Origin of the sequence: Eubacterium callanderi, assembly GCF_900142645.1 — a bacterium.
Classification (GTDB): Bacteria; Bacillota; Clostridia; order Eubacteriales; family Eubacteriaceae; genus Eubacterium; species Eubacterium callanderi.
Map to the genome: position 1 here is coordinate 1 of NZ_FRBP01000017.1, position 115,343 is coordinate 115,343.

Genomic DNA, 115,343 nt, shown 5'->3' on the forward strand with positions numbered 1-115,343 from the left:
ACCGTTGTAACCGGGATTGAAATGTTCCGTAAGCTGTTAGATGAAGGCCGTTCAGGCGACAACATCGGCGCGTTACTGCGTGGGATCGACCGTACCATGATCGAACGTGGACAGGTACTGGCAAAACCAGGCTCCATCCACCCACACACCCACTTCACCGCCCAGGTATACGTCCTGACCAAAGAAGAAGGCGGCCGCCATACCCCATTCTTCGATGGCTACAGACCACAGTTCTACTTCAGAACAACCGACGTAACCGGTAATATCAAACTGCCAGAAGGTGTAGAAATGGTTATGCCAGGGGACAACGTTGAAATGGAAATCACATTGATCACCCCAATCGCAATCGAAGAAGGTTTACGTTTCGCGATCCGTGAAGGCGGACGTACCGTTGGCTCCGGAGCCGTTGCGAAGATTATCACAGACTAATTTTACGGTAGAGTAGAATTTTTAAGGATCAGGCTTAGAGATAGGCTTGATCCTTTTTTTATTGGTGGAAGGTTGAAGGTGGAAAGTGGAAGGTTGTGAAACAAACGACAGCCTTTGGCCGCGTTTGGTGAACGGTGATGGAAGGATTGCTGCAATTGAAAATTTGTGTCCGTAACTGAAAAAGCCTCCCGAAATCCTGAAAACATTGTTTGAAGACAGTTTTCGGGATTTCGGGAGGCCTTTTACAGAATAAAATTAAAATTTCAGCTGCGGACACTGCATTGAAAAATAGATAAAAATGGCCGACGTCAAAAAAATAAAAAGCAACGGGCTCCGATACCCATTGCCTTTTATATAAATTAGGAATGAAAAGAAAAAGGGGAGATGTTTATCTCTCAAGTACTATTCTAATCGTTCAACCTTTAGAATATCTTTAATTCTCTATAGCTTAATAAAAAATTTACATACCGAATACAATTTGTTCGAGCGTCTTTCTGAAAATATCCTGGCTGTTAATGCCGTTTTCTTTTACCATCTCCTTAGCCAGAGGCACATCGTCAGTGATGATATTATCCACATTGAGGTCAATCATATCATCAATGAGCTCCTCATTGTCCACTGTCCAGACGAAAATATCCTTGTTTTGCCGGTGAACAGCATCGACAAGCCTTTTGTTGACAAAGGTGGCTTCAATGCTGAAAGCATCTACCGGAAGGGTATCAATGTCACCGTAGGCAATGGCGCTGATGTAGGCCGTGCGGACGCTGGGGTCAATTTGCTTCACCCGCTCAATAGTGGGGTAATCCAGTGAAGCGAGAATACACTCATCTTTAAAATTTTGTTTTTGGATCACATCGACAGCCTTTTCCACAAATTCGTGATCGTGGGAGGTGGGCTTAAGCTCAATGTTCATCTTTACTTTGCCCTGGCAGGTCTCAATGGCTTCGTCTAAGGTCATGAGGCGCTCGCCGCTGAACTCGGGGGAGAACCAGCTTCCGATGTCAATGTTTTTAAGATCATCGTAATTGCTGTTCCAGATGTCAAGATTTTGTCCGGAAATCCGCTTGATGTTATTGTCGTGGGAAACCACCAGAACGCCGTCTTTGGTTTCCGCAATGTCAATCTCCACATAGTCGGCGTTGTTGGCAATGGCGGCTTCCAGCGCCGCCCGGGTATTTTCCGGAGCCTCGGTGGAATTGCCGCGGTGCCCGGTGACCTGGGGACCGCTCAGCAGGATATTGGCAGTGTCAACATCAAAGGCCAGTATGATCTGTGCGCTTTTAACACCGATGGAAATGACCAGCAGAATACAGGCAGCAATGACTAGATGCTTTTTCTTAGGCGCGAGGGACATGTTGTTGTTGACCAGCGGTATATCCTCCTGCACGGCGCTGTCGGCCCGGGAGTAAGCGTCATAAAGCTTTGAGATAAAAGCAAAATTTAAGGGGGGCACAACTGCGTCCAGAATGCTTGAGCCCAAAAGAAAAATGATGGAAACCACACTGATCAAAAGCGTAAGCCAGAAAGAAGGATCGTCCATGCCCTGGATATGCTCAATGATCAGAGAGGCGGGGATAACGCAGACCACTAAAAATACCAGTGCTGCAATCAGGCTGATGGCCAAAAGAAACAGATTCCAGAGCAAGAACCGCCACAGGGTGTGGAAAAAACGTCCTTTAATCCGTTTTGCGCTTTGACGCCGGGTGTCTTTAAAGGAGGAGTCCTTTAGAACAAATATGTTGAAAACAAAGAGCCATCGGATGACCAGGATGGCCAGAGAGACAACCAGGGCCAGAAAAATAACCGATAAAAGGGCAGAGTCTGCGATATAGTCCGAGATGAATCCTGGAATGGTGAGTTCTCCAATAAAATTGGAGGTGACCATTATATTCATAAACGGGATAATGAGGATCAGAAAAAGAATCATCAGGAAATTTTTAGGTTTAAAAATCGCCAGAGCCCGTTTAAAGCCGCTCCGCATTAAAGGGATGATCTGAACCTTCCGTCCGGCAAGGCTTTCGTGAAAGCAGACAGCCAGTGTTGTAAACTCGATGAGGGTATAAAAGGCCAGAATGAGCAGCAGCACAAAGCCCACAATCCAAAGCAGGGGATGTCTGAGCAGCTCACTGATATTGGAGCCTGTAATATAGAAAAGTCCTGCGGCCGAGAGTGAATGCTTTAGAATAAACCCAGTCGCAGGAAAGATAATCGTGCTTCCGCAGAAAGAATATAAGATTTCGAAAATGACCAGGGGCCAGAAATTAAAGCGAAATAGTCCAAAGGTCTCTCTTGAGAAGCGTTTATATTGAGTTTTTTGTTTTTTCATAAAACCGCTCCCATCAATCGAAGGAAGCAACTGCTTCAAGGCCAGCATCTTCACCCGCCAGGTACATCATACCCCAGCCGATGGGCTTGTCCTTTTCGTCCAGCAGCTTTTCCTCAACAACCAGCAGGGGCATCCCCACAGGGATCTCAAGATTTCTGGCGGTTTCATCCTCTGCGATGGCGGCCCGGATTTTAAGCTTCTTGGTCATGGCAAAAATCGAGTTTTTCTTTGCTACCATTTCCGGGAAGGTCGCGTAGCGGATTTCCTTTTCGACGATTGGAATCCCACGGTAGTATGGAATGTATTTAATGTCGTAGGCCGTTGGAAAGCCGTCCTTTAAAAAGATGCGTTTTACCACAATGACATGCTTGGTCTCAGGAATTTCCAGATTAAAGCCGACCTCATAGCTGGGCTTGACAACGTTCACCTCAATGAGGCGGACTTCATCGCCACGCTCATTGCCTGGAGCCATCTCGTTGTAGTGGAGGATATACTGGTCCAGATCCGGTTCGCAGACATAATTGCCCTTGCCGGGAATCGAATAGATGTAACCCTCATTGACGAGTACGGCCAGACCCTTGCGTACTGTCATCCGGCTGACGTTAAATTCCTCGCAGAGAAGGTTCTCTGACTGGATGGCGTCCCCGGGCTCAAGCTCCTGGCTGGTTATTTTATTTTTTATCGCTTCGACAATTTTAATATATTCAGGTGCACCCATGACTTACTTTTTCTCCTGTATCCATTGTTTGCATATTTCCACCGCTTTGGTTACGTCTTTTGTGCCATAATCTGCGCCTACACTGAGATGCGTTACGCCGTCATCCACACATGCGCCGCCGATCATCACACGTATCTGATCCCTCATGCCGAGATCATCAAGTCCGTCGGTGATTTTTTTCATTTCGATGGTTGTTTCCTGCTGCATTCCGCTGAGGCCGATAATATCAGGCTTGTGCTCCTGTACCTTTTCCAGAATAGTGGAGGAAGGAACATCAATGCCGATGTCGATGACTTCAAAGCCTGCTGTGGTTGCAAAGGAGGCAAAAATATTTTTGCCGATGTCGTGGCAGTCTCCATAAACAGAGGCGACGACAATTTTGCCCGTTCTGGGCACTGCCGGCATGGCGTACAGTGCTTTCAGCTCATCGAGATCCATGACCTCCTGAAAGATAATGCCGGCAAAAATAAGGTCTGCAATGAAATAGTCACATTTCTCATAGTGGTCGCCGACCCGTTCCATGCCGATGCGCAGCCAGTCCAAAATCTGAAGCGGGGTAAAACCCTTGCGCACAGCGATTTTTACCAGCTCCAGTGTCCGCTGCTCATACAACCCTTCTACTGATCTTACAATACTCTCTTTCATGATTCTTTACCTAACTTGTGTTCACACAAAGAATTATTCAAAAATTATACCATAAAAAGATTGTTTGTGAAAAAATTATCTTAATAAACTTAAAAAAATTCAAACAATCTGAAATCGTTTTGTCTTTATTATACCATACTTATACTAACCTGTATATACAAATCTAGACATAAGACAAAAAAAGACATCAAAAAAGACACCATTATTGGTGTCTTTTTATATTTGATCTTACTTTACGGATTTGTCTCAGCCAACCCATGCCTGGCAGATCTTAACGCCTTCAGCTGCATTTGTTGTGAAGTCGTCAGCGCCAACATATTCGCAGGCTTCTTTAGTAACAGGGTTACCACCGATGATTAATTTAGAGTCAACGCCAGCTGCTTTCAGAGCGTCTGAAGTTTCTTTCATAGAGTCGATTGCCAGGGTTAAAACGCCGCTGATACCGATGATGTCAGGTTTGATTTCTTTAGCTTTTTCAACGAATGTGTCGATAGCTACGTCAATACCTAAGTCAGTAACCTGGAAGCCAGCTGCTTCAGCCATGCTTCTGAAGATGTTTTTACCGATGTCATGTAAATCGCCGTGAGCGGTACCAATTAAGATGGTGCCAGCAACTGCTGTGTCGCCGCTGCCTAATACTGGTTTTAATACGTTGATTGCTTCGGTTAATAATTCGCCTGCGAAAATTAAGTCCCCAACAAAATATTCGCCTTCTTCGAATAAATCACCAACAACAGCCATACCAGCCTGACAAGCTGCAACTGCTTCTTCAGCTTCTGCTTCGGTAGGATTTGTAGCTACGAAATCATTTAAGATTTCCATTACATCGTCTTCTTCTAAGTCTCCAACTGCCTGTGTTAAATTTTTCCAATCTGCCATTTTAAAATACCATCCCTTCATTTTTTGAATAAATAATTTTTCAGTAAGCACATGTGTGTACATGTGTTGTTTGTGATTATATAATACTCTCTTTTGAATCCGTTGTCAAGAAAACGCTTTCGATTTTTTGCTCAAAAATGGCAAAAAACAAAAATTTATCTGTTTCGAAGTATGTGCAGGAGGAATTACACTAATTTACATGAAAAAAAGCGGTTTCCTTAAGAAAATACCTCCCGAAATCCCGAAAACACCTTTAAAAAAATCAGGCAAAAGGGTTTTTGGGATTTCGGGAGGTGCATGGGTGGGAAAAAGATGTTTAGCGGGGGCCGCCGCGGAATTTTTAAGGATTGCCGCAATCAGGGCACTCTTACCTCAGAGCTTAGGTGGCTCTGCGGCATACCAAAGAAAAATCCATTGACGGCCTTTAGCTGAAAATATCCTGTCGGTCTTAAGCTGCAAGCCCCATCTACTGTATATGGTTCCGGAGGATGCCAATCTTTTCGATTTCGGCTTCGACAACGTCGCCGTGTTTTAAGAAGGCGGGCGGGTCCTGGGCAAGACCGACGCCGGCAGGGGTTCCGGTGAGGATGATGTCGCCGGGGTACAGGGTAACGCCCTGGGACAGGTCGCTTATGATGGTTGGGATGTCAAAGATCATGTGGCCAGTGGTGGATTCCTGGCGGGTCTCACCGTTGACACGGCAGCGGATGCCGAGATTCAGGGGAAGGGGCAGGGCGCTTTTGTGGACAATGGCTGGCCCAAGGGGGCAGAAGGTGTCCAGGGATTTGCCCTTATACCACTGAGAATGCTTTTTCTGGAGGTCTCTGGCGGTGATGTCATTGGCGACCGTATAGCCAAAAATATAGTCTTCAGCGTCCGATTTGGCGATATCTGAGCCTTCCTTACCAATGATGACGGCCAGCTCGGCTTCGTAGTCGATCTGTTTGGTAGCATTGGCATGGGACAGGATCACCGAATCGGGGCCGGTAACCGATGAGGAAAGCTTTGAGAAGTAAATGGGGCTTTCCGGAGCCGCGCCGAGGCCGGGAATATTTTTAATCTCCTGGACATGCTCGGTGTAGTTTTTGCCAAGGCAGAAAATATTGCGCTCAGGCTTGGGAATGGGGGCCAGCAGCTTGACAGAGTTCAGGTTAATGCCCATATTGGGATTATCGGCCATGGCTTTTTCGATCGAAGCGATCAGAGCGTCATCGGCCAGGCGGATAAAGTCCGTCATCTGTTCAGGCAGCTTGATGCCAAGCACCTTGCCGATGGTAGTAACGGGCACTACGCGTTTGAAATCCGCGGTGAGAATCCCCGCTTCGCTGAAAGAAGCGTATTGATAGGTGACAAAATACATTTGAATTACCTCCGTTCATTTCATTTGCTTAATCTTACCATAATTTCTTAGTAAAGGCCAATATTTTGAACCTTTAAGATATTGACATTTTTGAGGTTATACTTTATCATTAATTTAATTAAACTCTTAACAAAAGGGCAGAGGAAACCCCTGTTAAAGATGACCACGACCTTAGAGTATTATAGTGCATAAATATTGCGTGAAACGCCCTTTTAACAGTTTGAAAAGGTGTTTTTTTTTGCAAAAATGCACGTCGTGGACGAATTTTAAGCCAAGGAGGCAAGAGATGCTAAAAGGAAGACATTTAATAGAACCCGGTGACTTTACCATAGAAGAATTAGAATCCATTTTTGGGCTGGCTGATAATATTATTGCAAATCAGGATGATTATATTGACGTTTGCAAGGGAAAATTATTAGCCAGCCTTTTTTACGAACCATCCACCCGTACACGGTTCAGCTTTGAGTCGGCCATGCTGCGCTTAGGCGGCAAGGTCATTGGATTTGACAACCCTGCCAACTCGTCAGTATCCAAGGGCGAAAGCATTGCCGATACCATCCGTACAGTCGGCTGCTACGCCGATATCGCGGTGATCCGCCACCCGAGAGAAGGGACCGCCAAGCTAGTATCCAAGGCAGCCTGCGATATGCCCATCATCAACGCCGGTGACGGCGGCCACGAGCACCCCACTCAGACCCTGACAGACCTGCTGACCATCCGCCATGAACGCGGCAGCTGCGACGGCCATGTGGTGGGCCTCTGCGGGGACCTGCTTTTCGGACGGACCATCCACTCACTGGTCAAAACCCTGAACCGCTACAAGGGCAATAAGTTTGTGTTCATCTCACCAAAGGAACTGAAAATGCCGGAATTTTTCTTGAGCATGCTGGAACCCGGCTCCTACATTGAAACAGACAGCCTGGACGACGTCATCGGCGATCTGGATATTCTGTATATGTCCCGCGTGCAGCGCGAGCGCTTTGTCAGCGAGGAAGAATACCTGCGCTTGAAGGACTACTACATTTTAGATAAAAAGAAAATGAAAAAAGCCAAGGAAGACATGATCGTCATGCACCCGCTGCCGCGTGTCAATGAGATTGCCGTGGAAGTGGACGATGATCCGAGAGCGGTTTATTTCAAACAGGCAAAATATGGCATGTATGTGCGCATGGCCCTGATTTCAAAATTACTGGGGGTAGACATCAATGATTAATGTATCAAAACTGAAAAAAGGAATTATTATTGACCATATCGAATCCGGCCACGGCTTTGAAATTTACAAGGAGCTGCACCTCAACGAAATCGACGATGTTGTCGTGCTGATGAAAAATGTCCCCAGCAAAAAAATGGGGCAGAAAGACCTGATCAAAATCGAAACCGACCTGGAGCTCGATATGAACGTTCTGGGGCTTATCGATCCCAATGTCACCATTAATTTTGTAAACAACGGCGAGCTCGTGAGCAAGGTGCAGCTGACCCTGCCCACCCGGGTAACCGGCATCATGAAATGCAAAAACCCGCGCTGTATCAGCCAGTACGAAGACGTGGGCGATATTGACTTTTACCTGGTAGACGCAGAAAAGAAATTATACCGCTGCGAATACTGCGATTCTTATACGACGTTTATTGAGAAGTGAAGCTGAGTCCAAATTCTGAAAGAATTTGGCAGGACGCAGTTCTATGAGCCGTCAGGCGAATGCGTCCGGTAACGAAGCAAACGCAAATGATGAGGAAATCATCCTGAAAGGATAAAAAGATTTCCGAAGAATTTGTGATCCTTAAATAAAGGGGAAGGAACGACCATGAAAACTTTAATCACAAATGTTGAAATTATCGACGCCACTGGCCGAAGGCCGGGAAAGGTGCTGATCGATGATGATGGTAAGATCAAAAAGGTTTATAAGGAAAAGGGACAGGTAAAGGCAGCGCACGACCGGGAAATCGACGGCCAGGGCAAGGTGCTGATGCCGGGTTTTATCGACATGCACTGTCATCTGCGCGATCCCGGGCTCACCTATAAGGAAGACATGGAAACAGGCATGAAGGCAGCTCTGAAAGGCGGCTTCACCACGCTGGTAGCCATGGCCAACACCAAGCCGGTCATGGACAACGCAGAAGCCCTGAAAGCCAATATGGACAAAGCAGAAGCCCTGGGCCTCTGCGACCTGGTACAGGTCTGTGCACTGACAAAGGATTTCAGCGACGCTGACCTGGTGGATTTTGAGAGCACCCGGGAATACACCAATGTCTACTCCAACGATGGACACAATGTGGACAATGAAGAGACCATGAAAAAGGGGCTGGCGGCTTCCACCGAGTACAATTTTATTCTGGCCACCCACTGTGAGCCGGAAACCGAGACTGTGGAGCGGGACATCGCCCTTCTGCGTGAAACGCCTGGACACCTGCACGTGTGCCATATCAGCAAAAAAGATACCCTGGAAGCCATCAAGGCCGCCAAAGCAGAGGGTCTGGACATTACCTGTGAGGTCACCCCGCACCATCTGTACGCCTCTGCCATGGAGTATAAGGTACACCCGCCGTTCAGAAGCTACCCGGACCGCCGGGCGCTCATCGAGGGCGCCCGGGACGGCAGCATTGACATCTGCGGCACCGACCACGCCCCACACAGCGACGAGGACAAGCTGAAAGGCGCGCCGGGGATCAATAATTTTGAGACCGCCTTTGCCATGTACTACACTGTTTTTGAGGGAGCGGGTATTTCTGTGGAACGCCTGAGTCAGATGCTGAGCGAGGCGCCGGCTGAGCGCATGGGGATAAAGGCCGGCCTGGTCAAGGAACGCTACGCCGGAGACCTGGTTTTAGTGGATCTGGACGCTGAGGAACGGGTAGACCCCAGGACCTTTATCTCAAAAAGCCACAACACCCCCTTTGGCAGGGAACTGCTCAAGGGCAAGGTGCTCATGACATTTAAAGGAGGAGAGATCGCATATGATAATGGATCGCTTGTATAACGAAGCATTAAAAAGCCCCGTCTGTGTGGGCCTGGATACAAAAATTGACTTTCTGCCCCAGTACCTGAAGGATAAGGACTGGTCAGCCGGTGAAAAAATAACAGCGTTTAACAAAAAGATTGTAGACGCCACCGCCGATATTGCGGCCTGTTACAAAATGCAGATCGCCTGCTACGAGGCCCTGGGCCTGGACGGTATGAAGGCTTACTCAGAAACCGTCAGATATGTACGGAAAAGCGGTAAAATTGCCATCGGAGACGCGAAAAGAGGCGACATTACCTCCACAGCTGCCCAGTATGCCAAAGGCCATTTTGAGGGCGATTTCGAGGTGGATATCCTGACCGTCAACGCCTACATGGGCGAGGACGCCGTATCACCTTACTTCCCTTACATCGAAAACAATGAAAAGGGCCTTTTTGTCCTGCTTCACACCTCCAACCCATCATCGCGGGATTTTCAGGAGCTGAAGCTGGAAAAAGACGGCCAGAAGCTGTACGAGGCAGTCGGGGACAAGATCACCGAGTGGGGAAAACCTTATATCGGGGAGAGCGGCTACTCTGCAGTGGGCGCTGTGGTCGGACTGACCTTCCCGGAAGAATTTGAAGCGCTGCAGGACCAGTGTCCCTCCACCTTTTTCCTGGTGCCAGGCTACGGCGCACAGGGTGGTACCGGCAAGGATATTGCCAACATCTTCAAAAAGTCCCGCTGCGCGGTCATCAATTCCTCCAGAGGGCTGATCACCGCCCATCAGAAGGCAGAGACCCCCTGTGAGACCGAGGGCTTTGAAGCCCTGATCCGTGAAAAAACACTGGCCATGAAGGAGGACATTTTAAAGTGGCTTTAATTTTAGATAACCAGTTTGTGGCCGAGGGCATTTACAAAATGGACGTGGCCTACGACGGTGAAGTGGGCGTCGGCCAGTTTTTCATGCTGAGAGCCTGGGATAAGGACCCGCTGCTGTCACGGCCCATCTCCGTCCATAATTACGAAAACGGTGTGCTCACCTTCCTGTATCAGATTGTAGGCAAGGGCACCCAGCTTTTGTCAAAACTGGAAAAGGACGACACTGTGGAATTACAGGGCCCGTACGGCAAGGGCTTCCCGGATGTGGACGCCGACCTGGTGGTGGTGGGCGGCGGCATTGGTGTCGCGCCCCTGTACTATGTGTGCCGCGACTTCAAGAAAAAACACCCGGACCGCAGCCTGCGTGTTTACCTGGGCTACCGCGACACTGCCTACTGTGTGGAGGAATTTGACGCAGTGGCCGATGAAGTGGTCGTGGATATCGGCGGCATCATCACCCACCGGGTAGAAGCCCGTTCCGGCGAGGTATTCTTTACCTGCGGCCCGGAAATCATGATGAAGAGCCTGTGTGACATTGTCCCGGCCGAAAACCCGGTTTACGTGTCGCTGGAGGCGCATATGGCCTGCGGCATCGGCGCCTGTCTGGGCTGCACCTGCGAGACCAGTGAAGGCAATAAGAAGGTCTGTAAGGACGGGCCAGTGTTTACCAGAGAGGTGGCAGCCCTATGAGTAAAGCGTTAGAAACGAAATTTAACGATATTGTCTTTAAAAACCCGGTTCTCACCGCGTCTGGCACCTTTGGCTTCGGCCGGGAGTTTGAGGAATACTATGATCTGGCAGAGCTGGGCGGCCTGTGCACCAAGGGCCTGACCCTGGAGCCGCGTCCGGGAAATACCGGAATGCGCCTGTGGGAGACCCCGGCTGGCATGATTAACAGCATTGGCCTTGAAAACCCAGGCGTGGACGCTTTTATCGAAAATGAGTGGCCCCACCTCAAGGGGATCGACACCGTCACTGTGGTCAACGTGGGCGGAAAGGATGAAGCCTCCTACCTGGAAGCCATAGAGCGCATCAACGCCATCAACGCCCAGCTGGTTGAGCTGAACATTTCCTGTCCCAATGTCAAGGCAGGCGGTATGGCCTACGGCATCAAGGCAGAAATGGCGGCGGATATCACCCGCAAGGTGGTGGCTGTTTCCAAAGCGCCCGTCATGGTCAAGCTGTCCCCGAATGTGGAAAACATCGCGGAGATCGCCCTGGCCTGTGAGGAATCCGGCGCCTGCGGTATCTCGCTCATCAACACCATTCAGGCCATGGCCGTTGATTACAAGAAGAAGAAGATCGTGTTTGACAACACCTACGCCGGGCTGTCCGGCCCGGCGGTCAAGCCCATCGCACTGCGTATGACCCATCAGGTCTGCAAGGCAGTGGACGTGCCGGTCATGGCCATGGGCGGCATCAGCACCTGGGAAGACGCCCTTGAGTTTATCATGGTTGGCGCGGCCTGTGTGCAGGTGGGAACCATGAACTTCATTGACCCCAAGGCGCCGGTTAAGATCATCGAGGGCTTAGAAGCCTACTGCCAGGCCGAGAGCCTGGTAAACATTGATGAGGTGCGCGGTATTTTATTGTAAATTAAAACTGAAAACACCTCCCAAATATCCCGAAAACCCAGATCGAATGGGTTTTCAGGATTTCGGGAGGTGTTTTTTCAGATCAGAACACAAAAGCCGCGCTCAGGGGAGTGAGCGCGGCTTTGTGATTACGGGGGAGTAATAAAATGAACATCGGAATGATCCGATAAGGGGTAATCTATGATTTATTCAATCGCAATGTATTTTTTCTGTTCTACTTGCTTGGTTTCGTTTTTCGGGAATTCCAGATGGAGAATACCATCCTTATAGCCGGCTTTGATGTCTTCTTCTTTTACGTTGTCGCCAACGTAGAAGCTTCTTGAGCACTGGCCAGTGTAGCGTTCCTGATGGACCAGGTTGCCTTTTTCATCCTTTTCTTCCTTCGACTCATCTCTGGAAGCGGTAATGGTCAGGTAGCCATTTTCAAGGTCCGCTTTGATATTTTCCTTGCCAAAGCCCGGCAGGTCCATATCCAGAATGTACTTGCCATCCTTTTCCTGAATATCTGTTTTCATGAGAGCAGGTGACTCTGCTTTTTTGAAAAACGGGTCATTAAACATATCATCAAACAAATTAAAACCGAAACGATCTCTAGGCATCAACAACATAAGGCATTCCTCCTTTGCATTTTAGTTTTCATGATTTATGAAGTGATAAACCTTTATAACCATTGAGTTCGGTTCCTTTTTCAAGGGACTTCGCTTAACTTTGTTTACGAGTATATTATAGGTCGGATTGTTAGCACTGTCAAGCGGTGAGTGCTAAAATTTTAGGAAGATTTAAGCTTACAGGCCTCCCGAAATACCAGAAATGACGGCGTAAAATTGGTTTGACAGAAAACCCTTCACAAAAAAATTGTATATTTGGTTGTATCAGTATATAATAAGGAGTAATACTAAAGTGAGAACAAAGAAGTCGGGGAGGGAAAAGTGAAAAAGCACACAATACAAATATGGAGTATGGGCCTGGCACTGTGTCTTGTTTTCTGCCTGACAACCTCTCGGGTACAGGCAGAAGAAAAGAAGATCATCCGGGTTGCATTTCCCGAACAGACTGGGTTTTCATCCACCGACTCTGCGGGAAACCATTCAGGCTATACTTACGAGTTTTTAGAAGAAATTGCAAAATATACAGGCTGGGAGTATGAGTTCATCACCGGAGACAGCAGCGATGAGAGCCTGTTAAAAATGATGGAGGACCTGAAAAACGGCCGGATTGACATTATGGGCGGTATGGTGTACACACCGCAGCTGGCCGAGGATTATGATTTTCCAGAGTATAATTGCGGCTACAGCTACTCCACCTTATCGGTGTTAAAAGACAATGAGGATGTCAACGCGACCAACTATTCGACCTTTAACAACATGAAAGTAGGGGCACGCAAAACCGCGACCCGAAGAATACAGGCCCTGAATGAATTTTGCCGCGCCAATGGGATTACCCTGAGTATCGTTGAATACGACAGCGATGAGGCCATGCAGGCAGCTTTGAAGTCCGGCGGGGTGGACGCCCTGCTGGGGCCGGACGTCGCCATGGGCGACGATGAGCGCATCGTCGCGCGGTTTGACGGGCGGCCTTATTATTTCGCGGTCACTAAGGGCAATACTGAGGTGGTCAGCGGCATCAATACAGCCACAGCAGCCATCAATGAGCAAAACCCCAACTACGCCACCGAACTGTACATGAAATATTTTAACAAAAATAACCAGCAGGTTACCCTGGAGAGCTTTATCAAAGCCAACCCCACCGAGAGCATTGTGGCGGCCCTGGGCATCGGGCTTGTGCTGGCTGCGGTGGTCGGTATGACCATGTATATCCGTATGCAGCGCAACCAGCAGATGCTCTTAAACTATGAGCGCTACCGTATTCTGTCAGAGATGTCCAAGGAATTTATTTTTGAGTATGACTACCGTGAGGACAGCATAGTGGTATCCGAGCAGTTTGCCCATACCTTTGGCGGTAAATCACAGGTTGACCACTTTTTTTCCACAATCCTGAGCAAAAGGATGGATACTGATGAGAGCGCCCGTTGTTTTGCGGGTCTGATAAAACGCCGTCCGCCGGAGGAGGCGCGCTATGAGGTGGAATACAAAACCACAGTGCCTTCCGGGAATGAGGAGTGGGTGCGCGCTACCAGCATGATCATTTTTGATAAGCATAACCAGCCCATGCGGGCCATTGGCAAAATCATCAATATCAACGCTGAGCAATGCGAAAAAGAAGCATTGATCAACCAGGCGCACCGGGACGCTCTCACCGGGCTATATAACCGCACGACCTTTGAGGAGCTGGTGAACACTTATCTGCAGGAGCGTGGGGATGAGGAAGGCGCCATGATGGTTGTGGATCTGGACCACTTTAAAACTGTCAACGATACCCTGGGCCACCAGGGCGGCGATGAGGTGCTGGAGGATCTCGCCCGGGAAATGACCGCCTGCTTTGGCGAAGAGGCTGTTTTAGGCCGTTTGGGCGGCGATGAGTTTCTGGTCTTTGTGAAAGATGTCAAAGCCTGTAGAGACAAGCCTGTTCAGGCAGCCAGAGCCCTCTGCCGGGCCATGAACCGCTGCTATGAAAGAAACAGCGGCCAAATCGAGGTCTCTGTCAGTGTCGGGCTTGCCTATTCCTTCAGGAACAGTGCCTTTGAGATGCTTTACAGCATGGCCGATGAGGCGCTCTACTATATGAAGGATCACGGAAAAAACAATGTTAAGGTTTATGACGCGTCCATAGGGGATGCTTTGGGTAATAATGATAACAATACACGAAAAGGAGCGTTTTGAAATGTCCAAAAAAATTATTGCGCTGATCAGCGACGACTTTGAAGATCTGGAATTATGGTATCCGGTACACCGCCTCCGCGAGGAAGAAGGCGTGACCGTCGATGTGGTGGGTGAGGAAAAGGGTAAGACCTATATTGGAAAATACGGTGTGCCCTGCGTGTCGGATTACCGGTTTGACGAAATCAATCCTGACGAATACGACGGGATTCTGGTACCTGGCGGCTGGGCGCCAGACAAGCTGCGCCGCTTTCCAGCCGTTCTGGACATGGTGCGGGCAATGGATAAGGCCGGAAAGCCCATCGGGGAAATCTGCCATGCGGGCTGGGTGCTTATCTCCGCCGGTATCCTGAAGGGGAAAAATGTCACCAGCACTCCCGGCATCCGGGACGATATGGAAAACGCAGGCGCTGTCTGGCACGACACCCCGTCCATTGTCGACGGCCATATTATTTCGGCCAGGCGTCCGCCGGATCTTCCGCAGTACATGAAGGATTACATCAAGGTTTTGATGAAGTAGAAAAGCAGGTCCCGAAATCCCGAAAATCTAAAAACGGTTTTCAGGATTTCGGGATTTTTTTACTATCATTCACAATTGTGGTATAATATAGCAATTATAAAGCGTTAAGGAGTAGAAGCATGAAGAACATCCGTATAGGGGATATACTGGTCGGCGACGGCTATATTACAGAGGGACAGCTTCAGGAAGCCCTGGCCTATCAGAAGGTGGATAAGAGCAAGCGCCTGGGCGCGATCCTGGTCGATTACGGCTACGTGACAGAGAGCCAGCTGCTGGGTGCACTGGCAAAACGTCTGGACCTTCAGGTCATCAATCTGAGCCAGATTGAGGTGGATTTGGAGGCAGCCGCCAAAATACCCAAAAATATTGCACAGAAGTACACCCTTATCCCAATAGGGTTTTCAAGCGGCCATTTGCTGGTTGCCACCAATGACCCACTGGATTTTTACGCCATCGAGGATCTGCGTCTCATCACCAATATGCCCATTGATATTGTCCTGGCCGAAAAGGATGCCATTCTCAAGGGCATTGACAGCAGCTATTCGGAAATCGAGGCCCGCCAGGCAGCCACCAGTGCCAACGAGATGGCCGACGATATGGAAACTGTCTCCATCGTAGAGGACCTGGACGCCGCCGGGGATGACGCGCCAGTGGTCAACCTCATCAATACCATGCTCATAAAGGGCTATAATACCGGCGCCAGTGATATCCATATCGAGCCCTTTGAGGATAAAACCAATGTGCGTCTGCGTATCGACGGCCTCATCGTTGATTATCTGACACTGGCCAGCGCCCTGCACCAGTCCGTCATCGCCCGTATCAAGATCCTGTCCAACCTGGATATCGCCGAGCGGCGCCTGCCCCAGGATGGGCACTTCCGGGCCCGGATCAAGGGCATCGAGATGAATATTCGTACCTCGGTCATCCCGACGGTCTACGGCGAAAAAGCCGTTCTGCGTTTTCTGAACCAGAACACCAAGCTCGACCATTCCGGCACCTTTGGCATGAACGATGACAATTACGCACGCATGCGCCAGATTCTGCAGAGCCCCCACGGCATCATCTATATCACCGGACCCACCGGGAGCGGTAAAACCACCACCCTGTACATGGTTCTGGAAATGCTCTCGAGCAAAAACGTCAATATCTGTACCATCGAGGACCCCGTAGAACGGAACCTGGACAGCATCAACCAGACACAGGTGAACAACGTGGCCGGCCTCACCTTTGAGAGCGGCCTGCGCTCCCTTTTAAGGCAGGACCCGGACATCATCATGGTCGGTGAAACCCGAGACTCGGAAACCGCCAACATCGCTGTGCGTGCCGCCATCACCGGGCACCAGGTGCTCTCCACCCTGCATACCAACGACGCCGTGTCTACCATTGTGCGTCTGGTGGATATGGGGGTCGAGCCCTATATGGTCGCCAACTCCCTGACCGGGGTGGTGGCCCAGCGCCTTGTCAAGAAAATCTGCCCGGACTGCAAGGAGGCCTACAGCCCCAGTGAGGCCGAGCGGGAGCTTTTGGGAAGGGATGTCCCTGTACTGTACCGCGGACGGGGCTGCCACCAGTGCAACCATACGGGCTATAAAGGCCGTATCGCTGTCCATGAAATTTTAGCCATCGACAAAACCATTCGCAACATGATTTCCAGCCAGTCCCCCATCGAGGAGGTCTATGAGTACGTGACGGCAGGCCACAAAACCACCAGTCTCCGCCAAAGTCTGGCCGAGCTGGTAGAACAGGGTGTGACAAGCATGGAAGAGCTGCTGAAGGTTACGTATTACGTTGAGTAAATAAAAGTGAGGAAAAACAAATGCCAACCATCTTAGACCTAATCGACTACGGCCGCCAGACTGGCTGTTCGGATATTCATTTGACGGCAGATCTGCCGCCGGTATTCAGGAGCAACGGGGTGCTTGTCAAAGGCCCCTTTGAAATGAGCAAAAGGGAAATCGGAGAGATGATCATCGGGATGCTCAGTGAGATGAACCGTGAGAAAATCAAGCGGGGAGAGGACGCGGATTTTACTTTTGTCACGCCAGAGGGGCTCAGACAGAGGGTTAACGTGTACCGCCAGCAGAATGAGCTCTGCGCTGCCGTTCGCCTGCTCAACGACACCATTCCTACCTTTGAGGAGCTGGGCCTGCCGCCCATTATCCGCAAGCTGGCCGCTGAGCCGAGAGGGCTGATCCTGATCACCGGGCCGACCGGGAGTGGGAAATCCACCACACTGGCAGCTATGATCGACTACATCAACGTCAATTTTGCCAAGCATATCATCACCATTGAGGACCCGGTGGAATACCGCCATTACCATAAACTGAGCATGATCCACCAGCGTGAGGTGGGAGTGGATGTATCCTCCTTTGCCGACGCGCTGCGCTCATCCTTGCGTGAGGACCCCGACGTTATTCTGGTAGGGGAAATGCGTGACTACGAAACCATCTCGGCCGCTGTAACCGCCGCTGAAACCGGGCATCTCGTGCTGTCTACTCTGCACACCATCGGTGCTGCCAACACGGTAGACCGTATTATCGACGTGTTCCCGCCCCACAGCCAGCAGCAGATACGGACACAGCTCGCCAGCACCCTGAAGGGTGTTGTGACACAGCAGCTTGTGCCTCTGGCCTCCGGCGAAGGCCGGATGGCCGCCCTTGAGGTGATGACAGGCACCGACGCAGTGCTCAACCTTATCCGTGAAAACAAAACCCATCAGCTTTCCTCTGCCATGCAGACCGGCAGCCGGGACGGCATGAACACCCTGAACAGCCACCTGGCCAAGCTGGTGAAGGAAGGAAAGATCGGCTTTGATACCGGCCTCCAGTGGTCGTCAGACAAAAACGAGTTTAACCAATACTTTTAAGTAAGGGAGAAAATCGCCATGAGCAATGAACAGCTCTCCGTTTTGGAAAAGAAAATAGAACGCTATGGGACAATCCTGGAAACCACCGGAGACATTATATTTGACTACCATATCGACGAGGACCGGATGCTGTTCGACGAAGCCAGGCTGGAGAAGGGCCGGTATGTGCACTACACGCTGGCGGTGGACCGCTACACCGAGGCCCTGCTCCTGGGCAATCTGGTGCATCCCGATGATATCGAGGAAACCATCCGCTTGATCAACGGGCTGACAGTCCAGGCCATCGTTATCCGTGTGACCCGCCCCGATGAAACGGACGGACGTTACCACTGGACACTCGTCAGGGCCGCTACCGTGCAAAACAGTGAGGGCAGAGTGACAGAGACCGTGGGCATCATGCGGGATATTGACGACCAGAAGCGCAGAGAGGACCGCCTGGTTGAGGAATCCCGGTGTGACCAGCTCACAGGGCTTTACGATCAAAAGTGGACCCGCATAAAAATCGGCGAGGCCCTGGAAGCAAACAATGAGATGGATAAAGGTATCCTGATGCTGATAGACATTGACGGCTTTCGAGCCGTTAATGAGAATCTGGGCCATATTTTTGGTGACGCCGTCCTGGTGGAAACCGCCGAAAAGCTGACAGCCCACGCGGCTCCCGGCGATGTCATCGGCCGCATCGGGGGCGATGAGTTTCTGGTTTACAGCCCAGGCGTGGCAGAAAACCAGATTGCCGGGCGGGTAGCCCGTATCCGCCGCATTTTTGACCATACCTTTGAGGGGAAAAGCCAGGCCTACCGCATTTCATGCAGCCTGGGCGTTGCGGCCTGCCCTAAGGACGGCACCACCTTCGAGACGCTGTTCCACTGCGCCGACCAGGCCCTGAGCATGGCGAAAATGGAGGGGAGAGACCGCTGGTGCCGTTATGATGAAAAGATGAGCGGTATGTCTTACCTGAACGGCCATGCCACTAATATTGATACCGCAGTTTTTCAGAAAAGCGGGATTTCTGCAGAAAACCGGGTACTCATCAACATTTTCGAAATCCTGGCCGATTCTAAGGATTTTACCTCCTCCATGCTTCTGATTCTGGGGATGATCGGCCGTTTTATCGGCGTGGAGCGGGTCTGTATTTTCGAGCAGGAGCAGGAAGGAAAGGAGCTGGTCAACCAGTACAGCTGGTATTCCGGCACTGCTGTCCGCCCCAAAACCGAACGGGTTGGGGAAGAAGCGCATGCGTATTACAAAACCTTTTTTGATGAAAACGGCCTGTATGCCCTGGGGAGTGTGGACAACTTTCCGGCCCGGGAGCGCGCGTTTTTCAGGGAAAGGGGAATTTGCTCTGGGCTTTATAAAACACTGGTGGAAAACGGCCGGTTTTTAGGGTGCATCGGGCTCTCTGGCAGTCGGAACAACCGTGTCTGGAGTGAGAGCGAAAAGGAATTTGTGAGCCTGGTGGCTAAGATCATCAGCGTAAACCTGTATAAAGCAAAGCTCCAGACCGAAAACGCCTACGAGAGCCAGGTGGCCCGCGCCATCGTGGATTCCCAGAGTATCAAAAGCCATGTGATCGATCCCAAAACCCATGAGCTGCTGTTTGTCAGCGCGTCTCTGAAGGCTGAGCGGCCAAATGCCCGGGTGGGCAGCCTGTGCTACGAGACTGTCATGGGCCTGGACGCGCCCTGTCCCTTCTGCCGTCTGGATGAAATATCCCAGGAAACACCAGATTTTAACTGGCAGCGCTACATCAGCGGCTGGAACCGCTGGTTTAATTTCCAGTGCCACAGCCTGCAGTGGCGGGGTGCCAGAGAAGCTGTGCTTGTCGCCATGGACGACATCTCCAATTTTGTGGACAACATCCTGTATGTGGATAAGCTCACTGGTATTTCCACTTTCAGCCGTTTTGAGCTGGATACCACCGAAATCTTTGACCATGAAACCGGCAAGGAATACGCCATGGTCACCTTTGACATCGACGAGTTCCGGTATATTAATGAGTTTCACGGCTACAGCATGGGCAATCAGCTGCTGCGCTATATCTCCGGCGGCCTGGTGGGCGCTATGAGCGGCGCGGAGGTCTGCGCCCGGGTGACCGGCGACGTGTTTGTGGCCTTGGTGGAATGGACCAGTGAGGAAGCCCTGGTCATGAGAATTATGCAGATGGTCGACGGAATCAACAAACGGCTGGACTATGTGATACCAGGCATCCGCCTCAATTTTCAGATTGGTGTGTACCACGCCAAAGAAGGCGAGCGGGATATTGGCAAAATGATGGACAACGCCGACATTGCAAGAAAATCCATCAAGGGCAGCCGCAAGACCGGCATTGCCTTTTACGATAAATCCATGGGAGAAAAGATCCTGAAAACCCGCCAGATTGAGGCGCGGATGGAAAGGGCTTTGAGAGATAAGGAGTTTCTTGTCTATCTGCAGCCCAAAATTGATCTGGAAAGCGGCAGAGTGGTGGGCGCCGAAGCTCTGGCCCGCTGGGTGGATGACCGGGGCAATATTGTGCTGCCCGGAGAGTTTATCCCCATCTTCGAGAGCAATGGCTTTATTGTCGAGCTGGACTTTTACGTGTACGAGGAAGTCTTTAAAGCCCACTATTACCGCAAAACCAGAGGCTTGAAATGCGTCCCCATCTCCATGAATATGTCCAGAATTCATCTGAAATCCGGCAACTACATCGAGCGCTTCCGGGCGCTGGCAGACAAATACCAGATCGACCCTGGCCTCATCGAGGTGGAGGTGACTGAGACCATCTTCATCGAAAACAGCGGCTATGTCAAACGGCTGGTCAGCGCGCTGAGAAGCGACGGCTTTAAGGTCTCCATCGACGATTTTGGCTCAGGCTATTCCTCATTAAATCTGCTGTCCGAAATCGACGTGGATGTGCTCAAGCTTGACCGCTCCCTCTGCCGGGAGGAAAACCTCTCACCCAAGGAACGGGTCATTCTCAAGAATATTGCCGCCATGGCCAAGGAGCTCGACCTCCAGGTGCTGGCTGAGGGCATCGAGACCACCGGCCAGGCCGAATTCCTGAAAAGTATCCAGTGCGACAGCGCCCAGGGCTTTTTGTTCGCGAAGCCCATGCCTATGGACGAGTTTTTTAAGAAGCTGGATGGGGAATGGTAGAAAATGCAGGTGTGTTAAAGGGATGATGCCATTTAAAAAACATAAATATTGAGGAAAATAATGCGAAAACTTGAACTTAAAACCGCTGTCTCCGCAGTGCTGGCCATTGTCGCCGGGGCGGTGCCGCTGATTGTAGTGCCGCCCTTTGGGGATACCCTGTATATGCCCAAGCTGATGACCATCGAGGTGCTGGTGTTTGGGCTGCTGCTCTTGTATGTGCGGCCCATTACCGAGTATTTTACCGGGAAGCCGAAAATCCCTCTGTCCGTGAAGCTGGTGCTTTTGTATCTCTTGTGCGTTACCATCACCCTGCCCTTTTCGACAGATGTGATGCTGTCGCTCAAGGGGCGGTCCTTTCGCCTGGAGAGCTACTCCGCCATTTTGTTTTATGGTGTTTTAATGATGCTGGGCGCTTTTTTCTATACCTTTAAGCCCTGGCATGTACGCCTTTACGCGGTGGGGGTATCCTGCGTGGCGGTTTACGGCATCTTCCAGAAATTTGGTCTGGACTTTCAGCCACAGGACCCTCTGATGTACGGCGGGCCAGGCGCTTCCTACGCCACCATCGGCAACCCGAATTTCCTGGGTTCCTTTCTGACACTGGCGCTGCCCATACTCATCTATGCTTTTATCAGAGGCCCAAAGGCTTACCTGCTGCCCTGCGGGCTGGTGTATTTCTGCCTGTTGTGCACCAACACCAGGGGAGCGTGGATCGGCAGTCTGCTGGGCTTTGCGCTGCTGGGGGTGTTTTTGCTGGGCGAGCGGGAAAACCGGCGCCGTTTCGCGGTGGTGAGCGGTGTGTTTGCGCTTCTTACCCTTGTTTTTCTGTTGGTGAACAGCGGCTTTGGCGCGCGCTTTCTCAGCGTCTTTGCCGATCTGTCTAAAATGCTCAGGGGCGATGACTGGGAAAAGGGCGGTTCTTACCGGCTTTTTATCTGGTCAAAAACCCTGGAGCTCATCCGCATGCGCCCGCTGACCGGTTTTGGCATCGAGACCCTGGGTCAGGTCATGGGCCAGTATTTTGAAAAGGATATTATCAGGGTGACCGGCCGCCACCTGGTCATCGACCGGGCACACAACGAGTACCTGCACATCGCGGTGAGCAGCGGTATCCCCGCAGCCCTCAGCTATCTGGCGTTTGAGGGAACGACGCTTTACCATGGTCTTAAAAACTGGCGCCGCTCGCCCATGCTTGTGCCGCTTGTCTGCAGCATCGCTGCCTACATGGCCGCCGCCTGCTTTAATATTTCCGTGGTAACTGTGGCTCCGGTTTTTTGGGTATTCTGCGGAATTGCGGTGCGTTTGAGTGGTGAAATTCAATCGAATTTGAATATGATTTAAGGAAACAAAAATTGAAAAAATTTTGAAAAAAATTTAGTATTTTACCCAAATAGTACTGTTTTTACCATTTGTTTAATGCTGGTGGTAAATGAAACAGCATTTATAATAACTTATCGCTATAAGAGAAGCGTAAAAAGCAGATTTACATATTTTTAAAAGTGTGTCAACGTGTATGAATAGTGATTGACAGGAAACTTTCGGAATATTTAAAAGTAACTGGTTTTTATAGTTCTTGACAAATGTCCGAATCAGTTGTAGAATAGAATTGTTCAAAAGGCAAAGCGGTGCGAAAGCCCGTGGCGCAAAACTACAGGGTCTACGTCGGAAGCTCCAGGCCGATATGACAGCCAGATGCCACAACCGGTAGATGGCCGAAAACCCCTGTATGGTTTCCGGCTATTTTTATTTTTTGAGTAGCCTTTAACAAAAAGGACCGCTGGAGCAGGCAATTACTCTGTTTATAATCGTCATGGCGCGGACGGTTAAAATAAAGGTTTATATTTAAAGGTAAACAAGAGAACATAAAAGGAGAGATGTAAATGATTCAGATGATTAATAAGCTGAAGAAAAACCAGAAAGGTTTTACTTTGGTAGAATTGATTGTAGTATTGGTTATTTTGGCGATTTTGGCAGCGTTCACGATTCCTGCGATGTTGGGGTTTGTTGATGATGCTAGAGGGAAAGCTGCTATTGCTCAGGGAAGAGAAATATACGTAGCAGCACAATCAGCTGGAACTGATGTAGCAGCAGGAAGTAATGGCAAATTAACGACAAGTGAAGCAAAAAATGACACCACTGATGATAATTCAGCTAAAAAAATATATGATAAGGTAAAAGTTTTAATCGGCTCAGATATTTCAGGTAGTTTAAGCGATTCGATAGTAAGAGTGAACGATAATGTTACTTTTGCTGATACTTCTAATCCGCCTGCCAATAATGCTTATATTACAGTTTCAACAACTGGAAGTGTTTTATATGTAAAATTTGTAGATTCAACAGGTAAATATGCTGTAAAGATTACTCCGAATGCATCTGGTACTTCTGCAGAAGTAAATAAAATAAAATAAATAAAAATTATAAGGCCGAGTTTGCAGCGCCGCACCCGGTCTTTTCTCCATTTTATCAGGCGCTTTTTTTATTGCGGCCTATCAGGTGAAATGTTGAAAATGAATTGGAATGGGTGTAGGTTGGTAGTCTCGTTTGTTTTCAAGGTTTCATCTTTATTGTATATTTGTAAAAAATGTTTTATACGCTTTTTTGTCCTAAAAACAGGATTTTGTTGCTTTTTCGGAAAAACGGTGATAGCCGTTGTGTTTTCAGGATTTCGGGAGGTGAAATCTGTGTTAAAACTCAAAAAGCAGTTAAGAAGTCAAGAGGGTTTTACTTTGGCCGAGTTGATTGTGGTGCTGGTAATTCTGGCCATCTTAGCTGCTTTTACCATCCCCGCCATGCTGGGTTTTGTGGAGGAAGCCAAAGGAAAAGCCGCCATTGCCGAGGCGCGGGAGGTTTATGTGGCGGCACAGAGTACGATTACTGGAACAGCTAATTCAGAAATAACTGATTTTAGTATTCAGAAAAAAATGGTTGATCTCTTAAAAAATGACTCTTTATTTTTCACTGGAGAAAATGCATATGATCCAGAATATCAAATTATGATTGAAAATGTAAGAAATGATGGCTCAGCATATGATTTAAGAGATGACTATCATATTCGAAAAACTATAAAAATGGTAGTTTTATTAGGAAAAAAAGGTACCGATCAAGAAAATGTCATACAGAGAATTCAGTATATAAATAATGGTAGAGAATACTTGGCCACCATCACCCCCGGCGGCTCCGCCGAAATCACAAAAATAGAAAAGAACTAAAACCTGTATCCCGAAAACCCAAAAACTAAATTAGTAAGAACAAAAGGAGCCTGTCCATGATTAACTGTAAACTGGAAAACTTGATCAAAAGCGTTCACGGCTTCACCATGATGGAACTCATCACTGTCATTGTTGTCATTGCCCTGCTGGCAGTGATCATCATTCCAGGGTACCTCCATTTCATCGGCGACGCCAAAAAAGATGCGGTGGTGGCTGAGGCAAGAACCATCTACCTGGCGGCTCAGATACGGGCGACGGAGTTTAAATCTGCCGAGACAGCGGAAAACCCTTACCGCATTCCGGACGCCAATGACCTGCGGGATCTGGTGGGGCCGGATAACGTCTATGAGGGGGTTACAAAGCTGACCATTGTGGACGATAACCGTGACGGCACCATTGATAAAATTGAGATGATTAAAAATAACATCAATGTTATAATTGAACCAGGAAAAAATGTGATTGTCGATGGAAAGGTGAGAACTGTTTATTCCAGGGATGATCAAAAGTAAAATGTATGAATTCACACATAAATCCTGGAGGTTTCGCTTTGTATGATTCTTTATCTTTGATATATTTTGTGCTGTATGCCTTTGTCTTTATTTTTGGCTGTATGATTGGCAGTTTTTTAAATGTGGTGGTCTACCGGGTGCCCATTGGCATTTCAGTCGCCAAGGGCCGGTCTTTTTGTCCGAACTGCGGCAAGCCCATTGCGTTTTATGATAATATCCCCCTGCTCAGCCATCTGTGGCTGCGGGGAAAATGCCGGAAATGCGGGGCGAAGATCGCGCCGCGGTATTTCTTTACCGAGCTGTGCGGCGGGCTGCTGGCCCTGCTCATGGCCGGGCATTATGATTTTGGCCTTCAGGCGGTGGTGGGGTTTGCGGTAGCGGCCATTTTACTTGCAGTTACCCTCATAGATTTTGACACCATGACCATCCCCAATGGCCTGGTGATCGCTTTGATAATCCCTGTGGCGGCCAGCTATTTTGTGTTTCTGGAGCCCAGTCTTATTTCCCGGGTAATCGGTGTGTTTGTCATATCGGTTCCCATGCTGGTCTTATCACTGGTCATTCCCGGCGGCTTTGGCGGCGGGGATGTCAAGCTCATGGCAGTCGCTGGATTTCTCCTTGGCTGGCCCTGCACCCTGCTGGCGACCTTTATCGGCCTGGTGCTGGGCGGTATTGTAGGCGTCATCAAGCTTATCCGCAAGAGCGGGGAAAAGCACATGGCCTTTGGCCCATACCTCTCAGTGGGGATTTTGGTATCCATGTTGTGGGGAATGCAGATCATCTTTTGGTATTTGAATTTTTTTGGACTTTAACAAGTGGATAGTTGAAAGTGGAAGACCCATCAATGGAGAATGTAGAATTGAGAATGGAGAATTATAGGAGCGAATTGACAAAGCCAATTCGATTAGGATGGCCTTCGGCCATAACAGGTAAGTCCTGTGAATAGTGAGAATCCGGTTGTAAAAAAAGTTTTCAGTTTGCTGTTCGTATCATACGCTGTTATCAGCATTTGTGTCAGTCAAAAAAAGAATTTGTTTTGTCCAAGCAGCTGCTTCGCAGCGGTACCAGCATTGGGGCGAATATTCGAGAGGCCCAGGAAGCGCAGAGCAAGAAGGATTTTTTATCTAAAATGGGCATTGCCTTGAAGGAAGCTTCTGAAACCTGTTATTGGCTGGAGTTGCTGATGGTAACGGATTATTTAACATCTGACGAGGGCAAGAGTCTATATTCTGACAGTGTTGAATTGAGAAAGATGCTGTCGTCCATTGTAAAATCAACCAAAGAAAAAATATAATCAAAATCGCCCAGCGATTTTGTTCCAATAATTCTCCATTCTCCATTCTCAATTCTCCATTGAGGGAGAACGGAGCGACGCAAGGAGTGACGTTGTGCCAAAGTTTAAGTATAAAGCAAAAAACATGAACTCAAAAATAGTAAATGGAATGGCGGACGCCATTGACGAGAGCACGCTGCGTAAGGCTTTGCGGGAAAAGGATGAATTTCTGCTTGAGTGCCGTGAAGTGGACGCTGAGAAGAAAGCTTACAAGATGAAAAACATGGAGCTTTCGGATTTTTCGAGGGAGATAGAAAACATGCTGGCCTCGGGGATTACGGTGATCCGCGCGCTTTCCATTATGATGGAGCGCAACATCAAGCCCAATGTGGCAAAGGTGTATAAAGCCCTTTACCGTGAGGTACAGCAGGGGATTACCCTGTCGGAGGCCATGGAAAACAGCCGGGGCTCCTTTCCCCAGCTTATCATCAACATGTTCCGGGCGGGCGAGTCCAGCGGCCAGATGGCCGAGACCGCGCACAAGATGGCGCTGTATTATGAGAAGGAGCACCGCCTCCACACCAAAATAAGAAACGCTATGATCTACCCGATCCTGCTCTTAGTGGCAACGGTCGTGGTGGTGATCGGGCTGTTTACCTTTATCCTGCCCCAGTTTTTTGATTTGTTTGAGGGCATGGATGCGGCACTGCCAGCGATTACGGTCATGGTCATCGGGATTTCCAATTTTATGACCGCCAACTGGTACTGGCTGCTTATTGCGGTGGCCCTGTGTATTGGGGCTTTCCGAGCGCTTCTCGGGACGCCGTCCTTCAGGCTGCGCTTTGACAAGATGAAGGTCCACCTGCCCTGGGCAGGGAAGCTTATTAAAATTATTTACACTGCGCGTTTTGCCAGGACGCTGAGCTCGCTGTATTCCAGCGGCCTTTCCATGATCAACGCCATGGAAATCAGCGCCAGCATTGTGGGCAATAAGTATATCGAGGGACAGTTTGGCCCGGCCACCCAGATGGTGCGCAGCGGGAGCACTCTGTCCGAGGCCATCGGCAGCATTGACGGTATGGATAAGAAGCTGGTATCCACCATCTTTATCGGTGAGGAAACCGGGAATCTTGACACCATGCTGGACTCCATTGCGGATTCCTACGATTATGACTCAGAAATGGCCATACAGCGAATGGTTACGATCATCGAGCCGGTAATGATTATTATCATGGCGGTGATCGTTGGGACGGTAATGCTGTCCGTTATGGTACCGATCGTCACACTTTATCAGAGTATCGGTTAGGGGGATAATAAGAGAGTATGCAGACAACCATCTATTTAGGCAGCGACGCCATTCAGATACTCCAGGGGGATGTGCGCAGCGGCAAGCTGACCATATCAAAGCACCTGACCGTGGAGATGGGACCGGGCGCCATGATCAACGGGGTCATCACCAACGAGGATATGCTTCTTGACGCCATTGACCAGGCCGACGAGGCAGGCGATATTGATTTTCACAGCACCAATCTGGTCATCAATTCCAGCCTAATCGTCAACAAAAATGTGGCTGTGCCCAAGATGACGCCAAAGGAGCTCACCGAGCTGTCCCACCATGAGTTTGAGGACGCCACCAATTTTGAGAATCTGATCATTGACTACAGCAGTATCCGAGGGAAACAGGGCACCAACATGCTTTGCTGTGCCGTGGAGCGGGAGGTGCTGGAAAGCTACATCCGCCTTTTCGAGACGGCAGGTATCAAGCTCAGACGCATCGACACTGCTCTGAACGCCACCATCAATTATGTGGAGGCCACAAGCGAATATAGCGGACAGACCTTTGCCATCAACATGCTGGACGGCAATAACCTTATGTACGCCCTTTTCGAAAATGGTGTGTATACATTTTCCAGCCAGGCCAGAATCATGGCAGAGCGTGGCACTGAGGCCTTTACCATTGAGATGGCCTCCAAGCTGTCCTCACTGGTGCAGTTTAACAAGAGCCAGAAATCCGAATACATTCTGGACAAGGCCTACTACGCTGGCCTGACCAGAGACGAGATCCGGCGGCTCCAGGCGTATGTGGACGACACCGAGGTATCCGTCTGCGCGGTGGAAAACACCGGGAATATCCAGGAAAATTTCAGCATTGACGATGATTTTCTCCTGTCCGATTATTTTTACCCAGCGTCCCTTTTCTTTGAGAAAAAGAACGATGTCAATCTGCTGACGAGCTACAAGACAGCGCTCAAGCCTAAACGCTCCTTTTCTATCAAAAACAAATGGGCCATTCCGCCTCTGGTGGTGGTGGCGGTCATGGTTATTGGATTTACGTTTTTTACCATCATGAATTACAATGTGGACAGGGCCCTTAAAAAAGCCAACAAATACATCAACGACCCTACCAACGTGTCCGAGTACAGCGAGGCCCAGCAGCTGGACAGCGCCCTGAAGATCATCCAGAGCCAGACCCGTATTCTGGATACCAACCGCAAGGCCATGGAATCTTATCCGGTGGTCAATAGCGATAAAGTCTACCAGGTGCTCAACCTGGGCAATAACATTACAGTGGGCGCCCTGAGCTATGACTGGACCACTGGCGGCGTGGGCATTACCGCCTCTGCGCCCAATGAGTTTGCGGCAGCGGCCTATGTCAGCGAGCTCAACCGTTCCGGCCTGTTCAGCAGCATTGAGTACCAGGGCTACAGCCTGAGCGAAGGCAGCACGTCCACAGTGACCAATGGCTCATCCACAAGCACATTGCCAAACGGCCAGACGGTGACAACCCCAAATACCGAAACCGTCAAAACACCGGACAGCTACGGCTTCTCCGTTGTGGCCTATCTGAAACCGGGGGTGGTGCAGCCATGAAAAAGCCAGAATTTAAAAAACCCAATATCAAGCTGAACATCAATTATGAGTTTACCAGGCGTGAAAAGGGCCTGCTCTATGTTTTAGGCATGGCCCTGCTCATCATGGCCGCCCTGTACCTGGTGTTTTTCCCGGGGATCAACAAATATCAGACCCTGTCCGAGGAACGGAGTGAGGCCGAGTTTAAAAAACAGGAAATGGAAATGGCCATTGCCAGCCTGCCAGCCAATAAGACCATCAAGGACGCAGCCGCTGCGGATCTTTCAGCTAAAAAAGAAGGCTACGAAAAGCGTATGACCAACGATGAGCTGGATAACCTCATTACCAACCTGGTGGTGAACGAAGGCTTTAAAGCCCAGGATCTCGCGATCACAGCCAATGAGATTGCCACAGTCGCCTCTTTTGGCAGTGACGCTGCCGAGTCTACCGAGTCCAGCGACACCACCACCGAGGCCCAGGAAATGAAAGACCTGGCCGAGATGCAGGGCAATACCACCACGGATAAAAACAGTACAACCACCACTGCCGAGCCCACCATCAACGGTATCTATATCGGGACCGTCACCATGACGATCCAGGGAAACATCGGCCAGTTCGAGAATCTGTTAGACACTGTCAATGCCCGTTCCGATATCCAGATTACCGCCTTTGATGTGAGCCCGGGAACCAGCAGTGCATCAAGCTCAGGCAGCAAAAATAAGGTTGCCAACCTGCGTGCGGGCACAAACACGGTCAGCGTGACCTTTAACGTGTATATGGTGGATAAAGGCGCTGCCGCGGCCAACACGGCTGAATAACAAGCTATTAATTGAGGATGGGCAACACCCTGTTCTCCTTTGATAAACCTTCCAAAATCCCGAAAAATACTGCGCCAGGTACTTTTCGGGATTTCGGGAGGGGATTTTAGGATTATTTTTGTTTTTTGATCAGAGCGCACCCGAGGGTGCTTTGTGATAAGGAAATGGAAAAGTCCGGGACGGAAGTGAAACGCTACGTCCCAGGAAGCGATGAGACGACTGGTGGAATTTACCGGTCCAGCACCACGGGCAGAACAGCCAAAAGCCCGGAAAGGAGCGTTGATGGATGAAAAAACAATGGAAGCTCGACAATAAGGGCATGACCCTGCTGGAAGTGATCGTGGCGTTTGCGATTTTTGCGATTGCGGCTACGATTTTGATTACCGGGTTTAACGGGGCACTGAAGGTGATGGGGAATAGTGAGTCTATAAAGAATGCGAGCCAGGAGAATACAGGGAAATTAAATGCGGTGGGTGCTTCGGCGCTTGAGGAATTTGAGGGGCTGAAAAATTCGGAGATTACGACGATTCCAGAAAATGGCAAGACGACGATATTAACCTTTTTTAAAAAATACGCAGTGCCTGGCACATTTTATATTGCGACTTCGACAGAAAAGGCAGATATGGATATGAAACTGTTTCAGCCAGATAATAGCGTGGACGCTCTAACTACGCCAACACTATCAGAAATACCCAAAAAAGAAGCAAAACCAGTGGAAGCGCCTACAGTGCCGGCTGAACAAAATGCCAATGTTGGTTATGGTGGATCAGTGCTCGACAGCAAAACAGGTAAATATTATGATAAATTGAAAAAAGATACATATATTGGCGTAATCACTTTAACACAGCCATTTACCGATGCAGATGCAGGTGGTGCTAATCAGATTCGTCAGCTCTATTTTACAAAAGATACGACTTCTATTGAGGTAAAAATGCCGGAGATACAAAAAAACCTGAAATTGGATTTGGATTTTCTTTATGTTAAAGGTAATATTATACAAGAAAACAATAGTAAGCTAATACTAACCAATATAAAAACAGTTAAGGACACTAATAAAAATAAAATTTTAATTTATTTTGCCAATGATGTTACTGTCGGGACAACGACAGGCATTGAAAAAGGATATTATCTGATTGATTTAGGTACGGCGGGGAAAGATCTTTTTAGCATGAAAAAAGAAGATTTTGATGTCTGCAATATCAAAAACATGTCCTATTTAGATCAAAATCAGATCGTGTATGATTATGTCACAAATTTATTTAAGGATAATAACTAGCCATGAAAGCAATAAATAACAAGCAGGGATCTGCATTGGTGTGGGTGTTGGTTATTTGCCTGATTTTTGGTCTTTTAGGAATCGCCATTGGTTGGGTTGCCCTGTCCATGAACCGGCGAAGTATAAAAAATGACAATCTTAATCAGAGCTATTTTACTGCACTGTCTACAGCTAATTCGGTTTTTAATAGCTTGAATGGATATGTTAGCGGCAATAATCAAAGTAAAAATTTTTATGATGATTTATATAAGAATCTTGTCTATGGAAATAAAGTGAGCGGGCAGAATTATTTTGTGAAATATGACAATGTTCTCGAAAAGGATGGTGGCTCTGTTCAGGAAAATACGGAGGGTATGGGAGAAGCGAATGTAGAAGCTGCCATGTCCAAAGGACATGCCATTATTACCTCTACCGCAACGGTAAACGACACAACAGAGACAGTTATTTTAGATGCTTACCGAAAGCCGGAAAGTATTATCTGGCCAGCGAAAGAATGGGCGACTACGTTGAAAGATGATGAACAGTTAAGCGGAGACAAAAACAGCAGAAAAATTTATGTGGGAAACAACAGCAGTATCGTGAACGATGAAACAAAAAAGAATGTAGCAGATAACACAATGGATGTGGCAGTCTATAAGTTGGAAGCAGAAAAAACACTTTCAGGTAAATTAACCATTAGCAGGGATATAGTGGGAAACGGCAACCTTGAAAAAAGAGCGGTTTTTATTTATTTAGAAAAAGGCGCAACTCTCAATATTTATGGAATGGATTATGAGCTTTTTAAAAATACTACGGCTCAAAATGTAACATCAACACAAAAGGATAAATGGTTTGAAAATGAGAAGGGCGAGTATACCACTGAAGCTTGGGAATATTATTATGGGCCAGATATTTTTATTTATATGGAGGATGAAGCTTCCGTTAATTTTATGAATCCTAATCGAAATGCAAATAGTAGCGAGATTGTGCCATTTCCCTTTTACATTACAGGTACAAGCAATACTGAAACAAAGCCAAAAGTAACGACAGAGAAGAATACAGATGTTAAAATTTATTGGATACAAGATGTCGAAATTTCAAAAAAAAATAATTCCGATGAATGGCTGACGGACAATGAAGGAAAAGTCTTTTCTAAAAATGAAAATAATGGTGTTCCGAGCCGTTTGCCCTTAAGTGGCTACAAGCAGGCTGGAAAACCTTATAATAATAATGCGACAAAGGTAGGGGAGACGCTTGCAGATAAAGGCGGTATTCTTCAAAACAGCTGGGAAATATACCAGTACGAAAGGAAGAAAATCGAATGAAAATTTTAAAACTGTCAGGAAAGGCAAAAAGGAATCAGAACGGCTTTACGCTCATCGAGCTAATCGTGACGCTGGCTATTTTTTCCATTATACTGGCAGTGGCCGGAAATTATTTGTATTTTGGAAACAATCTTTTTGCTCAAACTGAAGTTAAAAATACCCAAAAATATATTGGTGACAGTGTTTTTGAATATGTACAGAGACGTCTTACTTACGCTACACATGTGGAGATCATGAATCCAGATAAAACGAAAGATAAAGATCCTCAGTATGATAAGCTTTTTAGGCTAAGCGATAGCGGACAGCTTATGATTGGAACGTTTGAAAAAGAAGAAGAAAAGAAGAAAACTTACGCTTACACCAATGTTTTTGGTTCAGCATTTTATGATAGTGGCTATCAGGTAGATTATCAGGTAAAAGTGTTGGATACAACCCATTTAGAATTAACAGTCAATGTACTGGACAAGGGAAACACCAGTCCGGTTTATAGCACCAGCGAGGTGTTAAAAACCATTAATTTAAAGGCCAATACACGGGATAGCGGGAGCATTTTAGTGACAGGCGGCGAACGCAATGTTATTTATACGAACCCGGTGATTTCATACAACGAAGAAAAAACAGCCACCACCACCTATGATCCACTCGCGTTGAAAGATCAGATGTTGGATACTTACAGTAGAATCATAAAGGGTGAGGCCCTTAAAGACGGTGAAGCGATAACGGGCTTAATTAATAATCAATTTGCTTCAAATGATTTCATTTCAGCTTACGTTACACAATTTTACTATAAAGGACAGCCTTATCTGGGAAGCTGGAGTAAAGATATTGTTTATGCATACTGGCCGGATTTCCCGGGATTCGATCAAAATACCATCGATAATGTTGACAAAAAAGTAATGGAACTTACAGAGTATAAGGGGACAGCAGATGACAAAAAAAGTGATAATCAAACCTTGACGAATTATCTGACAAATTATAAAGGCACGATGAAAATGCGGGCATATCTTATATCGGAATCCAATACAAAAAAAGTCTCATGCTTTGTATATGTTTCGAATTCACAGGGGCAACAGTGGGCAACCCGATTGATTTACTGCGATGTACCAGGAGAAAGCGGATGGTATTATCTTGCTTATAGAGAGGGTAAAAGAACAAACGGGAGAATTACAGATAATATTACTATAGACAATAAAGTTTGGCGAAAAGAGGATGGTGTATCTAGCAGTAAAACCCCCGTTTATGATGAAATAACAAACAAAGCCAGCACGCAGGAAGGGACATGGGTAAAAGTGGAATGAAAAAGCGTTGTTTGAGGTTTTTTAAAAAAAATTACTTTCAAACTGAAAAGGGCTTTACCATGATCGAGCTCATTGTCACGATTACTGTACTGGCCGTTATCGCGGCTTTTACCATTCCATCACTTCTGGGATTTGTCGATGATGCTAAGGCCAAGGATTGCCGGTCGAAAACAAATGATATTAAGCGATCTTATACGGATTTAGTGGTTGACAAAGGTGTAGAGGTACCTACAAAGTATCGGAGCTTTTCGATTGTTGATAAAATTGTTATTGATAAATACGGCGGAGAAACCCAAGTGCTTGATACAGAAGATGAAACAGGAAGTAAAGTGGAAAAAGTTTATAAAGGTATTTGTCCGAGCGGGGGGATTTATCTTATTCAGTTCGTAGATACCGAAGAAAGTAAAGGTACGGAAGTTGAGATGCATATTCTATGCTCTTGTGAAGGACATACAAGTGACAAGGCTGGGGTAACGCATATTGCGATACGTACTCTTGAGAATGATATAAAAAGTGATAATTCCTTTATAGTAAGCTATTTTAATGCACATCCAACGAGTACATTGGACTCTACAGGTAAGAATTTTGCGCCAGATGTACAAAAAATATTGGAATTTTTAGGCGTTGATACAAAGACAACATGTAGTTGGCGTATTGAAAAAATTGGTGAAGACTATAATATTTATTGGACAGAAACTTTTATTGATGATTTACCAGAGGGAAGTGAAATATATGTAACAAAATACAATGTTTCAACAGGTAAGTTTTATCATGCCAAGACAGAAGTTGGAGTACATTCTGATGGTGAAAAGGATATTAAACATATCGAAACAAATGCCAATTGGATAGAGGATAAATAATTTGAGAAAGATGAAAAAATATAATAATTCTAGCGGCTTCACCCTCATAGAACTCATCATCGTCCTCGTGATCCTCGCGATTCTGGCCGCTTTTACAATTCCCGCCATGTTGGGCTTTGTCGGTAATTCAAAAGAAAAGCTGTGTGAATCGGCAAGGAGTGACTGTCTGCGTTACTATCAGGCGCAGGCCACAGAAAAACTGCCGGCAACCAGAGAAGAAGCGATTCCCATATTAGCAAAGGCAATTCAGAATAGCTATGGTGATGCGACGGTAGAAAATAATATCGCAAAGGGGGTTTGTCCAGCAGGTGGTGAGTATAATCTGGCAGAATGTAGATTTGAATTTGAAAATGGATATTATCGTTTGAAAGAAGTCCCATGTAGTGTGCACCATGATAAAGATTCATCACGGCCGAATTTAGACGCATCAAAAAGTTTGGCAGAAAAACTATTAGATTTATTTAAATCAAGTCAGCAGTCAGATTTTATTAAAGAGTTTTTCAAAGAAAATAATAACAGCTTAAAACCTGTAGATGAGATTGACCTGAAAAATATTTTTGGTGAGGATTGGAATTCAACGATTAACGGAAAACCAGAATCCCTATATTGGCGTCCATTGACTATGGAGGTAAATGGTGAAAAAACTTATATCATGTATGCTAATACAACGAATACACAAGATCATGCGCAGTGGAAAGGATATGTTGTTGAAATAAATGGTGTGTATTACAGAACAACAAAAAAAAATAACTATAACGGAATGCTCGATCAATCCGACAGTCTGTCTAACAAAACCAGCTTTCAAAATAGCGAGGAACTGGAAAAATGGATAATAGACCACCATTTTGAAAAAGTAATCTGAGAAATTTTTAAATATATCTCCCGAAAACCCGAAAACTCTCTCTCCAGGACTTTTCAGGATTTCGGGAGTTTTTACTTGTTTAATAAAAAGTATCTGTTCGGACGAAATCAAAATTAAATAAGATTATCCTCAAACATCAAAAGACGACCGGTAAATTTTACCGGTCGTCTTTTTTATGCTTCTCCCTCAAATTCCTCATCCATTTGCCTAAGCCATTTAAAATGCTTGTTCAGCTTCATCTGGTCCTTTGGCGGGAAGGGGCGGCCTTCCTTTGTATAAATACGGTATTTATACAAAAGCTCCAGGCAGTCGTCCAGCTGGTTGGGCACATTTTCGGAGATATGCTGGAAGGCAGGGTGGCTGGCGCCCTTTTCGATCATTTCGGCTTCCATGCTTTTTTCGAGACGGCTGAGCTCCTGGCTGTAGCTGGTTTCAATGCTCTCCTCAATCAGGGTGTACAGCAGCTTTTCATTTTTATCGGCATTGGGGTCTGGGGCTTCTTTGCGCAGCTGGCGGATGGCTTTGTCGGCCAGCAGGCGGGCGTACTCGAAAAAGCTCTGGGATTCCAGCAGGATATTGAGGGCGGCGTTATCGGTATGGGTTTTATTAAAATGCTCTACGATGTTGTCGCAGGCGGCAGGGCTCAGGTCCAGGAAATCCAGAACAGTGGGGTCTGGTGGCAGGGGGGACTGGGTATAGCCCAGCATATACTCAAAGCTGACGTCAAACTCGTTGTAGAGGGTATCCATGACACGCAGGTCGGGCAGGCGCTCGCCGCTTTCGTAATAGCTGAGGCTGGCCGGGGCGATACCGAGGCGGGCAGCCATCTGAGCCTGGGTAAGTTTATGGGATTTCCGGAGCTCCCGGAGGCGGGCTGGAAAATAGGAAAGGTTGATGTCGGACATTCTGGGCCTCGTTTCTTAAATAATGCTTAAATTTTATAAAATACTGATTATTTTAAAGGAGTTTGGATAATAAAATGGAATAATCACTATAGTGAATAAATTATATAATATTCACTATAGTGATTATATCAGGAATAAGATGAATTGGCAAGTAGTTTTCAAAAATTTAAGAAAGCATGGGGTAATGAGGATGTCAACAATCACGAATTTAATGGTTCAGGGGAATGGCAGCATGATTGGGGAGAAATCGCCCAACGCGTTGAGACTGGAGGCCGAAGCGCGTGAAAAGCGCCGTCTGGATGAAATTGCGAAATACGCGCCGCTCAAACGTATTGAGCTGGTGCAGGATCGGCTGCCGGATTTTCCGCTGGACTGCCTGACGGATGATTTTAGACGCTTTGCCAAAGACCTGGCAGCCTGTAAGCAGGCACCAGTGGACGCAGTGGGGGTATCGCTGCTTTCGATGATCTCTCTGGCGGAGGGGGGCCGTTTTAAGGTAAATCCAGGAAAAGCAGCGGTGTACCAGAAGGGGGTTAACCTGTTTACCATGACGGTGATGGAATCGGGTACGGGCAAGTCGGAGATCATGAATGTGCTTAAAAAGCCGGTGGAGGATTTTGTCCATGATTTTAATGAGAAGTATAAGGGGAAAATCGACATGGACGCGAACTGGCAGAATGTTTTGAGGGATCGTGTGGAAAAGACGAAAAAACAGTGTGTGAGTGGCAAGGCCGAGTATTCGGATCTGGAGAAGGTACAGAAGGAATTTTCGGCCTTTAAGCCTGTAAAAAATCTGCGCTGCATGACGGACAATGTAACGTCGGAGGCCCTTGAGAACCTGTTGGCTGAGAACAATGGGGTTATGTCGGTGGTATCGACGGAGGGCGGCGTCATTGATATTATGGGGGGACGTTACAGCAAGGACGGCAGTTCAAATATTGATGTTTATCTGCATGGATACAGTAATGAGTCGTTGGACAAAGACCGCGCGGGACAGGGTCATATTCATGTCGATCATCTCTATCTGACGGTAAATTTTTCTATTCAGCCTACGGTGCTTAAAGATTTTATGCGCAGGGATTTTATTGAAAAGGGGATGACTTCGCGCTTTATCTATTCAATCCCAAAGGAGTTGGACGAGCGCTGTCTTGGGGATTCACCGGATATTGAACCGCTGGTCCTGGCGAATTATGAAAATAAGATCAGAGATATTATGTCCATTAAACGCAATGGGCATGAGCTTTACGAGCTGTGTTTTTCAAAAGAGGCCGAACGGTTGATGGTTGCTTATAATGACCAGAACATTCAAAAACGTATTAAGGAGGATCTGGCCTGCATCAAGCGGGTGGCGCGGCGCGTGATCGGCCAGACCATCCGCCTGGCGGGAATTTTACACCTCATGGAGCATGGCGGCGGTGCGGTGGAAAAGCGTGAGATTTCGGCTGGGACAGTGAAAAAGGCGATCCGCCTGACCAATTATTTTCTGGAGCATACTAAGGCGGCGCACAAAACCGTGGAGGACAGTGAGGAAGTGCAGAGTCTGAAATATGTGTGGGAAAAATGCTGCGCGCTTAAAAAAATGGTGGTGCCGCACGATGTGCTGCGTGAGAGCTGCCGTGGCCGTCTGCGCACCAACGAGGAGCAAAGGCCATATATCTGCGGGCTCATAGAGAGGGGTTATCTGAGGGTACTGCCAGAGGAAGAAGCAACGGCTGGAAAGAGTGGAAGGCCCAGGGCAGTGCGCTACGGCATCAATCCGCTTTTACAGGATGAGGTGTTGGATAAAGATGCTTCGCTTGTCACAGAACTGCATCCCGAAATCCCGAAAACAGCAGCGCTGGAGACGACCGCGGAGGTATCTTAAAGTTAAACCAGATGTTTATTTTTCAGGGGGTTAAGGTTTGTAAAGGAGAAGCAGTTGTGATAAAATATAATAGAATATTATAGAAGGTATTGGACAGATAAAAGGGGGTTGCTTTAATGGAGGATCAGAAAAAAGTCAAGCGAACAGGCAAGCGTATTGTCCTGGATATTTTGTTTGCCGCTCTGATTGTTTTTCTGATTGCGGCCTCCTTTTTTGAGTTTTCCCAAAGAGTACGGAACTCGGTCCACAGCAATGCGGAGCAGACTCTGCACGATATGAATCACGAGAGCGCTCTGCTTTTAGAGACGCAGATTAAGCGGGATTTTGAGTTTCTTCACAGCCTGGCGGCCATCATGGTGGAGGATGACTCCATTGACAATAAAGATATGATTACCCGCAACCTCAGACTGGGCTGTGAGAATTATTCCTTTGACCGCATGACCTATATCCAGCCGGACGGCATGGCCTACACCTCCACAGGGGCAGAGCAGGACCTCAGCGGCCGCGAGTATTATAAAAAAGCCTTGGAGGGTCAGGATGCGGTGTCAGGTATTATCGTTTCTGCTCATACGGGCAAAGAGGGCTTTGCGGTGGCGGTGCCGGTTTACAGGGAGGGGGCGCTGGCCGGCGTGCTCTCAGGCTCTTACCTGACTGAAACCTTCAACAATGTGGTAAACATGGAGGTGTACGGAGGAGAGAGCCTGACCTATGTGGTGGAGACAGATGGCAGTTATGTTCTCCTGCCCAGGAACGGTAATATCGAGATTTCAAAATGGCTGGCGAATGGTGATTCTAAGGAGGAGGTCAGCAGGAAAATGCACAGCGGCGAGTCAGGCTATGCCTCCTTCAAAGATGGTGATGAAACCTGGCACTTCTGCTATGTGCCCACAACCATTAATAACTGGTATGTGGTGACGATGGTGCCAGACCGGGTGATTATGGGCCAGGCGGAGTACATCAGCCAGATGGCGCTGCTGCTCTGTGTGAAAATCGGCCTGGCGCTGTTGGCAGTGGGTGTGTACGTTGGCCTGAGCTATCGAAGAAATGAGCGCAAGGAAAAAGAGCGGCAGGAGCTGTCCAGAATGGACAATGAGCGCTACCGCGTGCTGCTCGAAAATATGGACGCCCTGTTCTTTGAATGGGATCTGACGGACAATACCCTGGTCTGCTCCCAGGGCTGGCAGGAGCGGATGGGCTATACACCAACTCTTGCGGAAGTGGAATCCGGCGGTATTGTGGATGTCAATGAAGCCCTGTCCTTTGCGGGTTTTCTGGAGAGTGTGCGCGGCGGCCTGAGCCACGGCGAGGAGGAATACCGGATGCGGCACCTGGACAACAGTATTTTCTGGTGCCGTGTGCGCCTGACGGGGATCAGAGACCAGCAGGGCAATGTGCGCCGGATCATGGGGCTCATTGAGGATATTGACACCCAGAAAAAGCGCGAGGTCCAGCTCATGAACCAGGCCAGCCGGGACTCGCTGACCAATCTCTACAACAAAAAAGCCACTGAGGAACAGATTACCTTTATTCTGAAAAATGAGCGGCGCGAAACCTGTTGTCATGGCTTTTTCCTTTTGGATATTGATGATTTCAAGGGCATTAACGATACCTATGGCCACGGGGTGGGCGACCAGGTACTCCGGGATATTGCGGACTGCCTGCTGCGCCTGTTCAGGACCTCGGATATAGTGGGCCGCATCGGTGGTGATGAGTTTGCCGTTTTTCTGAGAAATACCAACACCCGTGAGGATATACTGAAGCGGGCCCGGGAGCTGATCGCGGATTTTCGCCGGATTCCTGTGACCGAGGGGCAGTATGTGAGCTGCAGCCTGGGCGTGGTGGTTGCTGAGAACAGCGAAAAGGATTTTGAGAGCCTGTACAGCCACGCGGACGACGCCATGTACGAGGCCAAGCGCAAAGGCAAAAATCAATACGCGGTCTACGGAGAATAAAGAAGCATGACAGAAAATGAGAAGCCGGCGCTGCCGGTTCTTTTTTTCGGGATTTCGGGAGGCCCGGAGTGGAAAATTTTGAAAAGAATTGGATTTGAACGGACTAAAGTGCTACAATAGAGAATGAAACACACACCCATTGAAAAACGGATAAACCGATGTGTGATAAAGGAGAGACTTATGCAGTTTGAACGGAAACTCCAGCTCGCGACCGACTTGTATCAGATGAGTATGGGCAACGTTTATGTAGAGGACGGCAAACAGGACGAAATGGCTGTCTTTGACGTTTTTATCAGAAACAACCCCTTTAGCGGCGGCTATACCGTGGCGGCCGGGCTGGAACAGGTCATCGAGTATATAGAGGGGCTGGCCTTTGAAGAAGAGGATGTACGGCTTCTCAAAAAGAACCACCCGGAATTTTCAGATAAATTTATCAGCTATCTGCGCAATTTTAAATTTACCGGAGAGCTTTACGCCCTGCCGGAGGGCACAATTTTTTTCCCCTTTGAGCCCATTATCCGGGTCAAGGCGCCGCTGGTACAGGCTCAGCTGGTCGAGACCACCATCCTGAGCATCATCAACCACCAGACGCTGATCGCCACCAAGGCCTCCCGCATTGTGGAGGAAGCCCGGGGCGGCGCGGTCATGGAATTTGGCCTGCGGCGTGCCCATGGCACTGAGGCAGGCTATTTCGGCGCCCGCGCCGCAGTCATCGGCGGATGTGTGGGCACCTCGGTAGTCGAAACTGAAGCCATGCTGGACCGGCCCTCCATGGGAACCATGTCCCACAGCTTTATCCTCAGCTATGACACGGAGCTGGAGGCTTTTGAGAAGTTTGTCAAATACAATCCCCAGAACGCTACGCTGCTGGTCGATACCTACAACACCCTGGAGCAGGGGGTGCCCAACGCCATTAAGGTCTTTAAAAAAGCGCTGGCAGAGGGCGGTATTACCGGAAAATACGGCATCCGCATTGATTCCGGCGACCTGGCTTACCTGACCGCAGAAGCCCGAAAGCTGCTGGATGCGGCGGGCCTTCAGGACGCGGCCATCTGCGCGTCCTCAGACCTCGACGAGTACCTGATCAAGGACCTGAAGCTCCAGGGCGCCAAAATTGACTCCTGGGGCATTGGCACCAAGCTCATCACCGCCTATGATTGCCCGGCCCTCGGGGGGGTCTATAAACTGGCGGAAATCGACGGCAAGCCCAAGCTCAAGGTGTCCAACGATCCCTGGAAAATCACCAATCCGGGCTATAAGAAAATTTACCGGATCTACGGCAAGAGCAACAACATGGCTCTGGCTGACCTGATGACCCTGGATTCCGAAACCATTGACGAAAGCCAGCCGCTTACCATCTTCCATCCCATGCACACCTGGAAAAAGCGCACCATTACGGATTATTATGTGAAAGAGCTGCTGGTGCCGGTGTTTGTGGACGGAAAATGCGTGTATGAGAAGCCCGCCATCCGCGAAATTCACGGCCGGCTCGTGCAGGAAAAACAAACCCTGTGGCCAGCCTTCAAGCGTATGGTAAACCCCCACGTATACCATGTGGACCTCTCCCAGCCGCTCTGGGATATGAAGCAGCAGCTGCTGAGCGAGGCAGAATAATAATATAGCAGGTTGATCTTATGAAAACAGAACTTTTTAAAACAGACAGCCCCCTGCTCGGGGTCGTCCATTTGACCAAGGCCGGTGAACTGATTGCCAGGGGAGAGACCGTGGTTTTTCCCACAGAGACGGTGTACGGCCTGGGAGCCAACGCTCTGGATGAAAGCGCCGTAAAAAAAATATTTGAAGCCAAGGGACGCCCGGCGGATAACCCGCTCATTGTGCACATCGCTGACCGGGACGACCTTGAAAAGCTGGTGACCGAGGTGCCTGAAAAGGCCGAGAAGCTCATGGACGCCTTCTGGCCCGGGCCTTTGACACTGATCATGCACAAGAGCAGCGGGGTGCCGGAGGTTGTGACCGCGGGGCTTGATACCGTGGCGGTGCGCTTTCCCTCCAACCTCATCGCCCTGGGGCTCATCAAGTCCGCCGGGGTTCCCATCGCGGCGCCCAGCGCTAATATCTCGGGACGGCCAAGCCCTACAAAAAGCGAGCATGTGATCGAGGATATGATGGGCCGTGTTTCGGCCATCATTGTGTCTGAGGATACAGATGTCGGGCTGGAATCCACGGTGGTGGACACCACCACCGAGCCGCCGACTGTGCTGCGCCCGGGCGGGGTGACCGTGGCGGAGCTGGAGGCTGTCATCGGCAGGGTGCAGGTGTCCCCCAACGCCATCGAAAACGTGATCCCGGAAAAGGCCAAATCTCCGGGCATGAAGTATACCCACTATTCCCCGAAGGGCGATCTGGTCATTGTGAAGGGCACAGACGCCGAGAAGGTTGAGAAAATCAACCGCCATATCAAGAAGCACGAGGAAATGCAAATCGGCATTCTGGCAACTGACGAGACCATGGGCAACTACCATTCGGGGATCATCATCTCCCTGGGCAGCCGGGAGAACCCGGAGGAAATGAGCCATAATCTTTTCGCGCGACTCCGCACCTTTGACGATCTGGGCATTGAGAAGATCTACGCCGAGGACATCGAGGTCGGCAACGACACTCTGGCTCTGGCCAACCGGCTGTATAAGGCCGGAGGTTACCATTTTATATAGTGAAGAATTAAAATCAACCCGTATCGCCGCGATACGGGTTGATTTTATGATGCGAAAATATCGTCCATCGCAAGCTCCAGTCCCTCAAAGAGCGGTGTCGTCAGCGCTTCGCCGCGGATGTAGATGTCGGCCTCGCTGATTTCAAAGCGGTGGACGGTGATGGTCTGGGATTTGGGATCGACAATCCAGTATTCCTTCACGCCGGCCATCTGGTACTTGTTGAGCTTGGTAAAGAGGTCATAGCTTCTGGTGGCTGGGCTGAGCACCTCGATGGCAACGGCGGGCGGGCCTTCATAGCGCTGCTCGCTGAATTTGTCAGGGTCGCAGAGAATGCTGATATCTGGGATGAAAATATCGTTTTTCAGCTTGATCTCAGCCTCGGAAAAAACTTTGCAGGTTTTTCCTTTAAAATAAGGGCCAAGCCCGATGATCAGATTAGTGATGAGCAGCTGGTGTATCAATGTGGCTTTAGGTGGCATCATGACCATTCCGTCCACAAATTCGTAACCTTCTTGCTCGTCTCTTGGCAGCTTATCAAATTCGGTCAGTGTCATATTTTCAAATTTTGTATCTTTTTTCTGTAACAAGCCCATAAGATTGCCCCCTTTTTCTTAATCATACTTGCCGGACGATAAAATGTCAAGGAAAGCCATTGTGATTAAGAATAATACTTTTACAAAGTTTCTTGATGTTTACTATCGTTAAAATTGGGAAAGTATGTTATAATAAACAAAAACAAATCGGAGGGAACTCAAATGAAATTAGCGATTGGATCGGATCACGGTGGGTTTGAACTGAAACAGGTTGTCATGGAATTGCTCCGTGAAGAAGGCGTTGACTATACCGATATGGGGCCTGAAACAGCGGAATCAGTGGATTATCCCGTATATGGGCAGAAGGTTGCTGAGGCGGTGGCGAGCGGCGAATACGACCGCGGTATTGCCATCTGCGGTACCGGCGTGGGCATCTCCATCGCTGTGAACAAGGTTCCCGGCATCCGCGGTTCACTCTGTACCAACGAATACATGGCTGAGATGACAAGACGCCACAATGACTCCAATGTGCTGGTGCTGGGCGGGCGCGTCCTGGGAGACGACCTGGCAAAGAACATTGTCAAGACCTGGCTGCGCACTGAGTTTGAGGGCGGCCGCCACCAGCGCCGGATCGACATGATTGGCGACATTGAAAAAAAATACGATAAATAAGACGATAAGGCCTTCTAAAACCCCTTTTCAGGATTTTGGGAGGCTTTTTCTATGCTTGGGAATCAGAATTTCTAATGGAAAACCAACGGTGTTTATGTTATAATCTGATATTAAGTATACCATTTATAAAGCACTAAATACTGCTGTAAAGAGCAGTGTTTATTTTGAAGGAGAGCAAATTGATCATTAGTGTAATAGGTGCGGGGGTCCTTGGACTGGCGTATGCGGCTTCCTTTGCCCGCGGCGGCCATCAGGTTTACTGCACCGACATGGATGAAGAAATTGTCAATGCCGTGAAGGAAGGCGAGCTTCCCGGCTATGAATCCGGACTGGAACGGGTGGTGGCTGAGGCTGAGGCCACGGGCAATCTGGAGTTTACCGGCCATCTGCGCAAGGTTATCAAGGAGGCGGAGGTCATTTTTATTACCTGTGAGGTGCCTGAGGATGACGAACACATGCCAAGCCTGCGGTTTGTACGGGCCATTGCCCAGAGCATCGGCAGCCAGATGGAGGAGCCCAAGATTGTAGTCTTAAAATCCAGCGTGCCCCCCGGCTCGTCGGTGGTCATTGAGGAGACTATCCAGAAAGCCCTTGACGAGCGTGAGGCGGATATCCATTTTGATGTGGTATCCTCACCGTCCTTTGCCAAGGCCGGCAGCTTTTTGAAGGACATTGAGCGCCCCCGGTTTGTGGCCATCGGGGCGGATAATGAGGAAGCGCGTGAAAAGGTACGGAACCTGTACCGCGAGACGGGCATTGTGATGAACAAGATCATTGACGCCTCCCCGGCAGAGGTGGAGATGGCCGACTATGCCATCAGCGGCCTGGTCGCGGTAAAAACCGCGTTTATCAACGAGCTGGCCATGCTGTGCGAGAAGCTGGACATCGACGTGGACATGACCACCCGGATCATGGGCAAAGACTCCCGGATTTCACCCCAGCTGATGGACCCGGGGCCGGGCTACGGCGGCAGCATTCTGCCCAAGACGGCCCGCGCCATGGTGCGCATAGCCCAGGAAGCGGACGAAACCGCTGAGGTTCTGAAGGGCGCCATTACAGCCAATGAGTGCCAGAAGCAGAAATGTGTGGCGAAGATTGAAAACATCATGGATGGCGTGGGCGGAAAGACCATCGGTATTCTGGGGCTGTCCCCGGATTTCGGCACCGATGACCTCCGGGAGGCGCCGTCGCTGGATATTATAAGATGTCTTGTGGAAAAGGAAGCCAGCCTGCGGATTTACAATCCCGATGGCTACCAGCAGGCAAAATGGCGGTTGTTTAAGGAAAAGGACGCCATTACCTTCTGCGATGACATCTACGAGGCGGCTGAGAACGCCGACGCGCTGGTGGTACTGACCAAATGGCCAAACACCCGGGCGACGGACGAAAACCAGCTGAAGGAAAAAATGAAGGGCGATATACTCATCGACCTGCAGAACCTTTTTGTGAAGCGCAAGGAGGTTAAGCAGCTCTTTAAATACTATGGATTAGGGATGCATTAAGCATCAGAGGAGGAATTATGAAAGTAAAAAAAGCGGTCATTCCGGCTGCGGGCCTGGGCACCCGTTTTCTGCCGGTGACCAAATCGGTCCCAAAGGAAATGCTGCCCATTGTGGACAAGCCGACGATTCAGTATATTATTGAGGAAATTGTGGACTCCGGCATTCAGGAAATCCTGATCATCACCGGGCGGAACAAGGACATCATCACCAACCATTTCGACAATGTGCCAGAGCTGGAGTTTAACCTGAAGATGAAGGGCAAAACCGAGGAGCTCAGGATGATCGAGGACATTACCAATATGGCCCGCATCTTTACCGTGCGCCAGAAGGAAGCCAAGGGACTGGGCCACGCGGTGCTCTGCGCCAAGGAGTTTGTGGGCGATGAGCCCTTTGCCGTGGTGCTGGGGGACGATATTGTCTACAACCCGGAAAAGCCTGCTCTCAAGCAGATGATCGAGGTCTTTGACGAATACCAGGCCTCTGTGATCGGCGTGCAGACCGTGCCGGATGACCAGGTGGACAAATACGGCATTGTCTCTGGCAAGCCTGTGACCGGGGACATTTTTGAGGTGGACGACATGGTCGAAAAACCAGCCATCGGCACCGCGCCGTCTAATTTAGCCATCCTGGGCCGCTACATCATCACACCGGCTATCTTCAACATTCTGGAAAATACCGGGAAAGGCGCCGGCGGCGAGATCCAGCTGACTGACGGCCTGAAGACTCTGGGCGAAAAACAGCGCATACTGGCCTATGACTTTAAAGGCCGCCGCTACGATGTGGGCGACAAGCTGGGCTTTCTGGAAGCCACGGTTGAGTACGGCCTGCGCACACCAGGGCTTGAGGAGCGCTTTACCGAATACCTGAAAAATTATTTCCATCACAACTAAACAAAAGCGTCATGGGGGACGCGCGGTCTGGAGCAGGGGATAAAACCGTCTGCCCGGAGCGGCGTGTTCCCTGTTGTTTTTTGTGAAAATTTTATAGAAGTTTTACAGAATTTGACACGCATTTTTGTTGAGTCAAACCATTATTTCGGGTATAATAAGATCATGTAACCGAAATCAATCATTTAAAATCATATAAGGAGGAACACAATGGGCTACAAAGAAGTATACCAATTATGGAAAGATTATCCGGAGCTGAACGCAGACCTGCGGGCTGAGCTTGAGACAATGACCGACGAGGGTGAAATCGAGGACCGTTTTTACCAGGACCTTGAATTTGGCACTGGCGGGATGCGCGGCAAGATCGGCGCGGGCATTAACCGGATGAATGTTTATATTGTGGCAAAGGCGACCTATGGACTGGGTAAATACCTGCTGGGGGCAGACCCCAAAAATGCTGAAAAGGGTGTGGCCATCGCCTTTGACTCCAGAAATAAATCGGCTGAATTCGCACAGACCGCCGCGCGTGTGCTGGCGTCCATGGGCGTTCAGGCCTACCTGTTTGAAAGCCTGAGACCAACACCAGTGCTGTCCTTCACCGTACGCCACGTGGGCGCTGCTGGCGGGATTGTCATCACCGCTTCCCACAACCCCAAAGAGTACAACGGCTACAAGGTCTACGGCCCCGATGGCGGCCAGATGGTTTCTCCGGCGGCTGACGAGCTGGTGGCTGAGATTGAAAAAATTGACAATTATTTTGATATCCCGCTGGCCAATATGCAGACAGCTGTGGAAGACGGCATGATCCAGATCATCGGCAGAGAAGTGGACGACGCTTACGCCGCTGCGGTCGAAAATGTGGTAAAGGCGAACCCGGGCAGCGACTTAAAGGTGATTTACACGCCCATCCACGGCAGCGGCAATGTGCCGGTGCGCCGTGTGCTGGATGACCTCGGCTATAAAAATGTGACAGTGGTGGCTGAGCAGGAACAGCCGGACGGCAGTTTCCCGACGGTTTCCTATCCGAATCCTGAGGAACGGTCAGTGTTTAACATTGCCATGGAAATGCCTGAAGCCAGGGATGTGGACATCATCATCGGCACCGACCCGGACTGCGACCGTGTGGGCGTGGTCGGACGCAACGCAGAGGGCGAGTTCGTGGTCTTTACCGGTAACCAGACCGGCGCGCTGCTGGTGGACTATTTTCTCAAGACCCGCACCGGGCTGCCCGACAACAAGGTGGTCATCAAGACCATTGTGACCAGCGAGCTGGGCGGCATCGTGGCCAAATCCCACGGGGCTGAGGTGGTGGATGTGCTCACCGGCTTTAAATACATCGGCGAACACATGACAGAATACGAGGCGACCGGCGAAAAGACCTTTGCCTTTGGCTATGAGGAAAGCTATGGCTACCTGGCAGGCAACTACGCCCGCGATAAGGACGCTGTGCTGGCCTCCGCGCTGGTCTGCGAGATGGCGGATTACTATAAAAAACAGGGGATGACCCTGTACGATGCCTTGGAAGGACTGTACCAGAAATTCGGCTACTTTATTGAGGGCATCCAGTCCATGACGCTGGAGGGCATCGAGGGCAAAAAACAGATCGCAAACATCATGGAAAAATTCCGCGCCAACCATTTCAACACCTTTGCGGATGAAAAGCTGGTGACCTACAATGACTACCAGTCTAAGGAAAGCCTGGATCTGGCGGGCGGCGAAAAATCCGCCATTGACCTGCCAAAATCCAACGTGCTCAAATTTGTCTTTAACGAAAATTCATGGTACGCCCTGAGACCTTCGGGCACTGAGCCGAAGCTGAAGGTTTACTACTCTGTGACCGGCAGGAGCCGCGAGAGCGCAGAGGAAAAAATGGAAATTCTGAGAAAAGCGGTTAATGAAATCATCGAGGCCTGATCCTTCACCAAACCGGAGGACAGAGCAGCCCCCGGAATCCTGAACACGATGTTTTCGGGATTTCGGGAGGCTTGTTTAAGGAATAGGAGTAAAAAATGAAATATGAAATTATTGGCGATACCCTGCCGGTTGTAGAGCTTGAGCTGGACCGGGGTGAGCAGATTTATACAGAGTCCGGCGGCATGTCCTGGATGGACCCCTGTTTTGATATGGAAACCAGCACCAGAGGCGGTGCGCTGAAAGCCATTAAGAGGAGCTTCAGCGGCAATTCGCTGTTCCTGACCACCTACACCTGTACGGGCGACAAGGGAAAGATCGCCTTTGCGTCGTCCTTCCCAGGCAACATCCGGGCAGTGCATCTGGAGGCGGGACAGTCCATCATCTGTGCCAAAACAGCTTTTTTGGCGGCTGAGGAATCTGTAGATTTCTCAATTTTCTTTAAGAAGAGTGTCAAGACCGGCGTTTTTGGCGGCGCAGGCTTTATCCTCCAGAAGCTCACAGGGCCTGGGCTGGTGTTCCTTGAGCTCAATGGCAGCACCATTGAGTACAACCTTGAGGAAGGGCAGACCATCAATGTGGATCAGGGACACATCGCTGTGTTCCAGGAAAAGGTGCACTTTGACGTCACCCAGGTAAAAGGCGCTAAAAACATCCTGTTCAGCGGCGAGGGCCTGTTCTTTGCCACATTGACCGGCCCGGGGCGGGTTGTGCTTCAGAGCATGCCAGTGGACAAGCTGGCCAAAGCCCTGATCCCCTATATGCCGACCAGCACCAGCAGCTGAGGCTGAAAAGATAAGAATCCATTCCCGCAAAGGGGTGGATTTTTTTGTTTTTATCCGGGCGGTGTGGTAAAATGAAGTAAATGAAGGAAAGGAAAAATGTGCGGAAATGAGAGAAATGGTGGTTATAGGAACAGGCCTTGCTGGCAGAGTGATTGCGGACGCTTTGAGAGGGCCTGAGGTCACCTTGGCAGGCTTCCTGAGTGCGGACCTGCCCCCGGACGGCTGGCCCTATCCGGTGCTGGGAGCACCGGAGGATGCCCCAGGCCTTTCCAGGGATGGCAGGGGCTTTATCGTGGCAGCGGACAGCCTGAAAGACCGCGAGGCTGTGGTCAGGGCTTTTCCGGAGCTCGGCTATCAGGCGGTAATCCATCCGGCGGCCCATGTGGCAGCGGACGCGGTGGTAGAGCCCGGCGCCTATATCGGAGCCGGCGCTGTTGTGGGGACTGGCGCGTCGATCGGTGCTCACAGCGTCATCGGAGAGGGCAGTATCGTCGGGGCTCTGAGCCGGATCGAGCCCTATTGTGAGCTACTGGCCCGGGTCAATATCGGCCATGAGGTTACAGTGAAGGACCACACTTTTATCGGTCACAGCGCCACGCTCAAGGATAAGATTACCATTGCCGCGGGTACGGTGATTCAAACAGGTGAGATTGTGGTAAAAGATATGGTGATGAAAATGGTCTACAAACGCGGGGCTTGGATTTATAAAGAGAACGGGCCGGGGGAGCGGTAGAGGAAAGCTGAGAGCCTGAGGCGAAGTGTCAGGAAGCGGTTTTTGAGTTGAAAGTGGAATGTTTGTGAAGGAATACCATGAAAAGAACAAAAGAATCAACAGATTCCAAACTTGTCATCAGCGCCTGCCTGGCCGGGGAGGCCTGCCGGTACGATGGCCGGGACAACCTGGTGCCCGAGTTCAGGGCGCTGGTGGAGGACGGAAAGGCAGTGACCATTTGTCCGGAATGCCTGGGCGGACTGGAAATTCCCCGAAAACCCTGTGAAATTAGGGTAGTCAAAGGGGAAAGGAAAGTGTATAATGTAAAAAATGAAGATTTAACGAACGCCTTTAAAAAAGGGGCGGAAAAAGCGTTATCCCTTGCCAGGAATGCGGGCGCGCGGCTGGCGGTGCTCAAGGCAAAGAGCCCCTCCTGCGGGTGCGGCTGTGTCTATGACGGCAGTTTCCATAAACGGCTGGTGCCTGGAAATGGCATAACAGCGGAGCTGTTCCTGCAAAACGGCCTGACGGTCATGACAGAGCAGGAGTGGCTGACGCAAAAATTTAAGGAGGAATCCATTATGGAGAAAAAGATTAATTTAGGCATTGTATTCGGTGGACAGTCTGGCGAACATGAGGTGTCACGCGCCTCGGCCTGCAATGTCATTGAAGTGATTGACAAAGAAAAATACGATATTACCCTGATCGGCATCACCAAAAACGGTGACTGGAAGGTCTACACCGGGGACTATAAAAACATTAAGGACGGCTCCTGGGAGCAGGATACGGACAAAATCCACGCGGATTTTTCCATTTTCCACGATCCCATTATCCAGGATGTGGATGTGTTCTTCCCCGTGCTTCACGGACCAATGGGCGAGGACGGCACCATCCAAGGCCTCTTTGAGCTGATGAACAAGCCTTATGTGGGCTGCGGTGTGCTGGCTTCCGCTGCTGGCATGGACAAGGTGGCCTCCAAAATGCTTTTTGAGAGCGCTGGCATCCCAGTGGGCCCATATGTTTACTTCAAACGCAGAGACTGGGAAAAGGATCCGGACCGCATCATCGATGACATCGCAGGCCGGGGCTTCCCAGTATTTATCAAGCCCTCCAACATGGGCTCCAGCGTCGGCATCAGCAAGGCACATAATAGGGAAGAATTCATCGACGGCGTCAACGAAGCGCTCCGTTACGATCATAAAATCGTGGTTGAAGGCTTCCTGAACGCACGGGAAATTGAATGTGCGGTTCTGGAAGAAAACGGTGAGATCAAAGCAGCGATTCCTGGCGAAGTGGTCGCCTCCAAGGAATTTTACGATTATGAAGCAAAATACAGCGACAACCAGGACTCCAAAATCGTGATCCCTGCACAGATCAGCGACGCTTTGCTCGAGAAAATCCGCGAATACGCCATCAAGGCCTTTGAGGTGATTGACGGCAGCAGCCTCAGCCGTGTAGATTTCTTTGTGACCCGCGCGACCTACAACATTTATATCAATGAAATCAACACCATGCCAGGCTTTACCAATATCAGCATGTACCCGAAAATGTGGGAGAACATGGGCGTTTCTTACGCTGAGCTGGTTGAAAAGCTGATCCAGGGCGCTGCGGTTAAGCGTGTCAACAGCTAATTGCAGATTATTTAAGAAAATCCTTGAAAAATAAAGCCATAAATGATTTAATAGAGACACTAAAGTTAAAAGTGTACAAAGCGCGAAGCAAGGTGCCTCCGGGTAGCGGCTTCCTGCTGTGCAGCAGCCTGAAAAGTTTGTAACGATTCGGAGGTGATTGTTGTGACAGATGATGAAAGAAAAAAAGTATGGCTTTCGATTACTGGAATCGTGAGCGATCAGCACCGTAATGAGGATAAGATGGAGTTTTCAACCGAAGGCGATATGTATAAGGAAAAAAACATCTCTTGTCTGACCTATAAAGAATCTGAGGTCTCCGGCATGGAAGGCACTACCACCACTGTGAAAGTGGAGGGCGGTAAAATTTCCGTGATCCGCCTGGGCTCAGTAAACTCCCTCATGGAATTTGAAGAAGGCAAACGCAATGTGACGCTCTATTCCACCCCTTATGGCGACATCGCCATGGGCATCTTTACCAAGGGCGTGAACATCGCCTACAACGACCGGAAGGACCCGGTCAATGTCAAGGTCGATTACGCCATCGAGGTTGAGGGAATGACCAACACGGAAAATACGCTGGACATCAAAATCAGTAATTATAAAAACTAGTTCAGAAAGGGCGAACAATGTTCGCCCTTTCTATTGATGTGATTTGGAGGATATTATGTATATCAGAGAAAAAATTGAAAACCAAATAAAGGCGCTCATTGCGGGATCTGTGGACGCTGCCATGGAGGCTGGCGACTTTTCTGTCGAAGCGCTGCCGGAGATTTATCTGGAGGTGCCCCGTGAGAAGGAACACGGCGACTACGCCACCAACATTGCCATGCAGCTGCCAAAGCAGGCCCACAAAGCGCCGCGTGTGATTGCTGAGAGCATCGTGCGCCATATGAACATTGACAGCTCCTACGTGGAGGCAGTTGAGATTGCCGGACCGGGCTTTATCAACTTCAAGCTCAAGTCTGACTGGGTGTATGAGGTGCTGCTGGAAATTGAAGCCATGCAGGAAAACTACGGCAAAACCCAGGGCAACGCCGGCAAAAAATACAACCTTGAGTTTATATCTGCCAACCCCACAGGCCCAATGCACATGGGAAACGCCCGCGGCGGCGCCATCGGGGATATTCTGGCCGCCATCGCGGAGTGGACGGGCTATGATGTGACCCGCGAGTTTTACGTCAACGACGCCGGCAACCAGATCGCCAAGTTCGGGGATTCTCTGGACGCGCGTTTTCGCCAGCTCATGGGCGAGGACATTCCTTTCCCGGAAGACGGTTATCAGGGCAATGACATCCGTGTGCACATGGAGGAATTCATCGACCAGGAGGGCGGCGCAGATGCCTGTCAGAAATACTTGACCATGGACGAGGCTGAGCGCAAAGGGATTTTTGTCGACTATGCCCTTGAAAAGAACCTGAAAAAAATGCACGCCGACCTTGAAAAATACGGCATCCATTATGATATCTGGTTCTCTGAGCAGAGCCTTTACGACCAGGGCGCCATCGAATCGGCCCTGAAAATCTTACAGGACAGCGGCGCGGTCTATGAAAAGGAAGGGGCTCTATGGTTTACCACCAGCGAGTTCGGCTGTGAAAAGGACGACGTGCTGGTGCGTCAGAACGGCCTGCCTACCTATTTTATGGGGGATATCGCCTACCACCTGAACAAGTTCAAGACCCGCGGCTTTGACCGCTGCATTAATGTCTGGGGCGCCGACCACCACGGCCACATCGCCCGCTTAAAGGCGGCCATGCAGGCTGCCGGCGTGAACCCGGACCATTTGGAAATTGTCATCATGCAGCTGGTGCGCCTCATGCGTGACGGTGAGATCGCGCGTATGTCCAAGCGCAAGGGTGAAATGATCACTCTGACCGACCTCATCGAGGAGGTTGGCCGCGACGCTGCCCGCTTCCTGTTTAACATGCGCTCACCGGACAGCCATCTGGATTTTGATCTGGATCTGGCCATCGAGCAGTCCAATGAGAACCCGGTGTTCTATGTCCAGTACGCCCATGCCCGTATCTGCAGCATCCTGCGCCAGATGGCAGAGGACAAAAACACCGAAGGCCCGGCCAACCTGACCCTGCTCCGGGAAAAGGAAGAGCTGACCCTGCTGGATATGCTGTCAAACCTGCCGAATGAGATCATCGTGGCTGAGGAGAAAATGGACCCGAGCCGGATCACCCACTACGCCATGGATCTGGCCGCCGCGTTCCACAGCTTCTACAACGCTTGCCGCGTGCGCGTGGAGGATATCGAGCTGATGAAAGCCCGTCTGGCCCTGATCAAGGGGACCAAGCAGGTATTGGCCAATGTCCTGGAGATTTTGGGCATTGACGCGCCAGAAAGAATGTAATGGCAACACAGTTTGACCGAACGGCCCTTGTCCTTGGTGACGAGGGCCTTAAAAAGCTGCAGAACGCCCGGGTGATTCTGTTTGGCGTGGGCGGCGTGGGTTCCTTTACCGCTGAGGCGCTCATCCGGGCAGGGGTGGGCAGTCTGACCCTGGTGGACAAGGACGTGGTGGACATCACCAACCTCAACCGCCAGCTCATCGCCCTGCACTCCACCATCGGCCGCGTAAAGGTCGAGGTAGCCGCCGAACGGCTGAGGGACATCAACCCAGCGGCAGAGATCATCCCGCTGCACCAGTGCTTTCTGCCGGAAAACGCCGAGGATTTCGAGCTGGAAACCTATGACTATGTCATTGACGCCATCGACATGGTCACCGCCAAGCTGGCTTTGATCTGCGCGTGTCAGGAAAAAGGGATTCCTGTGCTCTCAAGCATGGGCACCGGCAACAAGCTGGACCCCTCCTGTTTTGAGATCACCGACATCTACAAGACCTCGGTCTGCCCGCTGGCAAAGGTCATGCGCCGGGAGCTGAAGGCCCGGGGCATCAAAAAGCTGAAGGTGCTCTATTCAAAGGAAGTACCTGCTCTGAAGTGCACCCCGCCGGGCAGCGTGAGCTTTGTGCCCTCCGTCGCTGGCCTGATGATCGCCGGAGAGGTGACGCGGAGCCTGGCAGGGCTTTAGATATTTCAACCCGTATCGCGGCGATACGGGTTGTTTTTTTGGGATACGGTGTAAAAAAACACGCTGTACCTCTTGCAGGAAGGTGCCGAAATCCGAGACTGCGCCTTTTATCCAGATAAGAAAAAAGGTCCAGGCGCTATGGGTGACGGCCGGAAATCGTGCCGTTTTATCGGAGCAGCCGGACATTGGAGAGCAGAGAGGTCTGCGTTATGAAGGAAGATGTTGTTGGCAGGTTGAAGCCCGCAGGACGCTTTTTTCTTCCTTAGGTAAAAGGTTTCGTCTCTCAGATTTTTAAACTTTCCTGACCATTTCAACCCGTATCGCGGCGATACGGGTTGTTTTTTTGGGGTACGGTGTGAAACGCGCTGTACCTCTTGGAGGAAGTGGCGGAGCCCGAGACTGCGCCAATTCTCCGCTTTCTTTCAAAATCCTTTGACACCATTTATCACAGATCTTGCCCATTTTCGCATTTGTTCTTTCCCCTTCAAATTTATTAATTATTCATTAATTCGTACCGGCGGCGGTGAAGCTTTTTCCGATTTATGGTATAATAGAGCCATAAAAGTCCAGGTGGGACAACAGAATGGAGGCGTGAAATGGCAAAGAGCAGTAAGGTTGATGCTTATTTATTTTGCATGAACTGTGATAAAGAAACCGAGCATGAGATTGATTATCTGGACGGGCAGATCCATAAGATCACCTGTAAGAACTGTGGGATCGGCATTCAGATTAACCAGGAATATGTCAAGGAACACTACAAAGATGATTTTATTTCCCGGGTAATGTCGAAGCCGAAGCGGATGACAAAGGAAATGGAGGCAGACCTTAACGGCTTCTTGCGCTCACTGCCTTACCGTGTGATTACCAAGCCTTACCGGGTATATAAGGAATTCTCGGAGGAGGATGAAATCCGCTGAGTGCTCGATGAGAATGCATTTAATTTTGTAAAAATTGGTATCTGCTAAACCCGCTGTTGTCGGACGAACAGCACAGCATTTTTACTTAATTAAACATAATGTGCACATTCTTGAATTTTCGGAAAAACCGTAAATTTGCATAGGATTACATGAATTTTTGTTCAGGGATTCTCTATGCAAATCTTTTAGAATATGATAAGATTCAGCTATCGGGAGCATTGTTTTTTTCAGGGTGAAAAAGGCAGTTCTCCCCGGGCGATTTCAGAAATAATGATGACAAGCATTCGTGGAGGTAACCCTATGAATCCCTTTCGAGTCGGACTCGGTTATGATGTGCATCAGCTGGCAGAGGGCCGTAAGCTGATCCTTGGAGGTGTGGAGATTGAGCACACCAGAGGACTGCTCGGCCATTCGGACGCGGATGTGCTGGTCCATGCTATTATGGACGCCATGCTGGGAGCTTTGGCCCTCGGTGACATTGGAAAATGGTTTCCGGATACGGATGAAAAATATAAAGGCGCGGACAGCATCGGCCTGTTGGCAGAGGTGGGCGCGCTGATCGCTGAAAAAGGCTATGAGGTGGGCAATATTGACGCCATTATCGTGGCCCAGGCGCCGAAATGCGCCCCTCACATTGACGCCATGCGGGAGAACATCGCAGAGACGCTGGAGGTTGACCGGGACCAGGTCAGCGTGAAGGCGACCACTGAGGAAAAGCTTGGCTTTACCGGGCGCCAGGAGGGCATTGCTGCCAAGGCAGTGGTACTGTTGGTTAAAAAATGAGAATGAAAAGAAGAGAGTGGAGATAGATTATGATCGGAATCATTGCGGCACTGAAGGATGAAGTGCGGGACATTAAAAACAACATGACACAGGTCGAGACCAGTGAGAAGGCGGGAATGACCTTTTATAAGGGCATGCTTTACGGCAAGCCGGTGGTGGCTGTGATGTGCGGCGTGGGCAAGGTCAACGCGGCGCTGTGCACCCAGGCTCTGGCAGACCTTTTTAATGTGGACTGTGTGATCAATGTGGGCGTGGGCGGCGCTGTGGCCAAAGGCCTGACCGTGGGCGACATTGTGATCTCGAAGGATTCGGTCCAGTATGATATGGACGCCTCAGCCTTTGGTCACCCCAGAGGTGAGATCCCCAACATGGACATTACCTTTTTCCCGGCCGATGAGCGGCTGATTAAACTGGCCAAAGAGGCGGCAGCCCAGGTCGGGGCGGCAGCCCTGGTGGGCCGTGTGATGACCGCTGACCTGGGGGTTGATTCCCAGGCGCTCAAGCAGGAGCTAACCGAGCTTTTCGGCGGGGCCTGTGTGGAGATGGAGGGCGCGGCCATCGGCCAGGCAGCCTACATCAATCACATTCCCTATATCGTGATCCGTTCCATTTCAGATAACGCGGACGGTAACCTGGTAGAAACCTACCAGAATAATTTCCAGATGTCTGTGGTCAACGCGGCCAAGATGGTGCTGGAAATGGTTAAAAATTACTAAAGACAGAAGGTGTTTTCCTTGGATCTTTTTGATGATTTTAGTGCAGTCCCGGCCCACCGGCCTACCTGGGCGGAGATCAAGCTTGAGAATCTGCTCTTTAACCTTGAGCAGATAAAAAAAGCGGCAGGGCCAGAGGCCCGGATCATGGGCGTGGTCAAGGCGGACGCTTACGGCCACGGCGTGGATGTGGCCGAGCTTTTGCAGGACGAGGGCGTACCCTGTCTGGGGGTCGCTTTTCTGGACGAGGCCATTGCCCTGCGCCAGAAGGGCATTGACCGCTGCGATCTCTTTATTCTGGGCTACACCGGCGCCGACCAGATTCCAGAGCTGGTGGAATGGGATGTGACGCCTGGGGTTTATCAGCTTGAGTTTGCCCAGGCCCTCTCGGACTACTGTGTGGCGAACGGTTCGGTGCACCCGGTCCACATCAAGGTGGACACCGGCATGGGCCGGATTGGCTTCCGGTGGGATGAGGCGGCGGAGGCAGTCCTGAAGATCGCAGACATGCCGGGCATCCGCATCGAGGGGCTTTACACCCACTTTGCCACTGCGGACGAAGTCGACAAGGACTTTACGCATTTACAGCTCACGCGCTACGCCCAGGTGGTCAAGGCGCTTTCAGATAAGGGCGTTGAGATTCCGCTCAAGCATGTGGAAAACTCAGCCGCCATCATTGATTTTGACAAAACGGTCTTTAACATGGTGCGGCCGGGAATCATTCTCTACGGCCATTACCCCTCAGACGAGGTGAAAAAGGAAAAGCTTGGGCTAAAGCCGGTTATGAGCTTTAAAACCAGAATTGTCCATATCAAGACCATTCACGCGGGGGACACGGTGAGCTATGGACGAAAGTTTACCGCTGAGGGCGATCGTGTCATTGCGACACTGCCGGTGGGCTATGCTGACGGCTACAGTCGGATGCTCTCCGGAAAGGGTGCGGAGGTACTGGTTAACGGCCATCGCGCGCCCGTTGTGGGGAATATTTGTATGGACCAGTGTATGGTCGATATTACAGGCCTTGAGGGCGTTTCGCTCTATGATGAGGTGGAACTTTTTGGGGAAAATCTCCCCGTTGAGGAGCTGGCTGAAAAGCTGGGCACGATCTCCTATGAGCTGCTCTGCATGGTCAACAAGCGGGTTCCCCGCGTCTATGATTTTATGGGTGAGAAACATCTGGAGGTAGAGATACTGAACGATGGATTTTTTGGCGGCTTCTGACCGCTGTAAAATTTATGAGGTTAGGCCGGCCGGCGGTGTTTCGGCCGATGTGATGGGGAAATGGAAAACAAAATCAAAGATAATAAGGTCGCCCGTACCATTTTTGAGTACGTTGGCATTTTGTTCGGGACATTTCTGACAGCCCTGGCTGCCAATATGTTTATGATTCCCAATAAGCTGGCGCCCGGGGGCTTCAGCGGGCTTGCCACTGTGCTCTACTATGTGACAGGGCTGCCGGTTGGGACGGTTACCTTTGTATTCTCTGTGGCCACACAGCTGATCTCGCTCAAGGTGCTGGGCAAGAGCGTGGGCCTCAAGAGCTTTGTCTGTACCCTGGCCTACGGGGTTCTGGTCGATGTGATGGCAGGTGTGATACCGCCTTTCTCAGACGACGTCCTTCTGGCCAGTATTTTTGCCGGCGTCCTTTATGGGGTCGGCATGGGCGTGCTGTACCGCATGGGCGGTTCCGGCGGCGGGACGGACCTGCTGGCCCGGATGCTCCATAAGGCCACAAAGCGCCTGACCCTGAGCACCTGGATCATGTGTATTGACTTCTGCGTTGTCCTCTTTGCGGGGATCGCCTTTAAGAACATCTCGATCATGCTTTATTCCATCATCGTACTGTTTTTATACACGCAGGTCATGGATTTTGTCATCGCAGGCAACAATTACGCCAAGGCGGCCAACATTGTTTCGGACAAGAGTCCGGAAATCTGCGAGCGCATCCGAACAGACCTCAACAAGAGTGCCACGATTTTTCACGCCTACGGCGCGTATTCGGGGCAGAGCAAGGATGTGGTTTACTGTATTGTCTACAGAAACCAGATCGCCAAGCTCAAGAGCATCATCTATGAGATTGACCCGAACGCCTTTGTAACCCTGGCCGATACCCAGGAGGTGCTGGGCGCGGGATTTAAGAATTTCAATGAATAAATCTTTGAAATTCGGTGGAAGGTTGAAAGTGGAAAGTTCCGCTTGAAAAGCCTGTAACCATCAAGTCTATCAGCACTTTTAACCAGTGCTAAAATATTTTATGAAGGAGTAACATATGGAAAACTTAGAAAAAACAGCAAAAGGTATCCGTCGGGATATCGTGAAAATGATTGGTAAAGCCGCTTCCGGTCATCCGGGTGGATCTTTATCAGCAGTTGAAATTTTGAGCTTGTTATATTTTGAAAAGATGAACGTTGATCCAAAGGATCCTAAAAAAGCAGACCGCGACCGTTTCGTCTTATCAAAGGGCCATGCCGCACCGGTTTTGTACGCAACCCTGGCAGCAAAGGGCTTCTTTGACGCATCCGAACTGGATAACTTACGTCAGGTTGGTGCCATCCTTCAGGGCCACCCAGACATGAAGAAAATCCCGGGTGTAGACATGTCCACCGGTTCTCTGGGCCAGGGCATTTCCGCTGCTGTCGGTATGGCGCTGGGCGCTAAGATTGACAAGGCAGACTGGAAAACCTATGTGTTGCTCGGCGACGGCGAACTTCAGGAAGGCCTGGTCTGGGAAGCGGCCATGTCCGCAGCCCACTACAAGTTGGACAACCTGATCGCATTTGTGGATAACAACAATTTACAGATCGACGGCGCAATTACAGACGTTATGTCTCCGTACCCGATTGATGAAAAATTTGCAGCCTTTGGCTGGAATGTCATCAACATCGCAGACGGCAACGACTTTGAAGAACTGCGTGAAGGGCTTGAAAAAGCTTATGCCTGCGAAGGCAAGCCTTCTGTTTTAGTCTGCAAAACCGTTAAAGGCAAGGGCGTTTCCTACATGGAAAACAATGCCGGCTGGCACGGTAAGGGACCAAACGCGGAACAGGTTGAAATTGCACTGAAAGAACTGGAGGATTAATCATGAGTAAAAAATCAACAAGACAGGCATACGGCGAATATTTAGCAGTACTCGCTGAAAAAAATAAAGATATTGTCGTTTTGGACGCGGATTTATCTGGCGCGACCAAAACCTCTGAATTTAAAAAAGTGATGCCGGAACGTCATTTTAATGCCGGTATCGCAGAATGTGACCTCATGGGCATGTCCGCTGGCTTAGCCACCACCGGCAAGATCCCGTTTGCCAGCACCTTTGCCATTTTTGGCGCTGGCCGTGCTTTTGAAATTATCCGCAACAGCATCTGCTATCCAAAGCTGAACGTTAAAATCGCCCTGACCCATGCGGGGATTTCCGTCGGCGAAGACGGTGGCTCCCACCAGTCTGTGGAAGACGTTGCCCTGATGCGCGCGGTTCCAAACATGACCGTTCTGGTACCGGCAGACGCCACTGAAACACAGCGCATGATGGACGCAGCCGTTGCCATTGACGGACCGGTCTACATCCGCTTAGGCCGTCTTGACACCAATGTGATCTTTGACGAAGACTATGAATTTGAAGTCGGCAAGGCGTCTACCTTAAAGGAAGGCCACGACCTGACCATCATGGCCATGGGCTTAATGGTTGAAAAGGCTCTGGAAGCCGCTGACGCCTTAAAGGCAGAAGGCATCTCCGCCCGCGTCCTGAACATGGGCTCCATCAAACCCATCGACCGCGAAGCCATCGAAGCAGCAGCCAGGGAAACCGGCGCCATCGTAACCGCTGAAGAGCATAGCATCATCGGCGGCCTGGCCGGCGCAGTCTGCGAAGTTCTGGCAGAAACCACTCCGGCACCGGTTGAAAAAGTCGGCGTGATGGATCAGTTCGGCCAGTCTGGCAAAGCGCTGGAGCTTCTTGAAAAATACAACCTGACCACTGACGCCATCGTGGAAGCGGCTAAAAAGGTTGTGGCACGCAAAGCCAAATAAGTATACCGCATGAGAGGCAGGGTCTGAAACAGACCCTACCTCTTTTTTTAATGGAAAATTTCCGATTTATTCAAAGGGTATCGCGGCGATACGGGCTGAAGGGACGGGACTCTGGGATTGGCGGTCTTGGTATCCCTACCTGTTCCGACAGCGAATTAATTTTTATTTAAGAATTGAACATTTTCAGGTTGAAACATTTGCGTTTAAAGAAAATTAAGCAAAGGGACAAGTTTTAGGGAAGAACTTTTTTGTAAAAACCCTGTAAAAAATCTTTAAAATTGAAAAATATCTTTGCCACACTTTTTGCCACATATTGAAATCCCCGCAAAACTCTGATATGATGAGATTACATTCTGGTGCTGTGGACGCCACAGACCGGTAAAACATGTCCAATCTCTACAGTTTATCCCTTGATGCCAAAGACTGCTCCGAGGCATCATGCCGGACTGCTCCAAATTTTCCGGTTTAAACTGTTTGGTGAAAATACTGCCATTGGCAGTATTTTTTTGGCTGAACTGTAGAACGTTTGCAAAAAATTCTCTTATACTTGAGAATATTGACATTGTATTTTACCACAAATAAATATATAATATTTCTATTAATCTTTAAATTCACGTCTGAAAGGAGAAAGCCCATGTCGCAATTCAGTGAACGCCTGACAACTTTAGTTGAAGCAACGGGATTTTCCATCTATCAGCTTTCCAAAAAAGCCAAAATCGACCGCTCCACCATCCACAAGGTCATGGTGGGCGAACGCGTGCCCAGCGCCGATTTCTATAAAAAGCTCTGCCGCTCCCTGTTACTGACCCCCTTTGAAAAGAGCGAGCTCGACGATCTCTACAAGATGGCCAAGATCGGCGATAAGGTCTACTACCGGCGCAACAGCGTCAAGCGGCTCGTGGAGGAGCTGGCCGGCAACACCTACGCCCCCACCGAGGACATCGCAGACCGCGAGTACAAGGCCTTTCCCGTACTCCGGCACGGGACACAGGTCATCGAGGGCAAAAACGACATCAACAGCGTGATCATTGATGTGATCAACGACGAGATTTACCACAGAGAAGCGCCGCACCTGGCCATCGCCCTGGATTTTGACCACCAGTTTGTGTACGAGTACCTGTACAACGCCTTTGTGTGCACTGCCGAGGCAGTGGACATCGAGCACTTTATCTACCTGGAAAAGGAGAGCAGCCGCCATGACGCCATCCAAAAAAATCTGCGCCACCTTCAGTACATTCTGTCCTTCAGCCTGTGCGGCCGGGACGGTTATCATCCCTACTATTCCTATACCGGTGCCGACCCTGCCCAGGCCGTTACCACCTTTCTGCCCTATTTCATCATCACCAACCGCCATGTGCTGAAGCTGTCCAGAAGCTTTAAAACCGCCATTCTGTATGATGATGCTCCCATTGTGGACTTTTATCAGAAATCAGTGGACCGCCTCTGCCGCGGCCTGCCACTGCTTACCCGCAGGACCGACAACCTTGAGGATATGTATGGCTGGACCAGAGAGAACCTGGGCGACGCCAGTCTGGAGCCCCACCCCTGCCTGACACTCTGCCTGACCGACGAGCGCATCGAGTCTCTGGTGCGTCCAGGTATCCCCGGAAGGGAGGCTGTCTGCGCCCTGGCGCGCGAGGTTTACGGCCCTTACAGCCGTGGCGAAAAGCCCTTGCCAAGGTCCTTCTTTTCCCGGGAAGGGCTGAGGGCCTATGTCGAAACCGGGCGCATCTGTTACTTCCCGGAAAGTCTGGTGCGCTGCTGCACCAAAGAGGAGCGGCAGGTCTTTATGCAAGAGCTGCTGGCAGCTGTGGAGGCCGGCGAGACGGCCTTTACCGCTATGGATTCTGACAAATTCAGGACGCCCCTCAATGTGGAGATCATTCTATCCGACACCCAGCAGGTGGTGGTCCAGCGCTTCTGCAATGACAGCCAGCGGCTCAACGCCGTGGTCATCGACGAGCCCGGCATCTGCGAAGCCTTTTCCGATTTCTTTGACTATCTGCCCGAGAGCGATCTGACCCTGAGCCGGGAGGGGATGATTGACCTGCTGAAAAGCTACTTATAAAGGAGAATCCATGAAAACCGACGACGTAAATAACCAGGCACTGACGCCAGAACAGGCCAAGGCCCTGGAGGAAAGCCTGGAGAATATTAACGCGGCCCTGGCCGTGGAGGAAAAGGACCGGGAGCCCGGAAAGCCCTACATCAAACACACACACCGGGTCACCCATGAGACCATTACCCTTTGCGACCCTAAAACCGGCAAGGAGCGGAAGCTCACCGATGAGGAGCGGGCGGCCATGACCACTGTGGAGGAGACTGTGCGCTACTATCCCGACTTCCGGCTGAAATGGGGCGAATACCTCTGCGATCCCGGCAAAGGCTGGACTCTGGAGGACTATGAGCACTACGAAGAGCGCATGAAAGAGTACGCCGAGACCGGAAGCGTCCGCGCCGAGTGGGGACGGCTGAGGCCCCTGACCGAGGAGATCGAGCGCCCCGCCTTCCCCGTGAACGCCCTGCCCGAGCCCTACGCCTCCTACACCGAAGCCCTGGCCGCGAGCCTCCAGGTGCCCGTGGACATGGTGGGCGTGTCCGTGCTGGCCCTGCTGGGCGGCTGCCTGCAGAAGCGGTACGAGATCAACGCAAAGGATAAATTCACGGTGCCTCTGGGACTGTACACCCTGGTGGTGGCCGACCCCGGCGAGCGGAAATCCAGTGTCTACGACGAGGTGGTGCGCCCAGTCAAGGACTACGAGCAAAAGCTCTGGAAAGAATATCAGAAGAACCAGTTCGATTACGAGCTGGAGCAGGAGCTGGCAGAGGAAGCCTTTAAGACCGCCAAGAACCAGTACAAGAAATGCAAAGAAGCCTCCGAGCGGGAGGCGCTGAAGGAAACCATGCTCGAGCTCAAGGAAAAGATCGCCTTTTTCCAGAAAAAATGCCCGCCCTGCCTGTATATGGACGATACCACCAACGCGGCCCTGGAACAGGAGCTGGCCCGCAACGGCGGCCGTATGATCATCATGTCCGATGAGGGCGACCTGTTCGCCAACATGATGGGCCTGTATACCGGCGGCCAGCATACCCTGGGCGCTCTGCTCAAGGGCCACACCGGCGGCAGCTCCAAGACCCACCGCGTGGGCCGCGACCCCGTCCACCTGCCCGCCAGCAACCTGAGCATTCTGCTCATGGTCCAGCCCATCATCATCGACACCATTATGGCCGACCCTGTGATGCGGGGCCGCGGCATGAACGCCCGCTTTCTCTACACCATGCCCAAAACCAGGGTGGGCGAGCGCAACATCGAGACCGCCCCCGACGTGGACCCCAAAATCGACGCGGACTACTACAACGCTGTCTACAGCCTGTACGCAGACAACCACATCACCCTCGAGCCAAAACCCAGGCAGCTTGAGCTGAAGGACAGCGCTCAGATGGCCTATATGGCCTATGAGACTGTGTTTGAGCGCCGTCTGAAAGGGGATATGAAAGATATAAGAGACTGGGGCAGCAAGCTCGGCGGCGAGATGCTGCGCCTGGTGGGCATCCTTCACTGCGCCGCCCACCCCCATGCCATCCTGGAGACCCCGGTGGCCAAGGAAACCGTGGATCAGGCCTACAAGCTGGCCCGCTATTTCGGCGAGTACGCACGCATCATCTATAATATGGGCGAGGGGATGGACCCGAATATGAGCGTCTGCCGGCGGATTGTGGAGGTGGTCCGGGCCCAGGGGCTCAAAACCTTCTCGAAAACCGAGCTCTTTGGCATCTCACGCATGGGCTGTAAAAAAATTTCAGATCTGCTGCCCTATCTGAATATTCTGGAAGACTACGGCTATCTGAGAAGCGGCCAGTTCACCAATGGAAACCGCACCTTTACAGGCTACCAGGTGAACCCGGCAGTGTTTGAAGCCCAGGAGGTCATCCATAACAACGCATAACCACTGACATTTTTATCAGGAGCCCCAAAACCTGCAAAGCAGGATAAGACTCATTAGGCATTTTTATGTAATGTTTATTTTATATAAATATTATATTATAAAAATGTCTTTTTTTCATTTTCAAGATTGAATTAAAGGTATACGGTTTGGAAGTTAGTGGCTATGCGTTGTTATGGCCTAAATTCACCCCAAAAGATAAAAAAGCATCCCACCCAAATACTTGATTTTTCCTTAATCAGATGGGTAAAACTCTTTAAAAGATTAGTTTTTACCATTAAGAAAAGGAAAATAAAATGAAAACACATCGCTTACCGATCCTCCGGACCTTTTTATTCGCAGTGCTGCTGCTTCTGGCGGGCCTGCTTTTCTGGTCTGCACCGGTGCGTGCAGAGGGCAGCCGCGAGCTGACAGCCGAGGGCGGCGACCGGCCCTACACCGAGTGGTACGACCACAAGGACGCGGGCGTACTGCGCCATCAGATCGTCAAGGTCTACGCCAAGGCAGGGGAGACCCTGTACTTTGGCTCCAGCGTCACCGATAATGTGAATAAGCAGGACATTGTCATGCGTTATACCGGCGCCGATGACTCGGGCTACGAGCCCTTTACCATCGCGCCGGGCCAGCAGGGCATGGAGCTTGTCTATGACACCAACACCGGCGACAATGCAGGCTATCTCATGAACCGCGATCAGGAAAAGGCCGGCCCGGACATTGCGGGCACCGGCAAGGGCTACAAGCCCCTGGTCTTTAAAGTGACCGAAACCGGCAACTACGAGTTTGAGTTCCACGCCCGGCTGGACAGCGGCAACCGGAACAACCCCCGCCCCCTGAACGTGGACAGCAACGACGCCTGGAAGGCAAGCGGACAGGGCGACAGCACCGTGGCGGCCTGGGACGTGACCGTGGCCAAGGCGGACGGCACCCAGGTGCCCGGAAGGGTATTCACCCATTTTCTGACCCTGAACATGGGCAACAACGGCCGCAGTCTGGAGTCCAAGGTGCGGGTGCTCACCCTCGACGGGTTTCAGTATTGCGTGGATATGAACGGCATGGACCCCTTTGGCTTTATTTTCTTTGCCAACAACCGCGGCCTGGTCGTGGATGACACCAACAACAGCTATTACCACTCCTTTTACTCCGACAATCCAGGACAGGGCGTGGACATTAACACCCTCATCAACCATGATCCCTCCCTGCAGCTCAACTCACCCATTGTTCCGGACAACGGCCTGGACATCAATGACCGCATCTTCTTCAACACACCGGATACCGAGCTGCTGGAATCCCTGGGGATGGCCCAGGAGCCAGACGCCAGCGGCACCGTGAGCGGTTTTAAATTCACAGGCTTCAAGGAAGGCTTCGGTTACGTGGGCGAGGGCGGCACCTTTACCTTTAACGCCCAGAACATCAGCAGTTATGAGCTCAAAATTGACCTGCGGAGCTATCAGGAAAAGCAGGCTGACGGCAGCTATAAAACCGTAGATCACGGCATTGTGACCATTGGCAACGCATGCGTTGACGGACTTAACAGCGTATCCTGGGACGGCAGGGACGCGGACGGCAACGTGCTGCCCGCGGGCAGGTGTGACCTGACCCAGGTGACCCTTCAGGCCCGGGGCGGCGAGGTTCATCTGCCGTTTCTGGATGTGGAAAATAACCCGGGCGGCATCATCGTTGAGCGCTGCAACGGCGGCGGCACCGATGCCGAGCGCCACACCATCGACTACAACAACACCACCGTCCCGGCCCTGAACGGCCCAGACGCCGACCAGAGCGCAGGAGTGGACAGCACTGGCGGCGCCATGAAATTCTCAGGCAACAAGGGCAACCGGACCATCCTGGACGTCTGGGCCTATTACAAAATCGGAGATCCGGGCAGCCTGAGCACCAGCCTTGAGCTGATCCCAAGAACCGACGACACCAACGGCGAGATCCGCGGCCTGGTCTTCTACGACAGCAACAAGGACGGCATCTACGCCAAAATCGACCAGGATTATCCGCTGCCAAACGTGACGGTCGAGCTGCTGGGGCCTGACGGCAAAACCCTTATCGCCACCACAACCACCGACATTTCCGGCAGCTATGTGTTCACCAATGTCCCCTTCTCAGAGGACGCCTACCGGGCACAGGTGGTCAGCCCCTATCCGGGCATGAATGCCTGCACCACCAAGGATAAAACAGACGCCACAAAGACCAATGAGCTCCAGCTGGACACCGTGGACCCGGCCACCCCCAACGTGACCAACACCGACGTCGGCTACTACGTGCCCCCGGAAACCATCAGCATCCCAGTGCAGAAGCTCTGGAACGATGTGGACGACACCAGCGCCCGGCCTGGCGAGATTGTGGTCAGGCTGCTCAAGAACGACAAGCCCACTCTGGAAAGCCTGACCCTGAACGCCGGGAATGGCTGGAGGGGCAGCTTTGACAACCTGCTCAAATTTGAAAACGGCAAGGCCATCCAGTACACCATTGCCGAGGTGACCGTAGACGGCTACACCAGCCAGACCCAGGGCGATATGACCTCAGGCTACACCCTGGTCAACACCCGCGTGGGCAAGACCAGCCTGTCCGGCACCAAGACCTGGCAGGACGGCGGCAGCGCCCGGCCTGAGGTCACGCTGACCCTTAAAGCGGGCGGCACCCCGGTTGCAGGCGCGGTGCCGTCCTGGGACAAGACCGGCGACGTCTGGACCTGGAGCTTCGGCAACCTGGACAAGTTTGACGGAAGCGGCCGCCTCATCACCTATACCGTGGAAGAAGCCGTTCCCGACGGCTACAAGGCCGAATACGACGGCAATAACATCACCAACATCCGCTTTGGCACCACCGAGGTTACCGGACAGAAGACCTGGCAGGACGGCGGCCAGAACAACAGCCAGCGCCCCAATATTACGCTCACCCTCAAGGCAGACGGCGAGGTGGTGAAGGATGCAGTGCCATTCTGGACCTACGGGGGAAGCACCTGGTCCTACACCTTTGAAAACCTGCTGAAATACAACAAAGAGGGCCAGCTCATCACCTACACGGTAGAAGAAGCCCCCATGGACGGCTACACCACTACCATGAACGGCAACGACATTACCAACACCCGCACCGGCGTCACCAGCCTGGAGGGCAAAAAAATCTGGCAGGATGACAACAATGCGGACGGCACACGCCCGGCTGAGGTCACCGTCCAGCTCATGCAGAGCATTGACCACGGCGCTCCAGTGCCCGTGGACGGCAAGACCGCTGTGACAGACGAGGCAGCCGGCTGGAGCTACAGCTTTACCGGCCTGCCCGCCTACGACAGCCAAGGCCGCGGCATCATCTACACTGTGGCTGAAAAAGGCATTAATGCGGATGATTACGCCACCAGCTACGACGGCACCGACATCATCAACACCCACCCGGCCAAGCCCACCATCGAGGTGGCCGGCGCCAAGACCTGGGAGGACAATAATGATGCCGAGGGCCTGCGCCCCGACAGCATTACCGTTTACCTGATGAAGGACGGCGTAAAGGCCGCCAGCCAGACCGTCACCGGCCCGGACTGGCAGTACCGCTTTGAGGGCCTGGACCCCGGCACCGGAGACAACCCGGTCCGCTACACCGTCAAAGAAGCCCCTGTGGACCACTACACCACCCGTTATGACGGCACGGACATCATCAACACACGTATCCCGACCATCACTGTCTCAGGCACCAAAACCTGGAAGGACGGCCACAGCGCCAACAGGCCTTATCTGGACCTGATCCTCATGGCAAACGGCGTGGAACAGCCCGATAAGACGCCAGAGTGGAGCAAGCAGGACGGCGATGTCTGGACCTATGAATACCGCAGCCTGGACAAATTTGACGCAGAGGGCAAGACCATCACCTACACCGTAACCGAGGCCGTCCCAGCCGGCTACGGCGGCTATCAGGACCCGGAGAACCCCTTTAATTTCACCAATATCCGCGACGAGGTCACAAGCCTGCACGGCCGCAAGACCTGGAGCGACAAGAACAATCAGGACGGCATGAGGCCCGAGAGCGTCACCGTCCAGCTCATGCAGAGCATCGGCGGCGTAGCCGCCACACCGGTAGAAGGCCAGACCCGGGTCATGTCCGCGGAAAATGACTGGACCTATAATTTTGAACGGATCCCGGGCTACGACCAGAACGGCGACGCCATTGTCTATACCGTTAAGGAAATCGACCTGCCCGATGGCTACAGCGCCGACTACAACGGCAGCGATATTGTCAACGTGCACCCGGCCAAGGAGAAAATCCAGATCAGCGGCACCAAGACCTGGGGTGACGACAACGACGCCTCCGGCAAGCGCCCAGGCAGCGTCCGGGTACACCTCATGGCAAACGGCGTCGAAATCGCCGCCCAGACTGTCTACGGGCCGGACTGGCAGTACGTCTTCGAGAACCTGGACAAAACAGGCGATGACGGCAGCCTGGTGGCCTATACCGTGGTCGAGGACCCGGTTCCGGGCTATGACACCATCTACAACGGCTACAACATCACCAACCAGTGCCGGGACTGCAGCGTGCCCCCAGAGCCCAGCAAGCTCGGCAGCATCAGCGGCAATGTCTTCTACGACGATAACTGGGATAAGAAATGGGATCACGACACCGAAGCCCCGGTGGGCAACATCGTGGTTACCCTGTACAATGAAGCCGGGGACAAGGTGGGCGAGACCTTTGCGGACAGCAGCGGTTACTACCGCTTCACCGGCCTGGAATACGGCGCGTACACTGTGAGCGTCAGCGACCGCGGCGACGGCTATGTCTGCACAACCGAGAACCAGCAGCAGAAAATCATTCTGGACGCGCCGGAGCAGGAGGCCGCAGATGTTGGTTTTGCGAAGAAGGAGCCCCCAGTCAATCCGCCGGTAGACCCACCTGTGAACCCGCCGGTCAACCCGCCGACAGACCCGGGAACCCCGGATATTGTGCCGCCTCAGAGTTTTGAGGTGCCGCCGCAGGTGCCTGCCGCCTCTGTGAACCCGAACACCGGCACAAGGGCTGCCTATGCAGGCGTGTTCGGCGCTGTACTGCTCCTGGCAGTCACCGCTGTTTTAAGGAAAGTGCGCAGACGATAGGAAAGAAACCAGAAAATTCTCAGGAATTTTAAAACTTTCCCTTGCACTTTTTGAAAGAAAAGGTAAAATAGAAGATATATAATGTTAATTGCATCACTGCAAAAAAAAAACCACTTTTTTGCAGTGATTTTCTTTATTTTATCATCAGGAGGCGTAATGAAAACAAAGTATATATTTGTAACCGGCGGTGTGGTTTCTTCACTTGGAAAGGGGATCACCAGTGCATCCCTGGGGCGTTTGCTCAAGGCCAGAGGCCTGAAGGTGTCCATTCAGAAATTTGACCCCTACCTCAATTATGATCCGGGTACCATGAGCCCGTACCAGCACGGCGAGGTCTTCGTGACCGATGACGGCGCAGAGACCGACCTCGACCTCGGCCACTACGAGCGTTTTACCGATGAAAGCCTGGGCCAGTACAGCAACGTGACCACCGGCAAGGTCTATTGGAATGTCATCTCCAAGGAACGCCGGGGCGATTACCTGGGCGGTACCGTACAGGTTATCCCGCACATCACCAATGAGATCAAGGAAAGCATTCTGCGCGTGTCTGAGAGCGCAGCCAACCCGGACGTGGTCATCACCGAAATCGGCGGTACGGTGGGCGATATTGAGAGCCTGCCCTACCTGGAGGCCATCCGGCAGTTTGAGGGCGACCTGGGTCCGGAAAACGTGCTCTATATCCACGTCACCCTGCTGCCCTACCTGGGCAAGGCCGGCGAGCTCAAGACCAAACCCACCCAGCACTCGGTCAAGGAGCTGCGCAGCATCGGCATTCAGCCGGACATCATTGTCCTGCGCTCCGAAAAGGAAGTAGAGGACAGCCTCAAGGATAAGATCAGCCTGTTCTGCAACGTGGACAAGGACGCAGTCGTCACCAACCTGGACGCGCCGGAGCTGTACGAGGTGCCGCTGATGCTTGAGAAGGAAGGACTGGCCCGGCTGGTTTGCAGCAAGCTCAAGATCCGCTGCAAGGACCCGGACCTCACCGAGTGGAAGGAGCTGGTCACCCGCGCCAAGAGCCTGGAAAACAAGGCGACCATCGCCCTGGTGGGCAAGTACGTCGAGCTTCATGACGCCTACCTGTCCGTCGCCGAAGCCCTGCGCCACGGCGGCATCGCGAACAACGCCGAGGTCACCATCAAATGGGTGCACTCCGAGGATTTAAACGAACAGAACGTGGACCGTATTATGAAGGATGTGGATGGCATCATCGTGCCCGGCGGCTTTGGCAACCGCGGCATCGAGGGTAAAATCGAAGCGATCCGCTGGGCCCGCGAAAACAAGATCCCGTTCCTGGGGCTCTGCCTGGGCTTACAGCTCACTGTCATCGAGTTTGCCCGCAATGTGGCAGGCTTAGAGGGCGCCAACAGCATCGAGCTGGACGAGGAGACACCTTACCCGGTTATCAGCCTCATGGAGGAACAGAAAAAAATCCAGAACATGGGCGGCACCATGCGTCTGGGCGCTTACCCCTGTGAGCTCAAGGAAGGCTCCCGCGCCTGTGCGGCTTACGGCGGCGCCAAGACCATCGAGGAACGCCACCGCCACCGCTACGAGGTCAACGACGAGTATATTCAGACCCTGGCCGAAAAAGGCCTGGTCTTCTCCGGTATGTCACCCGACGGCGTTTTGGTGGAAATGGTTGAGCTCAAGGAGCATCCTTTCTTCATCGCCACCCAGGCTCATCCGGAATTCAAATCCCGCCCGAACAAAGCCCACCCGCTGTTCAGCAGCTTTGTGGAAGCGGCCATGAACTACAGAAACAAGGGAAGCCGGTAATCAAAAGGGGTATCGTTACGATACCCCTTTTTTAATGGAGAATGGAAAATTGAGAATGGAGAATTAAAAGTCCAAATGTGCAAAGCACATTTGATTAAAATCAATTTGGCAAAGCCAAATTGCACCATAATTCTCCATTCTGCATTCTGCATTCTCCATTGAAATTTTCCCTCTTGACACAAGATATAGGCCTGTGCAAAACTGTGGATAACTTTTGCTTTGTTTATAAAAACCGGTTAAAAATGTGTAAAACTGTGGAAAACATCCGTTTTTCCTGTGGACAATGTTTATAACTTGGTGGGTAAGTTGAAAAATCCCCATAAATCCATTGTTGAAAAGTGGAGAATCTGTGGATAAGGTTCTGGAAAAGTTTATGCACAACTTGTGGATAAACTCCCGTAGTTATCCACACTTGTTCATAAATCCGATTCGCGGTATAATGAGATAAAAGCAAAACTATATCTTGGGGCAGGCTTTTCACACCATACTTTGTCCGTCAAAAAAGATAATGTTTTCAATGAAAAAGAAAGGGTAAATATGAAAGATTTAGGATATATTCGCACCGCCTGCGCGGTGCCGGTCATCAAGGTAGGGGACTGCGCGGCCAACGCGGATGCGGTCATCGCGCTGTGTGCAGAAGCCTTTGAAAAGCAGGTGGGCATCGTGGCTTTTCCGGAGCTGTGCGTTACGGGATACACCTGCGGCGACCTGTTTTTCCAGCGCACCCTGCAAAAGGCAGCGGCAGCGGCTGTGGATAAAATCAGGGCGTGGTCTGAGGGCAGAGCCATGCTCATCGTGGTGGGCGCGCCTGTGGCTGTGGGCAGCGGGCTGTACAACTGCGCGGTCGCCATCTCGGACGGGGAGATCCTGGGCATTGTGCCCAAAACCTATGTGCCGGACAATCAGGAATATTATGAAAAGCGCTGGTTCCGCTCCGCCGGGCAGCTGCGCGTATCCGAAACCAGCTTCTTTGGGGAGCCGGCGCCCATGGGCACCGGGCTTCTGTTCAGCCACGAGAGCTGGGAAGAAGTGGTCGTGGGCATTGAAATCTGTGAGGACCTGTGGGCGCCGGTACCCCCGAGCAGCTATCAGGCCGCGGCTGGGGCCACCATCATCGTGAACCCTTCGGCCAGCAATGAGATCATCGGAAAGAGCGAGTACCGCAGAGACCTGGTAAGACAGCAGTCTGCCCGCTTAAACGCCGGGTACCTGTACTGCTCCAGCGGCTATGGCGAGTCCACCACCGACCTTGTCTTTGGCGGCGACGCTCTTATCTGTGAAAAGGGCACGCTGCTGGCCCGGTCGCGCCGTTTCCAGACCGAAAGCCAGCTGGTGGTGGCCGACATGGACGTGGAGGCCATCCTCCATGACCGCCAGCTCCAGACCTCCTTTGGCGATTCGGTGGATATTCTGGAGGGGCGCGTGTATGAGGAATGTTTCTTTACTGCCTGCGACGCCCAGGACTGCCTGCGCAGTGTGAACCCACAGCCCTTTGTGCCTGCGGACACAGCACGCCGCAACGAGCGCTGTGAGGAAATCTTCAATATTCAGACCATGGCTCTGGGCAGCCGTGTGGCCCATATCGGCGACCCGGCCATGGTGGTGGGCATCTCCGGCGGCCTGGATTCCACCCTGGCGCTGCTGGTGTGCGTGAACGTCTGTGACCAGTTCGGCATTGACCGAAAGCGCATCCACGCGGTCACCATGCCGGGCTTTGGTACGACTGACCGCACCTACGACAACGCGGTCAGCCTGATCCGTTCCCTGGGAGCCACCTTCCACGAAATTTCGATCAGGGAGGCGGCCACACACCATCTGGAGGACATCGGCCATGACCTGAGCGTCCACGACGTCACCTATGAGAACGCCCAGGCCCGGGAGCGGACCCAGATCCTCATGGACCTGGCCAACCGCCTGAACGGCCTGGTCATCGGCACCGGCGACCTGTCCGAGCTGGCCCTGGGCTGGGCTACCTACAACGGGGACCACATGTCCATGTACGGGGTTAACGGCGGCATTCCCAAGACCCTGGTGCGCTACCTGGTGCGCTACGTGGCCGACGAAAACCCCGATGAAGCGATCCGCCGGATTCTCTACGATGTGCTGGATACGCCCGTATCGCCCGAGCTGCTGCCCCCGGACGCATCGGGCAAAATCGCCCAGAAAACCGAGGATCTGGTGGGCCCTTATGAGCTCCACGATTTCTTCATGTACCATGTGCTCAGGAACGGCTACAGCCCGGACAAGATTTACTACCTGAGCCGTCAGGCCTTTGAGGGGGCCTATGACGACGCCACCCTTTACAAGTGGCTGCGCAATTTCTACTGGCGCTTCTTTACCCAGCAGTTCAAGCGCTCCTGCCTGCCCGACGGCCCCAAGGTGGGCACCGTGTCCCTGTCCCCGAGGGGGGACTGGCGCATGCCCTCCGACGCCAGGGTGGAGGAATGGATGCGCGTGCTGGACGCTCTCCGGCCAGACAAGGCGTGAAAAAAAGAGGTACGGTCTGTTTTGAACCGTACCTCTTTTTTAATGAAACCCCTCGCCGTCCATGGCTTCAAGCCCCTCGCGCACTTTTTCCTCTGCCAGCTTTGGCAGGTTTTTCCAGTCGGCCCGGGTATAATCCTCGGTGTCGATGGGGGGCAGTACCTTGATGGCAACGTGGGCCGGATGAATCCAGAGATTGTCGCGGCCCATGAGTTTATCTGTATCCTTCATGCAGAAGGGAACCACGGGCACCTTGTTGTTCTGGGCGATTTTAAAGGCCCCGGGCTTAAATTCGCCCAGGTACCCGTCCTTGGTGCGGGTGCCTTCTGGAAAGACAACCATGGAGTAGCCCTCGGACACCCAGTATTCCGCCTCTTTGATGTTTTTGATGGCCTCGCGCGGGTTGTCCCGGTCAAGGAACACACAGTGAAGCTCCTCCATCCACGCGCGGATCAATGGGATTTTGCCGATTTCTTTCTTGGCCACCAGCGGCTTGGTGTCATCACCCAGATAGCCCAGAACCAGGGGAATGTCAAAGTAGCTGCGGTGGTTGGAAACATAGACCGCAGGCTCCTCAGGCATGTTCTCAAGCCCCTCCACCGAGACTGTGCCCCCGGCAGTGCGGATCATACTCCTGGCCCAGGGGCCGACCGCCTTTCGGACGACCGCGTCATGGGCGGCACGATCACCCGCTTTCGCAAGCCTGCGGGCCTTAAAACGGCTGGGTAAAAGGGCCAGCTGATACAGCCAGAAATGGATAAACCATAGAATTGTTCTCAAATTTGTCTCCTCGTAATAAATATGATGTTTTTCGAAAAAAGATACAGTGTTTGACATTTTCAAATTTGTGTCAGGTTCTTCATTCTCCATTGATTTCCGCAATCGCCAGCTTAATCTTGATGCCCTGGTCAGCAAACATCCGCTCGTGCTCGGTCACGATGTTGCCCGGATATTCGTCGGAGGCGTGCAGGTCCCGGATGAGCGTGGTCACCCGGAAGCCCGAATACTCAAAGTATTGTAAAGACGCCTCAAACAGAGGATCATCATCGGTCTTGAAATGGATCTGCGCCCCGGGAACCATGATTTTTTTATACTGCTCAAGCTGGCGGGAATGGGTCAGCCGCTTTTTCTGGTAACGGCGCTTGGGCCAGGGGTTGCAGAAGTTAATGTAGATCCGCTCTACCGCATCCTCTGGCGAGAGAATCTCCCCGATACGGGCGATGTCCCAGGCGGTCAGGCGGACGTTATCCACTGCACCGGGCGCGTAGGCTTGCTCCACGTTGCGCTTGGACAGCCCCAGCACCGCGTCGATCATGTCCACCGCCAGGTAGTTGACCTCTGGATGGCGTCTGCCCAAAGCGGCGATAAAGGTGCCCTTGCCGCAGCCCAGCTCCAGATGCAGCGGCGCTCTGCGCTCAAAAGCGTCCTGCCAGTGCCCCCGCAGTTCAGTGGCTTCCGGGATAAAAAAACCGCAGGCTAAGAGCTCCGGCCGCGCCCAGGGTTTTGGTCGAATATGCATAAATGCCCTCCGTCAATTGTTTTGTTCAAAAAATGGGATTAATTCCTAGGATATATTACCATTTGCCCCGGCATCCGTCAATTTTAAATTATTATCCGAAGTGTTAAAAAAGTAAAGCTATTTTTGTGGGATCTGTGATATAATTTGCCTAGACAAGTATACTACAGTGGGAATAGTGGATAGTGGATAATTAATAGTTCAGGTGCAAATCTGCCGAAAGCGTTCCATAACTATCCACTATCAATTATATAAAAATTTGGAGAGAGCATTATGTTAGAAATGTTAATCAACGCCATTGAGGAGCTGGATGAAGAAAAGGTTCTGAAGATTGTGAAACGCTGTGTGGCAGCGGGGACACCGCCTAAGGATATCTGGATGGCCCTCAATAAGGGGCTGGAAAAGGTCGGTCTGCGCTATGAGACCGGCGAGTACTCCATTGCGGACCTCATGGTCGTGGGCATTATTTTTGAAAATGTGCTGGAGTACACCAATATGTGTGATATTTACGACAGCATCGAAGCCGGGGAGTTTGGAAAGACCATGCTGCTGGGCACGGTCGAGGGGGATATACACGACATCGGAAAGTCGATTTTTAAGGGCGCCATGCAGGCCGGCGGTTTTATTGTCAGGGACCTGGGTGTGGATGTCAAGGCCCAGGATTTTGTGGAGGCGGCCAGGAAGTACAAGTGTGAGATCATCGGCCTGAGCGCTGTGCTCACTGACTGTATCCCCTCGGTCAAGGAAGTGGTGGACGCCTTTGTGGAGGCGGGCATGCGGGACCTGGTCAAGATCATTATCGGCGGCTGTGTGGCCAACAAAACCGTCAGTGATTTCGTGGGCGCAGACGCCTATACCAAATCGGCCATCAAAGGGGTGGAAATCTGTCAGGGATGGTTAAAAGATGAGCAAAAATGAAGTCAAATACCTCAACATTGCCGATTCCATTAAGATCAAGATCCTCAGCAATATCTATAAGCCCGGCGACCTGCTGCCATCGGAGAACAGCCTCTGCGAGGAGTACGGTGTCAGCCGTATGACCATCCGCAAAGCCATCGAGGTGCTCATCGGCGAGGGGTACCTGATGTCGTCCCCGGGCAAGGGGACCTATGTGCGGGAGTACTCTCTGAACAAATTTGAGGTGGGCTTTAAAATTGACGAGATCATCCGCGGGGGCTACAGCCATGCCAAACTCATCCACGCCAAAATCATGGCGCCCACCATCGAGCTGGTCTACCACCTTCAGGTGGCCCCCAAGACAAAGATTGTCTGCATCCGCTCCATGCTGTTCCAGGGGGAGCGGCCTGTGGCCCTGGATGAGAAGTACATTCCTTATTTTCCGGGTATGAACATCAAGGAGGACAGCTTCAGCTACCGCGATATGGTTAGTATCATTTTTGGTGAGAATTACGGCTTTGGCTACTGGGAGGAAATCTTTGTCACCGGTGTGATGACCGACGCCGGGATCGGCGCTTTTTTCGAGGAAATGACCGGGGAGCCCCAGAAAAAGCAGAAGTTTATGATGCTCTTTGAGCAGAAGCTTTACGATTCCGACGATATTCCCATCGGCTACGGAAAGCTGTATGTGGAGAGCGATCTGTGCCGTCTCCGCGGCAATTCCAGAGTGTAGAGGTGCGCTGTGAAGACCTATGAATTTATTCTGAATGACATTCAGGCCAAAATTGAAAAAGGCGACTACAAGCCTGAGGAACAGCTCCCCTCGCTGCGGGAGTTCTCGAAAATTTACACGACCACGCCGGTCACGGTAAAGAAAAGCCTGGCGATTCTGGAGGAGCGCGGTTATGTGTATGTGGTGGACCGCAAGGGCTTCTTTGTGAGCTCAGGCAACCATAAAACCTACACCATGATCTTTCATGAGACCAAAAGCATCGACCATCTGACCGACATCCGCCTTGAGACCATTGAGGAGGTGAGCAGCGGGGCTCTTTGGGATCGGTTTGGACTGGAGATTCCGTCTCAGACCCGCTGTCTGCGGGCTGTGCGGATTCTGTATAACCGGGATATGCCCATTGGTCTGGATGTCAAGTACATTATCCACAATGTCCGGAGTGCCTCGCCGGTCCGAAACCCGGAGCGCCTCATGGATTCGCTGAACCTGGTGCTGGGCAATTACGATATTTACAAGGAGCTTGAGATCACACTCATGACGGACAACGCCCCGGTCCGGGACAGACTGTTCATTGACGCCGATGACGGAGTCTTTGAGTTCAGGCAGACCTACCGCACTGAGAGCGGACAGCTTGTCGGGGTGTCGGAAACCTATGTGCCCTGTGAGGAAATGCAGTTGAAAATGAAATATTAAAGACAAAGGGTATCGCGGCGATACCCTTTGTTTTTTGCACAGGTGAACCTCATTGTTTTATTGATATATACAGTTATATCATCTGTTATATATTTTTTGATCAAATTCTATTGACAGAAACCGTTGCACGTGTTATAGTTGTAGCATACTTGTATATGACACATGGTCCGGACCCAAGTGTTATCAGTTTTTATGGAGGGGAAAAATGAATAAAAACGAAGTAACAAACGAAAGCATCAGCGGCTTTACCCGGAACGCGGTAATCGGTATTATCAGCTCCGGTGCAGTAGTAGTTTATCTGACATTTCTGATCCGGTACGTCTTTTACGAACCGGTTTTACAGAGCCTCGCGCTCTCAAACGAACAGCTTGGTGTGCTCTACGGCCTTTATGGCACAACGGCCATGATTTCTTACCTGCCCGGCGGTATTCTGGCAGATAAAATTCGCGTCAAATACCTGGCGACTGCCGGTTTTGGTCTTTCTGCAATTTTAACTTTCTGGTACGCGACACTGCCGAGCTATGAGACCCTGAAGGTGATCTTCCTGCTCATGGGGGTCTGCACGACCTTTATTTACTGGGGCGTCCGCTATAAGGGTATCCGCCTTGTCAGCACAGACAACACCTATTCCAGAAATATCGGCATCAGCTACGGGATCGTCGGGATTCTCGGCTTAGTGGTCAACTTCATTTCCATGTGGATTTTCGACCTCTTTGCAGATCCGGCTTCCGGCTTCAACATGGTGCTCATGTTCTACGCATTCTTAAACATTGCCTTTGCCCTGGCATCCTTCTTCCTGATTCCGAAATTTGAAGGCGAAATCATCAAAACCAAGAAAAAATTCGATTTATCTGAGCTGGTGGCAGCCATTAAGCACCCTGGTGTATGGCTGACAACCCTGTGCATGTTCTTTACCTATACGGTTTATACCTCACTCAGCTATACGGTGCCTTACGTACAGGCGGTATTTGGCGCCAGCGTCGCTATGGCTGCGCTCATGGGCAATATCCGTATGTACGGTACGTCGCTCTTTTCATCGCCGATCATCGGGGCTCTGGCGACAAAGATCAAATCACCGGCCAAAACCATCCTGCTTTGTATGGCCATCACGGCCGTCTGCCTCTTTGTCATCGTTCTGGCACCGCAGACCGCAGGCTTTATGATTCCGGCCATTATCCTGATCATGATTCTGTCCTTCTTCTTAAGCGGGGCATATGGGGTTGAATCCTCCCTGTTCACAGAAACCAAGGTGCCGGCAGCTATCTTCGGCTCTGCATCGGGTATTCTGTCACTGATCGGCTTCCTGCCCGATATGTTCGTATCACCGATCGCTGGTAAATGGCTGGACAGCTATGGAAACCAGGCCTACACCTATATCTTTATCGCCCTGGGCGTCAGCGCGATCCTGTCTATGGGCTGCGCACTGCTGGTACTGGTCTACAATAAGAAAAAGGGGATCTCAATCGAAGAACCCACTGAAGAAACACAGGCGTAAGCCATTCAAAAAGAATCTGAGAATTATAAGGAGACAAACAATCATATGGAACTTGAAAAACTGTTTTTACAGGCTAAGGATGTTGAATTTATTCACGAACAGTCTGCAAAATTACTGAAGGAAACCGGCTGCGTGTTCGAGGATGACCGCGCGGTTGAAATTTTCAAAAAACACGGCGCCACTGTGGATGGCTATACCGTTCATTTTACCGATGAGCTCATTGCCAAAGGCCTGTCCACCGTCAGCCAGGAATTTGATATTCTGCGCCCGGACGGCACCAGCTATCACATGGGCGGGGGAAGCCTCACCATGGCCACAGCCGGCAGCCCGCCGTACGTGATGGAAAACGGTGAGTTCCGTTTTGCCGAAATGCACGACTATGTCGATATCTGCAAGCTGGTACAGACCAGTGACTGTATTGACATGACCCATCTTCTGCTCTGCGATACCTATGACGTCCCGAGAGAAGACCGCTCCTACAACATGGCCGCCGCGCTGCTGAACTACACAACCCTGCCGATTTCGCTGACGGCGCTGGCAACCAAGCTGCACGATTCCGGGACTGTTGCCACTAATGTGGTTAAAATGATACAGGATTTCGTAGATGTCCATGACAAATATGTGGCGGTTGGCTGTATTAGTCCGATCTCGCCGCTGGCATGGGTCAAGGACAGTCTGGACGCCATGTTTGCCTACTGCGAGCTGAACCAGCCCATGCAGCTGGCTACCTGCTCACTGCCGGTGCTCACAAGCCCGGCCTCCATTCTGGGCACCATTATCCAGAACAACGCAGAGCTGCTGGCCGTCACCGTGCTCATCCAGCTCATCAAACCGGGCCTGCCGATTTTCTACGGCAGCACCTCCACTTCCACGAACCTGAGAGCAGTATCCATGGCTCTGGGCAACACCGAAACAGCCCTGATCTCGCTGGCGAGCGCCGCCATGGCCAAATATTACAGAATGCCGTTCAGAACCTCCGGCGCCCTCAACGACGCCATTGATGTTGACTACCAGGCAGGGGTCGAATCCACCCTTAACCTGATGAGCGGCACCCTCAGCGGCACAGACCTGATTTTCTTCAGCTGTGGCATGCTCAGTGGCTTTAATGTCAGCTCGCTGGAAAAATATGTGGCGGACGAACAGCTCATCAAGATGCTGAAACGTATGACCCAGGGGATTGCCATTGACTACAATAAAGATTATACTAAAGAGATCAGCAAGGTCGGCCCGAGAGGCAACTTTATGTCTGGCCGTACCCCCAAAGAATACCGCAATGAGCACTATGTGCCCGATCTGTTTGTGAAGGTAGACTATAACACCTGGCAGACAGAGGATAAAAAATCCGTTAAAGAAAAGGCATCCGAAAAGGTAGCTGAACGCCTGGCTGCCTACCAGGAACCGGAAAAAACAACGGAACAGATGAAAGTTATTGAAAAATATTTAATTAAGTAAACGGCATAGACGGGCGCGCTGCAGGCAAGCCCGTCTTTGTTTTTGAATTTAAGAAACGGAAGTGGAATATGGACCCGCAAAAAAACAAAATCCCCATTGATAAAACCATTTTTTTCGGCGCGCTGCTGCTCATGCTCCTGGTATCTGCGGCCTGCCTTGCTTTTCCAGAACAGGCGCTCTCTGTATCGGGTGTGCTCAGGAACTTTGTCATCACAAAATTCGACTGGTTTTTCCTGCTTTTCGGGCTGGGGGTGTTCATTGTCTGTATGGTGGTGGGCTGCAGCCGTTACGGCAAGATCCGACTCGGCGGCGAGGGGGAGCCGCCAGCCTACAGCTTCTACAGCTGGCTGGCAATGATTTTCTTCTCTGCCATCGGCTCCTCCGCCATCCTCTGGTCCGTGTGCGAGCCGCTGAATTATATCGCGTCGCCGCCCTTTGGCTATGAGCCCTACTCCCTTGAGGCCTTCAACATCGCCATTCCCTACGGCCTGTTTCACTGGGGGCCTGTGGCCTGGTCCTTTTACGCGCTGTCCGGCCTGGTGGTCTCCTATTATTTTCTGGTGCTGAAGCGCAGAAACCTGAAAATATCCGGCGTGATGACTGACCTGATCGGTGAGAAGGCCGCGAAAGGCGTTCCGGGCAAAGCCATTGACATCGTGACGATTTTTGCGACCTTCTGCACCTTTGCGCCGGCCCTTGGCTTAGGGGTACCCCTGCTCTCTGTGCTCATCTGTAAAATTACCGGGCTGCCGGACACCACAGAGCTTCAGGTCGTTGTGCTGGTGGTCTGGATGTTTATTTTCTCCATCAGCGTTTACCGTGGGCTGGACAAGGGCATCAAGATTCTCAGTGACATTAACATGTATCTGCTCATCGGCGTCATTCTGTTTATCTTTTTTGCCAGCGGCGCCCGCTATATTCTGGCAGCCTCGGTCGAGGAATTCGGGACCCTGCTCAGCAATTTCCTCCGCATGAACAGCTACAGCGATGTGTTCGGCGGCGGAACCTTTGCCCAGGACTGGACAGTTTTTTACTGGAGCTGGTGGGTGGCCTCAGTGCCCTTCATGGCTATTTTTATCGCCAGAGTATCCAAGGGACGAACCGTCCGCGAACTGGTTTTCGGCATCATGGGCGCCGGATCGGCCGGCACCATGGCAATTTTCTGTGTGCTGGGAAACTACGCCCTCAAGCTGCAGAGCAGCGGCGTGGTGGATCTGGCAAAGATCAACGCCGAACAGGGGAGCAATTACGCAGTGCTGGCCATGCTGGATCAGCTGCCCTTTAAAAATGGGATCATTGTGGGCGTGATTCTTCTGTACTTTGTTTTTCTGGCCACCTGTGTGGATTCCTGCGCTTTTACCATGGGCTGTATCGCATCAGAGGAAATGACCGACATCAGCCAGCCCGCCCGCTGGAACCGCCTGTCCTGGTCCATCGCCATCGCCATTCTCGGGGTGGCGGTGCTGAAGCTCGGCGGCGGCATCAACGCCCTACAGACCTTTGTCATTGTCGTGGGCCTGCCCTCAGCCATACTGACCATCGCCATGACCGTGCTGCTGTTCCGTTGGCTGAAAAAGAGAGAGGCAAAAGAAAAGCTATAGGCTTCAACCCGTATCGCCGCGATACGGGTTGTTTTTTGGTACGGTCTGAAACGCGCCGTACCAAACTAAAGATAAATTTTTGATTTCTGCTTGACTTTTTCAAAGAATCAATATACCCTATAGGGGTATAGAGTAATCAAGGAGGAAATCATGATGACTTGGATAAAAGATGAAGAAAAAAGAACGGTCGCAGCCATGGTGGTCTCAGCACTGGCTCTGGGAATCCATTTTGTGGCGGGCGGCCGTCTGGCTTTTAATTTATCGTGGATTGCGGTTGTTTTATGCGGCCTGCCGATTATCATCGGCGCGGTGTCCGCAGTGATAAAGGAATTTGACATCCGGGCGGATGTGCTGGTCTCCATCGCCATCATTGCCTCAGTGGCCATCGGCCAGGTTTTCGCGGCGGGTGAGATCGCGGTCATCATGACCCTTGGCGGCTATTTGGAGGAAAGAACCGTGAATAAAGCCCGGAAAGGCATTGAGCGTCTGGTGGATCTGACGCCGGAAAAGGCCCGTGTGATGCGGGATGGCGTGGAAGTCGTCATCAATGTGGAGGACGTGGCAGTAGGCGAAGCAGTGCGTGTGCTGCCCGGAGAAAAAATACCCGTAGACGGTATGGTCCTCTGCGGCGATACGGCGGTGGACCAGTCCCTGATGACTGGAGAATCCCTGCCGGTCGATAAGGAAAAGGGTGATGAGGTATTCTGCGGGACCATGAACCAGTTTGGGACAGTGGACATCCGCGTGACCAGGGCGGCGGAGGACAGCTCCCTGAAACGGATGATCCGTTTGGTGGCGTCGGCCGACGCGGGACGCGCGCCCATCGCGCACCTGGCAGACCGGTGGGCTACGGTCATTGTGGTGCTGGCGCTGACCGCTGCCGTTGTCACTGGCCTGGTGACCAGAGAACTGACCCGGGCGGTCACCATCCTGGTGGTATTCTGTCCCTGCGCGCTGGTGCTCGCCACGCCCACAGCCATCATGGCAGGGATCGGCAACGCGGCGAAAAACGGGATTCTGATCCGGTCTGGCGATGCGCTGGAGCGGCTTGCGTCCGTGGGGCGCATTGCCTTTGACAAAACCGGCACCATCACCTACGGAAAGCCCTGCGTGCGTGCTTTTGAGTGTGAGGAGGCGTGGGAAAAGGACGCGCTGCTCAAATGGACCGCAGCCGCCGAAGCCCGCTCCGAGCATCCTCTCGGCAAAGCGGTCTCAGAACATTATGCCGAAGGCCATCCGGAGCGGCTGCCAGAACCGTCGGAATTTACAATGCTGCCCGGCAAGGGCGTCTGCGCGGTGGTAGAGGGGCATGAAATCGCAGCCGGAAACCGAAAACTTCTGGACGCGATGGGTGTTTCGATGACGGAAAGACTTGAAAAATCAGCGGAAAAATACCTGAGTGAGGGCGGTACTATTATTTATATCGCGGTGGATGGAAAAGCAGCAGGCTACGCAGTACTGGCAGATACTCTCCGCAACAATGCGCCGAATATGGTTGAAAAACTGAAAGCACAGGGGCTTAAAACAGCCCTGATCACCGGCGACCACCGGTCCGCGGCGCTTTATATGGCAGAGCGGGCTGGGATTGACACCGTTGAAGCCGGCTGCCTGCCCGAGGATAAGATCGTCGTGATCAAACGGCTCCAGCGGAAAGGGCAGGAAAAGGTCTGTATGATCGGCGACGGCATCAACGACGCGCCGGCCCTCAAGACAGCCGACGTGGGTCTGGCCATGGGAGACATCGGCTCAGACATCGCCATGGACGCCGCCGACGCGGTGTTTGTGGGAGATGATGTGATGAAGGTACCTTATCTGATGACCCTGTCCCGGAAAACCATGCGGACCATTCGCATCAATATTTTTCTGTCCCAGGCGCTCAACGCCGTGGCGGTGGTACTGGCCATGACCGGGGTCATGGGGCCGGTGGCCGGCGCGCTGGTCCACAATGTGGGCTCGGTGGCGGTCATCATCAGCTCAGCCATGCTTCTGAACTTTAATGAGAAGAAAAACGGAGAGGACCGGCAGAAAACGTCCGGTTCCCTGAAATTATCGCAGCCGTAGGCTGACCTCGCCAGAGACGATGGACTGAAAGGTTCCATCGTCTTTTTTTAGGATCAGATGTCCCGCGTCATTGATGTCGCTGACCACGCCCTCCAGGGTTTCCCGGCCGTTCAGGATAGTGACCGGTTTTCCGATCACCATGGAGTGCTTCCGGTAGTCCGCCATGACGGCGCCGGCCTCAGGAATGCAGGTGAGGCGGCTCAGGCAGTTGACCAGCTCGGCGGCCAGCCGGCTGCGGAGCTGCCCGTTCGGCGCTTCCTTAAAGAGGGCGCCTGCCACCGGCTGGAGTTCTTCGGGAAAACCCTGCTTTGGTTCGGTAAAATTGATCCCGGCGCCAAGGACAATGTAGTCAATATTCCCGGTTTCAAAGTCGGCGGCAGCCTCGGTGAGAATGCCGCAGATTTTTTTATCCTTTATGTAGAGGTCGTTGACCCATTTAATCTCAGGCTCCAGGCCTGTCACGTCCGCGATGGCCTGGCGGATCAGAACACTGGCGGCAATGGTGATGAAAAGGGACTGGCTGATGGCCGTGCCGGGCCGCAGGATCATGCTCAGATAAATCCCGGAGCCGCCGGGCGAGAAAAAGGTGCGCCCCATGCGCCCGCGTCCGCCGGTCTGGGACTCCGCGATGATGACTGTGCCGTCCGGCGCCCCGGCCAGGGCCCGCTCCTTGCCAAGGCTGTTGGTGGAGTCAAGGGAAGGGTAGACCTCCAGACGCTCCGCCTGCGCCGGGTCCTTCAGCCAAGGTGCGATGGAAGCAGCGGAGAGAATATCGTTGCTTTTACACAGCGTGTAGCCCTGCCGGGTTTTGGACTTGATCTGGTAGCCCTTATCTCTGAGGGCCTTGATGGCCTTCCAGACAGCACTCCGGGAGAGGTTCAGCTCTTCTGCCAGCGCTTCGCCGGACACAGGGTCGCCCCGGTTTTCCTCCAGTATTTTTAAAAGGTCGGTTTGTGTGGACATGGGCAGTTCTCCTTTATATTTATTAGTCTTATTATAAGATAGAAGAAAAGCAGCGGTCAATGCAAGAATCCTCTGAGGGCAAAATATTGCTGTTTTTCGCGCTCAGAATCTTTAAACAAACCTTAAAAAGGTTACAGGAGTAAAAATATGACTTTTATATTTAAAAGAGGAAAGTAAATAAAAAAGGAATATTTTGCCATCAAATTAAAATGATTCTTAATTATTGGACAATTTAATGCCTATTTCAGTCAAAATAATCTAAAATGTCAAAAATTTGGTTAAAAAAGTGCACGTTTGTGTTATAATATTATTCAAACAAGAGTTTTTAAAGTAAGATCATTAAGATAAAGAGGTTAATCTATGAGAGTCTTATTAAAAATCACAGATATCATCGATGTGGAAGTGCTGCAGAAAATTCAAGATTCTTTTTCAGATGCAACAGGCTTTGCGACCATCACCGTAGATTACAAGGGAAACCCCATTACGGAATACAGTAATTTTTCCGGCTACTGCACCAAGGTGCGGGAGGACGCCAAGTGTCTCGAGTGCTGCTATCGTTCCGACGCTCACGGAGGCATTGAGTCTGCCCGTTCAGGAAAACCCTCAATCTATATCTGTCATGGAGGCCTCGTAGATTTAGCAGTTCCGATCATGGTCAAGGGGAATTATCTGGGCGCCATTATGTCCGGCCAGATCCGGATTGACGAGGAGGGAATGAAAAAGCTGCCTCTCGGTTCTGTTTCCGAGCTCACCGATTTCTCAGGTAACCCGGAGCTTCAGAAGCTTTATGATCAGACGATGGTGACCACTCTGAAACAGGTTCACGCTGCTGCGGACCTTTTGTATACGATTGCCAATTATCTGGTCGAAAAGCAGATGATTCACATCATGCAGGAAGAGCTGCACAACAAAAACCTCGAGCTCATGGAAGAGGTCAAGCTGAGAAGTGAAGTGGAGGCGGCCCTCAAGGAGGCGGATCTCAAGGCGCTGCAGGCCCAGATCAATCCGCACTTCCTCTTTAATGTCCTCAATACCATCGGGCGTCTGGCTCTTCTTGAAAATGCCGAAAAGACCCAGGAGATGATCTATGCCTTTTCGGATATGATGCGTTATACTTTAAAAAAGGAAAACACCAATATCGTTACTTTGAAGGAAGAGGTTGAGCATGTGCGAAATTACCTCTCGATTCAGAAGATGCGCCTGGGAGAGCGTCTGGATTATTCCATTCACATCGACGAGGACGCCGAAGAGGTGATGTGCCCCTTCATGACGATCCAGCCTTTTGTGGAGAACGCGATCAATCATGCGATTGAACCCCATGCTGCCGGCGGCAAGGTGATGATCACCGGAGAACAGGACGGCGATATCGTGACGGTCCGCATTATTGACGATGGAAAGGGAATCGCTCCGGAGTTGATTGAAAAGATCCTTGATGGCAACTACGACCCAGAGGCGCAGGGTAATGACAAAAATACGGGTATTGGCATTAACAATGCCAATAAACGGCTAAAATATTATTATGGCCCTGAATTTGGTATTAAGATCAACAGTGAAGTTGGTAAAGGGACTGAAGTGATGATTAAGATACCCCGTAAGGCATTATTAGGGAGAGGTTTAAATGTATAAATTATTTATCGTAGAAGACGAACATCTGGAAATTGAAGCGATTGAATTGATTTTAAGTCAGTACGGTAAAAATATCACGGTCATTGGAAAAGCGTCTTCAGGACGCGTTGCCCTGGAAGAGATCAGAAGGCTGGATCCTGACATTGTTCTTCTGGATATCAATATCCCGGAAATCAATGGTATTGATGTGCTGCGTGCCATCAAAAAAGAGGATCAGGAAAAAAAGGTTATTTTAATCACTGCTTTTAACGAGTTCGATTTTGCCCACCAGGCCATCAAAGCCCGTGTGGATGATTTCCTGCTGAAGCCTATCAGGCCCCAGCAGCTTATGGAATCCATCAACATGGTGATCTCTACATTAAAAGCAAACGCAAAAAATAAATTTGACGAGAAGATGAGTGAAGTCATTTTCGCAGTTGTCCAGAAAAAATACAGCGACACCAGAAGCGTCCTCACCGAATACCTGGATCTGCTCTATGACCACTATGGCTACGACCTGATGTCCATCCAGAATGAGATTCAGCATTTTATGGAGGAGCTGAACATTGTCTCCATGGATACCTGCGGCTACGACATCAAAAGTCCGCTGCGTATGAAGAACAACCAGCAATTTGTGACGTCCTATAAAAACCGATACGATCTGAAGGTCGAAATTATGAAGGTTATCGACAAAATTTTCGATCACCTCATGGATAATAAGGAAAACCGGAAGAATAATATTGAGGATATCCTGAATTATATTGACCGGAACTGCCATAAGGACATTTCTCTGGATCAGGTGGGCGAGTACGCCAACATGAGCTCTTACTATCTGAGTAAAATCTTTAAAAAAGAAACCGGCGTCAATTTTGTCACCTACCTCACCGAACGAAAAATTGAGATTGCCAAGGATATGCTGCTCAACACTGATGTGCCGATTATCAATATCGCGCTGGATTTGTCCTACCATGAGCCAAATTATTTCAGTAAGGTTTTTAAGAAAAGCACAGGAATGACGCCGACAGAGTACAGGCGTCTGCGAAAGGGCGACAGTGGCGAAGAAAAGGAAGAAGAAAAGGAAATTTCCTGATTTTATTCTTAAAGCAAAAAAAGATAAACCTATAAAAAACACGTAGAAAACAGGTCTGAGAAGCGGGAAGTGTGATTGAAAAATGCACTTCCTGTTTTTATTTTACGAAAATTCACAAAATAATATCGGGAAAAGACAAAAAAAGATAGGGCTCTGAAAGGTCAAAGACAAAAAGAAACCAAATTGAAAACCGTTTTCAAAAAAAGCGGCAATCGGACAATAATTTTATAACAATAGTGCAAGTAATTACTCCCGTATATGGATTAAAATAGTAACAGTAAGAATATTAATATCAACCAAGGAGGGCAAAGCTTATGACAAATGAAGCTTTAGGTATGATTGAAACCAAAGGTCTTGTTGGCTGTATTGAAGCAGCTGATGCAATGGTTAAATCTGCAAATGTAGTATTAACAGGCTATGAAAAAATCGGTTCTGGTTTAGTAACCGTTATGGTTCGTGGCGATGTTGGTGCTGTAAAAGCAGCCGTAGACGCTGGCGCAGCTGCAGCTGACAAAGTAGGTCAGGTTGTTTCTGTACACGTTATCCCAAGACCACATCAAGATGTGGAAAAAATGTTACCTAGTTTTTAATCTAAATTTAATGGAGGTGTAGATTAATGAAAGATGATTTAATGAACAAATTGATGGAAGAAGTCATGAAAAAAATGGATGAAGTTGAAGAAACAGGTACTTGTGCAGCAGCAACTGGTGTTTGTGGCTTAACTGAATTCGTTGGAACCGCCATTGGTGACACCATTGGTTTCGTAATCGCTAATGTAGACTCTCAGTTACATGAAGCAATGAAAATTGACCCTAAATATAGATCAATCGGTATTTTATCCGCTCGTACTGGTGCTGGCCCTCAGGTTTTCGCAGCTGACGAAGCTGTTAAAGCTACCAACACAGAAGTTGTTTCCTGCGAATTCGCAAGAGATACAAAAGGTGGCGCTGGTCACGGTTCTTTAATTATTTTCGGTGCTGAAGACGTATCTGATGCTAAACGTGCTGTTGAAGTCGCTTTAAATGACTTAAACAGAACTTTCGGCGATGTATACGGAAACGACGCTGGCCATCTGGAATTCCAGTACACAGCAAGAGCTTCTTTCGCTTGCAACATGGTATTAGGCGCTCCAATTGGTAAAGCATTCGGTATCGTTGTAGGCGCTCCTGCAGGTATCGGCGTATTAATGTCTGATGCTGCTTTAAAAGCTGCTAACGTAGAATTAGTTGGTTATGCTTCACCTGATAATGGTGGCACACAGTATTCAAACGAGTCCATGATTTTCTTCTCTGGCGACGCAGGTGCTGTTCGTCAAGCTATTTACGCTGCAAGAGAAGTTGGTAAACCAGCTCTGGAAGCTATGGCTGGTCCTGCACCATCTTCTACAACTCCTTATATTTAAGAAGCAGTAGCGAAATAGTTATAGAAAAGAGGAGGAATGACTATGAGATCAAAAAGATTTGAAGCGTTAGATGCTCGTCCGGTTAAAAAGGACGGTTTCGTAAAAGAATGGCCTGAAGTAGGTCTTATTGCAATGAATAACCCCGGAGATCCTACTCCGAGCTTGAAAATTGAAAATGGCGTTATCGTAGAAATGGACGGTAAGGCAAGAGCAGAATTCGATATGCTCGATACCTTCATCGCAAACTACGGTATCCGTACAGAAAAAGCACAGGAATACATGGCAATGGATTCTCTGGAAATTGCTCGTATGCTTTGTGATATCAACGTACCAAGAGCAACTGTTGTAGACATTACTACTTCCATTACTCCTGCTAAAATTACCGAAGTTTTAGGTAACATGACAGTACTGGAAATGATGATGGCACAGACAAAAATGCGTGCCCGCTTAATGCCTTCTAACCAGTGCCACGTTACCAACGTTAAAGATAACATGGTTCAGATCGCGTGTGACGCTGCTGAAGCTGCTATCCGTGGTTTCGACGAAATGGAAACAACCGTTGGTATCGCTCGTTACGCTCCTTTCAACGCCTTAGCGATCATGGTTGGCGCAAATGTTGGCCGTCCTGGTATCTTAACACAGTGTGCTGTTGAAGAAGCGACCGAACTTGACTTAGGTATGAAGGGCTACACCGCTTATGCTGAAACGATTTCTGTATATGGTACAGAACCAGTATTCATGGATGGCGATGATACTCCTTACTCTAAAGCATTCTTAGCATCCTGCTACGCTTCCCGTGGCCTTAAGATGCGTTTTACATCCGGTTCCGGTTCTGAAGTACAGATGGGTTATGCCGAAGGTAAATCCATGTTATACTTGGAAGCCCGCTGCTTATATGTAACAAAAGGCGCTGGCGTTCAGGGTACTCAGAATGGTTCCGTATCTTGTATCGGTGTACCTGCCGGTGTACCTGGCGGTATCCGTGAAGTATTGGCTGAAAACTTATTAGCAGCATGTTTAGACCTTGAATGTGCTTCTTCTAATGACCAGACCTTCACCCACTCAGACCTTCGTAGAGTTGCTCGTTCATTAATGCAGATGGTACCAGGTACGGACTATATCTGTTCTGGTTACTCTTCTACACCAAACTACGACAACATGTTCGCAGGTTCTAACTGGGATGCTGAAGACTATGATGACTGGAACGTAATCCAGCGTGACCTTAAGATCGACGCCGGCTTACAGCCAGCTGATGAAGATACTGTTGTTGCTGCCCGTGCAAAAGCTGCCCGTGCTATGCAGGTTATCTTCCGTGAATTAGGCTTACCGGAAATCACCGATGAAGAAGTTGAAGCTGGTACATACGCTAACGGTTCTCAGGATATGCCTGACCGTGACGTAGTTGCTGACCTGAAAGCTGCTGAAGACTTAGTAAACCGCGCAACCGCTGTTGACTTCGTTAAAGCATTAGACCGCGGCGGCATGAGAGATGTTGCTGAATCTATCTTCAACATTCAGTTACAGAAATGTGCTGGTGACTACTTACACACCGCTTCTATGATCACATCTGACTGGGAAGTTGTTTCTGCAGTTAACTACATGAATGACTACCATGGTCCAATGACTGGTTATGTAATCAGTGATGAAAGATGGAAAGAAATTCAGGATATTCCATGGGCTGTTGACCCAGCCAGCATTTAAGGAAAGGGGTGTAGTAGAATGGCTATTAATGAACAAATGTTAAAAAGTATCATCGAAGATGTTTTAAATGAAATGAGCGGCGCTGCTCCTGCATGCGATGCTGCTCCTGCTGCTCCGGCTGCTTCTGCCGCTGCTGCTGCAGGTTCTGTTGAATTAACTCCAGTAGGGGATGTTCAGCAGGGCGTTGCTGCTGACGAAGTTCTGATTGGTTTAGCTCCAGCTTTTGCTGAATTCCAGACAGAAAATATTGTTGGCGTACCTCATGATAAAATCTTAAAAGAAATTATTGCCGGTATCGAAGAAGAAGGTTTAAAAGCTCGTGTTATCAAAGTATACAGAAGCTCCGACGTTGCTGTATGCGGACATGACGCTGCTGAACTGAGTGGTTCTGGCGTTGCTGTTGGCTTACAGTCAAAAGGCACCTGCTTAATCCACCAGAAAGATTTACCACAGTTATCTAACTTGGAATTATTCTCTCAGGCTCCTTTGATCGATTTAGACACCTATCGTGCCATCGGTAAAAATGCTGCTAAATATGCTAAAGGCGAAAGCCCGGCTCCAGTTCCGGTTCGTAATGACCAGATGGCTCGTCCTGCTTATCAGGCTAAAGCTGCTCTGTTACACATTAAAGAAACAGAACATGTTGTGCCAGGTAAGAAACCTGTAGAAATGAAAGTTACATTCAAATAGGAGGTGGATAGAATGACTCAAGAACAAATGTTAGAACAGATCGTTAAACAAGTTATGGCGTCTATGTCAGCTGCACCAGCTGAAGCACCTTCTTGTGCTTGTGGCGACAAAGTTACAAAAGATGATTACCCAATCGGTGATAAGAGACCAGAATTAATTATCTCTGCTACTGGCAAACAGTACAAAGAATTAACACTGGATAAATTATTAGCTGGTGAATTAACCGCTGAAGATTTAAGAATCAGACCAGAAACTCTGGAATTACAGGCTCAGGTAGCTGAATCTGTACATCGTGATGCATTCGCAGGCAACTTAAGAAGAGCTGCTGAATTGATCGCTGTTCCAGATGCTCGTTTGCTTGAAATCTACAATGCACTGAGACCTTACAAATCTACTAAAGATGAACTGTTAGCTATCTCAGAAGAACTGAAAACTCAGTACAATGCACCTATCTCTGCAGCTTTAGTAGCAGAAGCCGCTGAAGTTTACTATGTAAGAAAGAGATCTAAAGAATTTAAGTAAACACAACATAATCCAGGAAATTGTTTGGAGGAAGCGATATGATTATTGCAGGTATTGATATTGGTAATGCAAGTACCGAAACGGCGCTTGCCCGATATACTGACGGAAAACCTGAGTTCCTGAGCAGTGGCATCGTTAGTACCACTGGTATGAAAGGGACACGTCAAAATATTCATGGAGTGTTCGCCTCTCTAAAACAAGCCCTAGAAAAAGCAAACTTAACTGTTGATAATGTTGATTTAATTAGAATCAATGAAGCCGCTCCAGTTATTGGTGATGTGGCTATGGAAACTATTACTGAGACAATTATTACAGAATCAACCATGATCGGTCACAATCCTTCCACACCGGGAGGATTGGGGACCGGCGTTGGTGTTACTGTAAACATAAGGGAAATTAATAGTGTTAAAAAAGGCGACTCGGTTATTGTCATCATTCCGCGTGAAGTTGACTTTGAGAGTTCCTCCAGCATTATTAATCAGGCCGTTGCAAACGGCATTTTTGTAAATGGTGCCATTGTCCAGCGTGATGATGGCGTTTTAATTAATAACCGTTTGAACAAACAGATCCCGATTGTCGATGAAGTTTCTTTAATTGATAAGGTTCCGCTTGGAATGCGTGCTGCTGTAGAAGTAGCAGCTCCAGGAGCCGTTGTTGAACAATTATCCAATCCTTATGGGATTGCAACAGTCTTCGATTTATCCTCAGATGAAACCAAACAAGTTGTTCCTGTATCAAGAGCCTTGATCGGGAACCGTTCTGCCGTTGTCATCAAAACACCAGCAGGGGACGTTAAAGAACGTAAAATCCCAGCTGGTAAAATCATTATCCAGGGCGAACATAAAAAAGCCGAAGTTAATGTTGATGAAGGCGCGGAAATCATCATGGATGCAATCCGAAGCGTTGCGCCTGTCGAAGATGTTAAGGGGGAAGCCGGGACAAACGCCGGCGGTATGCTCGAAAAGGTAAGACAGGTTATGTCAAACCTGACTGAACAGAATCCTCAAAACATCAAAATTCAGGATTTATTAGCTGTTGACACCTTTGTGCCTCAGAGCGTAAAGGGTGGTATGGCCGACGAATTTTCCATGGAAAATGCCGTTGGTATCGCCGCGATGGTTAAGGCTGATAAATTACAGATGAACATGATTGCTGAAGTTCTTGAAAAAGAACTGAACGTTAAGGTTGAAGTCGGCGGTGTTGAAGCTGACATGGCGATCCGCGGTGCGTTAACCACCCCGGGGAGCAATAAACCGCTCGCGATCATTGACATGGGCGCAGGATCGACAGATGCTGCTATTATTAACAGGGCTGGCGAAATACATTCTATTCATCTGGCAGGCGCTGGTAACATGGTCACCATGCTTATCGGTTCAGAACTTGGTTTCGAGGACTCAGGTCTGGCAGAAGATATTAAAAAATATCCTTTAGCAAAGGTAGAAAGCTTATTCCATATTCGTCATGAAGATGGAACTGTTCAATTTTTTGATGAACCATTAGATCCGAGATCATTTGCACGTGTCGTTATTCTGACACCAAGTGGCATGGTTCCGATTCCAGGAAACCATTCGCTGGAAAGAATCCGTACTGTGCGCCGAGAAGCAAAAACCAAAGTTTTTGTTGTCAACGCGATTCGTTCATTGGAACGCGTCAGCCCAACTGGTAATGTAAGAGACATCGAGTTTGTTACATTGGTCGGTGGCTCTGCGCTCGACTTCGAGATTCCGCAGCTGGTAACGGATGCTTTATCAAAATTCAGTATTGTAGCAGGTAGAGCAAATATAAGAAGTGTAGAAGGTCCAAGAAACGCAGTTGCCACCGGATTAGTACTTGCGTACGGCGAAGGTGAATAACATGAACGTGAACTTCGAAGCTCCAAAACCAGAAATAAAGGTTTATTACAATAAAAACTCTGTCAATAAAAGCATTGTCACACAGGTTTTATTAGGCATCGAAGAAGAAGGTTTACCTTATTCTCTTGAAGAAAAGAACAACAATGACGGCGTTGAGCTGGCTTACAAAGCGGCTGAGGTCTCACATCTCGGTGTGGGCATCGGTATCGGCGACAGTATTGTTTTACATTACATTAAGCTGAAAGAAAACGCTCCGCTGTTTTCAGTCTGTCTTCAGGATGATGAGAATACCCTCAGAGCCATTGGCGCAAATGCGGCCAGACTTGTAAAACGAATGCCTTTTAAAGACATTGGCAGTGCTAAATAGTGAGGGGGGATTTATTTGAGACAAGCATTAGGGTTGATTGAAGCGATTGGGCTGGCAACAGCCATTGAAGCCACTGATGCTGCTGTGAAATCAGCAAATGTCGAGTTGCTTGGGTTAGAATCCGCTAAAGGCGACGGTATGCATACCATTAAAGTTGTTGGCGACGTAGGTGCCGTTAAAGCTGCTGTTGAAGCGGCGACGGCGGCCTGTGCCAAAGGCCGCGGTGTCTTTAGTACAAAAGTGATTGCACGTCCGGCCGATGGGCTTGGACCGATGATCTATAACAACCAGACAATGGGCTTTGATCCGGAACAGGATCGCGATCGGATGGAACTGGACTCTTACTGGGTTTTTAACAAGTATGACCAGAAAAAACCGACAACCGCAGTGGAAAAAACACTGACGCCTATTTCTGAAGAAAAAGATGAAGCAGTCGAAGAACAACCGACAGAAGAAGAATAATCCTTGCGAACAGCAGATCCATAGATCTTAAAGAAAAGGTGTAAGCGAATGAATGATATTGAAAGAAAAGTGATTGAAGAGATTGTCATCAACACTGTCAAGAAATTAATGGCAGAAAAAGACGCTCCCAATCGCGTGCCGTTGGGCGTTTCCAATAAACATCTTCACTTGACACAGGAACATGTCGAAATATTATTCGGCAAAGGACATCAGCTTACAAACTTGAAAGATGTTAAACAGCCTGGTCAGTTTGCATGTGAAGAATGTGTAAAAATCATTGGACCCAAAGGTGAATTTCCTAAAGTTAGAGTTTTAGGACCAGCAAGAAGCGAAACCCAGATTGAACTTTCAATGACCGATGCACGAACATTAGGTGTGAATGTACCGATTCGTGAATCCGGAAAACTGGAAGGAACACCGGGACTTATTCTGGAAGGACCGTGCGGACGTGTTGAACTGGATCATGGTGCCATTGCGGCACTGCGTCACATTCACATGACTCCGGACATTGCAGAACAGCTGGGACTGAAGGATGGCGATTGTGTAGGTGTGGAAAGCAGTGGGCTGCGTCCTACTCTTTTCCGTGATGTGTTGGTACGTGTATCACCGAAATATGCTTATGAAATGCATATTGATACCGATGAAGCCAATGCTGCCGGACTTAAAAATAATGACATTTTAAAAATTGTTAAAAAGCAGGAGAAATAATGGACTGGAAGAGCGGTAATGACACGATACTAGAGTTTAATGAACTGATCAAAGCCAAAAGAGCAAACCCTTATCAGGGTAACCTGAAGGTTGGCGTCGACCTTGGTACAGCCAATATCGTTGTAGCTGTTGTTGACGAAAATAACCGTCCGGTAGCAGGCGCTACCCAGGGCGCTCACGTTGTAAGAGACGGGATCGTCGTGGATTATCTCGGAGCGGTGAACATCGTCAGAACATTAAAATCCGAAGTCGAAAAAATTATTGGTGTTGATTTAACGTATGCCAATGCCGCAACCGCTATCCCACCTGGAATTTTGGAAGGAAATACTAAGATTATTTCCAATGTTGTGGATTCAGCTGATTTTACCGTTACCAATGTGGTCGATGAACCGACGGCGGCCGCAACCGTTTTGGGAATCCAGAACGGAGCTGTTGTAGACGTTGGGGGTGGTACCACCGGTATCAGTATTTTGAAAAATGGTGAAGTCATTTTTACAGCCGATGAGGCAACTGGCGGGACGCATATGAGTCTTGTCATCGCAGGCGCTTATCATATCAGCTTTGAAGAAGCAGAAGAAATGAAAAAGCATGAAGACCAGCGGAAGATATTTCCAGTCATTAAACCAGTTGTGGAAAAGATGGCGTCAATTGTCCATCGTTTTATCCAGGGCTATGATGTCGACACCATTTATGTGGTCGGCGGGGCCTGTGTTTTTGATAAATTTGAACAGGTTTTTGAAAAAGAAATCGGCATCAAAACAGTAAAACCCGTAGAACCTTTGTTGGTAACTCCTTTAGGGATAGCCTTTAATTGTCAAAGGTAAGGAATGTGGTGATATAATTTGGACTTAAAAGATTTGATTAACAGTGAAGCCTTTATGGATGTTTTTATCCAGAAGGTTGTCGAAGAAGTCATCAAAAGAATAAAAAATAAACCTAAAACAGCGCTGGTTGTTTTTTCCGGTGCGGCGATTGGGTTTAAACAGGCAATGGATTCACTGGTCAAGTTAAAAAATGATGGTTGGCAATTAAAGGTTTTCCTTTCGGATGAGGCGATGAACGTATTCACTCCGAGCTATATACAGGAAACCTTAGGCTTAGACACCATTTATAACAGTGGTTCCAAGGTAGCCCAAAAAGAACTTTACGGTGAAGTTGATCAAATCATTATTGCAGCGACAACTGTTAATACCGCAGCAAAGGTTGCTCACGGTATTTGTGATAATGAAATGCTCACCCTCATCAACCACGGGATTATGGCCGGAACACCAGTTGTTTGTGCGATCAATGGCGCATGTCCGGATGACAGCGTCAGAGCCCAGCTGGGAATGGGAAAATCCCCACAAGGCTACCGTGAGTTACTGAGAAATAACCTCAAGGCTTTAAAAAGTTTTGGAATCAAGCTGGTCAGCTCAGATGAGCTGTATGATGGCTGTGTTGGGAAAGACAGTTGCAAGGACGCGCTTCAGAGCAGCGCCTGTGCAGCGCCTGCACAGACAGCCAAAGAATCCGATCCCTTTGAACCGGATGATGGCATGATTGCAAAACGTATCATCAGCCGGGGCGATGTATTATTACACCGCAACAGCAAAGTGATCAAAGTGCCTGCGGACGCTATCATTACAGAGTATGCTAAGGAAGCAATCGCTACCCTTGGTCTTCGTGTAGAAAAGATATAGTAGGTGATTGAATGCATTTAGCAAAAGTAGTTGGTAATGTGGTTTCAACCCAGAAGGATTCTAACCTTGTGGGCTGTAAGCTTTTAATTATCAAAAAAATCAATGAAAACGGGGAGTTTGAAAAATACTCCAGCCAGTCTACTGCCATTGCGGTCGACTCTGTCGGCGCTGGCATTGGTGAAACCGTCATTGTAACGACCGGTAGTACGGCCCGTTATGTTTACGGGGATAAACTGGCACCGCTTGATATGACTATCGTTGGAATTGTTGACGAAATTCAAATTGTTTAGTGAGGTAGAAATATGCCAAATGTCTATACAAGAGGCGGTGACAAAGGTGAAACCGGTTTGTTTGGCGGTAACCGCACGCCTAAAGATGATATTCGGGTAGAAGCCTACGGTACAATGGATGAAGCCAATTCAGCCATTGGCCTGGCCTATTCTTTATCTGAAGACAATGACATCCGCGAAATCCTCCACCATTTACAAGAAAGAATTTTCGTTTTAGGTGCGGAACTCGCCAGTGATGAAAAGGGGAAGGCAATGTTGAAGGATGGGATTTCCCAGGCAGACATTGACTTTATGGAAGAAAAACTCGACTATTACCTTTCCGTTATCGGCCCGCAAAAATCGTTTATTGTACCAGGGAAAAACCCTGTATCCTCAGCCTTGCATCTGGCTCGTACAGTTGTACGGCGCGGCGAAAGAAGAATTGTGGAGTATACCCACAAGGATCCTGATGTAAGACCGGAGCTGGTGAAATTTGCCAACCGTCTTTCCGATCTGCTTTTCGTTCTCGCAAGAACTGAAGAATACAACGAAATGGTGAAAGAAGTCGTCAGACGAGTCGTTGAAAAAATAAAAATGGCTGAAGCGCCTTCAGAAGAAGCTCCTGAGGAAGAGAAAAAAAAAGACTTTTCACTTCTGACAACTGCTAAGAGAATGGGAGCAGCAGCAAGGGTTAAAGCAGAAGAAATGGGTGTGCCTATTGTTTTTTCCGTTGTTGATGCAGGTGGTAATTTAACGTATTTTGAAAGAATGGAAGATTCCCTGCTTGCCAGTATGGATATTTCAGTTAACAAGGCTTATACAGCCAATGCGTTGAAAATGTCTACCGATAAGGTTACCGATCTGGCAAAAGAAGATGGAGCACTCTTTGGAATTCAATTTACTAATGAAGGCCGTATTGTGACCTTCGGTGGTGGTTATCCACTCATTGTTGAGGGAAAAGTTGTCGGCGGTATCGGCGTTAGCGGCGGTACAGCAGACCAGGATATGGCCATTGCACAAAGCGCATTAGCTATTTTATAAAAGAGAAGATTTAATAGAGGAATCCAGGAGGAAATCTGTATGAATATTGATACAACAGGTATTGAATATATTGTAAAAAAGGTAATGGATCAGATCGACTATGCTGAAGAAACCGGTGCTCCGGTAGTAGATGGCAAAGACGGCGTTTTCCAGACCATGGACGCTGCAATTGAAGCTGCTGCAGTTGCCCAGAAGGAGTATATGAAGAAACCATTGGCACTGCGTCGTCAGATGATTGCTGCAATGCGTGAAATCATGCTCAAAAAAGAAAATATTGAAACAATCTGCGCGATGGTTGTTGAAGAATCCGGTATGGGTAACTATGAACACAAGTTAGCTAAACACCGTCTTGCAACAACGGGTACACCGGGCGTTGAAGATTTATTGACAGAAGCATGGGCTGGCGATGACGGCTGTACATTACTTGAGCTGTCACCATTCGGCGTAATCGGTGCGATTACACCGACCACAAACCCGAACGAAACCATTGTTAACAACAGTATTGGTATGTTAGCTGCCGGCAATGCGGTTGTTTTCTCACCCCATCCAAAGGCATTAAAGACAAGCTTCTTATGTATTAAATTATTAAATGAAGCCATTGTTTCTGTTGGTGGTCCGAGAAACTTAATCGTAACCTGCGCTAACCCCACAATTGAAGCTGCTAACGAAATGATGGTTCATCCTAAAATCAGAATGTTAGTTGCGACAGGTGGCCCAGGTGTTGTTAAAGCGGTTCTGTCCAGTGGTAAAAAAGCTATTGGCGCCGGCGCTGGTAACCCACCGGCATTGGTTGACGAAACCGCAGATATCGAAAAAGCAGCAAAAGATATTATCGACGGCTGTTCTTTCGACAATAACCTGCCATGTATTGCAGAAAAAGAAGTTGTTGTTGTTGACCAGGTAGCAGACTATCTGATTTTCAACATGAAGAAAAACGGCGCATATGAAATTACAGACAAAAAAGCCATTGACGCTTTAGCCGATCTGGTTTGTCCTGAAGGCCGTCTGAGCCGTGACTTTGTTGGTAAATCTGCTAAATACATCGCAGCGGCAGCTGGCCTGGATGTTCCTGAAGACACACGCGTGTTAATCTGCGAAACTTCTAAAGATCATCTGTTGGCTGTAGAAGAACTGATGATGCCGATTCTTCCAATCGTTCGTGTTGCTAACGTTGATGAAGGTATCGATGTTGCTGTTGAATTAGAACATGGAAACAGACACACCGCTATCATGCATTCCAAAAATGTAGATAAATTAACAGAAATGGCTAAGAGAATCCAGACGACCATTTTCGTTAAAAATGGTCCATCCTACGCTGGTATTGGCTTTGGTGGTGAAGGTTATCCGACATTCACGATTGCAGGTCCGACCGGTGAAGGCTTAACATCTGCTAAATCCTTCGCAAGAAGAAGAAGATGTGTGCTCGTTGGGGGATTCGATATTAAATAACAATAACAGGGGTGTTGCTCATGAGCACAAATTTAGTTGAAATAGTCAAAAGCGCTGGTATTATTGGTGCCGGCGGGGCTGGCTTCCCAACCCATGTGAAAATCGACGCTGAAGTTGATACAGTTATTGTCAACGGTGCTGAATGTGAGCCTTTGTTAAGAGTTGACCAACAATTAATGGCCGAGAGAGCCCACCACATGCTGGTGGCTCTTCAGGCTGTTATGGATCATACTAAGGCAAAGGCAGGCATTGTCGGACTTAAAAAGAAATATGTCCCGGCCATTGGCGCTTTAAGACAGGACTTACCAAATTTTCCAAAAATCGACCTTCACATTATGAATAATTTCTATCCTGCCGGTGATGAACAAACACTGGTATATGAAACAACAGGGAGAATTGTTCCAGAGGGTGGAATTCCATTAAATGTTGGAACTTTAGTCATAAATGTAGAGACACTTCTCAATATTTATGATATAATGAACGAGGACAAGCCCGTAGTAGATAAATATATTACTGTTACGGGAGCAGTCCGCAATAAAATCACGACAAAGGTTCCACTTGGAATTACTGTTCGTGAAGCACTTGAGTTGGCTGGCGGAACAACCATTTCCGATTTTGTCATTATCAATGGTGGACCAATGATGGGGAAAATTGTCGATATCGACTCCTACGTCACAAAGACCACAAAGGGCTTTATTGTTTTACCGAGCGATCATCCATTGATCGAATCAAAGACAAGAAGCATCCAGGATACGATAAAATTAGCCGGAATGGCGTGTATGCAGTGTAGTTTATGTACAGAAGTTTGTCCGAGACACAGTCTGGGACATAACCTTGAACCACACAAGCTTATGCGAATCGCAGCCTATGGCTCAACTTGTGATACGACCACTCAAGCTACAAATGCTTTCTTATGCTGTGAATGTGGCTTATGTCAATATGCGTGCGTTATGGATCTCCAGCCTTGGAAGTTCAATATCGCACTCAAGCGGGAATTAGGCAGCAAAGGCATCAAAAACCCACATCACAACAAACCTGAACAGGCTGATCCTTTCAGATCGGCAAAACAGTTTAACGTACATCGTTTAATTTCTCGTCTGGGTCTGGATGAATATGATCAACCAGCTCCGATGGTCGATTGCGGCAAACAGTTTACTGAAGTAACCATTCAGCTGGCACAGCACATTGGTGCACCTGCTCAGCCGGTTGTCAGTGTAGGGGATGTTGTTGAAAAGGGAACCCTGATCGGAGAAATCCCGGAAGGAAGCCTTGGCGCCCGTATTTTCGCAAGTATCGACGGTAAAGTAACTGCCGTCGAAGATGGTAAAATTACCATCCGGTCCTAAATAATTTAATAAGGGGGATAATTATGGACTTTACAATGTTAATTACCGCGTTTGGCGGTGGTTTATTAGCTGCTGCTATCGGTGGTGTTCCTTCATTCGTATTTACAGGTTTAACTGTAATTGCTGCTATTTTTGGCGGAGAAGCTGGTGCTCCTATGATTGGTGCGTTAAGCTTTGGTTCTTTCTTTGGACCTCACGTAGCATTCGGTGGTGCTGTAGCCGGTGCTGCATACGCTAAGACTAAAAACCTGTTAGACGACGGTCAGGATATCGTTACTCCATTATTCAAAACTGGAGACGCTGGTGTTCTGTTAGTCGGTGGTGTATTTGGTATTATTGGTTTCTTAATTCAGTACTTATTAGGTGCCGTTCTTGGCGGAATGGTATTCAGCTATGCAGGTTGGACCGATACTGTTGCTTTAACAGTATTCATCTCTGACATCTTAGTACGTTTGATCTTCACAAAATCTGGTCTTACTGGTAAATATACTGGTACTGAAAAGAGAAAATACTTCCCAGAAGGCAAACGCTTAAGCTTCTTAATTATGGTAGGCTTAGGTATTGGTATTGCTATTGGTGGCTTAGCTGCTACTTTAGGTCAGTTAGGTGTAGCTGGTTCTGATGAAGCTTTATACTTATTCAATAACATCGGTTCCATCGGTTTCGGTATCGCTGCTGTATCCCTGACGTTCTTATGTATGGGTCTTCCTTTAGAAGGATACCACCACGTAATTCTGCCAGCAGGCACAACAGCTATGATCGTTTTCGCTGCTACATTAAATCCATTCTTAGCAATCTTAGGTGGCGCTATCATGGGTATCATTACCTCTGTATGGGGCGAAGTAATGGCATTGACATTCAATAGCTATGCTGATTCTCATATTGACCCTCCAGCAGCTACTATCTGGGTATGGCAGTTAGTTAACTTTAGCCTGTTAATGATGTTATTACCATCAGTTCTTTAATTTTTTAATCTAGTAATTATACGTAATTTGTAGCAAATAAGCATTGAATTCACAGTATAGAAAGAAGTGGTATTTTGAAAAAAGCAGTAGGTTTTATAGAATTTAAGAGTATTCCTATCGGCATCGAAGCCACTGATGATATGCTGAAAGCCGGAAATGTTGATTTAATGATGGCCTCTCCTTTATGTCCCGGGAAATATGTTACCATAATTTCCGGTGACGTAGGGGCCGTTCAGGCATCAATTAGAAACGGTGAGCACATCGGTGGAATCTATGTACTCGAATCCCACGTTATTCCGAACATTCATCCGGATGTATTGCCGGCTATGTTAGGTGCGGGAGAAATCGAAGATGTCAAAGCTCTTGGTATCGTTGAAACAATTAATGCAATCTCTTCAATTATCGTTGGCGACGTGGCTGTTAAAGCTGCGAATGTCGAGCTGATTGAAATCAGAATAGCCAGAGGCTTGGGTGGTAAAGGTTTTGTATTATTGACTGGTGAGGTTGCTTCTGTTAAACAGGCGATTAAAGCCGCAGAGGCAGATATGCGCGATTTAGGTGTTATCACAAGTTACTCAGTAATCGCGTCACCGCATAAAGATATTAAGAAAGTCATTTTCTAAAACGCATGAAATGTTTAGATGGAAGCTATTCCATCTAAACATCTTTTCATATACAGACCTTTTATTTTTTATAAGCGATTATAGCACTATGATCTTTTATAAAAAATAAAAAGATAAGAGGGAACGACGTGAAAACCATCAGTTTATTTAACTTAAAAGGCGGCTGCGGAAAAACCACATCTGTCATCAATCTCGGATATCTGCTGGGACAAAAGATAAAAGGAAAGGTGCTCTATATTGACTGCGATATGCAGAGCAACCTGACCAACTCTCTTATGGAGTACGATCTGGACCGTCCATGTATCTATCATTTGTTTACTGACGAAAAAGAGGCTAAGGATGTTATCTATCAAGTAAGCGATAACATTGATATCATTCCTTCCAGTCTTCTGATGGCAACGATTGAGCCGCGGCTTGCAGGCATGTATGGACGTGAGTTTATTTTAAAACGCAAGCTTGAGGCAGTGGCAGACGATTATGAATACTGCATCATTGACTGTTCGCCGTCATTCAGTATTGTAACCACCAACGCGCTTGTTGTCACCGATGATATTTTCATTCCAGTGCAAACTGAGTATTATGCTGTGGACGGGGTGCATCTCTTGGAGGAAACTCTGGAATATATCAGCAAGTCACTGGGAATCAATAAGGATATTACCCTTCTTTTTGCAACACTTCATGATGTACGTAATAATATTAACAATCTTCAATATGATAATTTAAAGGCGAGCTTTGGCGAGAAGTTTATGGATACTTATATCAGAAAGAATATCGCTCTGGTAGAGTCACCGATATTCAAGCAATCTATTTTTGAGTATAAACCAAAGTCAAATGGCGCTGAAGATTATCTGAATTTATTTAAAGAAATAGAATCCAAAGGGGGCTTTTAAATGGCTAGGAAAAGCAAATTAAAATCAGAATTAAAAACACATAATAGTACTATTAAAGAAAAAAATGAACTGGCTTCTAAGGTTTTGACAGATGAAAATTCTACTAATACGGGGGATAACGAAGTGGGAATCATCGACGATTTGAAGAAAAAGATTATGGGGGAACCGAAGGAAGAGGATCAGGTCTCTGCTGACAAGCTTGAAGCAGAAAAACTGAAAGCCGAAGCCATCAAAAAGGAAAAGGAACTGGTCGAAAAGGCAGCTGAGGAAAAAGAAAAGAAAGCCGAAGCCGCTCGCCAGAGAGCTGAGGCTGAGGCCGCCGAAAAAGCGAAAAAAGAGGCTGAAGCTGTTGCCAAGGCAAAGGAAGCTGAAAAAAAGGCGAAAGAAGAGGCGGATCAGCAGGCCGCTAAGGAAGCCGCTGAAAAAGAAAAGGCAGAAAAATTGGCGGAACAAAAGGCAAAAGAAGCAGAAGCTGCAAAGAAGAAAGCTGAGGCAGAGTTAAAGAAAAAACAGCAAGCTGAGGCAAAAGCGAAAGCCGAGGCAGAGGCCAAGAAAAAAGCAGAGGAAGAAGCTGCTGCGAAAGCAAAAGCGGCTGAAGAAGCCCAGGCAAAGGCCAGGGAAGAAGCTGAGGCTAAGAAAAAAGCTGAGGAAGCCGCCAAGGCAAAAGAAAAGGCAGAAGCGGAAGCGAAAAAGCAGGCTGAGAAAGAAGCGGCCGCCAAAGCGAAAGCTGAAGAGGAAGCTAAGAAGAAGGCGGAAGCCGAAGAAAAACGGAAGGCCGAAGAAGCTAAAAAGAAAGAATTTGAACGGCAGGAAGCCATCCGTATCGAAAAAGAACGAAAAGAAAAAGAAGAGCAGGAAGCGCGCAATAAAGTCGAGGTTGAAGAAAAAGTTAAAAGAGAGTTGAAAGAAAAAATGAAGAAGCTTCACGAGCTTCCCGATTATCTGCTTTAAACATTATGCGATCCATACCAATAAAGGTATGGGTCTTTTTTATTTGCGCACAGAAGTGTCACACTTTTTTCGTGATTTTTGCTAAAAGAATGTTTAGAAGTGGAAAGGGTCTTCTATAATAAGAGATACGCCATAATAGAGAAGGAGTAAAAAGGATGGATAAGTTTACGAAAGGCCTTCTGGCTTTTCTGGGGATTATAATATTTATTATCAGCAGCAGCTTTTTTACTTATGTTAAGGAGATGGGATCTCTTCAGCTTGACCAGGAGTTCGAGCAGAGAGAGGACAGGGGCAAAGATGAGAACACATCTGTTGAAGCGGGCGAGGAGACAGAAAAAGAGAATGCCCTGCTTTACAGCGGTGTGAGCGCCTATGAAGCTTATGCCAATGTTTCTGAAAAAGACCTGTACATAAAAATCCGGGATGTGGGCATGGCCTTGATTTTTCTGGTCGCCATTCTCGGATCGGCGGCTTTGTTTTTTTCATTGAGAAAGGAAACGGATAAAGAAGAATAAGACTTTTTTAAGGCAATGTGTCAAATTTTGCCGGAGGGGTATAAAGTAAATACTTATAAAATATAAGGAGTCATATCATGAAAAAAATAAACCATTCAATCATTATAGCCATACTTTTATTTTGTTTAGCTTTTAGCCCACAGGCATTTGTCATGGCAAAGGAAGACGGAAATGCAGTGCCGCAGGCAGCAGTCCAAACCAGCGCAGGAAACCCAAATACCGGAATAGCGGAAAAGTTGGGAACAGGCGCAGTTCTGCTTCTGGCCGGGGGCGGTTCTCTTGCTGGAACGGTCATGTTAAAAAAATACCATAATGAACAGATTAAAAAAGAAAACCGGCACTGCTAAATGCCGGTTTTGTGTTTTTTACAACAGCATTTACGGAGGCAGTATGTTAAAATAGAATAGCATTAATTTACCCGTTCATAGGGTGGCGAATTTAAAGAATAAATGATAAACTGGGGATATTATAAAAGAATATCGAGGAAAAGATAATGGGGGAAAATTTACATTGGGAATATGATGACTTTGAATTTGATAACCGCGTAACAAACCTGATGTGGACCATCTGCGGAGATTACAAGGAGCAGATGAGTACAGCGGAGAAAACCAACCTTTCAAAAAATATTGCGCTTTATTATGGCATTACAGCAGGCGGCCGCCGGCGTTTTATAGACTGGCAGCTGGTCGATACCTATGTTGGCTGGCGGAGACGTCAGGGATTTAAGCGGGACTGGCTTCAGCTGTTGATTCTTCATGCTGCAAACCCAATGGTCATTGACCGTCTGGTTAAAGAAAGACCGGGAATCGCAGACATTCAAAACGAAGCCTGTTCAGAGCTGGTCGCCCTGATGGAAGTGCCAGATTCAAATAAGATACTGGATCAGGTCGAGTTTGCTATTTTTGAGATACTGGCAGGGGCTGCTTCTTCGGTTAAACCTGAAGCGCGGAAGCTGGCAGAGGGTTTACTGAGACTGCGAAGCTCAGCGACAACGGCAGAGCTGCTTGAAGGCGTGGATGCCGTCTATATTGAGTGGCAGGGTTTAAAAGATGCAGGGCCTCTTGACTGGGGGGCGGTTCTGCACCAGGATAAAGAAAAGGATATCAATACAGAGGATTTTGTGGATAGTGTTATTTCGGCGATGATGAGCCGCGAATCGCTCCAGGTAAGCAGTGACCAAAAGGAAATGTCTGGAAATATCGTAGAAGCGGATGTGGTTTATCTTGATCAGGAACAGATTGACAATATGCATAAGCAGGTGGCGCATTACTGTGGCAGCTCATACCTGGAGTCCTACCAGGTCAAGCAGCTTCAGAGCCGGATATGCAAGGGCGTTCACCGGGACTGCAGGCTGCATTATACAGAGGGTGTGCTGCGGAGTGAGTGTGACGGTGAATTTCAGAGGAAATATGCGAAAAGGGATCTGAAGAGAAACCAGGATGCCTATCAGGCAAATCTGAGAGTTTATTCCAGAACGATCAAGCGTCTCCGCGACGCATTGATCCGCACACTGGTCGCAGAAAGAGCCCGCTATCCAGTCGCCAGCGATTCAGGCGATATTGACGCCGCCAAGGTATGGCGTGTGGGCAGAACACCCTGTTCCAGGATATTCAGGCGTTTTGAGAGCAATGATAAGGGCGGCTACGTGGTTGACCTCTTGCTGGACAGCAGTACATCTCAAAAAGGGCGGGAGGCATTGGTTGCCATTCAGGCGTACATCATTGCCCGGGCGCTGATTGAAGCCGGGATACCATGCCGGGTCAACGGTTTTAACTGCTTTCTGGATTTTACGGTCCTCAAACGTTTTAGAAATTATGATGATCCCCTGAGGGAGACCGATAATATTTTTGAATATTACTGTGAAGGAAGCAACCGGGATGGCCTGGCCATCAAGGGAATCTGTGATGGGCTTTATACAAGGGATGAGGAGAATAAAATCCTGATTATACTGAGCGATGGCAAGCCCAACGACATGCATCTGGAGCGCAAGGGAAATAAAAATCCGTTCAGGGGAGAAAAAGCCTATACCGGCGGTCTGGCTGTCGGTGATACGGCCAAGGAGGTGCGCATTGCCAGACAGCGTGGGATATCGGTCCTCGGCGTTTTCACTGGAAACGAACAGGAGCTTAAGGCAGAAAAGCTGATCTATGGCAAGGACTTTATCTATACCCGGGATGTTAAGCATTTTGCGGATATTGTTACAACCTATCTCAAGCGTATTATTACGCGGTAGAGAAAAATAAATGATGAGAAAAGACAAAAGGAGATTGAATTGGAACTTTATAACAAACTTTTAGAGCAGGGCATCAGTGAAAAATTGATTGACGATGTAAAGCATTTTAGAGAAGAGTACCCGGTTGAGGCAGACCTGGCAGACCGTGTGCCCAGGTCAGAGACCATCTTTTATGGCAGGGACATCTGGGCAATGTGCATCACCGCGATTTTGGAGGGCGAAAATATTCTGCTTTCCGGCCCCAAGGCGACAGGAAAAAACGTCCTGGCCGATAACCTGTGCGAGCTGTTCGGCAGACCCCAGTGGAATACATCCTTCCATGTCAACACAGACAGCACCAGCCTGATCGGAACCGATACCTTTATTGACAATGAGGTCCGCCTGCGCCGCGGCTCGGTTTATGAATGCGCGGTAAACGGCGGGTTCGGCGTCTTTGATGAAATCAACATGGCGAAAAATGACGCGCTGGTGGTTCTTCACTCGGCCCTTGACTACCGTAAGGTTATTGATGTGCCAGGCTATGAAAAGATCAGCCTGAATCCAGCCACCCGGTTTATCGGGACCATGAATTATGAATATGCGGGGACCAAAGAGCTGAATGAAGCCCTGGTATCCCGTTTTATGACCATTGACATTCCTCAGATTGATGAAGAAACCCTGATGGTTATTTTAGCCGATGAATTTCCAGACGCCAGGCAGGATATGCTGAAGCAGTTTGCCGGTATCTTTCTGGATTTACAGGAAAAAGCCATGAACTCTGAAATCTCGACCAAATCGGTGGACCTTCGCGGAATCATGGGCAGTCTCCGCACCATACGCAGGGGCTTGCGGCCAATGCTCGCCATCAATATGGGCGTTATCGGGAAAACCTTTGACCAGTATGAGAAAGAGATTGTCTATGACGTTATCCGGACGCGTATCCGGGAGGACTGGACAGCTGAGGATATTTTTTAACCCGTATCGCGGCGATACCCCTTGAGAAAGGAGGGATGACAATGACAGAACCGGCAAAATGGGTCTATGACGATCTGGATTTTGACAACCGTGTGACAAATCTGATGTGGACGATTTCCGGCAATTACGATGAGAACATGGACGCTGGCGAAAAGAGCTTTATCTCCAGGGATGTGGCCCTTTACCAGGGGATCACAGCAGGCGGACGGCGCAAATACATCAACTGGGACGCGGTGAAGCGTTTCATCATCAGCCGTGTAAAGGCGGGGATGGACAAGGACGTTCTCCTTGGGCTGATCCAGATGGCGACGGATGTGCTGGTAGAGGAAAAGCTCATGAAGGAACGGCCAGGAATCTATGATATTCGGAAAAAAGCCTATGATGACATTCTGTCCGATTATTTCAGGATGCATACCGACAATCTTCTTGAAAAGGCAAGACACGCGCTGGTGCTGGAAAAGGTTGGTAAAACGCCTCGTATGGATGTGGCGACAAACGGCCTGATTAGTGACATAAAATCCCTCAGCGGCTGTGAGGACACCATTGAGATGCTGAAGGGCGTTGAGGCGGTCTATATCAAGTATTTCCCCATTTATGTGTACTCAGAGGATGGGGAGGTTATTGGCGAGGAACGCCGCAGCGATGCGGAGCCAAGTGATTTTAATGATTTTATGATGGAAGAATTCTATGACGACGCGTTGGAAGAAGAAATGCAGCTGGATGAAAGCCTGGATGAAATCGCCGAGTCCCTTCTGGGTGATAGCGGGGAGGGCAGCGGGCTTAACAGTGATGTCAAAAGCAACCGTGTCCTCCGTATCAAGGCAGAGGATCTGGATAAAATTTACGAAAAGGTCTCCTACCATTTTGGAAAAACCTACCTCTCGACGCCGGAGGTCCGGAGGCTGCAGAACAGGGTATGCCGCGATGTGCATGAAAACTGCAGGATTCATTTGACCGATGGGGTTATCCGCAGCAATTGTGACAACGGATTCCAGAAAAATCTGGTTGGACGGCACAAGGTAAAGAATACCCTGGCCTACGGTGTGAACAAGCGTATTCACAAGCGCAATATCCACAAACTGCGGGACAGTATTGCCCGGACGCTGGTTCAGGAGGAATTTAAGGATGAGATTCCATCAGACCAGGGAATGCTCGTACCCAATAAGCTGTGGCGGGTCGGGCGCAGCAGCAACACGAAGGTGTTTGTACGTACACTGGATAATGACAAGGGAAGCTATGTGGTGGATATTCTCATTGATTCCAGCGGCTCGCAGCGGCGCAACCAGGCGCTGGTAGCAAGCCAGGCCTATGTGCTGGCTCAGGCGCTGACCCTGAACGGCATTCCCAACCGGGTAATGGGGTTTAACAGTTTTCTGGATTACACGATCCTGAAGCGTTACCGTGATTATGAGTCAAGCCTGAGGGCCAATGAAAATATTTTTGAGTATTACTGTACTGGCAATAACCGTGACGGTTTAGCCATCAAGGCAGTAGTTGAGGAATTGAAAAGCCGCCCGGAGGATAATAAAATTCTCATTGTTTTGAGCGATGGCCGCCCCAATGATATCAAGGTGGGGAAAGGACAGAGCCAGACGCTTGAGGAGGCCTACCGCGGCGCCACAGCCGTGAGAGATACGGCGATTGAGGTGCGCAGGGCACGTCAGCAGGGGATCATGGTGCTCGGTGTATTTACGGGAAAGGAAAGGGATCTGCCGGCAGAAAAGCTGATTTACGGTAAGGACTTTGCCTATATCAAAGACATTAACCGCTTTGCGGACCTGGTGATCAAATACCTGAAGCAGGTTATAACCAATTAAAAAAGCTGTTGCCAGTCTGGTAACAGCTTTTTTAATACCCGAACTGGGCCATGAACTCATCATAGCTGCCGCGGTAAACATTGAGGTCGATGTTGGGCGCGTAGCCTGTATATCCGGAGAGAGAGCCCTTATCTGAGTATTGCCAAAAGGTCCATTGCCGGTGGTCCGACAGGATGGGACAGGCGTAGAAATTCCGGATCCAGATGGGATAATCGGTATAATAATCAGCGATGTAGCTGGCATAGGGCTTGGTAGAGGTGTAGATGATCGGCCGCTTGCCATAGTGGCTTTCAAGGCGGTTTAAAAGCTCTGTCAGCTCCCTGCGGATGGTCTCTTTATCCGGCGCGGTATAACGGGTATAGCTGCCGTAAAATTCAATGTCGACCACAGGCGGCAGGGCGTCGTCTTTTATGGGGACGGTTTTGATATAATTTTCCGCCTGGGTGGCGCCGCTGGTTTCATAGCTGAAAAAATGATAGGCGCCGACCTTCAGATGGGTCTTTCCAGCGTTTTCCCAGTTATATTTGAATTTCTCATCCTGAAAGCTGCTGCCCTCGGTAGCCTTGATAAAAGCAAAGGTCAGGTCGTTACTGGCCAAAACCGGCCAGTCAATGGTGCCCTGGTAGGTGGAGACATCAATGCCCTGCACTGGGTAGGTCTCCGCGTCAGGATGGTTAAACTGCAGGATGCCCCAGTGGTAGAGCAGAAAGGCACCTGTGATCAGAAGAAGGACAATGATGATCAGGGGGTAGACTTCCTTATGGGCTTGCATGGATTCCCCACCTTCCATTTTTTACGAGCCTGTCAGCAATGAGCTTTGCGGCATAGCTCAGGATAATACCGATGATGATGCCGGCCAGCACGTCTGTTGGGAAATGGACAAAGAGGTACAGGCGGGAGAAGGCAATGGCGGCAGCCAGTGCCAAAAGCCCCCACCGAAGCCGGTTTTTTCTTGTGATAAAGTAGGCCCAGGCAGCCGCAAAGGAGGTGGCGCTGTGGCCTGATGGGAAGGAGGTTCCGTAAGGCGCGGCGATGGCAAGCTCGATGGGATGGACCTGAAAGGGCCGCGGCCGGCTGACAAGGGGCTTTATACCAAGATTGACCACTGCCGCCGACAGGATGAACGCGATGGCCATGACCAGTCCTGTATAGCGGGTATCTCTGCGGATGAGAAGGATCAGGGTCAGCAGTATCCAGATAATGCCGGTATTGCCAAGCTTTGTGATAAGGGTAAAAATAAAATCAAGCACATCGCAGCGCATATGTGCCTGAATCCAGAGTAAAATTGTTAAATCCAAAGATGAACCTCGTTTCTAAAGGGGATCAATCTGCCAGTCAACCGGTTTTTTGCCAATACTTTCGAGAAAGGCGTTGGTTTTTGAAAACGGCCGGCTGCCAAAGAAGCCGCGGCCTGCTGAGAAAGGGCTGGGATGCGGCGATTTTATAATATGATGGGCCGGGTTGGTGATCATTGGGATTTTGGACTGGGCAAAAGCGCCCCACAAAATAAAGACAATAGGATCCTCGCGCCTGTTCAGGGTTTCGATGACATGGTCTGTGAACTGTTCCCAGCCCATGCCCCTGTGAGAGGCTGGCTGACCAGCCCGCACGGTGAGCACTGCGTTGAGCAGCAGTACCCCTTCATCGGTCCATTTTTTCAGATAGCCGTGGCTGGGAATCGCGCAGCCCAGGTCATCGTGCAGCTCCTTGTAAATATTCTGAAGCGATGGCGGCACAGCGACCTCTGGCTTTACAGAAAAGGAGAGGCCATGTGCCTGTCCTCTGCCGTGGTAAGGGTCCTGGCCGATGATGCAGACCTTGGTGTCCGAGTAGGCCGTGAAATGAAATGCGTTAAAAATGTCATACATATCCGGGTACACGGTCTGTGTTTTATACTCGTGAAGCAGAAAGCGCCGAAGCTTCTGGTAGTATTCCTGTTGAAATTCTTTTTGGAGAGTATCCTCCCAGTCATTTTGAAAGTTGATGGACATCGGAGACTTCCTTTCTATTCTAAATCTGTAAAATCCTGAATGAAGCCATCGGACAGATTCTTGATTTTGACCAGATGGTCGCCCTGCCATAAATCCGCTACGGCGATCACATCCATTCCAGCGGCCTTCGCGGCCTGAATCCCCTCCAGTGTATCCTCAAAGACCAGACAGTCCTCTGCCGGCAGGGACAGGAGCTGTGCCGCCTGGTTAAAAACTGCCGGGTTGGGTTTTCCCGCGCCGACCTCGGTGGTGAAGCAGAGAATGTCAAAGTAGCTCAGTACATTGTGCTTTTGCAGAAAAGCCTCGGTGGTCTCCCGGTTGTTGGAGGTTGCCATGGCAATGCGCTGGCAGCGCCTGTGCAAATCATAGATCAGGCGCAGGGCTCCGGGCTTAAAATGCACGTGGTTTAAATATTCTTCGTGGGACATGGCCACCCATTCGGCCTTGATGTCCTCGATGGAGTCCTCGAGCGCGAAACGCTCCTTAAAATATTCTGCGGTCTCGGTAAAGCTCTTACCGGCAATCTCATAGGGCAGGGTTTCAGGGCAGACCTTGTGATGGCGTTCCAGATAGATGTGGTCAATGCTGTGCCACAGCCCCATTGAATCTACAAGGGTGCCGTCAAAATCAAAGATGACAGCCCTGTAATCCTCTATGTTTTTCATTTAGATGCTCCCTTAATCAAAGTATCCCTAATTATACACTATTTGCTTAAAGAAATACATGAAATTGCATTTAAACTTACAGATAATTTTTAGACAAACTTAAAGATAGCAGTTGAATTTACCTTGTCTTGTGTTATAATGTATACAATGTGCTCAGAGTATAAACGAGAAGGATGGATGTATGAAAGAATATGTAGTGCGGGCGCCCGCAAAGATAAACCTTTCTTTGGACGTTATCGGCAAACGCCCTGACGGTTATCATGAGATGCGCATGGTCAACCATTCGGTGGCCTTGTCGGATATACTTGTGTTTAAAGAAAACGGTCAGAGAATCGCTGTTTCCTGCAGTGATCCTAAAATTCCGACAGATGCGCGCAATCTGGTCCATCGGGTCGCTGAAAAGCTGCAGGCACGTTTTGGCATTGACCGGGGAGTCCAGATCGACATCCAGAAGAACATTCCAAGTGAAGCGGGACTGGCTGGCGGCAGCGCCGACGCGGCGGCAGCCATTCTGGGCCTGAACCTGATCTGGGAGCTGAACCTGAGCCTTGGGGAAATGCTCGCTTTCGGCAGCACCATCGGCGCGGATATTCCCTATTGCTGTTATAAGGGAACGGCGCTGGTAGAGGGGATCGGTGAGGTTATTAAGCCGGTAAAGCCTTTGAGAAAGCTGCCGGTGCTGGTAGTAAAGCCCCAGATAGACATCGCGACACCCTGGGCCTTTGGCCGTTTGGACAGTGCGGAGCATGTGGCGCACCCGGATATTGACCGCGTCATCCAGCTGGTAGAGACAGAGGATTACGCGGCCCTTGGCAGTGCTGTGGGCAATGCCTTTGAGCAGGTGGTTTTCCAGGATTATCCAGAGATTGGCGAGATGAAGGCGAAAATGCTGGAGTCCGGCGCTTTCGCGTCCATTATGAGCGGCAGCGGTTCGACGGTGATCGGTTACTTTTCAGACAAGCCGGCGGCGGAGAAGGCCTGCGAGGCCTTCAGGCGTAATTATTTTTTAACATTTTTAACTGAAATAGAATAGAGGATACAAAGAACATGGAAGCAGAAAAAGAAAAAATCAAATTAACCCTTGATGTGAGCTCATGCAAGCCGCTGAGAGAAATCGTGTTTGAAACCATCAGAAACGCCATTATCAACGGCGACCTGAAGCCAGGGCAGCGTCTCATGGAGGTGCAGCTGGCAGAACAGCTGGGCGTCAGCCGTACCCCAGTGCGTGAGTCCATCCGTAAGCTGGAGTTGGAGGGGCTTGTGAAAATGGTGCCGAGAAAGGGCGCTTACGTGACGCCCATGTCCATCGACGACCTCCGGGATATGATGGAAATAAGGCGCGCTCTGGAAGCCCTGTCCGCTGAGTTAGCGGCCAAAAACGCAACAGAGGAGGATGTCAAAAAGCTGGAGGAAAGCAACCGTGGCTTTGAGGAATCCGCCCTTAAAAATGATGAGGAAGGCATTATCAACTATGATATTGCGTTTCACGAAGCCATTTACCGCGCGACGGGAAACGAGCGCCTGATCCAGATGATCAACTCTCTGAGAGAGCAGATGCAGCGTGTCCGTGTGGAATATGTTCATCATATTGAGGATAAGACGCCGCTCATCGGCCAGCATCAGAAGATTATTGACAATATCGCCAACCACCGCTGCAGTGAAGCCAGCGAAGCGGCCGGCGCACATATTCAGATCACTGAAAAAGATATGGTGGCTGTACTGGAGTAAATGAGACAGCCAACGCAAAAACACCTCCCGAAAAACCAGAAGCTGGCGTTTCAGGAGGTGTTTTAATCTGCGGACTAATCTTTGGAATTTTTTTTCTTTTTGTGCTGGAGGAACTCTGGCTCCTCTGGCGGCGGTCCAGGCTCAAAGTCGATGGAGCTGTAATGCTCGGGCAGCTTTTCGATTTTTGTCATGACCTTTGGCTCCAGATTTCGGCGGCGTTTCCGGGGCTTTCTCTTTGAAAGCACATCCTTGTTCAGCCCCTGGGCTTCTTCGTCCGTGTGCTCAGCGGGCGTATTATCGGTT

Annotated in this window: 102 protein-coding genes, 1 pseudogene and 1 riboswitch (1 of these 104 running past the window's edge); of the genes and pseudogenes, 87 read left to right on the forward strand and 16 right to left on the reverse strand. The window is 49.7% G+C overall.

Features of this window, described 5'->3' with window-relative positions; translation table 11 throughout:
• A partial coding sequence (locus BUC22_RS19195; RefSeq protein ID WP_479723677.1) for an EF-Tu C-terminal domain-related protein occupies positions 1 to 429 on the forward strand: 429 nt, incomplete at its 5' end.
• A 460-nt stretch (positions 430 to 889) separates the two neighbouring features.
• Here BUC22_RS19195 and BUC22_RS19200 read toward each other — a convergent pair.
• The 5 genes from BUC22_RS19200 to BUC22_RS19225 all read right to left on the reverse strand — a co-directional run bounded on the left by BUC22_RS19200 (position 890) and on the right by BUC22_RS19225 (position 6,357).
• Entirely contained in the window at positions 890 to 2,755 is a 1,866-nt protein-coding gene (locus tag BUC22_RS19200) for a glycerophosphodiester phosphodiesterase family protein (RefSeq protein WP_013382419.1), read from the reverse strand.
• Positions 2,756 to 2,768: 13 nt separating this feature from the next.
• Entirely contained in the window at positions 2,769 to 3,473 is a 705-nt protein-coding gene (locus BUC22_RS19205) for a GntR family transcriptional regulator (RefSeq protein ID WP_013382418.1), read from the reverse strand.
• Positions 3,474 to 3,476: 3 nt separating this feature from the next.
• The gene (locus tag BUC22_RS19210) at positions 3,477 to 4,118 is read right to left on the reverse strand and encodes a cobalamin B12-binding domain-containing protein (protein WP_013382417.1); all 642 of its coding nucleotides are present in this window, start codon (positions 4,116 to 4,118) and stop codon (positions 3,477 to 3,479) included.
• A gap of 246 nt (positions 4,119 to 4,364) precedes the next feature.
• Positions 4,365 to 4,997: a cobalamin B12-binding domain-containing protein gene (locus BUC22_RS19215; RefSeq protein WP_038352545.1), complete on the reverse strand. Its 633-nt coding sequence runs from the start codon at positions 4,995 to 4,997 to the stop codon at positions 4,365 to 4,367.
• Between the two features lie 466 nt (positions 4,998 to 5,463).
• Positions 5,464 to 6,357, reverse strand: a complete 894-nt coding sequence (locus BUC22_RS19225; RefSeq protein ID WP_013382411.1) for a fumarylacetoacetate hydrolase family protein — start codon at positions 6,355 to 6,357, stop codon at positions 5,464 to 5,466.
• Positions 6,358 to 6,643: 286 nt separating this feature from the next.
• Between BUC22_RS19225 and pyrB the strand changes: the two genes are divergently transcribed.
• From pyrB to BUC22_RS19255, 6 genes are all read left to right on the forward strand, one after another.
• Positions 6,644 to 7,570, forward strand: coding sequence for an aspartate carbamoyltransferase (gene pyrB, locus BUC22_RS19230; RefSeq protein WP_013382409.1), 927 nt, complete (start codon positions 6,644 to 6,646; stop codon positions 7,568 to 7,570).
• Entirely contained in the window at positions 7,563 to 7,994 is a 432-nt protein-coding gene (locus BUC22_RS19235) for an aspartate carbamoyltransferase regulatory subunit (RefSeq protein WP_013382408.1), read from the forward strand. Before pyrB ends, BUC22_RS19235 begins: the two co-directional genes overlap by 8 nt.
• Positions 7,995 to 8,159: 165 nt before the next feature.
• Positions 8,160 to 9,332 (forward strand): dihydroorotase, encoded by a 1,173-nt coding sequence (locus tag BUC22_RS19240; protein WP_013382406.1) that lies wholly within the window; start codon positions 8,160 to 8,162, stop codon positions 9,330 to 9,332.
• Positions 9,310 to 10,176, forward strand: coding sequence for an orotidine-5'-phosphate decarboxylase (pyrF, locus tag BUC22_RS19245; RefSeq protein WP_073383541.1), 867 nt, complete (start codon positions 9,310 to 9,312; stop codon positions 10,174 to 10,176). Before BUC22_RS19240 ends, pyrF begins: the two co-directional genes overlap by 23 nt.
• On the forward strand, positions 10,167 to 10,865 hold the full coding sequence (locus tag BUC22_RS19250; RefSeq protein ID WP_013382404.1) for a dihydroorotate dehydrogenase electron transfer subunit: 699 nt from the start codon (positions 10,167 to 10,169) through the stop codon (positions 10,863 to 10,865). Before pyrF ends, BUC22_RS19250 begins: the two co-directional genes overlap by 10 nt.
• On the forward strand, positions 10,862 to 11,770 hold the full coding sequence (locus BUC22_RS19255) for a dihydroorotate dehydrogenase (RefSeq protein ID WP_013382403.1): 909 nt from the start codon (positions 10,862 to 10,864) through the stop codon (positions 11,768 to 11,770). The genes BUC22_RS19250 and BUC22_RS19255 overlap by 4 nt, the downstream gene beginning before the upstream one ends.
• A 185-nt stretch (positions 11,771 to 11,955) precedes the next feature.
• Here the strand turns inward: BUC22_RS19255 and BUC22_RS19260 are convergent, their stop codons facing one another.
• A complete protein-coding gene (locus BUC22_RS19260; protein ID WP_013382402.1) occupies positions 11,956 to 12,378 on the reverse strand; it encodes an Hsp20/alpha crystallin family protein in 423 nt (140 codons plus the stop codon).
• A 321-nt stretch (positions 12,379 to 12,699) separates the two neighbouring features.
• Here BUC22_RS19260 and BUC22_RS19265 point away from each other — a divergent pair, with 321 nt between their 5' ends.
• The 19 genes and pseudogenes from BUC22_RS19265 (at position 12,700) to BUC22_RS19355 (ending at position 35,327) form a co-directional block, all read left to right on the forward strand.
• The gene (locus tag BUC22_RS19265; RefSeq protein WP_013382401.1) at positions 12,700 to 14,550 is read left to right on the forward strand and encodes a diguanylate cyclase domain-containing protein; all 1,851 of its coding nucleotides are present in this window, start codon (positions 12,700 to 12,702) and stop codon (positions 14,548 to 14,550) included.
• A gap of 1 nt (position 14,551) precedes the next feature.
• Complete coding sequence (locus BUC22_RS19270) at positions 14,552 to 15,067, forward strand: type 1 glutamine amidotransferase domain-containing protein (RefSeq protein ID WP_013382400.1); 516 nt, start codon at positions 14,552 to 14,554, stop codon at positions 15,065 to 15,067.
• 119 nt (positions 15,068 to 15,186) lie between these two features.
• On the forward strand, positions 15,187 to 16,863 hold the full coding sequence (locus BUC22_RS19275) for a GspE/PulE family protein (protein WP_013382399.1): 1,677 nt from the start codon (positions 15,187 to 15,189) through the stop codon (positions 16,861 to 16,863).
• 20 nt (positions 16,864 to 16,883) lie between these two features.
• Positions 16,884 to 17,933: a type IV pilus twitching motility protein PilT gene (locus BUC22_RS19280; RefSeq protein WP_013382398.1), complete on the forward strand. Its 1,050-nt coding sequence runs from the start codon at positions 16,884 to 16,886 to the stop codon at positions 17,931 to 17,933.
• Between the two features lie 18 nt (positions 17,934 to 17,951).
• Positions 17,952 to 21,068 carry a bifunctional diguanylate cyclase/phosphodiesterase gene (locus tag BUC22_RS19285; protein WP_013382397.1) on the forward strand — a complete coding sequence of 1,039 codons (3,117 nt, stop codon included), beginning with the start codon at positions 17,952 to 17,954 and terminating at the stop codon, positions 21,066 to 21,068.
• Positions 21,069 to 21,128: 60 nt separating this feature from the next.
• Positions 21,129 to 22,409: an O-antigen ligase family protein gene (locus BUC22_RS19290; RefSeq protein ID WP_013382396.1), complete on the forward strand. Its 1,281-nt coding sequence runs from the start codon at positions 21,129 to 21,131 to the stop codon at positions 22,407 to 22,409.
• A 265-nt stretch (positions 22,410 to 22,674) separates the two neighbouring features.
• Positions 22,675 to 22,768, forward strand: a riboswitch (cyclic di-GMP riboswitch).
• A gap of 180 nt (positions 22,769 to 22,948) precedes the next feature.
• The gene (locus BUC22_RS19295; RefSeq protein WP_013382394.1) at positions 22,949 to 23,476 is read left to right on the forward strand and encodes a type II secretion system protein; all 528 of its coding nucleotides are present in this window, start codon (positions 22,949 to 22,951) and stop codon (positions 23,474 to 23,476) included.
• A 273-nt stretch (positions 23,477 to 23,749) separates the two neighbouring features.
• Complete coding sequence (locus BUC22_RS19300; RefSeq protein ID WP_013382393.1) at positions 23,750 to 24,277, forward strand: type II secretion system protein; 528 nt, start codon at positions 23,750 to 23,752, stop codon at positions 24,275 to 24,277.
• Between the two features lie 56 nt (positions 24,278 to 24,333).
• A complete protein-coding gene (locus BUC22_RS19305) occupies positions 24,334 to 24,786 on the forward strand; it encodes a type II secretion system protein (protein ID WP_013382392.1) in 453 nt (150 codons plus the stop codon).
• Between the two features lie 38 nt (positions 24,787 to 24,824).
• Positions 24,825 to 25,598 carry a prepilin peptidase gene (locus BUC22_RS19310; RefSeq protein ID WP_013382391.1) on the forward strand — a complete coding sequence of 258 codons (774 nt, stop codon included), beginning with the start codon at positions 24,825 to 24,827 and terminating at the stop codon, positions 25,596 to 25,598.
• Positions 25,599 to 25,759: 161 nt separating this feature from the next.
• Positions 25,760 to 26,080 (forward strand): annotated as a pseudogene (locus BUC22_RS19315) (four helix bundle protein); the annotation flags it as partial.
• Between the two features lie 94 nt (positions 26,081 to 26,174).
• Positions 26,175 to 27,365 carry a type II secretion system F family protein gene (locus tag BUC22_RS19320; protein ID WP_013382389.1) on the forward strand — a complete coding sequence of 397 codons (1,191 nt, stop codon included), beginning with the start codon at positions 26,175 to 26,177 and terminating at the stop codon, positions 27,363 to 27,365.
• Between the two features lie 17 nt (positions 27,366 to 27,382).
• Positions 27,383 to 28,930, forward strand: coding sequence for a type IV pilus biogenesis protein PilM (locus BUC22_RS19325; protein WP_013382388.1), 1,548 nt, complete (start codon positions 27,383 to 27,385; stop codon positions 28,928 to 28,930).
• Entirely contained in the window at positions 28,927 to 29,727 is an 801-nt protein-coding gene (locus tag BUC22_RS19330) for a hypothetical protein (RefSeq protein WP_013382387.1), read from the forward strand. Before BUC22_RS19325 ends, BUC22_RS19330 begins: the two co-directional genes overlap by 4 nt.
• Before the next feature lie 286 nt (positions 29,728 to 30,013).
• Complete coding sequence (locus tag BUC22_RS19335; protein WP_013382385.1) at positions 30,014 to 31,003, forward strand: prepilin-type N-terminal cleavage/methylation domain-containing protein; 990 nt, start codon at positions 30,014 to 30,016, stop codon at positions 31,001 to 31,003.
• A 2-nt stretch (positions 31,004 to 31,005) separates the two neighbouring features.
• Complete coding sequence (locus tag BUC22_RS19340) at positions 31,006 to 32,307, forward strand: hypothetical protein (protein WP_013382384.1); 1,302 nt, start codon at positions 31,006 to 31,008, stop codon at positions 32,305 to 32,307.
• Positions 32,304 to 33,605, forward strand: coding sequence for a type II secretion system protein (locus BUC22_RS19345; RefSeq protein WP_013382383.1), 1,302 nt, complete (start codon positions 32,304 to 32,306; stop codon positions 33,603 to 33,605). Before BUC22_RS19340 ends, BUC22_RS19345 begins: the two co-directional genes overlap by 4 nt.
• On the forward strand, positions 33,587 to 34,465 hold the full coding sequence (locus BUC22_RS19350) for a type II secretion system protein (RefSeq protein WP_013382382.1): 879 nt from the start codon (positions 33,587 to 33,589) through the stop codon (positions 34,463 to 34,465). The genes BUC22_RS19345 and BUC22_RS19350 overlap by 19 nt, the downstream gene beginning before the upstream one ends.
• A 10-nt stretch (positions 34,466 to 34,475) precedes the next feature.
• Positions 34,476 to 35,327: a type IV pilin protein gene (locus BUC22_RS19355; protein ID WP_227162892.1), complete on the forward strand. Its 852-nt coding sequence runs from the start codon at positions 34,476 to 34,478 to the stop codon at positions 35,325 to 35,327.
• A 173-nt stretch (positions 35,328 to 35,500) separates the two neighbouring features.
• Here BUC22_RS19355 and BUC22_RS19360 read toward each other — a convergent pair whose 3' ends face one another.
• Positions 35,501 to 36,232, reverse strand: a complete 732-nt coding sequence (locus BUC22_RS19360) for a helix-turn-helix domain-containing protein (RefSeq protein ID WP_013382380.1) — start codon at positions 36,230 to 36,232, stop codon at positions 35,501 to 35,503.
• Between the two features lie 190 nt (positions 36,233 to 36,422).
• Here BUC22_RS19360 and BUC22_RS19365 point away from each other — a divergent pair, with 190 nt between their 5' ends.
• From BUC22_RS19365 to BUC22_RS19380, 4 genes are all read left to right on the forward strand, one after another.
• Entirely contained in the window at positions 36,423 to 38,096 is a 1,674-nt protein-coding gene (locus BUC22_RS19365; RefSeq protein ID WP_158308601.1) for a YfjI family protein, read from the forward strand.
• Between the two features lie 116 nt (positions 38,097 to 38,212).
• Entirely contained in the window at positions 38,213 to 40,048 is a 1,836-nt protein-coding gene (locus BUC22_RS19370) for a sensor domain-containing diguanylate cyclase (RefSeq protein WP_013382378.1), read from the forward strand.
• A 180-nt stretch (positions 40,049 to 40,228) separates the two neighbouring features.
• On the forward strand, positions 40,229 to 41,662 hold the full coding sequence (locus tag BUC22_RS19375; protein ID WP_013382376.1) for a nicotinate phosphoribosyltransferase: 1,434 nt from the start codon (positions 40,229 to 40,231) through the stop codon (positions 41,660 to 41,662).
• 20 nt (positions 41,663 to 41,682) lie between these two features.
• Positions 41,683 to 42,720: an L-threonylcarbamoyladenylate synthase gene (locus BUC22_RS19380; RefSeq protein WP_013382375.1), complete on the forward strand. Its 1,038-nt coding sequence runs from the start codon at positions 41,683 to 41,685 to the stop codon at positions 42,718 to 42,720.
• Positions 42,721 to 42,764: 44 nt separating this feature from the next.
• Here BUC22_RS19380 and BUC22_RS19385 read toward each other — a convergent pair whose 3' ends face one another.
• Positions 42,765 to 43,313 (reverse strand): Uma2 family endonuclease, encoded by a 549-nt coding sequence (locus tag BUC22_RS19385; protein ID WP_013382374.1) that lies wholly within the window; start codon positions 43,311 to 43,313, stop codon positions 42,765 to 42,767.
• A 162-nt stretch (positions 43,314 to 43,475) separates the two neighbouring features.
• On the opposite strand from BUC22_RS19385, the gene rpiB reads away from it, so the two are divergent.
• The 22 genes from rpiB to BUC22_RS19500 all read left to right on the forward strand — a co-directional run bounded on the left by rpiB (position 43,476) and on the right by BUC22_RS19500 (position 74,116).
• Positions 43,476 to 43,925, forward strand: coding sequence for a ribose 5-phosphate isomerase B (gene rpiB / locus BUC22_RS19390; protein ID WP_013382373.1), 450 nt, complete (start codon positions 43,476 to 43,478; stop codon positions 43,923 to 43,925).
• A gap of 179 nt (positions 43,926 to 44,104) precedes the next feature.
• On the forward strand, positions 44,105 to 45,427 hold the full coding sequence (locus BUC22_RS19395) for a UDP-glucose dehydrogenase family protein (RefSeq protein ID WP_013382372.1): 1,323 nt from the start codon (positions 44,105 to 44,107) through the stop codon (positions 45,425 to 45,427).
• A 17-nt stretch (positions 45,428 to 45,444) separates the two neighbouring features.
• Complete coding sequence (galU, locus tag BUC22_RS19400; RefSeq protein ID WP_013382371.1) at positions 45,445 to 46,317, forward strand: UTP--glucose-1-phosphate uridylyltransferase GalU; 873 nt, start codon at positions 45,445 to 45,447, stop codon at positions 46,315 to 46,317.
• 207 nt (positions 46,318 to 46,524) lie between these two features.
• Positions 46,525 to 48,228: a phospho-sugar mutase gene (locus BUC22_RS19405; RefSeq protein ID WP_013382370.1), complete on the forward strand. Its 1,704-nt coding sequence runs from the start codon at positions 46,525 to 46,527 to the stop codon at positions 48,226 to 48,228.
• 95 nt (positions 48,229 to 48,323) lie between these two features.
• Positions 48,324 to 49,010: a TIGR00266 family protein gene (locus BUC22_RS19410; RefSeq protein ID WP_013382369.1), complete on the forward strand. Its 687-nt coding sequence runs from the start codon at positions 48,324 to 48,326 to the stop codon at positions 49,008 to 49,010.
• Positions 49,011 to 49,116: 106 nt separating this feature from the next.
• Positions 49,117 to 49,743: an LbetaH domain-containing protein gene (locus BUC22_RS19415; protein ID WP_013382368.1), complete on the forward strand. Its 627-nt coding sequence runs from the start codon at positions 49,117 to 49,119 to the stop codon at positions 49,741 to 49,743.
• Between the two features lie 77 nt (positions 49,744 to 49,820).
• Positions 49,821 to 51,353, forward strand: a complete 1,533-nt coding sequence (locus tag BUC22_RS19425; protein WP_013382367.1) for a D-alanine--D-alanine ligase — start codon at positions 49,821 to 49,823, stop codon at positions 51,351 to 51,353.
• A gap of 162 nt (positions 51,354 to 51,515) precedes the next feature.
• Positions 51,516 to 51,962, forward strand: a complete 447-nt coding sequence (locus tag BUC22_RS19430) for a YwiB family protein (RefSeq protein WP_013382366.1) — start codon at positions 51,516 to 51,518, stop codon at positions 51,960 to 51,962.
• A 55-nt stretch (positions 51,963 to 52,017) separates the two neighbouring features.
• On the forward strand, positions 52,018 to 53,709 hold the full coding sequence (gene argS / locus BUC22_RS19435) for an arginine--tRNA ligase (protein WP_013382365.1): 1,692 nt from the start codon (positions 52,018 to 52,020) through the stop codon (positions 53,707 to 53,709).
• Positions 53,709 to 54,389, forward strand: coding sequence for a tRNA threonylcarbamoyladenosine dehydratase (locus tag BUC22_RS19440; RefSeq protein WP_013382364.1), 681 nt, complete (start codon positions 53,709 to 53,711; stop codon positions 54,387 to 54,389). The genes argS and BUC22_RS19440 overlap by 1 nt, the downstream gene beginning before the upstream one ends.
• 596 nt (positions 54,390 to 54,985) lie before the next feature.
• Entirely contained in the window at positions 54,986 to 55,306 is a 321-nt protein-coding gene (locus BUC22_RS19445) for a hypothetical protein (protein ID WP_013382362.1), read from the forward strand.
• Between the two features lie 300 nt (positions 55,307 to 55,606).
• On the forward strand, positions 55,607 to 56,089 hold the full coding sequence (gene ispF / locus BUC22_RS19450) for a 2-C-methyl-D-erythritol 2,4-cyclodiphosphate synthase (RefSeq protein ID WP_013382361.1): 483 nt from the start codon (positions 55,607 to 55,609) through the stop codon (positions 56,087 to 56,089).
• Positions 56,090 to 56,118: 29 nt separating this feature from the next.
• Positions 56,119 to 56,805: a 5'-methylthioadenosine/adenosylhomocysteine nucleosidase gene (locus tag BUC22_RS19455; protein WP_013382360.1), complete on the forward strand. Its 687-nt coding sequence runs from the start codon at positions 56,119 to 56,121 to the stop codon at positions 56,803 to 56,805.
• Between the two features lie 18 nt (positions 56,806 to 56,823).
• Positions 56,824 to 58,023, forward strand: coding sequence for an alanine racemase (alr, locus tag BUC22_RS19460; protein ID WP_013382359.1), 1,200 nt, complete (start codon positions 56,824 to 56,826; stop codon positions 58,021 to 58,023).
• 60 nt (positions 58,024 to 58,083) lie between these two features.
• Positions 58,084 to 58,956 (forward strand): YitT family protein, encoded by an 873-nt coding sequence (locus BUC22_RS19465; protein ID WP_013382358.1) that lies wholly within the window; start codon positions 58,084 to 58,086, stop codon positions 58,954 to 58,956.
• Between the two features lie 115 nt (positions 58,957 to 59,071).
• Complete coding sequence (locus BUC22_RS19470; protein WP_013382357.1) at positions 59,072 to 59,881, forward strand: transketolase; 810 nt, start codon at positions 59,072 to 59,074, stop codon at positions 59,879 to 59,881.
• A gap of 2 nt (positions 59,882 to 59,883) precedes the next feature.
• A complete protein-coding gene (locus BUC22_RS19475) occupies positions 59,884 to 60,825 on the forward strand; it encodes a transketolase family protein (protein WP_013382356.1) in 942 nt (313 codons plus the stop codon).
• A gap of 634 nt (positions 60,826 to 61,459) precedes the next feature.
• Positions 61,460 to 62,893, forward strand: a complete 1,434-nt coding sequence (locus BUC22_RS19480; protein ID WP_073383546.1) for a helix-turn-helix domain-containing protein — start codon at positions 61,460 to 61,462, stop codon at positions 62,891 to 62,893.
• A 10-nt stretch (positions 62,894 to 62,903) separates the two neighbouring features.
• A complete protein-coding gene (locus BUC22_RS19485) occupies positions 62,904 to 64,772 on the forward strand; it encodes a YfjI family protein (RefSeq protein WP_073383549.1) in 1,869 nt (622 codons plus the stop codon).
• A gap of 293 nt (positions 64,773 to 65,065) precedes the next feature.
• Positions 65,066 to 69,850, forward strand: a complete 4,785-nt coding sequence (locus BUC22_RS19490; RefSeq protein WP_013382351.1) for a Cna B-type domain-containing protein — start codon at positions 65,066 to 65,068, stop codon at positions 69,848 to 69,850.
• A 156-nt stretch (positions 69,851 to 70,006) separates the two neighbouring features.
• On the forward strand, positions 70,007 to 71,629 hold the full coding sequence (locus tag BUC22_RS19495) for a CTP synthase (protein ID WP_073383556.1): 1,623 nt from the start codon (positions 70,007 to 70,009) through the stop codon (positions 71,627 to 71,629).
• Positions 71,630 to 72,166: 537 nt separating this feature from the next.
• Positions 72,167 to 74,116 carry an NAD(+) synthase gene (locus tag BUC22_RS19500; RefSeq protein WP_041689940.1) on the forward strand — a complete coding sequence of 650 codons (1,950 nt, stop codon included), beginning with the start codon at positions 72,167 to 72,169 and terminating at the stop codon, positions 74,114 to 74,116.
• 39 nt (positions 74,117 to 74,155) lie between these two features.
• Here the strand turns inward: BUC22_RS19500 and BUC22_RS19505 are convergent, their stop codons facing one another.
• Both BUC22_RS19505 and trmB read right to left on the reverse strand, forming a co-directional pair.
• Complete coding sequence (locus BUC22_RS19505) at positions 74,156 to 74,893, reverse strand: lysophospholipid acyltransferase family protein (RefSeq protein WP_242946572.1); 738 nt, start codon at positions 74,891 to 74,893, stop codon at positions 74,156 to 74,158.
• A gap of 79 nt (positions 74,894 to 74,972) precedes the next feature.
• Positions 74,973 to 75,632: a tRNA (guanosine(46)-N7)-methyltransferase TrmB gene (gene trmB, locus BUC22_RS19510; RefSeq protein WP_013382345.1), complete on the reverse strand. Its 660-nt coding sequence runs from the start codon at positions 75,630 to 75,632 to the stop codon at positions 74,973 to 74,975.
• Between the two features lie 270 nt (positions 75,633 to 75,902).
• Here trmB and BUC22_RS19515 point away from each other — a divergent pair, with 270 nt between their 5' ends.
• The 7 genes from BUC22_RS19515 to BUC22_RS19545 all read left to right on the forward strand — a co-directional run bounded on the left by BUC22_RS19515 (position 75,903) and on the right by BUC22_RS19545 (position 84,561).
• Positions 75,903 to 76,547 (forward strand): cobalamin B12-binding domain-containing protein, encoded by a 645-nt coding sequence (locus BUC22_RS19515; protein WP_013382344.1) that lies wholly within the window; start codon positions 75,903 to 75,905, stop codon positions 76,545 to 76,547.
• Positions 76,534 to 77,259 carry a GntR family transcriptional regulator gene (locus BUC22_RS19520; RefSeq protein ID WP_013382343.1) on the forward strand — a complete coding sequence of 242 codons (726 nt, stop codon included), beginning with the start codon at positions 76,534 to 76,536 and terminating at the stop codon, positions 77,257 to 77,259. Before BUC22_RS19515 ends, BUC22_RS19520 begins: the two co-directional genes overlap by 14 nt.
• Before the next feature lie 9 nt (positions 77,260 to 77,268).
• Complete coding sequence (locus BUC22_RS19525; RefSeq protein ID WP_013382342.1) at positions 77,269 to 77,952, forward strand: GntR family transcriptional regulator; 684 nt, start codon at positions 77,269 to 77,271, stop codon at positions 77,950 to 77,952.
• Positions 77,953 to 78,157: 205 nt separating this feature from the next.
• A complete protein-coding gene (locus tag BUC22_RS19530; protein WP_013382341.1) occupies positions 78,158 to 79,447 on the forward strand; it encodes an MFS transporter in 1,290 nt (429 codons plus the stop codon).
• Between the two features lie 45 nt (positions 79,448 to 79,492).
• On the forward strand, positions 79,493 to 80,899 hold the full coding sequence (locus BUC22_RS19535; RefSeq protein WP_013382340.1) for a trimethylamine methyltransferase family protein: 1,407 nt from the start codon (positions 79,493 to 79,495) through the stop codon (positions 80,897 to 80,899).
• Between the two features lie 68 nt (positions 80,900 to 80,967).
• Entirely contained in the window at positions 80,968 to 82,500 is a 1,533-nt protein-coding gene (locus BUC22_RS19540; RefSeq protein WP_013382339.1) for a BCCT family transporter, read from the forward strand.
• 150 nt (positions 82,501 to 82,650) lie between these two features.
• Entirely contained in the window at positions 82,651 to 84,561 is a 1,911-nt protein-coding gene (locus BUC22_RS19545) for a heavy metal translocating P-type ATPase (protein ID WP_013382338.1), read from the forward strand.
• Here the strand turns inward: BUC22_RS19545 and BUC22_RS19550 are convergent.
• On the reverse strand, positions 84,547 to 85,524 hold the full coding sequence (locus tag BUC22_RS19550) for a biotin--[acetyl-CoA-carboxylase] ligase (RefSeq protein WP_013382337.1): 978 nt from the start codon (positions 85,522 to 85,524) through the stop codon (positions 84,547 to 84,549). The genes BUC22_RS19545 and BUC22_RS19550 overlap by 15 nt on opposite strands.
• A gap of 360 nt (positions 85,525 to 85,884) precedes the next feature.
• On the opposite strand from BUC22_RS19550, the gene BUC22_RS19555 reads away from it, so the two are divergent.
• The 26 genes from BUC22_RS19555 to BUC22_RS19680 all read left to right on the forward strand — a co-directional run bounded on the left by BUC22_RS19555 (position 85,885) and on the right by BUC22_RS19680 (position 110,656).
• Positions 85,885 to 87,150, forward strand: coding sequence for a sensor histidine kinase (locus BUC22_RS19555; protein WP_013382336.1), 1,266 nt, complete (start codon positions 85,885 to 85,887; stop codon positions 87,148 to 87,150).
• Positions 87,143 to 88,219 carry a response regulator transcription factor gene (locus BUC22_RS19560; RefSeq protein WP_013382335.1) on the forward strand — a complete coding sequence of 359 codons (1,077 nt, stop codon included), beginning with the start codon at positions 87,143 to 87,145 and terminating at the stop codon, positions 88,217 to 88,219. The genes BUC22_RS19555 and BUC22_RS19560 overlap by 8 nt, the downstream gene beginning before the upstream one ends.
• A 314-nt stretch (positions 88,220 to 88,533) precedes the next feature.
• Positions 88,534 to 88,809, forward strand: a complete 276-nt coding sequence (gene pduA, locus BUC22_RS19565; RefSeq protein WP_013382334.1) for a propanediol utilization microcompartment protein PduA — start codon at positions 88,534 to 88,536, stop codon at positions 88,807 to 88,809.
• Positions 88,810 to 88,835: 26 nt separating this feature from the next.
• Positions 88,836 to 89,621, forward strand: coding sequence for a propanediol utilization microcompartment protein PduB (gene pduB / locus BUC22_RS19570; RefSeq protein ID WP_013382333.1), 786 nt, complete (start codon positions 88,836 to 88,838; stop codon positions 89,619 to 89,621).
• Between the two features lie 42 nt (positions 89,622 to 89,663).
• Entirely contained in the window at positions 89,664 to 91,322 is a 1,659-nt protein-coding gene (locus BUC22_RS19575; protein WP_013382332.1) for a propanediol/glycerol family dehydratase large subunit, read from the forward strand.
• Positions 91,323 to 91,340: 18 nt separating this feature from the next.
• Positions 91,341 to 92,012 carry a propanediol/glycerol family dehydratase medium subunit gene (locus BUC22_RS19580; RefSeq protein WP_013382331.1) on the forward strand — a complete coding sequence of 224 codons (672 nt, stop codon included), beginning with the start codon at positions 91,341 to 91,343 and terminating at the stop codon, positions 92,010 to 92,012.
• Positions 92,013 to 92,024: 12 nt separating this feature from the next.
• Positions 92,025 to 92,534, forward strand: coding sequence for a diol dehydratase small subunit (locus BUC22_RS19585; RefSeq protein ID WP_013382330.1), 510 nt, complete (start codon positions 92,025 to 92,027; stop codon positions 92,532 to 92,534).
• Between the two features lie 38 nt (positions 92,535 to 92,572).
• Positions 92,573 to 94,387 (forward strand): diol dehydratase reactivase subunit alpha, encoded by a 1,815-nt coding sequence (locus BUC22_RS19590; RefSeq protein ID WP_013382329.1) that lies wholly within the window; start codon positions 92,573 to 92,575, stop codon positions 94,385 to 94,387.
• A gap of 1 nt (position 94,388) precedes the next feature.
• Positions 94,389 to 94,754, forward strand: coding sequence for a glycerol dehydratase reactivase beta/small subunit family protein (locus BUC22_RS19595; RefSeq protein WP_013382328.1), 366 nt, complete (start codon positions 94,389 to 94,391; stop codon positions 94,752 to 94,754).
• Positions 94,755 to 94,769: 15 nt separating this feature from the next.
• Positions 94,770 to 95,216, forward strand: coding sequence for a BMC domain-containing protein (locus BUC22_RS22500; protein ID WP_013382327.1), 447 nt, complete (start codon positions 94,770 to 94,772; stop codon positions 95,214 to 95,216).
• A 48-nt stretch (positions 95,217 to 95,264) separates the two neighbouring features.
• Positions 95,265 to 95,924, forward strand: a complete 660-nt coding sequence (pduL, locus tag BUC22_RS19605) for a phosphate propanoyltransferase (RefSeq protein ID WP_013382326.1) — start codon at positions 95,265 to 95,267, stop codon at positions 95,922 to 95,924.
• A complete protein-coding gene (eutJ, locus tag BUC22_RS19610) occupies positions 95,924 to 96,748 on the forward strand; it encodes an ethanolamine utilization protein EutJ (protein ID WP_013382325.1) in 825 nt (274 codons plus the stop codon). The genes pduL and eutJ overlap by 1 nt, the downstream gene beginning before the upstream one ends.
• A gap of 18 nt (positions 96,749 to 96,766) precedes the next feature.
• Complete coding sequence (locus BUC22_RS19615) at positions 96,767 to 97,603, forward strand: flavoprotein (protein WP_013382324.1); 837 nt, start codon at positions 96,767 to 96,769, stop codon at positions 97,601 to 97,603.
• Positions 97,604 to 97,614: 11 nt separating this feature from the next.
• Positions 97,615 to 97,893 (forward strand): EutN/CcmL family microcompartment protein, encoded by a 279-nt coding sequence (locus BUC22_RS19620; protein WP_013382323.1) that lies wholly within the window; start codon positions 97,615 to 97,617, stop codon positions 97,891 to 97,893.
• A gap of 12 nt (positions 97,894 to 97,905) precedes the next feature.
• A complete protein-coding gene (locus BUC22_RS19625; RefSeq protein WP_013382322.1) occupies positions 97,906 to 98,913 on the forward strand; it encodes a cob(I)yrinic acid a,c-diamide adenosyltransferase in 1,008 nt (335 codons plus the stop codon).
• 39 nt (positions 98,914 to 98,952) lie between these two features.
• On the forward strand, positions 98,953 to 100,362 hold the full coding sequence (locus BUC22_RS19630; protein ID WP_013382321.1) for an aldehyde dehydrogenase family protein: 1,410 nt from the start codon (positions 98,953 to 98,955) through the stop codon (positions 100,360 to 100,362).
• A 20-nt stretch (positions 100,363 to 100,382) separates the two neighbouring features.
• Entirely contained in the window at positions 100,383 to 101,708 is a 1,326-nt protein-coding gene (locus BUC22_RS19635; protein WP_013382320.1) for a 4Fe-4S dicluster domain-containing protein, read from the forward strand.
• A gap of 23 nt (positions 101,709 to 101,731) precedes the next feature.
• The gene (locus tag BUC22_RS19640; RefSeq protein WP_013382319.1) at positions 101,732 to 102,673 is read left to right on the forward strand and encodes a DUF7973 family transport facilitator; all 942 of its coding nucleotides are present in this window, start codon (positions 101,732 to 101,734) and stop codon (positions 102,671 to 102,673) included.
• Between the two features lie 74 nt (positions 102,674 to 102,747).
• On the forward strand, positions 102,748 to 103,296 hold the full coding sequence (locus BUC22_RS19645) for a BMC domain-containing protein (RefSeq protein WP_013382318.1): 549 nt from the start codon (positions 102,748 to 102,750) through the stop codon (positions 103,294 to 103,296).
• Positions 103,297 to 103,424: 128 nt separating this feature from the next.
• Entirely contained in the window at positions 103,425 to 104,186 is a 762-nt protein-coding gene (locus BUC22_RS19650; protein ID WP_013382317.1) for a ParA family protein, read from the forward strand.
• A complete protein-coding gene (locus BUC22_RS19655) occupies positions 104,187 to 105,137 on the forward strand; it encodes a hypothetical protein (protein ID WP_013382316.1) in 951 nt (316 codons plus the stop codon).
• 155 nt (positions 105,138 to 105,292) lie between these two features.
• On the forward strand, positions 105,293 to 105,652 hold the full coding sequence (locus BUC22_RS19660; RefSeq protein WP_013382315.1) for a hypothetical protein: 360 nt from the start codon (positions 105,293 to 105,295) through the stop codon (positions 105,650 to 105,652).
• A gap of 77 nt (positions 105,653 to 105,729) precedes the next feature.
• Entirely contained in the window at positions 105,730 to 105,999 is a 270-nt protein-coding gene (locus BUC22_RS19665; RefSeq protein WP_013382314.1) for a hypothetical protein, read from the forward strand.
• A 146-nt stretch (positions 106,000 to 106,145) separates the two neighbouring features.
• Positions 106,146 to 107,885, forward strand: coding sequence for a vWA domain-containing protein (locus BUC22_RS19670; protein WP_013382313.1), 1,740 nt, complete (start codon positions 106,146 to 106,148; stop codon positions 107,883 to 107,885).
• Positions 107,886 to 107,924: 39 nt separating this feature from the next.
• Entirely contained in the window at positions 107,925 to 108,839 is a 915-nt protein-coding gene (locus BUC22_RS19675) for an AAA family ATPase (RefSeq protein ID WP_013382312.1), read from the forward strand.
• A gap of 41 nt (positions 108,840 to 108,880) precedes the next feature.
• Positions 108,881 to 110,656: a cobaltochelatase CobT-related protein gene (locus BUC22_RS19680; protein ID WP_013382311.1), complete on the forward strand. Its 1,776-nt coding sequence runs from the start codon at positions 108,881 to 108,883 to the stop codon at positions 110,654 to 110,656.
• Between the two features lie 31 nt (positions 110,657 to 110,687).
• Here BUC22_RS19680 and BUC22_RS19685 read toward each other — a convergent pair whose 3' ends face one another.
• Genes BUC22_RS19685 through BUC22_RS19700 form a run of 4 tightly spaced genes read right to left on the reverse strand, consistent with a single transcriptional unit; the run spans position 110,688 to position 113,312 of the window.
• Positions 110,688 to 111,428 (reverse strand): glycoside hydrolase family 25 protein, encoded by a 741-nt coding sequence (locus BUC22_RS19685; protein ID WP_073383551.1) that lies wholly within the window; start codon positions 111,426 to 111,428, stop codon positions 110,688 to 110,690.
• The gene (locus BUC22_RS19690; protein ID WP_013382309.1) at positions 111,415 to 111,954 is read right to left on the reverse strand and encodes a phosphatase PAP2 family protein; all 540 of its coding nucleotides are present in this window, start codon (positions 111,952 to 111,954) and stop codon (positions 111,415 to 111,417) included. Before BUC22_RS19690 ends, BUC22_RS19685 begins: the two co-directional genes overlap by 14 nt.
• 15 nt (positions 111,955 to 111,969) lie before the next feature.
• The gene (locus BUC22_RS19695; protein ID WP_013382308.1) at positions 111,970 to 112,647 is read right to left on the reverse strand and encodes a uracil-DNA glycosylase; all 678 of its coding nucleotides are present in this window, start codon (positions 112,645 to 112,647) and stop codon (positions 111,970 to 111,972) included.
• Positions 112,648 to 112,661: 14 nt separating this feature from the next.
• On the reverse strand, positions 112,662 to 113,312 hold the full coding sequence (locus tag BUC22_RS19700; RefSeq protein ID WP_013382307.1) for an HAD family hydrolase: 651 nt from the start codon (positions 113,310 to 113,312) through the stop codon (positions 112,662 to 112,664).
• Positions 113,313 to 113,493: 181 nt separating this feature from the next.
• Here BUC22_RS19700 and ispE point away from each other — a divergent pair, with 181 nt between their 5' ends.
• Both ispE and BUC22_RS19710 read left to right on the forward strand, forming a co-directional pair.
• Positions 113,494 to 114,345, forward strand: coding sequence for a 4-(cytidine 5'-diphospho)-2-C-methyl-D-erythritol kinase (ispE, locus tag BUC22_RS19705; protein WP_013382306.1), 852 nt, complete (start codon positions 113,494 to 113,496; stop codon positions 114,343 to 114,345).
• Between the two features lie 14 nt (positions 114,346 to 114,359).
• Complete coding sequence (locus BUC22_RS19710) at positions 114,360 to 115,040, forward strand: GntR family transcriptional regulator (protein ID WP_013382305.1); 681 nt, start codon at positions 114,360 to 114,362, stop codon at positions 115,038 to 115,040.
• A 74-nt stretch (positions 115,041 to 115,114) separates the two neighbouring features.
• On the opposite strand, the gene lspA is transcribed toward BUC22_RS19710, so the two are convergent.
• Positions 115,115 to 115,343 carry the 3' end of a signal peptidase II gene (gene lspA, locus BUC22_RS19715; protein ID WP_013382304.1) on the reverse strand. Its footprint extends 530 nt past the window's final position, so the window shows 229 of its 759 coding nt (coding positions 531-759); the start codon falls outside the window, past its right edge — the gene reads right to left on this strand; the stop codon is at positions 115,115 to 115,117.

What these genes read in the sequence shown, in the direction of transcription:
- BUC22_RS19540 (WP_013382339.1), top strand. Translation starts at nt 80,968, where the DNA reads ATGGACCCGCAAAAAAACAAAATCCCCATTGATAAAACCATTTTTTTC.
- BUC22_RS19635 (WP_013382320.1), top strand. Translation starts at nt 100,383, where the DNA reads ATGAGCACAAATTTAGTTGAAATAGTCAAAAGCGCTGGTATTATTGGT.
- BUC22_RS19205 (WP_013382418.1), bottom strand. Translation starts at nt 3,473, where the DNA reads ATGGGTGCACCTGAATATATTAAAATTGTCGAAGCGATAAAAAATAAA.
- ispE (WP_013382306.1), top strand. Translation starts at nt 113,494, where the DNA reads ATGAAAGAATATGTAGTGCGGGCGCCCGCAAAGATAAACCTTTCTTTG.
- BUC22_RS19415 (WP_013382368.1), top strand. Translation starts at nt 49,117, where the DNA reads ATGAGAGAAATGGTGGTTATAGGAACAGGCCTTGCTGGCAGAGTGATT.
- pyrF (WP_073383541.1), top strand. Translation starts at nt 9,310, where the DNA reads ATGATAATGGATCGCTTGTATAACGAAGCATTAAAAAGCCCCGTCTGT.
- BUC22_RS19620 (WP_013382323.1), top strand. Translation starts at nt 97,615, where the DNA reads ATGCATTTAGCAAAAGTAGTTGGTAATGTGGTTTCAACCCAGAAGGAT.
- BUC22_RS19225 (WP_013382411.1), bottom strand. Translation starts at nt 6,357, where the DNA reads ATGTATTTTGTCACCTATCAATACGCTTCTTTCAGCGAAGCGGGGATT.
- BUC22_RS19575 (WP_013382332.1), top strand. Translation starts at nt 89,664, where the DNA reads ATGAGATCAAAAAGATTTGAAGCGTTAGATGCTCGTCCGGTTAAAAAG.
- BUC22_RS19630 (WP_013382321.1), top strand. Translation starts at nt 98,953, where the DNA reads ATGAATATTGATACAACAGGTATTGAATATATTGTAAAAAAGGTAATG.
- BUC22_RS19710 (WP_013382305.1), top strand. Translation starts at nt 114,360, where the DNA reads ATGGAAGCAGAAAAAGAAAAAATCAAATTAACCCTTGATGTGAGCTCA.
- galU (WP_013382371.1), top strand. Translation starts at nt 45,445, where the DNA reads ATGAAAGTAAAAAAAGCGGTCATTCCGGCTGCGGGCCTGGGCACCCGT.
- BUC22_RS19360 (WP_013382380.1), bottom strand. Translation starts at nt 36,232, where the DNA reads ATGTCCGACATCAACCTTTCCTATTTTCCAGCCCGCCTCCGGGAGCTC.
- BUC22_RS19235 (WP_013382408.1), top strand. Translation starts at nt 7,563, where the DNA reads ATGATTAATGTATCAAAACTGAAAAAAGGAATTATTATTGACCATATC.
- BUC22_RS19345 (WP_013382383.1), top strand. Translation starts at nt 32,304, where the DNA reads ATGAAAATTTTAAAACTGTCAGGAAAGGCAAAAAGGAATCAGAACGGC.
- BUC22_RS19485 (WP_073383549.1), top strand. Translation starts at nt 62,904, where the DNA reads ATGAAAACCGACGACGTAAATAACCAGGCACTGACGCCAGAACAGGCC.
- BUC22_RS19685 (WP_073383551.1), bottom strand. Translation starts at nt 111,428, where the DNA reads ATGCAAGCCCATAAGGAAGTCTACCCCCTGATCATCATTGTCCTTCTT.
- BUC22_RS19695 (WP_013382308.1), bottom strand. Translation starts at nt 112,647, where the DNA reads ATGTCCATCAACTTTCAAAATGACTGGGAGGATACTCTCCAAAAAGAA.
- BUC22_RS19350 (WP_013382382.1), top strand. Translation starts at nt 33,587, where the DNA reads ATGGGTAAAAGTGGAATGAAAAAGCGTTGTTTGAGGTTTTTTAAAAAA.
- BUC22_RS19275 (WP_013382399.1), top strand. Translation starts at nt 15,187, where the DNA reads ATGAAGAACATCCGTATAGGGGATATACTGGTCGGCGACGGCTATATT.
- BUC22_RS19410 (WP_013382369.1), top strand. Translation starts at nt 48,324, where the DNA reads ATGAAATATGAAATTATTGGCGATACCCTGCCGGTTGTAGAGCTTGAG.
- BUC22_RS19270 (WP_013382400.1), top strand. Translation starts at nt 14,552, where the DNA reads ATGTCCAAAAAAATTATTGCGCTGATCAGCGACGACTTTGAAGATCTG.
- BUC22_RS19480 (WP_073383546.1), top strand. Translation starts at nt 61,460, where the DNA reads ATGTCGCAATTCAGTGAACGCCTGACAACTTTAGTTGAAGCAACGGGA.
- BUC22_RS19240 (WP_013382406.1), top strand. Translation starts at nt 8,160, where the DNA reads ATGAAAACTTTAATCACAAATGTTGAAATTATCGACGCCACTGGCCGA.
- BUC22_RS19465 (WP_013382358.1), top strand. Translation starts at nt 58,084, where the DNA reads ATGGAAAACAAAATCAAAGATAATAAGGTCGCCCGTACCATTTTTGAG.
- pyrB (WP_013382409.1), top strand. Translation starts at nt 6,644, where the DNA reads ATGCTAAAAGGAAGACATTTAATAGAACCCGGTGACTTTACCATAGAA.
- BUC22_RS19370 (WP_013382378.1), top strand. Translation starts at nt 38,213, where the DNA reads ATGGAGGATCAGAAAAAAGTCAAGCGAACAGGCAAGCGTATTGTCCTG.
- ispF (WP_013382361.1), top strand. Translation starts at nt 55,607, where the DNA reads ATGAATCCCTTTCGAGTCGGACTCGGTTATGATGTGCATCAGCTGGCA.
- BUC22_RS19385 (WP_013382374.1), bottom strand. Translation starts at nt 43,313, where the DNA reads ATGGGCTTGTTACAGAAAAAAGATACAAAATTTGAAAATATGACACTG.
- BUC22_RS19640 (WP_013382319.1), top strand. Translation starts at nt 101,732, where the DNA reads ATGGACTTTACAATGTTAATTACCGCGTTTGGCGGTGGTTTATTAGCT.
- BUC22_RS19520 (WP_013382343.1), top strand. Translation starts at nt 76,534, where the DNA reads ATGAGCAAAAATGAAGTCAAATACCTCAACATTGCCGATTCCATTAAG.
- BUC22_RS19215 (WP_038352545.1), bottom strand. Translation starts at nt 4,997, where the DNA reads ATGGCAGATTGGAAAAATTTAACACAGGCAGTTGGAGACTTAGAAGAA.
- BUC22_RS19515 (WP_013382344.1), top strand. Translation starts at nt 75,903, where the DNA reads ATGTTAGAAATGTTAATCAACGCCATTGAGGAGCTGGATGAAGAAAAG.
- BUC22_RS19655 (WP_013382316.1), top strand. Translation starts at nt 104,187, where the DNA reads ATGGCTAGGAAAAGCAAATTAAAATCAGAATTAAAAACACATAATAGT.
- BUC22_RS19470 (WP_013382357.1), top strand. Translation starts at nt 59,072, where the DNA reads ATGGAAAACTTAGAAAAAACAGCAAAAGGTATCCGTCGGGATATCGTG.
- BUC22_RS19500 (WP_041689940.1), top strand. Translation starts at nt 72,167, where the DNA reads ATGAAAGATTTAGGATATATTCGCACCGCCTGCGCGGTGCCGGTCATC.
- BUC22_RS19260 (WP_013382402.1), bottom strand. Translation starts at nt 12,378, where the DNA reads ATGTTGTTGATGCCTAGAGATCGTTTCGGTTTTAATTTGTTTGATGAT.
- BUC22_RS19335 (WP_013382385.1), top strand. Translation starts at nt 30,014, where the DNA reads ATGAAAAAACAATGGAAGCTCGACAATAAGGGCATGACCCTGCTGGAA.
- BUC22_RS19210 (WP_013382417.1), bottom strand. Translation starts at nt 4,118, where the DNA reads ATGAAAGAGAGTATTGTAAGATCAGTAGAAGGGTTGTATGAGCAGCGG.
- rpiB (WP_013382373.1), top strand. Translation starts at nt 43,476, where the DNA reads ATGAAATTAGCGATTGGATCGGATCACGGTGGGTTTGAACTGAAACAG.
- BUC22_RS19700 (WP_013382307.1), bottom strand. Translation starts at nt 113,312, where the DNA reads ATGAAAAACATAGAGGATTACAGGGCTGTCATCTTTGATTTTGACGGC.
- pduL (WP_013382326.1), top strand. Translation starts at nt 95,265, where the DNA reads ATGAATGATATTGAAAGAAAAGTGATTGAAGAGATTGTCATCAACACT.
- BUC22_RS19495 (WP_073383556.1), top strand. Translation starts at nt 70,007, where the DNA reads ATGAAAACAAAGTATATATTTGTAACCGGCGGTGTGGTTTCTTCACTT.
- BUC22_RS19550 (WP_013382337.1), bottom strand. Translation starts at nt 85,524, where the DNA reads ATGTCCACACAAACCGACCTTTTAAAAATACTGGAGGAAAACCGGGGC.
- BUC22_RS19285 (WP_013382397.1), top strand. Translation starts at nt 17,952, where the DNA reads ATGAGCAATGAACAGCTCTCCGTTTTGGAAAAGAAAATAGAACGCTAT.
- BUC22_RS19200 (WP_013382419.1), bottom strand. Translation starts at nt 2,755, where the DNA reads ATGAAAAAACAAAAAACTCAATATAAACGCTTCTCAAGAGAGACCTTT.
- trmB (WP_013382345.1), bottom strand. Translation starts at nt 75,632, where the DNA reads ATGCATATTCGACCAAAACCCTGGGCGCGGCCGGAGCTCTTAGCCTGC.
- BUC22_RS19340 (WP_013382384.1), top strand. Translation starts at nt 31,006, where the DNA reads ATGAAAGCAATAAATAACAAGCAGGGATCTGCATTGGTGTGGGTGTTG.
- BUC22_RS19425 (WP_013382367.1), top strand. Translation starts at nt 49,821, where the DNA reads ATGAAAAGAACAAAAGAATCAACAGATTCCAAACTTGTCATCAGCGCC.
- BUC22_RS19355 (WP_227162892.1), top strand. Translation starts at nt 34,476, where the DNA reads ATGAAAAAATATAATAATTCTAGCGGCTTCACCCTCATAGAACTCATC.
- BUC22_RS19405 (WP_013382370.1), top strand. Translation starts at nt 46,525, where the DNA reads ATGGGCTACAAAGAAGTATACCAATTATGGAAAGATTATCCGGAGCTG.
- eutJ (WP_013382325.1), top strand. Translation starts at nt 95,924, where the DNA reads ATGGACTGGAAGAGCGGTAATGACACGATACTAGAGTTTAATGAACTG.
- BUC22_RS19305 (WP_013382392.1), top strand. Translation starts at nt 24,334, where the DNA reads ATGATTAACTGTAAACTGGAAAACTTGATCAAAAGCGTTCACGGCTTC.
- BUC22_RS19560 (WP_013382335.1), top strand. Translation starts at nt 87,143, where the DNA reads ATGTATAAATTATTTATCGTAGAAGACGAACATCTGGAAATTGAAGCG.
- BUC22_RS19680 (WP_013382311.1), top strand. Translation starts at nt 108,881, where the DNA reads ATGACAGAACCGGCAAAATGGGTCTATGACGATCTGGATTTTGACAAC.
- BUC22_RS19590 (WP_013382329.1), top strand. Translation starts at nt 92,573, where the DNA reads ATGATTATTGCAGGTATTGATATTGGTAATGCAAGTACCGAAACGGCG.
- BUC22_RS19670 (WP_013382313.1), top strand. Translation starts at nt 106,146, where the DNA reads ATGGGGGAAAATTTACATTGGGAATATGATGACTTTGAATTTGATAAC.
- BUC22_RS19530 (WP_013382341.1), top strand. Translation starts at nt 78,158, where the DNA reads ATGAATAAAAACGAAGTAACAAACGAAAGCATCAGCGGCTTTACCCGG.
- argS (WP_013382365.1), top strand. Translation starts at nt 52,018, where the DNA reads ATGTATATCAGAGAAAAAATTGAAAACCAAATAAAGGCGCTCATTGCG.
- BUC22_RS19440 (WP_013382364.1), top strand. Translation starts at nt 53,709, where the DNA reads ATGGCAACACAGTTTGACCGAACGGCCCTTGTCCTTGGTGACGAGGGC.
- BUC22_RS19585 (WP_013382330.1), top strand. Translation starts at nt 92,025, where the DNA reads ATGACTCAAGAACAAATGTTAGAACAGATCGTTAAACAAGTTATGGCG.
- BUC22_RS19290 (WP_013382396.1), top strand. Translation starts at nt 21,129, where the DNA reads ATGCGAAAACTTGAACTTAAAACCGCTGTCTCCGCAGTGCTGGCCATT.
- BUC22_RS19665 (WP_013382314.1), top strand. Translation starts at nt 105,730, where the DNA reads ATGAAAAAAATAAACCATTCAATCATTATAGCCATACTTTTATTTTGT.
- BUC22_RS19330 (WP_013382387.1), top strand. Translation starts at nt 28,927, where the DNA reads ATGAAAAAGCCAGAATTTAAAAAACCCAATATCAAGCTGAACATCAAT.
- BUC22_RS19325 (WP_013382388.1), top strand. Translation starts at nt 27,383, where the DNA reads ATGCAGACAACCATCTATTTAGGCAGCGACGCCATTCAGATACTCCAG.
- BUC22_RS19660 (WP_013382315.1), top strand. Translation starts at nt 105,293, where the DNA reads ATGGATAAGTTTACGAAAGGCCTTCTGGCTTTTCTGGGGATTATAATA.
- BUC22_RS19380 (WP_013382375.1), top strand. Translation starts at nt 41,683, where the DNA reads ATGAAAACAGAACTTTTTAAAACAGACAGCCCCCTGCTCGGGGTCGTC.
- BUC22_RS19365 (WP_158308601.1), top strand. Translation starts at nt 36,423, where the DNA reads ATGTCAACAATCACGAATTTAATGGTTCAGGGGAATGGCAGCATGATT.
- BUC22_RS19580 (WP_013382331.1), top strand. Translation starts at nt 91,341, where the DNA reads ATGGCTATTAATGAACAAATGTTAAAAAGTATCATCGAAGATGTTTTA.
- BUC22_RS19295 (WP_013382394.1), top strand. Translation starts at nt 22,949, where the DNA reads ATGATTCAGATGATTAATAAGCTGAAGAAAAACCAGAAAGGTTTTACT.
- BUC22_RS19535 (WP_013382340.1), top strand. Translation starts at nt 79,493, where the DNA reads ATGGAACTTGAAAAACTGTTTTTACAGGCTAAGGATGTTGAATTTATT.
- BUC22_RS19445 (WP_013382362.1), top strand. Translation starts at nt 54,986, where the DNA reads ATGGCAAAGAGCAGTAAGGTTGATGCTTATTTATTTTGCATGAACTGT.
- BUC22_RS19375 (WP_013382376.1), top strand. Translation starts at nt 40,229, where the DNA reads ATGCAGTTTGAACGGAAACTCCAGCTCGCGACCGACTTGTATCAGATG.
- BUC22_RS19255 (WP_013382403.1), top strand. Translation starts at nt 10,862, where the DNA reads ATGAGTAAAGCGTTAGAAACGAAATTTAACGATATTGTCTTTAAAAAC.
- BUC22_RS19475 (WP_013382356.1), top strand. Translation starts at nt 59,884, where the DNA reads ATGAGTAAAAAATCAACAAGACAGGCATACGGCGAATATTTAGCAGTA.
- BUC22_RS19545 (WP_013382338.1), top strand. Translation starts at nt 82,651, where the DNA reads ATGATGACTTGGATAAAAGATGAAGAAAAAAGAACGGTCGCAGCCATG.
- pduB (WP_013382333.1), top strand. Translation starts at nt 88,836, where the DNA reads ATGAAAGATGATTTAATGAACAAATTGATGGAAGAAGTCATGAAAAAA.
- BUC22_RS19455 (WP_013382360.1), top strand. Translation starts at nt 56,119, where the DNA reads ATGATCGGAATCATTGCGGCACTGAAGGATGAAGTGCGGGACATTAAA.
- BUC22_RS19555 (WP_013382336.1), top strand. Translation starts at nt 85,885, where the DNA reads ATGAGAGTCTTATTAAAAATCACAGATATCATCGATGTGGAAGTGCTG.
- BUC22_RS19490 (WP_013382351.1), top strand. Translation starts at nt 65,066, where the DNA reads ATGAAAACACATCGCTTACCGATCCTCCGGACCTTTTTATTCGCAGTG.
- BUC22_RS19625 (WP_013382322.1), top strand. Translation starts at nt 97,906, where the DNA reads ATGCCAAATGTCTATACAAGAGGCGGTGACAAAGGTGAAACCGGTTTG.
- BUC22_RS19280 (WP_013382398.1), top strand. Translation starts at nt 16,884, where the DNA reads ATGCCAACCATCTTAGACCTAATCGACTACGGCCGCCAGACTGGCTGT.
- pduA (WP_013382334.1), top strand. Translation starts at nt 88,534, where the DNA reads ATGACAAATGAAGCTTTAGGTATGATTGAAACCAAAGGTCTTGTTGGC.
- BUC22_RS19595 (WP_013382328.1), top strand. Translation starts at nt 94,389, where the DNA reads ATGAACGTGAACTTCGAAGCTCCAAAACCAGAAATAAAGGTTTATTAC.